This is a genomic window from Pseudomonas sp. HMSC067G02 (assembly GCF_001813485.1).
Classification (GTDB): domain Bacteria; phylum Pseudomonadota; class Gammaproteobacteria; order Pseudomonadales; family Pseudomonadaceae; genus Pseudomonas; species Pseudomonas aeruginosa.
The window spans coordinates 141,654-224,504 of the sequence record NZ_KV812632.1 but is presented as its reverse complement, the minus strand read 5'-3'; the positions used below and the strand labels follow the sequence as shown (position 1 = coordinate 224,504).

The window sequence follows — 82,851 nt, the reverse complement described above, 5'->3', positions numbered from 1 at the left end:
TCGACGGCAAGCCGGTCAGCTCGCGCAACTCGGTACGCTACGGCTGGCGTGGCGAACGCGACACCCGCGGCGACAGCAACTGGGTGCCGCCGGAGGAGGTCGAGCGCATCGAGGTCCTCCGTGGGCCCGCGGCGGCACGCTACGGTTCCGGCGCGGCGGGCGGGGTAGTCAACATCATCACCAAGCGCCCGACCGATCGTTTGCGTGGCTCCATGACGGTGTTCACCAACATTCCGGAAAGCTCCAAGGATGGCGCCACGCGCCGCGCCAACTTCAGCCTCAGCGGGCCGCTGACCGAAGCCTTGAGCTTCCGCGCGTACGGCAGCGCGAACAAGACCGATTCGGACGATACCGACATCAACCTCGGACATACCGTCAACCCGAGCCGTACCGTGGCCGGACGCGAAGGGGTACGCAATCGCGATCTCAGCGGGATGCTGTCGTGGCAGGTGACCCCCGACCAGGTCGTCGATTTCGAAGCGGGCTTCAGCCGACAGGGCAACATCTATGCCGGCGATACCCAGAACAACAACGGCACCGCCAATACCCAGGGACTCGCCGACGACGGTGCGGAGACCAACCGCATGTATCGCGAGAACTACGCCATCACCCACAACGGGACCTGGTCGTTCGGTACTTCCAGGTTCGTCGCCCAGTACGACTCCACCCGCAACAACCGTCTGGAGGAGGGGCTGGCCGGTTCCGTCGAGGGGCAGATCGGCGCCGACCGTTCGTTCAGCACCAGCAAGCTGGAGAACTATCGCCTCAGCGGCGAACTCAACCTTCCGTTGCATGCGTTGTTCGAGCAGGTGCTGACGGTGGGCGCGGAGTGGAACAAGGAAACCCTCAACGACCCGTCCTCGCTCAAGCAGGGCTTCGTGGGAAGCGATAGCTTGCCGGGGACCCCCGCGGCCGGCTCGCGAAGCCCGAAAAGCAAGGCGGAGATCCGGGCGCTGTACGTGGAGGACAATATCGAACTGCGCCCCGGCACCATGCTCACTCCCGGGCTGCGCCTGGACGATCACAGCGACTTCGGCCTGAACTGGAGCCCGAGCCTGAACGCTTCCCAGACGCTCGGCGAATACTTCACGGTCAAGGCCGGTATCGCACGGGCCTTCAAGGCGCCCAACCTGTACCAGAGCAACCCGAACTACCTGCTCTATACCCGTGGCAACGGCTGCCCGATCCAGACCAGCAGCGGCGGCTGCTACCTGGTCGGCAACGAGAACCTGGACGCCGAGACCAGCGTCAACAAGGAACTGGGCATCGAGTTCCGGCGCGATGGCTGGGTCGCCGGGCTCACCTACTTCCGCAACGACTACAAGAACAAGATCGTCGCGCCGCTGGATGTCATGGGACAGACCGGGACCGGTAACAACATCCTGCAATGGAGCAACGCGAAGAAGGCGGTGGTCGAAGGCCTGGAAGGCAACCTGCTGGTCCCCCTGCACGAGGACCTGAGCTGGAGCACCAACCTGACCTATATGCTGCAATCCAAGGACAAGGACACCGGCAACCCGCTTTCGGTGATCCCCGAGTACACCCTGAACTCGACCCTGGACTGGCAGGCCAGCGAGCGTCTTTCCACCCAACTGACCAGCACCATCTACGGCCGCCAGGAGCCGCCGAAGCATGGCACCAGCCGCAACACGCCGGTGGTCTCGCGAAAAGAGGTGGGTACCTATGGCATCTGGGGCGTCAGCGCCGGCTACACCTTCAGCGAGAACCTGAGCGTACGGGGCGGGGTAAGCAACCTCTTCGACAAGCGCCTGTACCGCCAGGGCAACTCCTTCGACGCCGGCGCGGCAACCTACAACGAGCCGGGTCGCGCCTACTACGTTTCGATGACCACCTCGTTCTGATCGCCGCGGCCAACGTGCTTTCACCGGCAGGCGCAACGCCTGTCGGACCTTTCTTTGGCGTTGGTCAGGCATCGGCTGTCCAACGCCAGGTTTTCTCTTCGGACGCCTCTGGTCATCGCATCGCATGCCGTTTCGGGCGGTCTTTCGGCTGAATCGGCATGCATGACCGGATATTGCGGTGCTAGGGTCCGGCCCCAGTTTCCCGGTATCATGCTCAGCCTTTACCGTCAGTGCCGAACGAGTGCCTCCATGACCGTGCAGTACCCGACTATCGCCGACTGCGTTGGCAATACCCCTCTGGTGCGTCTGCAGCGCCTTCCCGGGGAAACCTCCAATACCCTGCTGGTGAAGCTCGAAGGCAACAACCCCGCGGGATCGGTGAAGGACCGCCCGGCCCTGTCGATGATCAGCCGTGCCGAACTGCGCGGCGACATCCGCCCCGGCGATACGGTGATCGAGGCTACTTCCGGCAACACCGGCATCGCCCTGGCCATGGCGGCGGCGATCAAGGGTTACAAGATGATCCTGATCATGCCGGACAACTCCACGGCTGAACGCAAGGCGGCGATGACCGCCTATGGCGCCGAGCTTATTCTGGTCAGCAAGGAAGAGGGCATGGAGGGCGCGCGCGATCTGGCCGACAAGCTGCAGCGCGAAGGCCGCGGCAAGGTCCTCGACCAGTTCGCCAATGGCGACAACCCGGAAGCCCATTACCACAGCACCGGCCCGGAAATCTGGCAGCAGACCGGCGGCAGCATCACCCATTTCGTCAGCTCCATGGGCACCACCGGGACCATCATGGGCGTCTCGCGCTACCTCAAGGAGCAGAACCCGGCGGTGCAGATCGTCGGCCTGCAACCCATGGAGGGCTCGGCCATCCCGGGAATCCGACGCTGGCCGCAGGAATACCTGCCGAAGATCTATGACGCCAGTCGCGTCGACCGGGTCGTCGACATGCACCAGGACGAAGCCGAGGACATCATGCGCCGGCTGGCCCGCGAGGAAGGCATCTTCTGCGGCGTGTCCTCCGGCGGGGCGGTGGCGGCGATGCTGCGCCTGTCCCGCGAACTGGAGAATGCCGTGCTGGTGGCGATCATCTGCGACCGCGGCGACCGCTACCTGTCTTCCGGCGTCTATGACCCGCGCTGAGCATGTCCATGGCCAGAAATAAGGGCGGGCTGCGCTTCCAGCCCAGCGGTGGTGCGCGCGGTCCCGCGATACCGGTAGGCAAGAAGCAGCGCCTGACCATCGAGCGCCTGGCCCATGACGGCCGAGGTATCGCCCACGAGGCGGGGATGACCTGGTTCGTCAGCGGTGGGCTGCCTGGCGAGGAACTTGAGGCCCGGGTGCTGGGCGCGCGAAGCAAGGTGGTCGACGCGCGCAGCGAGCGCCTGTTCAGCAGTAGCGACCTGCGTCGCCGCGAGCCCTGCACTGTAGCGGGTCGCTGCGGCGGCTGCACCCTGCAGCACCTGGAACACGGCGAGCAGTTGGCCCTGAAGCAGCGTACCTTGCAGGAGCAGTTGCAGCGTTTCGCCGGGATCGAGCCGGAAGAATGGGCCGCCCCCCTGGTCGGGCCCGAATTCGGCTATCGGCGCCGCGCTCGGATCGCCGTGCGTTGGGATGCCAGGGCGCGGCGTCTGGATGTCGGCTTCCGTGCCTCGGCCAGCCAGGAGATCGTCGCCTTCGATGAGTGCCTGGTCCTGGTGCCGCCTTTGCAAACGATTGCCCGTGCCCTGCCTGCTCTTCTGCAGGACTTCCGCAAGCCGGAAAGCATCGGTCACGTGGAGCTCTTCCATGGCACGGCCAGTGCATTGCTGTTGCGGCATACGACTGCCCTGGTCGACGAGGATCGCCAGCGCCTGGCCGCTTTCTGTTCCGCACACCAGACCCAACTCTGGCTGCAAGGTGCGGAACAGCCCTTGCCGGTGGAGCCGGCTGCCGAACTGGGCTACTCCTTGGGTGACTGGCAACTGACTCTGGCGTACCGACCCGGAGACTTCGTCCAGGTCAATGCGCCGGTGAACGAGTCGATGATCCGCCAGGCCCTTGACTGGCTGGCGCCGACCGCCGACGAGCGGGTCCTCGACCTGTTCTGCGGGCTGGGCAATTTCTCCCTGCCGCTGGCGCGCCGGGTGGCGCGGGTAGTCGGGGTGGAGGGCGTGGCGGCGATGGTCGAGCGGGCAGGCGCCAACGCGCTGGCCAATGGCCTTGGCAACGCGCACTTTTTCCAGGCCGACCTGTCCAAAGCGCTTGCCGAAGCGCCCTGGGCGGAGCAAGGTTTTACCGCTGTGCTGCTCGATCCGCCGCGCGACGGCGCGTTCGAGGCGGTACGCGAAATGAGTTCTCTGGGTGCCCGGAGGGTAGTCTATGTATCCTGCAATCCGGCGACCCTGGCGCGCGATGCTGGCGAAATGGCCAGGCAGGGCTATCGTCTGAAGCGCGCCGGAATCCTCGATATGTTTCCGCAGACCGCACATGTCGAGGCCATGGCTTTGTTCGAGGCAGGCTAGGATGCCTGCGTAATCCGACCAGCCCGTTCGAAGGCTGGCGCAGTCATCGGTGGGCTACGCGCACCGTGGTAAAGGGTAGGCAAGATGGTACAGGTGAGAGCGCACCAGCCGGTCAACACCGACGGCAGTATCAACCTCGAGGCCTGGCTGGACCACGTCCAGAACCTCGTCCCCGGGCTCGATCGTCAGGGCTTGCTGGAGGCTTGCGAGTTCGCTCGCGAATCCGAGCAGCGAGCGATCGCCGCACAGAACTCCTGGGCAGAAGGCACGTCCAGCTTCCAGACCGGACTGGAAATCGCCGAGATCCTCGCGGACCTCAAGCTGGATCAGGAGTCCCTGGTCGCCGCGGTCATCTATCGAGGCGTGCGGGAAGGCAAGATCACCCTGGAAGCGGTCAACAAGCATTTCGGGCCGGTGGTGGCCAAGCTGATCGAGGGCGTGCTGCGTATGGCCGCGATCAGCGCCAGCCTCAATCCGCGCCATTCCATGGTGCTGGGTACCCAGGCGCAGGTGGAGAACCTGCGCAAGATGCTGGTGGCGATGGTCGACGACGTTCGCGTCGCCCTGATCAAGCTGGCCGAGCGCACCTGCGCCATTCGCGCGGTGAAGAACGCCGACGAGGAAAAGCGCCACCGCGTCGCCCGGGAAGTCTTCGATATCTACGCGCCGCTGGCCCACCGCCTGGGCATCGGGCATATCAAGTGGGAGCTGGAGGACCTGTCCTTCCGTTACCTCGAGCCCGACCAGTACAAGCAGATCGCCAAGCTGCTGCACGAGCGCCGGCTGGATCGCGAGCAGTACATCGCCAACGTGATGAGCCAGTTGAAGGAAGCTCTCGCGGCCACCGGCGTACAGGCCGATCTCAGCGGACGGGCGAAACACATCTATTCGATCTGGCGCAAGATGCAGCGCAAGGGCCTGGACTTCAGCCAGATCTACGACGTTCGCGCCGTGCGCGTGCTCGTTCCGGAGATGCGCGACTGCTACACCGCGCTGGGCATCGTGCATACCCTCTGGCGGCACATTCCCAAGGAATTCGACGACTACATCGCCAACCCCAAGGAAAACGGCTATCGCTCGCTGCACACCGCAGTGATCGGCCCCGAGGGGAAGGTGCTGGAAGTACAGATCCGTACCCACTCCATGCACGAAGAGGCGGAACTCGGGGTCTGCGCGCACTGGCGCTACAAGGGGACCGACGTCAAGGCCAGCTCCAACCATTACGAGGAAAAGATCTCCTGGCTGCGCCAGGTGCTCGAATGGCACGAGGAACTGGGCGACATCGGTGGCCTGGCGGAGCAACTACGGGTCGATATCGAGCCGGACAGGGTCTACGTCTTCACTCCCGACGGCCACGCCATCGACCTGCCCAAGGGCGCGACCCCGCTGGATTTCGCCTATCGGGTCCACACTGAGGTCGGGCACAACTGCCGCGGGGCGAAGATCAACGGACGCATCGTGCCGTTGAACTACAGCCTGCAGACCGGCGAGCAGGTCGAGATCATCACCGGCAAGCACAGCGGTCCGAGCCGTGACTGGCTGAACAGCAACCTGGGCTACGTCACCACCTCCCGGGCGCGGGCGAAGATCGTCCACTGGTTCAAGCTGCAGGCGCGGGACCAGAACGTCGCTGCCGGCAAGGCCCTGATCGAACGCGAACTGTCGCGCCTGGCGCTGCCGCCGGTGGATTTCGACCGGCTGGCGGAGAAGGCCAACGTGCGTACCGCCGAGGATATGTTCGCCGCTCTCGGCGCCGGCGACCTGCGCTTGGCGCACCTGGTCAACTATGCCCAGCAACTGGTCGAGCCGGACCGCGACAGCGAGCAACTCGAACTGATCCCGCGCAAGCCGAGCAAGATCGGCCACGGCAAGCGCGGCGACGTGCAGATCCAGGGCGTCGGCAACCTCCTGACGCAGATGGCCGGCTGCTGCCAGCCGCTGCCGGGAGATCCCATCGTCGGCTACATCACGCTGGGCCGTGGGGTCACCATCCACCGCCAGGATTGCGCCACCGCGCTGCAACTGGCGGGACGCGAACCGGAGCGGATGATCCAGGTCAGCTGGGGGCCGGAGCCGGTTCGCACCTATCCGGTGGATATCGCGATCCGTGCCTATGATCGTTCCGGCCTGTTGCGCGACGTGTCCCAGGTGCTGCTCAATGAGCGGATCAACGTTCTGGCGGTGAATACCCGTTCGAACAAGGAAGACAACACCGCGACCATGCAACTGACCATCGAGATTCCCGGTCTGGACGCTCTTGGACGCCTGCTGGCGCGCGTTTCGCAACTGCCCAACATCATCGAGGCGCGGCGCAACCGTACGCCTTGAGGCGAGGCGGAAACAGGCCACGGGCGCTCGCAGGCTGCCCGTGGCCTTTTCGTTTCCGGAAAGGGCAGAATGCCCGGACCGTTCACTGAAGACCCGAGATACCCATGTACCGACTCGACGACCTGCTCCACCTCATGGCGCGCCTGCGCGATCCCGAATTCGGCTGCCCCTGGGATCTCCAGCAGAGCTACGCGACCATCGTCCCGCACACCCTGGAAGAAGCCTACGAAGTAGCGGACGCCATAGAGCAGGGGGATTTCCCGCAATTGCGCGAGGAACTGGGCGACCTGCTGTTCCAGGTGGTTTATTACAGCCAGTTGGCTCGCGAAGAGGATCGCTTCGCTTTCGACGAGGTGGTGGACGGCATCACCCGCAAGCTGATCCGTCGGCATCCCCACGTATTCCTCGATGGCGATCTCTATGGCAAGCCCGATGCGGCGAAGCTCGCCGAAGCGGCGGTCAAGCAGCGCTGGGAAGAACTGAAGGCCGAGGAGCGTGCCGCCAAGGCCAAGGAGCCGCAGCAGTTGTCGCTGCTGGATGACGTTCCTGTCGCCCTGCCGGCGTTGTCACGGGCGGCGAAGCTGCAGAAGCGCGCGGCGCAGGTCGGTTTCGACTGGCCGGAAGCGCTGCCGGTGGTGGACAAGGTTCGCGAGGAGCTGGACGAAGTCCTCGAGGCGATGGCAGAGGGTGACGAGGGTGCCGTGGGCGAGGAGGTTGGCGACCTGCTGTTCGTCGTGGTCAACCTGGCCCGGCATCTCAAGGTCGATCCGGAGGCTGCTCTGCGCCAGGCCAACGGCAAGTTCGAGCGGCGCTTCCGATTCATCGAGCGGAACCTGCGCGAAGCCGGCCGGAAAGCCGAAGAATGTTCGCTGGAGGAACTGGACAGCCTCTGGGGCGAGGCCAAGAAAGCGGAGAGGAGCGCGCCTGGCTGTTGATGGGGAAAATTACCGTGGCAGCCGGGCTGCCACGGCATCTGAATCAGCCGAAGATCCAACGATAGAGGATGACCAGCAGGATCACCGCCAGCACCGGGCGGAGGATTCGGTAGGCCTTCGGGTAGGCGCGTTTGAAGCGCTTCACCTGGGCGCCGATGGCATTGCCGCCGCGAATGGCGACCGAGTAGGCCTGGTTGATGCTGCCGACGCGTTCGCCTTCGACGTTCTGCGGTGCGGTCGCACGCCCGAGAATGCCGCTGATCCAGCGATTGAGCCGGGTCAGCAGGCGGGAGCGGAGCGGCCGCTCGATATCGCAGAAGAGAATCACCCGGGTCTGCTCGGTCTCGTTCTTCACCCAGTGGACGAAGGTTTCGTCGAACATCACGTCTTCGCCATCACGCCACGCGTAGGGCTGGCCGTCGACGTAGATGCGACAGTTGTCCGAATTCGGCGTGGACAGGCCGAGGTGGTAGCGCAGCGAGCCGCCGAAGGGGTCGCGGTGCGGATTCAGGTGGCTGCCGCCGGGAAGCAGGGCGAACATCGCGCCCTTGACGTTGGGGATGCGGCTCACCAGCTCTACTGTCTTCGGGCAGAGCTGCTGGGCGGAGGGCAGCGGGCCGTCGTACCAGGTCAGGTAGAAGCGCTTCCAGCCTTTCTTGAAGAACGAGCCGAAGCCGGCTTCGTTGTTGTTCAGGGCAGCCCGGATATAACCCTCGTCGAACAGGTTGAGGGCTTCTTCGCGGATGGTTTGCCAATTGTTCTTCAGTTCGTCCAGCTCTGGAAAACGGCTGCGATCCAGATAGGGCTTCGAGGGGACGCTGGAGAACAGGTACATCAGCGAGTTGTAGGGGGCGAACCAGGCGGAGTGGTTGACCAGTTGACGCAGGAAGGGCAAGCGCGCGCGCCCACGGAAATGGACGAACAGGACGCTGGCGACGAACAGGCCCACCAGAGTGACTTTTACCAGGAGAGAAACGCTCATGCCTTGCTTTCCATGCCTTCGATATCAGGGGCCGGGAGGAGTGCCTGCGGGTGCTCGGGACGGTAGGGAGGGGTCTCCAGGGCATGCGTGGCAGTTTGCGAGCCGCCGAGACTTGCGTTGAGGCGGCTGAGGCTGGAGGATTATACCCCCTGCGAGGGCCGGCTGAACCCCAGTCGGCTGGAAGATTATGCCGCACCCCACCGGGCGTGCCACGCGAGCGAGTCGTTGACGAATGAGCATGTCATTGCGTGACCAGTTGCTGAAAGCCGGGCTGGTCAATGAGAAACAGGCCAAGCAGGCCACCAAGCAGAAACAGAAACAGCAGCGCCTGGAGCACAAGAACCAGGTCGACAAGGACGACTCCCAGCGCCAGGCGGCGGAGCAGGCCAAGGCGGAAAAGCTGGCGCGCGACCAGGAATTGAACCGCCAGCAGCAGGAAAAAGCCGAGAAGAAGGCCAAGGCCGCGCAGATCAAGCAACTTATCGAAGGGACGCGCCTGCCCAAGCTGGAAAGCGACGACTACTACAATTTCGTCGACGCCAAGAAGGTCAAGCGGATCGCGGTCAACGACCTGATCCGCGACAAGCTGAGCCGAGGCAGCCTGGCTATCGTCAGCTATGACGGACGCTACGAGATCGTGCCCCGGGATGCGGCGGTGAAGATCCAGGAGCGCGATCCGCGGCGGGTGGTGCTGCTCAACGTACAGAGCCAGGAGCCGGACGAAGACGATCCCTACAAGGACTATGTGGTGCCCGACGATCTCATGTGGTGAGGTCCGCATCCGGAGTGTCGCTTGACCGGTACGGATGCCGGTCAACTACCAATTCTGGAATGCGAAGCAGTTCTAAAATAACTACCGATGATTTCGTTTCGATAGCATAATGCTTTTCCTCAGAAATCTCCTACGGCTGCCTTTGCGTGCATCTGTGGGCTAGCCGCCTATCGAAAAGGACGTTGGTATGCCTTCCTCACAGCTTCCGGGGGCTTCGCCCTCGGAGATCGATATCGTTCAGCTGTTCCAGCAATTGTGGGCGTCGAAGTGGCTGATAGCGCTGATCGCGGCCTTGGCGACCGCCGCTGCGCTCGCCTACGCGCTGTTGGCCGTTCCGACCTACCAGGTGGATGTCCTGTTGCGGCCGATCCAGACCAAGGCCCTGGAGGCTGTCAATGTCAAGGGGCTTTATGCCCTGACTCCGCGGGAAGCGCTGGATCGCGTCGGCAATGAGCTGGCAGCCTACTCCGGCAGGCTGGAGTATTTCGAAGCCCATCCAGAGCTATTCCAGCAATTGAACGCCGAGGGTCTGTCCCCCGAGCAGGCTTTCTGGAAGTTCAACCAGGATGCCTTCAGCATGCAGCAGACGGACTTGAAGAAGGACCCCCAGGCGGCGCCTTTCTTCCGCTTGTCCATGCAGTATCCCCAGGGCATGGATGGTGCCGCCATTCTCAACGGCATGCTCGCGTCGACCATCGAGAACGAGCGCCAGCGAATCCTGGACGACCTCCAGGCACGTATCGACGGTCGCCTGCAATTCCTCGAGCAGGATATCGAAGGCAAGCGTGCCAGTTACCAGGCTAGCAAGGAAGGCAAGATCGCCCGGTTGCTGGAAGCGGACAGCATCCGGCGGGCTGGCTTGGAGGATGAGCTCAGGGCGTTGCGCGGGCGGCTGAAGATGGTGCGCGACTCGCGTATCCAGCAGCTCAACGAAGCCATCCAGATCGCCACGCGGCTGGGGATCGTCAAGCCGACGACCCCGGGCGCACTGGGAGAGGTCGGGCAGGATGGCTCGCGCAGCGTTTTCCGCACCGAGGTGAATAACCAGCAGATTCCCCTGTATTTCATGGGTGTCGATGCCTTGACCGCCGAGCGCGATACCTTGCTCAAGCGCAAGGGCGATGACTTCACCGAGCCCCGCGTGGCGAAGATCCAGCAGGAGCTGAAGCAGCTGGAGAACAACCGTGAAGTGCAATACCTGCAGGCTCGAAAGGGCGAGGAGCGTTTCTTCGAAAACATCGACAAGCTGCGTGGAGAGCAGGCGCGTCTACAGACCTTGAGGGCAAGTGACCTTAAGATCGAACTGGTACGGGTCGACCAGAAAGCTGCAACGCCTCTGAGGCCGATCAAGCCACGCAAGGCCCTGGTGGTGGCCTTGGGCCTCCTGGGTGGGCTGGCGCTCGGCGTGCTGGTGGCTCTGGTTCGGGCGATGTTGCGTGCCCCACGGCAACGGGTACAGGAAGATAGCCTGCCGCCGGGAGTCGTCAGCCTCGACCGGAGCCTTTCCGGGACCTGAGACCAAAGGTGCGCCCCCGAAGTACGCGGGGGCGCATGGTTCAGGCCGATTTACCTATCTGCCGCAGTTCTTCTTCTTTCTCCAGTTTGATCCGATAGGCGTGGGCGTCATCCTCGTTATGGAAGACGCCAACCAGCAGTCCCTGCTGATGCACGTCCCAGCAGCGGCGGCCAAGCGCACGCAGCTCGCGGGATTTGTGGTCATCGTCACGCTCGGTCACTGTCACACTCATCTTTTCTGCTCCAGGGTTGATCTGCATCAAGGCAAATCCAGCCTATTTCAATAGCAGGCTAATCAAATAGTCCTGGAATTGAGAAAAACCTTTTCAGTTTCCAAGGTGTGAAGGTGGCATGCCGGATGCTCTGGAACAGGCCTCTTCCCTCAGGCGTATGCGGCCGAACAAGGCCGCTTCCGTGAGGGCGGTAATCGCCAACAGGCGATCCAGGCGCAGCAGCAGAGTCGCTCCTTCGACGGCCACCTCAAGGTATTCCTCCTTGCCGCCGCCTGGCCGAACGGCCCGGGTATGCGTCGTGCGCGCCTCGGCTTCGAAGCGAACACCATCCTCGAGTTCGAGGAGCAACCGGTAGCGGTAGAGGCAGGCGATCTCCAGGTAGTCATGGAGATCGCAGGCGATCGGGTGGTAGCTGTCCATTGGCCTCAACAGCCTTCCAGGGGAAGGATGTAATGGCCATGGAGCCGAATGGCTTCGGCAACCTCTGCTGTCGCAATCTCGCTATGGCAGTAGCTGCAATGCCCCTGGCTGATATCGGCCTCGTCTATGCCTCTTCCGGCGAGCCAGCGTCGAGCGAACTCGCCGGCGCGAGCCCCCAGCTCCTCCGTGACCAGGACATCGAAGTGCAGGTAGCGGCCGTCGCGGGTTCGCACATGGGTGTCGAAGATCTTCACCTCCATGGCCGTTCTCCTTATTTCAGATCGCTGAGCGCCGCACCGAAGTTAAGGTGCAGTACCTGTCCGTCGACAACCAGGGCAGGAACCGACTTGACCCCGGCCTTTTCCGCCTCGGCGATGCGTGCCGATTGTTCGGCGAGATGGACCACTTCGATGTCCACCTGCTTGCGATCGAGCAATGGCAGCAAGGAACGTTCGGCTTCGACACAGATTGCGCAGCCGGCGTGGTAGTAGATGGCTTTGGTCATGCTGATTCTCCTGTAGGAATTTAGTATCGATACGATACGTTTTCAGCCTAAACAAGGGGCGACCTCTTTGTCAAACATGTTTTTAGTCGATACTATATTGGCAAGGAGGTATCCCATGTCCGCCATCGCCCTTTACGATTATCTGGAAAGGCTGACCAGCCTGATGCGTGCCTGGTCCCGCGAGCAGCCGCTGGTGGCTGAGCTGCAGCCGGTGCAGTTGAGCGCCTTGCATTACCTGGCGCGTTGTAATCGCTATTCGGATACTCCGCTGGGCGTGACCGAATACCTCGGCTTGACCAAGGGCACAGTGTCGCAATCGCTCAAGGTGCTGGAAGGGAGGGGGCTGATCAGCAAGCTGCCGGATGCGCGGGATCGGCGCAGCGTTCATCTGCGGCTGACCGATGCGGGGCGCGCGCTGATCGAGGCGGTGATTCCGCCGCAGTTCCTCGAGCAGGCCGTCACGGCACTGGGCGAGAAGGGTGAACACTTGCAAGGCTTGTTGCGTGATCTTCTGGTCGTCATCCAGCGTCAGGAGGATGTGCCTGGTTTCGGCCTTTGTCGGTCCTGCCGGTTCCATCAACGGCGTGCGGGCTCGCCCTTCTGCGGTCTAACCGGGGAGCCGTTGAGCGATGCCGATGCCGAACTGATCTGCCGCGAGCACCAGGCCTGCGGCTGATCCGCGGGCAATAAAAAACCGGGCAATGGCCCGGCTTTTCGTGGGAGGGGGGATCAGCTCTTTTCGCCAGTGACGGTCTTGCCGTCGATGGTGCCTTCCTTGAGCATGATCTGGTATTCCTTGCCGTCGGTTTCCATCTGGTACAGGCGGACCAGCAGGTAGTCCCAGTCCTTGGCGAACCAGAGGATGGTCTTGCGGTTGCTCTTGCCCGGATCACGCACGCGCTCGACCTTGATCGCGTTGATCAGGCCGGCCTGGGTGCGTACCTTTTCCTCGCCGAGAACCCGGAAGTCGTAGGTATCGACATCCTCGCCCTCGATGATCTGGTAGCTCATGCTCTTCTTGCCGTCGGCAACGTCATGCTGCAGGACCAGTTGATAGGTGGACTTGTCCAGTTGACCGCGATTCAGGGGTTGCCGCACCGCATCGCCGCGGTCGCTGCCGAGCACCTGCTTCTGCGACCAGTCGAAGTCCAGCTCGATCTGCTTGCCTTTGCCCAGACCCTGGCGGGCGAAGCGGTAGGTCTGCGGCAGGAAGGTGTCGTTCTCGACCTTGAAGGTGCTGACTTCGTTGAGACTGGCCAGCAGCATGGAGGCCTCGAAGTCCAGTTGCCAGCGGCCGTCGCCGAGAGCCTTCAGGCTGCGGGAGGCATTGCCGCTGATGGGCATCTGTTTCCAGTCGGCGGTATAGCTGGCGGTGAACGGCTTCAGCTCGAAGGCATAGGCCGGCAGGGTCAGCAGCGTCAGCAGGAACAGCATGGCTTTACGCATTGCGAATCTCCTTGGTGCGAATCTGATGGCCGGTGGCAGGCAAGGCCTGGCCATCCAGCAGGGCGCCTTGTTCGCCCAGGCGCAAGCGGCCCTCGGCGAACCAGCGCATGGCCAGCGGGTAGATCCGGTGTTCTTCCTCGTGAACCCGTCTGGCCAGGCGTTCCGGCGTATCTTGCGACTCTACCGGGATTACTGCCTGTACGACCAGTGGCCCCCCATCGAGTTCCTCCGTCACGAAGTGCACGCTGCAACCGTGCTCGCGGTCGCCGGCTTCGAGGGCGCGTTGATGGGTATGCAGCCCTTTGTGGCGCGGCAGCAACGAGGGATGGATATTCAGCAGTCGCCCCTGGTAATGGCGAACGAAATCGGCGCTGAGGATGCGCATGAACCCGGCAAGGATCACCAGGTGCGGTTCATGGGCATCGATCCGTTGTGCCAGGGCCTGGTCGAAGCTTTCGCGATCGGCATAGGCCTTGTGATCGAGCACCTCGGTCTGGATGCCGGCCTGGCGCGCGCGTTCCAGGCCATAGGCGTCCGCGCGGTTGGAGATCACCGCGCGGATCCGGGCCGGCGTGGCGCCGTCCCGGAGGCTGTCGATCAGCGCCTGCAGGTTGCTGCCGGAGCCGGAAATCAGCACCACGACATTGCAGAGTTTCGGCATCAGTGGTTTTTCAGATTGTTCAGGACCACGCGCTCGGCGTCCGCGCCGCAGGTTTCGATGCGACCGATCTGCCAGGGTTGCTCGCCGGCGGCACGCAGGACTTCCAGGGCTTTCTCGGCGTCGCTCTGGGCCACGCAGATGACCATGCCGACGCCGCAGTTGAGTACGCGATGCATCTCGGTCTCGTCGACGTTGCCCTGTTCCTGCAGCCAGTCGAATACCGCCGGACGGTTCCAGCTGGCGACATCGATCACGGCCTGGGCGTTGTCCGGCAGGACGCGCGGGATGTTGTCCAGCAGGCCGCCGCCGGTAATGTGAGCCATGGCCTTGACCGCGCCGGTCTGCTTGATCAGTTGGAGCAGCGGCTTGACGTAGATGCGGGTCGGCGCCATCAGCAGGTCGGCCAGCGGCTTGCCGTCGAGTTGGACCTGCTCGATGTCGGCGCCGGAAACCTCGATGATCTTGCGGATCAGGGAGTAGCCGTTGGAGTGCGGGCCGGAGGAGGGCAGGGCGATAAGCGCGTCGCCGGCCTGGACCCTGGAGCCGTCGATGATCTCGGCCTTTTCCACGACGCCGACGCAGAAGCCGGCCAGGTCATAGTCTTCGCCTTCGTACATGCCGGGCATTTCGGCGGTCTCGCCGCCGACCAGGGAACAGCCCGCCAGTTCGCAACCGGCACCGATGCCGGTGACTACGGTGGCGGCGACGTCGACGTTGAGCTTGCCGGTGGCGTAGTAGTCGAGAAAGAACAGCGGCTCGGCGCCGCAGACCACCAGGTCGTTGACGCACATCGCCACCAGGTCCTGGCCGATGCTGTCGTGCTTGTTCAGGTTGAGCGCCAGGCGCAGCTTGGTGCCCACCCCGTCGGTGCCGGATACCAGCACCGGCTGCTTGTAGCCGGCCGGGATTTCGCAGAGGGCGCCGAAGCCGCCGAGGCCGCCCATCACTTCCGGGCGTGCGGTGCGCTTGGCCACGCCTTTGATGCGTTCCACCAGGGCTTCGCCGGCGTCGATGTCCACACCAGCGTCCTTGTAGCTCAACGAGGGTTGCTTGCTGCTCATAAATCCAGGCCTATAGGGGTAATTCGGAGATCGGCCGGCCGCCCAGGCGTGCAACGCTGTTTGCCGGTTTTGAAGGCGCGCGATTTTATCAGGCTTGCCACGCAGCGGCCATCTCGGTTGCCGCTGGACGGACTGCTGTTTAAGGTATAGGTCCACTTGCGCGGCCTTCACAGCTCGTCGCCGCCGTTCCCATCCGTTCGTCGAGAGCCCTCCATGCGCATAGCCCGACTCTTCGTTCTCTGTTTTTCCCTGCTAGGCTTGCCCGTCTTCGCGGCAACGGTCCCCAATCTCTACCAGGTCCACGAGCCGGTTTCGTCGCAGCAGCCCGGAGAGCGCGATGCCGGACTGGTGCGAGCCCTGCAGACCCTGCTGGTGCGTCTGACCGGCAATCCGCAGGCGCCGCAGAACCCGGCATTGGCGGGGTACCTGAAGGATCCGCAGCAACTGATCAGTCAATACGCCTTCGAAAATGGTCCGCCGCTGGCGCTGGTGGTCGATTTCGATCCGACCGCCACCGGTAATGCGCTGCGGGCCGCCGGCCTGCCGAGCTGGGGCGCCAACCGGCCGGCGGTGCTGGCCTGGTGGCTGAACGAAAGCGCCGATGGCAGCTCCCTGGTCGGTGACAACCAGGCCTCGGCCGAACCGCTCAAGCGTGCGGCGCAGAACCGCGGCTTGCCGTTGCGCCTGCCTCTGGCGGATCTCGACGAACAGATCGTCGGTACCCCGGAGAACCTCACCGCCGCCCAACCCGATGCCCTGCGCGCAGCCTCCGAGCGTTATGCCGCCGATGCCTTGCTGGCAGTGGACGCCAAGGAGGCGGACGGCAAATGGCAGGCGCAATGGCGGCTGTGGATGGGCGATTCGCGGGAGCAAGGCCAGGCTGAAGGCGCTACGCCCGACGCGTTGGCAGACAGCGTGATGCTGGCCGTCGGCAACCGCCTGTCTACCCGTTTCGTTGCCACGCCGGGAGCGGCGACCGGCCTGACCCTCCAGGTCCAGGGCGCGACACTGGCACGCTATGCCGAGTTGCAACGCCTGCTCGATCCGTTCGGCGCGCGTCTGGTAGGCGTGCGGGGCGATCGCCTCGACTATTCCGTGAAGGCCAGTCCCGAGCAATTGCGTGCCCAGCTGGGCCTGGCGCAGTTGCAGGAAATCCCGGCCGACAGCGTACCGCTGGATGCCTCTGGCCAGCCCGCAGCGCCCAGCGCGGCGGTGCCGTCGTCGACCCAACTGAATTTCCGCTGGCAGTGAGTCGGCGCGCCGATCCGCTCCTATGCAACGGAGCGGGCCGGCGCGCGACCGGCCGATGCTCTGGGCAAGGAGCCTCGGCTATCGGCAAACCTTTGATTTTGCTTGCCTAGTTGCTCATTGTGCGGCCCTGCCGAGGCGTATAAACTTTGCAGCCTTTACGGTGACTCCTGCGGCGTTTTCGGATTGTCCGCCCAGCCTGGCATGAAACCTATTCAGCTTCCCCTCAGTGTGCGTCTGCGCGACGACGCCACCTTCGCCAACTACTATCCCGGTGCCAATGCCGCGGCACTGGGATATGTCGAGCGTTTGTGCGAAGCCGAGGCTGGCTGGGCGGAAAGCCTCATCTACCTCTGGGGACACGACGGCGTCGGCCGCAGCCACCTGTTGCAGGCGGCCTGCTTGCGTTTCGAGCAGTTCGAAGAGCGAACCATCTACCTGCCGATGGCCGATCTGGTGCAGTACGGCCCGGAAATCTTCGACGATCTCGAGCAGTGCGAGCTGGTCTGCATCGACGACCTGGATGTGCTGGTTGGCAAGCGAGAGTGGGAAGAGGGGCTGTTCCACCTGTTCAATCGACTGCGCGATACCGGTCGGCGCCTGCTGCTGGCGGCATCGAAGTCGCCCCGGGAGCTGCAGGTCAAGCTGCCGGACCTGAAGTCCCGCCTCACCATGGCGCTGATCTTCCAGTTGCACGGTCTTTCCGACGAGGACAAGCTTCGTGCCCTGCAACTGCGGGCATCCCGTCGTGGCTTGCATCTGACCGATGAAGTCGGTCGTTTCATCCTCAACCGCGGTTCGCGCAGCATGAACTCTCTGTTCGATCTGCTGGAGCAACTGGATCGCGCTTCGCTCCAGGCTCAGCGCAAGCTGACCATTCCTTTCCTCAAGGAAACCCTCGGCTGGTAGGCGTCGACAGTCCGTCGACGAACTCCCGCATGGCCGTGCCGCAGTCCTTGGGTTTCGCTTGCGGCAGGAAGTGACCGCCTTCTATCCGTCTCTCCATCCATGCGCCGGCAATACCGGAGCGCTGGCTGTCCGCAGGCTTACCGGCGGTCGGCACTGGAAAGCGGCGCAGGCAGGGCAGGAGGGGCTCCTGCCTTACCATCAGCGTTCCCCGGCGACCCTTCGGTCGTACTGGAATCGCCAGCGCGTATAGAGCAGCGCGGCGCAGAACAAGGTCACGCTGAATAGCACTTCGGCCCAGCCGAACAGGCGCTGCGTGGGATCGAAGGCGGCGAGTACGCCGAGGATGAAATACAGGTTGACCACGTAGCAGGCCCAGGCATGCCCGCGCGCGCTGCCCATGAGCAGTCCGGGGGCCACCACCAGCAGCGGCAGCAGCTTGAAGGCGAGGACCAGCCAGGGCACCCAGCTCGCCGCACCATGGGCGTCCGCGTAGATCAGGTCGCGAATGAGGATGAGCAGGACCAGGCCGACGAAGCTTCCCAGGCTGATGGCGCGGCTGAGCGCCAGGCGCGGCTGCAGCCACGCTACTTCGGGCAGCGGTTTGTTCTTGCGGGCCATTTCAACTCCCCAGCTTGCCGGCGGTTTCCGCCAGGCGTTTGCCCAGCGCGCGACACAGGGTCAGTTCGTGCTCATCGAGGCTGCGCTTGCCATCGGCGCCGGCGAAGTGGCTGGCGCCGTAAGGCGTGCCGCCGCCGCGGGTTTCCAGCAGGGCGGGTTCGCTGTAGGGAATGCCCAGCACCAGCATGCCGTGGTGCAGCAACGGCAACAGCATCGATAACTGAGTGGTCTCCTGGCCGCCGTGCAGGCTGGCGGTGGAGGTGAAGACCGCTGCCGGCTTGCCGACCAGGCCGCCGGTCAGCCACAGGCTACTGGTACCGTCGAGGAAGTATTTCAGCGGGGAAGCCATGTTGCCGAAACGGGTCGGGCTGCCGAGGGCCAGGCCCGCGCAGTTCTTCAGGTCCTCCAGGGTTGCGTACAGCGCCCCCTCCGCGGGGATGTCCGGGGCGACCGCTTCGCATTCGGTGGATACCGCGGGAACCGTGCGTACGCGCGCTTCGAAGCCGCCTTGTTCGACGCCACGGGCGATCTGCCGGGCCATTTCCGCGGTAGCGCCATGGCGACTGTAGTACAGCACCAGGATGTAGGGACTGCTCAAACGAGGATCTCCAGGACTCTTTCCGGAGGCCGGCCAACCACCGCCTTATCACCCGCGACCAGCACCGGACGCTCGATCAGCTTCGGATGCCTGGCCATTGCCTCGATGATGGCCTCTTCGCCAAGACTGGGCTCATCCAGGCCGAGGGCCTTGTATTCGTCCTCCCCGGTCCGCAGCAACTGGCGGGCGGGAATGCCGAGCTTGGCCAGGATCGCTTTCAGCTCGGCGGCGCTCGGCGGGGTTTCCAGATAGCGCACCACTTGCGGTTGCAGGCCGCGGGCTTCGAGCAGTTCGAGCGCTGCGCGGGATTTCGAGCAGCGCGGATTGTGCAACAGGATCAGTTCGCTCATGTCAGGGGTCGCATGGCCGGTGAAGTGACGGCTATTCTAACCGCCTCGTCGACCAGGACTGAACCCGTCGGCGCGAAGTACCGCCCCGAGAGGCGAAGAACCGGCGCGACTTCAAGGAGAGGGCATGCGCGAACATTTCAACGATGGGGTCGAGTTCGCTCGCTTCCTCGCTCATCGCTTCGTCACCGACAAGGCTCCCAACAGCGCGGCGGCGCTGACCTACACCACGTTGTTCGCGGTAGTGCCGATGATGACGGTGATGTTTTCCATGCTTTCGCTGATTCCGGCATTCCATGGCATGGGCGAGTCGATCCAGACTTTCATCTTTCGCAATTTCGTGCCTTCCGCTGGAGAAGCGGTGGAAACCTACCTGAAGAGTTTCACCACCCAGGCCCGGCACCTGACCTGGGTCGGGGTGGTCTTTCTGGCAGTCACCGCCTTCACCATGCTGGTGACCATCGAGAAAGCCTTCAACGAGATCTGGCGGGTTCGCCAGCCACGCCGGGGTGTCGGGCGGTTCCTCCTCTACTGGGCGATCCTCAGCCTGGGCCCATTGTTGCTGGGGGCCGGCTTCGCCGTGACCACCTACATCACTTCGCTGTCGCTGCTCCATGGCCCGGACGCGTTGCCGGGCGCGGAGACGCTGCTAGGGCTGATGCCGCTGGCGTTCAGCGTGGCGGCCTTCACCCTGCTCTATTCGGCGGTCCCGAACGCCCGGGTCCCGGTGCGCCATGCCCTGATGGGCGGCGTGTTCACCGCGGTACTGTTCGAAGCCGCGAAAACCCTGTTCGGGCTGTACGTAAGCCTGTTTCCCGGCTACCAACTGATCTACGGTGCCTTCGCCACCGTGCCTATCTTCCTGCTGTGGATCTATCTTTCCTGGATGATCGTTCTGTTCGGCGCGGTGCTGGTCTGCAATCTCTCTTCTTCCCGTCTCTGGCGGCGGCGCTCGCTGCCCAAGCTGATCGTTCTGCTCGGCGTGCTGAGGGTGTTCCACCAGCGCCAGCAGCTTGGACAATCGCTGCGCCTGACCCACTTGCATCGTGCGGGTTGGTTGTTGCCCGAGGATGAGTGGGAGGAACTGCTGGACTTTCTCGAGAAGGAGCAGTTCGTCTGCCGCGCCGGCGGAGGCGAGTGGGTGCTGTGCCGGGATCTTGGCGCCTACAGTCTGCATCGCTTGCTGAATCGCTGCCCCTGGCCCATGCCTAGCCGAGAGCGCATGCCTGCGAATCTGGACGAGGCGTGGTATCCGCCGTTCCAGCAGGCGATGGAACGCTTGCAGGTGGAGCAGGAGGCGCTGTTCGGAGAAAGCCTGGCCCACTGGCTGGCGGACGGAACCTCGGGAGCGAAGGTGACGTAAAGTGTCAGTTTGCGGCGAACGATGTGCATGAGGCGCTGCATTCTGCCGGAGGAATCCCAGCAAGCGCAGGGAAAGCGCTGTTGGCACGCTTCTGGCAAACCCTCGTGTGACAGTCGTTTCACTCCGTAGTTCCGCCGAGGTTCCCGTTCATGCTCCCAATGTCGAACAAGGTCGTCCATTTGCATCACAAGGATGAGCAGGCAGCGCTTGAGCGTTTGAACCGGATTACCGGGCTGCAGTTCAGCAGTTGGCCGGAGTCGCTGGTGCCGGCGCGTAGCGTCAGCGAACCGTCGCCTGAGAAAGCGCGGGACGAACCCCTGCTCGATCAGGTGCGCCAGGGCTGAGCGATCCGGCTCAAGCTTCGGACAGCTGCTGGGTCCTGTTTTCCTGCTCCACCGCTTGTACGAAGAACTCCTCCACGACCAGTCGGGAAAAGACCGTCGCCGACTTCAGGCGTACCTGCATGTTCTCCACTTTCTGCCGTACGGGTAGGCGGGCAATGCCGGAAAGCAGGATGCGTTGCTGGCGGTCGATTCGTCCGTGATCCACCGCCACTTCGCGCTGGCGCCCGCCATCCAGATAGCTGACCACCAGTGACACCAGCAGGTCGCAGGCATCCGGAAGATGTAGCCAGGCGGCAATGTTGTAGTCCGCGACCAGGCCCTCGTGGGCTGTCAGGGTCGGGCGTGCGGCATCCACCAGGTGTGCGGGGACGCTTCCGATCAGATGGTCTTTCATAAGCAGCAGTGTGTCCGTTTAAAAGGGCTTCGGACTCGTCGCTCTCGACTTCTCCCCAAGTCGATCCTGCCGATGCCTGGGCATACGGCCGGTTGAGTCGTCGCGTCGTGTGTGGCACGCGGATTATAGGGGTGGTCCTTTGCGTCAAACTGTGCGGTTCGACGGCGATCGTCGTGACTCTTCTCGCACTTTGTGCCTTGTAGGAAGTATCGGGGCTTCTTCTTCCCATATTCGTCTCCACTCGGTTTTGCAGAGGTGGATGGCTTCCAGTAAGGTCTCGCCATAGTGCCGCGCCGCGTTGCCCTGGTCCGGCCGATGTTTTCCTGACTCGAGAGGTTCCTGACATGGGGAGTTGGCTACGCCCGCTGGGCGCTGCTGCGGTGTTGTTTCTCGCGGGCTGTTCGGCGGATTACGGAGTCGACCAGGACGGGCGTCCTGTCGCTGCGGAGCAGTTGGACGGGCATTGGCTGGTGGTCAATTACTGGGCTGACTGGTGCGCGCCCTGCCGGACCGAGATTCCGGAGATGAATCGCCTTGCGCAGGTGCTGGAAGGGCAGGGCGGGCGCGTCATTGGCGTGAATTTCGATGGCTTGCGCGATGCCGAGTTGAAGAAGTCGGCCGATGGCATGGGGATTCGCTTCACCGTGCTGGCCGATGATCCGGCGCCTCGCTTCAAGCTCCCTCGCAGCGAAGCGTTGCCTGTCACCTATATCGTCGATGCTCGGGGGGAAATGCGTCAGCGTCTGCTGGGCGAGCAGACGGCCGATGGCATATTGAAACAGCTCGAGGCTTTGCGGGAGGGACGCTGATGGCGAGGATCTGCTTGCATGCCTATGTCGGCGGCCGGGTACAGGGCGTCGGTTTCCGCCAGGCGACCCGGGAAGAGGCTGATCGCCTCGAACTCGACGGTTGGGTGCGAAATCTGGATGACGGGCGTGTCGAGGTCGTCTGGGAGGGCGAGGAGGACCGGGCGAAAGCCCTGGAGCAATGGCTGGGGCGGGGCCCGCGGCACGCGGAGGTCTCTGCGGTCGAGGTCGAGCAAATGCCGCTGCAGGGGATCGCTGGCTTCGTCGTCCGTCGCTGACGAGGCGAGTTCGCCGTCAGGGCGTCTCGCCAGGGTCCGCGGCCAGGCGTCCGGCATCCCGGAGCAGGGCATGCATGAACTGCTGCTGCAGTTCGGGGTCGTTGCGCGTGAGCTCGATCAGGCTCTGTTCCAGTTCGCTGGCTTCTTCTTCCAGGCCCAGCTCCGCGAGGCGTTTCACCCGATGGACCCAGTGGTGGACGTCATCGCCTTCCAGGTCGTCATAGATCAGGGCGTGAGCTTCCAGGAGCTTGCCGCGCAGGCTGCGGCTGACGCGGAGGCTGGCATCGGCGCGGGTACCATCCTGCGGGTCGCTCACCGAAAGATGTATCTGCGAGATGCGGCTGATGTCCTGTTCGGCGAAGGGGCTGTCGAGCAGGTTGAGGCGCAGCACGCCATGACGGTCGGTAAGCAGTTCGTTGAGTTCCTTGCCGGAACTGACCATGACCGGACGCTCCGCCCAGGGCAGGCTGGAGTACTCCAGGCGCTTGTCGCGCTGTTTCTCGTCGATGCTCGCGAGATTCTGTTCGGCGCGACCGTTGGATTCCACGTTCATGAACGGATTCACCCCGGCCAGCCCATAGTTGATCCAGCCGTGGGTGATGTTGTCCGGTACGCTGCCGAAGGTCACCACGTTGACGATGTTCGCTCCGACGCCGGCCACCAGCGCCACCGCGCCCAACGGGATCTCGTAGATCTCCCGCCAGGCCTGGTACGGCGTATAGCGGTCGTAACGGCGCGTCACCTCGAACTCGGTGACCTCGAAGGACTTCTGGTCGTTGATCCGGACCCGGCGCTGCGGTAGTTCGAGCACATCGGGCTGGCCGACATCGACTTGCAGGGTATGTTCGAGCAGCTTCCGCTCGACGCGCTCCTCATGCTCGCTACGCTGCGGCAACTGGTTGGCGCAGCCGCTCAGCAGAAGGCCGCCGCACAGGGCGGCGGCGAATAGGCGCAGGGGTCTTCCGGTGGGCATCGTTACGCTCAGCGGCTGAGTTTTTCGGTGATGAACGACATCAGTTCGCCGATCGGCAGGTTCTGCGACTCGCTGTCACGGCGGCCCTTGTATTCCAGGACGCCTTCGTTGAGGCCGCGGTCGCTGATCACGATGCGGTGGGGAATGCCGATCAGCTCCATGTCGGCGAACTTCACCCCGGGGCTGGTCTTCTTGTCGCGATCATCCAGCAGCACTTCGAAACCGGCTGCGGTCAGCTCGGCATAGAGCTTGTCGGTCGCCTGCTTGACGCTCTCGGTTTCGTACTTCAGCGGTACCAGGGCGATCTGGAACGGCGCCAGTGCGCTTGGCCAGAGAATGCCACGCTCGTCATGGTTCTGTTCGATGGCGGCGGCGACCACGCGGGATACGCCGATGCCGTAGCAGCCCATGATCAGGTTGACCGGCTTGCCCTGTTCGCTCAGGACGTTCAGCTTCATCGCTTCGCTGTACTTGGTGCCAAGCTGGAAGATATGACCGACCTCGATGCCGCGCTTGATCACCAGGGTGCCCTTGCCGTCCGGGCTGGGGTCGCCTTCGACGACATTGCGCAGGTCGGCGACCTCGGGCAGCGGCAGGTCGCGCTCCCAGTTCACGCCGAAGTAGTGCTTGTCCTCGATGTTGGCGCCAGCGGCGAAATCGCTCATCAGGGCGACGGAGCGGTCGACGATGCAGGCGATCGGCAGGTTGACCGGGCCCAGCGAGCCGGGGCCGGCGCCGATGGCGGCACGGATCTCGGCCTCCGAAGCGAATACCAGCGGGCTGGCGACCAGCGGCTGGTTGGCGGCCTTGATTTCGTTGAGCTCGTGATCGCCGCGGACGATCAGGGCGACCAGCGTGCCTTCTTCGGCGCCATGCACCACCAGGGTCTTGATGGTTTTCTCGATCGGTAGCTGGAAGCCGTCCACCAGGGCCGCGATGGTCTTGATGTTGGGCGTGTCGACCAGGCGCATGTCCTCGGTGGCGCTGCCGCGGGCGCTCTCGCGCGGCACGGCTTCGGCCTTCTCGATGTTCGCGGCGTAGTCGGAGCTGTCGCTGAAGACGATATCGTCCTCGCCGGAGTTGGCCAGCACGTGGAACTCATGGGAGTCGCTGCCGCCGATGGAGCCGTTGTCGGCTTGCACGGGACGGAAATCCAGGCCGAGGCGGGAGAAGATCTTGCTGTACGCCTGGTACATCCCGTCGTAGGTCTGCTGCAGCGAGTCCTGGCTCAGGTGGAAGGAATAGGCGTCCTTCATGATGAATTCGCGTCCGCGCATCAGGCCGAAGCGCGGGCGGATCTCATCGCGGAACTTGGTCTGGATCTGATAGAAGTTGATCGGCAGTTGCTTGTAGCTGTTCAGCTCGTTGCGCGCGAGGTCGGTGATCACTTCTTCGTGGGTCGGGCCTACGCAGAATTCGCGCTCGTGGCGGTCCTTCAGGCGCAGCAGCTCAGGGCCGTATTGCTCCCAGCGCCCCGACTCCTGCCACAGCTCGGCCGGCTGCACCGCCGGCATCAGCACTTCCAGGGCGCCGGCAGCGTTCATTTCCTCGCGGACGATGGTCTCGACCTTGCGCAGTACCCGCAGGCCCATTGGCAGCCAGGTGTAGAGACCCGAGGCCAGGCGACGGATCATGCCGGCGCGAAGCAGCAGTTGATGGCTGATTACCACCGCGTCGGCGGGGGTTTCTTTGAGCGTGGAAAGCAGATACTGACTGGTACGCATCTTTGGCCGTTATGTCGGTTGTATCGGGAGGAATGGCTGGGCATTGTACGGTGCCGGTCTGGCTGCGTACAGGGCGCCGGCCATCGATGATGAGGAGTCAGCAGGCAATGAACGCGGCGCAGGTACAGGCGTTGATCCGCATGGGGCTGCCCATGGCCGAGGACATCGATTTTCGTGTCGAGCGTCTCGACGAACGACATGCGCTGGCGCGCATACCTTTTCACGGCAAGCTGGTGCGTCCCGGTGGAACGTTGTCCGGCCCGACCATCATGGCGCTGGCCGACGCGGCGATGTACGCGGTCATTCTCGGGCGTCTCGGGGCGGTCGAGATGGCCGTGACCTCGAACCTGAACATCAACTTCCTCAGCAAGCCCAGGCCCGAGGACCTGTTGGCCGAGGCGAGCATCCTCAAGCTGGGGCGGCGCCAGGTCGTCTGCGAGGTCGGAGTGTTTTCGCAGAGTAATGAGGAAGACCTGGTGGCCCATGTGACCGGTACCTACGCCCTTCCTTTATAGGCGCGTTGCCGCCGAGAAGAAAAAACCCGGCGATGCCGGGTTTTTTCGTTGCCTGTCGGTCGATTACAGGATCGACAGCGGATAGTCGACGATCAGGCGGAACTCGTTCTGGTCGCCTTCACCCTCGTCGGCATTGGCGCGGTGCCAGGCCTGGCGGATACGGAACGACAGGTCCTTGGCCGGGCCGGCCTGGACGACGTACTTGGCTTCCAGGTTGGTCTCGTGGTGCTTGCCGTCCTCGCCGTACAGGCCCGCGTAGGAGGAACTGGAGTCGACCTTGGTGCCGTCGATGTCCTTACCGTTGATGTAACGAACCATGAAGGTCAGGCCGGGAACGCCGTAGGAGGCCATGTTCAGGTCGTAGCGGGCCTGCCAGGATTTCTCGCCGGGGCCGTTGAAGTCGGAGTACTGCACGGAGTTGGCGAGGAAAATCGAGTCACCGCCGCCGCCGGAACCGTTCTCGCCGAAGCCGATGTAGTCGAACGGCTCGTCGCCATGCACCTGCTGGTAGGCCAGGGTGAAGGTGTGCGCGTCCAGGGTGTACGCGCCGGCCAGGGACCAGGCGGTGTTGCTGATGTCGCCGGCCTTGGCTTTGCCTTCATCGGTGGTGCGGTAGATGTTGAAGTCGAAGCCCAGCGACTGGTCGGATGCCAGCGGGATTGTGTAGTTGGTGTTCAGGTAATACTGGCGATAGATGTCTTTCAATTCGGCGCCATACAGGGAGGCGCTGAGATTGTCGGTGATCGCGTAGCGGCCGCCGGCGAAGTCCGCGCTCTTGGCGGTCTGGCCTGCATAGGTTGCGTAGAGTTCGCCGCGCGACTTGGTGGTGGTGCCCTGCTTGCCTTCGGTGAAGTGGCCCGCTTCGAGATCGAGCCCTTCGAATTCACTGCTCTGCAGTTGGAAGCCGGTCGCGGTCTGCGGGAACAGGCGGCTGCCGCCGGCGGCGAAGACCGGCGCGGTAGGTTGCATTTCGCCCACTTCAGCATGGTCTTGGAAATGCGCACCTTCAGGGCGCCGCCAGCGCGGCTGTAGTCGTCGCGCGGCTTGCCGTCGTTCATCACCGGCAGGTTGCCGGTGCCGGTCTTGTCCGAGGTACCGTCGAGTTTCAGGCCCAGGTAGCCGAAGGCATCGACGCCGAAGCCCACGGTGCCTTGAGTGAAGCCGGATTCGTAGGTGGTGAGGAAGCCCTGGGTCCAATCGACGCGATCGCCCCGACCTTCCTTGCCGTCACGGTTGAAATAGTAGTTGCGGAGCAGCAGGTCGAGGCTGCTGTCTTCGATGAACCCCTTCGCTTCGGCCTGATCGCTGACGAATGCGTCGGCCACGGCGAACTGAGTGCTACCTGCGGAAACCGCCAGTGCAATGGCGCTCCACTTCATCACTTTCATTGTGATTGCTCCTTTGGTTTTGAAATTATCTCTGCCATCACAGTGCCGCAGTGACGGCTAGTTCTTCTTGTCGGCGCTAACTTATAGCACGCAGTGTTTCTTGGCGATAGTTGAGGTTTCGAAGCGACGGATTCTTTACGGCGTTGTCGCAAAATTGCATGACGTATGTCGCATCTGCGTAGGTGAGCAGTTGAAAAAATGACGTATGTCGCGGGCTTGGTCACTCTTGTTGAGGTCGCTTCTCAAGTCGCTTTTCCCGATTGGCGGGGTCTTGTAATAAAAATGTCATGTTCCGTGCGGCCCCTCTTACTGTGATGAAAGAGGTATAAGCAAACTCCGTGCACAAATTGGAAAACGGCTTCGCCTATGTATTCCAGTTGGTCTCTTCGAGAGCGAAGCTATTCTGTTTGAAAGCAAACGAATCATGCCTTGAAACCTGTTTGTAATCCGTCTGCTTCAAGGGTTGGTTGCCATCGAGTTGTCTGTGGCGAATGCGTTTGTATCCACGGCATGTCTCCTGTTCGACGTCGCGCTGTATTCATTCGACCGGCATCTTATGGGGCGTTCGGCTGGAGTGGCGCGCCAAGCTGGGGCGGGCGGATGTGCGGGCTTGCTTTGGCCGGGCGGCGAAGTATCCTGCGCGGCAGTTACGGCGGGTCCCTTCTCGGAAGGAGGGGCTAAGCTGTCCATGAATGACGGTCGAACAGGAGAGGTCAGTATGTTCGCTTTGGATCCCCGGCTGGAGCAGGACACCCTGTTGCTCGGCGACTTTCCCCTCAGCCGCCTGCTGCTGATGAACGATGCCCGCTATCCGTGGTTCATCCTGGTGCCGAGGCGGGAGGATGTCACCGAGCTGTTCCAGCTCGATGTCGATGACCAGCAGGCGCTGTGGCGCGAGGCCACGCTGCTGGCAGAGGTGCTCAAGGACACCTTCCGTGCGGACAAGATGAATGTCGCTAACCTGGGCAATGTGGTCAGCCAGCTCCACATGCACGTGATCGTCCGGCGACGTGGCGACGACGCCTGGCCCGGCCCTGTCTGGGGGCGCCATCCGGCTCAGCCTTATTCTTCCGAGCAGGTCGAGGCGATCCGCGGCAAGTTGCGGATGGTGCTGACCGACGGCTTCCGTTTTGCCGGGGAGGCCTAGATGGAGCTGGACGCGCGCATGGATGACCTGGAATGCCGCCAGGCTTTCCAGGATGACACTTTGCAGGCTCTCAACGATGTGGTGGTCGAGCAGCAGCGCAGCATTGAGCGACTGCAGCTTCAGGTCGCGGCATTGATCAAGCGTCTGGAAGACGTCCAGGGGCTGGTGGGCGAGGCGGGGGAAGACGAAGCGCCTCCTCCCCATTATTGAATGCACAAAAAACCCGCCGTTCGGCGGGTTTTCTGTTTTTCGCGGCGGTCAGCGGCGGGAGGCGATTACGTCTTCCGCCTGCAGGCCCTTGTCCCGTTGTACCACCGAGAACTCCACGCGCTGGCCTTCGATGAGGATGCGGTGGCCTTCGCCGCGAATCGCTCGGAAGTGGACGAAGATGTCCTCGCCCGAATCGCGGGAAATGAAGCCGAAACCTTTTGAGGTGTTGAACCACTTCACGGTACCGGTCTCCCGGTTGCCGCTGTCCTGGCTGCCGCCGAGGGCCGTCGGGGCGCTGGCGCTGCGCGAGACCGGTTTGCCGGGCTTCAGGCTGCCCGCCAGTTGCAGGGCCGTGGCCAGCACCAGGCTTAGCAGGGGCAGGACGATCGCCGGCTGGTCGGCGATGGTCGGCAGCGGCGCCAGCAGGATCAGTGCCTGCAGGACGACGCCCAGGACCAGCAGGGCGGCTGCACCGGCCTGCAGCGGGCGGGTTGGATGTGACGATTGCAGTACGGGAGCGAAGAGCAGGTTGATCAGGCCCAGAATGGCCAGGTAGATGGCATCGGGATGTTGCAGGAAGGGTGTGGCTTCGGTTCTTAGGCTGGGAATGAAGGACAGCAATAGGGCGGCGACGCCCGTGACCAGAAGGACGATTTTCAACATGTCAATGAGTTCACCTTGATGGGGTAACGATCAAGTAGCCGGACAGCGCTTCGGTGCATGAAACGAAAGGTGCGGAAGGACGGCCGGCCTATGCGTGTGACGCACGGCGGCTATTTAACAGGAAAGCAGGAGGCTACTCAAATCAAGCGGTTGGCGCCGGAGGGGAGGGCGGGGCCCTGAGGCGGGCCCCGCTTTCTATCGAGCGATCGACGATCAGCTGGCGAGAAGGCTGCGCAACATCCAGGCGGTCTTTTCATGTACCTGCATGCGTTGGGTGAGCAGGTCGGCGGTGGGTTCGTCGCTGACCTTGTCCAGCAGCGGGAAGATGCTGCGGGCGGTGCGCACCACGGCTTCCTGGCCCTGGACCAGTTGCCGGATCATCTCCTCGGCTTCCGGCACGCCTTCCTCTTCCTTGATGGACGACAGGCGGGCGTAGGCGGCGTAGGTGCCGGGCGCCGGGAAGCCCAGGGCCCGGATGCGCTCGGCGATGTCGTCCACGGCAACGGCCAGTTCGGTGTACTGACCTTCGAACATCAGGTGCAGCGTATTGAACATCGGGCCGGTGACGTTCCAGTGGAAGTTGTGGGTTTTCAGGTAGAGGGTGTAGGTGTCGGCCAGTAGCCGCGACAGGCCCTCGGCAATGGCTGCGCGATCCTGTTCGCCGATTCCGATATTGATTTCCATGGCGTTCTCCTTTCAGTCGGCCTTGTGAATGGGGCACTCCGAAACAGTTGGAGTGAGGCTAACACAGGGTTTTTCCCAGCGCTCTTGGTCTATGTCAAAGGCGGCGATAGGGAGAATCTATTCCGACTGCCCGGTCAAGCGAATGGTTCGCAGGGTGCGGCGAAATGCTTCCGTTCAACGGCCTGGCTTCCCGCGTGACAGGCCGGCGGGGCTGGCTGCAAGCCATGGATTTTTCAGGCTATAATCCCCGCCTTCAATGCGAAGTGGGCCCGGATGCGGGTGCTTCGCCGTTGCCGTTCACCGGGCAGCGCGGGAGATGTCCTTCCGGGGGCGTACCGATGGTTCCGGTGCTCGGTCAGGGCCGGCGAGAGCCCGGCAATGGTCGCCAGGCAGCCGGCGGCTCCACAGAATCCAAGACTTACGAGAAGCGAACCACACCATGATGCGCAGCCACTATTGCGGCCAACTGAACGAGAGCCTGGACGGCCAGGAAGTCACCCTTTGCGGTTGGGTTCACCGCCGCCGCGACCATGGTGGAGTGATCTTCCTCGATGTGCGCGATCGCGAGGGGCTGGCCCAGGTGGTGTTCGATCCGGACCGTGCGGAAACCTTCGCCAAGGCCGACCGGGTGCGCAGCGAGTTCGTGGTGAAGATCACCGGCAAGGTGCGCCTGCGCCCTGAAGGCGCGCGCAACCCGAACATGGCGTCTGGCTCCATCGAGGTACTGGGCTACGAACTGGAAGTGCTGAACCAGGCCGAGACTCCGCCGTTCCCGTTGGATGAATATTCCGATGTGGGCGAGGAAACCCGCCTGCGCTACCGCTTCATCGACCTGCGTCGTCCGGAGATGGCTGCCAAGCTGAAGCTGCGCGCGCGCATCACCAGCAGCATTCGCCGCTACCTGGACGACAACGGCTTCCTCGACGTCGAGACCCCGATCCTCGGCCGGCCGACGCCGGAAGGCGCGCGCGACTACCTGGTGCCGAGCCGTACCTACCCGGGACACTTCTTCGCCCTGCCGCAGTCGCCGCAGCTGTTCAAGCAACTGCTGATGGTCGCCGGCTTCGATCGCTACTACCAGATCGCCAAGTGCTTCCGTGACGAGGACCTGCGTGCCGACCGCCAGCCGGAATTCACCCAGATCGACATCGAGACCAGCTTCCTCGACGAGAGCGACATCATCGGCATCACCGAGAAGATGGTGCGCCAGCTGTTCAAGGAAGTGCTGGACGTCGAGTTCGACGAGTTCCCGCACATGCCGTTCGAAGAGGCCATGCGCCGCTACGGTTCGGACAAGCCCGACCTGCGCATCCCGCTGGAGTTGGTGGACGTCGCCGACCAGTTGAAGGAAGTGGAGTTCAAGGTCTTCTCCGGTCCGGCCAACGATCCGAAGGGGCGTGTCGCCGCCCTGCGTGTACCGGGCGCCGCCTCCATGCCGCGCAGCCAGATCGACGACTACACCAAGTTCGTCGGCATCTATGGTGCCAAGGGCCTGGCCTACATCAAGGTCAACGAGCGCGCCAAGGGCGTGGAAGGTCTGCAGTCGCCGATCGTGAAGTTCATCCCCGAGGCCAACCTGAACGTGATCCTCGATCGCGTTGGCGCGGTCGACGGGGACATCGTGTTCTTCGGCGCCGACAAGGCCAAGATCGTTTGCGATGCCCTGGGCGCGCTGCGTATCAAGGTCGGCCATGACCTCAAGCTGCTCACCCGGGAGTGGGCGCCCATGTGGGTCGTGGACTTCCCGATGTTCGAGGAGAACGACGACGGCTCGCTGTCCGCGCTGCACCACCCGTTCACCTCGCCCAAGTGCACCCCGGCCGAGCTTGAGGCCAATCCGGGCGCGGCGCTTTCCCGCGCCTACGACATGGTGCTCAACGGCACCGAGTTGGGTGGCGGTTCCATCCGCATCCACGACAAGTCCATGCAGCAGGCGGTGTTCCGCGTGCTGGGCATCGACGAGGCGGAGCAGGAAGAGAAGTTCGGCTTCCTGCTCGACGCGCTCAAGTACGGTGCGCCGCCGCATGGCGGCCTGGCCTTCGGCCTGGATCGCCTGGTCATGCTGATGACCGGTGCATCGTCGATCCGCGAAGTGATCGCCTTCCCGAAGACCCAGAGTGCTGGCGACGTCATGACCCAGGCACCGGGTTCCGTGGACGGCAAGGCCCTGCGCGAGCTGCACATTCGCCTGCGCGAGCAGCCGAAGGCCGAGTGATTCGAATCAACCCGCGGTGGCGCCGCTTGCGGCGCCTCCTGCCGAGAGAGCAATACGGAGTGAGTTATGGCTGGTCATTCTAAATGGGCCAACATCAAGCACCGCAAAGAGCGGCAAGATGCCAAGAAAGGCAAGATATTCACCAAGCTGATCCGTGAGCTGACCGTCGCTGCAAGGCAGGGCGGCGGCGTACCGGCGGACAACCCGCGTCTGCGCCTGGCCGTGGACAAGGCGCTGACCGCCAACATGACCCGCGATACCATCGATCGTGCCATTGCACGCGGCGTCGGCTCCAACGATGCCGACAACATGGTCGAGCTTTCCTATGAAGGCTATGCGCCGAGCGGCGTAGCGATTATCGTCGAGGCGATGACCGACAACCGCAACCGTACAGCTGCGGAAGTGCGTCATGCCTTCAGCAAGTGTGGCGGCAACCTGGGCACCGATGGTTCGGTCGCCTACATGTTCGAGCGCAAGGGACAGATCAGCTTCGCTCCCGGCGTGGACGAGGAAGCGCTGATGGACGCGGCTCTGGAGGCCGGCGCCGATGACGTGGTAGTCAACGACGATGGCTCCATCGACGTGTTCACCACCTTCGCCGACTTCATTTCCGTGAACGAGGCGCTGGCCGCCGCCGGATTCAAGGGCGACGAAGCCGAAGTCACCATGATCCCTTCGACCACCGCGACCCTGGACCTGGAAACCGCGCAGAAGGTGCTCAAGCTGATCGACATGCTCGAGGACCTGGACGACGTGCAGAACGTCTATTCCAATGCCGATATCCCGGACGACGTGATGGCGCAGCTCGGCTGAGCCGATCGGAGCGATAACGCGAAGCCGGAAGTGGGGTACGCTTGATGCGTTCGAACCCCGCTTCCGGCTTTTAGTATCCAGCTTATGACTTTGATTCTAGGGATTGACCCGGGCTCGCGCATCACCGGCTTCGGCGTGGTGCGGGAAACGGCGCGCGGTTGCGAATACGTGGCGTCCGGATGCATACGGACCGGTAACGGCCCCTTGCACGAGCGTCTGCACGTGGTGTTTCGCAGCGTCCGCGAGGTGATCCGCACCCATGGCCCGACGGCCCTGAGCATCGAGCAGGTGTTCATGGCGCGCAACGCCGATTCGGCCCTGAAGCTGGGGCAGGCGCGGGGGGCGGCCATCGTCGCGGCAATGGAGGAGGGGTTGAGCGTGGCGGAGTACACCGCCTCGCAGGTCAAGCAGGCAGTCGTGGGGACCGGCGGTGCAGACAAGCAGCAGGTGCAGATGATGGTCATGCATCTGTTGAAGCTGACCCAGAAACCGCAGATCGATGCCTCCGATGCCCTGGCCATCGCCCTGTGTCATGCCCATACCCAACAGAGTCTGGTCCCCCATGGCCTGGTGGGCGCACGCCGACGTGGCGGGCGCCTGCGTCTTTGAATAAGGAAAGCTCTTCGTGATCGGACGCTTGCGTGGCACCCTGGCGGAGAAACAGCCGCCGCACCTGATCCTCGATGTGAATGGCGTCGGCTATGAAGTGGAAGTGCCGATGACGACCCTCTATCGGTTGCCTTCGGTAGGCGAGCCGGTGACCTTGCATACCCATCTGGTTGTGCGTGAGGATGCGCACTTGCTCTATGGCTTCGCCGAAAAGCGCGAGCGAGAGCTGTTCCGTGAGCTGATCCGGCTCAACGGCGTGGGTCCGAAACTGGCTCTGGCGCTGATGTCGGGCCTGGAAGTGGACGAACTGGTGCGTTGCGTCCAGGCACAGGACACCTCCACCCTGGTGAAGATCCCCGGTGTTGGCAAGAAGACCGCCGAGCGCCTGCTTGTGGAGTTGAAGGACCGCTTCAAGGCTTGGGAAAACATGCCCACGATTGCACCGTTGGTGATGGAACCCCGTGCCAGCGCTACAGTCTCAAGCGCCGAGGCCGATGCAGTCAGCGCGCTGATCGCCCTCGGCTTCAAGCCACAGGAAGCCAGTCGTGCCGTCGCAGCCGTACCGGGAGAGGATTTGTCCAGCGAAGAAATGATCCGCCAGGCCCTGAAGGGCATGGTCTAGGTGGCGCCCGATGATCGAGCCTGATCGCCTCATATCCGCCGTTTCCGGTCGCGAACGCGATGAGCAGCTGGACCGCGCCATTCGCCCGCTGAAGCTGGCCGACTACATCGGCCAGCCCAGCGTGCGCGAGCAGATGGAGCTGTTCATCCATGCCGCGCGCGGCCGCCAGGAGGCGCTCGACCATACGCTGATCTTCGGTCCGCCGGGGCTGGGCAAGACGACCCTGGCGAATATCATCGCCCAGGAAATGGGCGTTTCCATCAAGAGTACTTCCGGGCCGGTGCTCGAGCGTCCCGGCGATCTCGCCGCGTTGCTGACCAACCTGGAGGCCGGCGACGTCCTGTTCGTCGACGAGATCCACCGTCTTTCGCCCATCGTCGAAGAAGTGCTGTATCCGGCCATGGAAGATTTCCAGTTGGACATCATGATCGGCGAAGGGCCCGCGGCCCGCTCCATCAAGCTGGACCTGCCGCCGTTCACCCTGGTCGGCGCGACCACTCGTGCCGGCATGCTGACCAATCCACTGCGCGATCGCTTCGGTATCGTCCAGCGCCTGGAGTTCTACAACGTCGAGGACCTGGCGACCATCGTCAGTCGGTCGGCCGGCATTCTCGGCCTGGAGATCGAGCCGCAGGGCGCGGCGGAAATCGCCAAGCGCGCCCGCGGTACGCCGCGAATCGCCAATCGCCTGCTGCGCCGGGTACGCGACTTCGCCGAGGTCCGGGGGCAGGGCGACATTACCCGGGTGATCGCCGACAAGGCATTGAACCTGCTCGATGTCGACGAGCGTGGCTTCGACCACCTCGACCGTCGTCTGTTGCTGACCATGATCGACAAGTTCGATGGCGGGCCTGTAGGAATCGACAACTTGGCTGCGGCGTTGAGCGAGGAGCGGCACACGATCGAAGATGTACTGGAGCCCTATCTGATCCAGCAGGGCTACATCATGCGGACACCGCGGGGGCGCGTGGTAACACGCCATGCGTACCTGCACTTTGGCCTGAATATTCCGAAAAGGTTGGGGCCGGGGGTGACGACGGATCTGTTCACGTCTGAAGATGGTAATTAATTGCATTTGTGGGCGATTGCCGATTGGCAAAGCCGGGACTTGGTTCTAGAGTATGCGCGCGCAACACGGGGGAAAGCCGTTCCAGCAGCGTTTCCGGGTCTATTACGAGGACACGGATGCCGGCGGCATCGTCTATTACGTCAACTATCTCAAGTTCATGGAACGGGCGCGGACCGAGCGGCTGCGAGCTTTGGGGTTCGCCCAATCGCAACTGGTCGGCGACAATCTGCTGTTCGTCGTGCACTCCGCCGAGGCGCGTTACCACGCCCCGGCCAAGCTCGACGATGAACTGCTTGTCAGCGCCGAGGTCGAGGAGTTGAACCGGGCGAGCCTGAAGTTTCGTCAACAGGTTCGTCGAGCGTCGGACTCCGTCCTGCTCTGCGAGGGGCGGTTCCTGGTGGCGTGCGTGCGAGCGGACACCCTGAAGCCACGTGCTATCCCCGAAACGTTGCGTGCGGCTTTTGCCGGAAGCCCGGATTCTTTTTCAGCAGGAGATTAAAGTGGAACCGAACGTCGTCGACCATACCTCCATGTGGAGCCTGATCAGCAACGCCAGTATCGTGGTGCAGCTGGTCATGCTGACCCTCGTGGCCGCCTCGGTCACATCCTGGATCATGATTTTCCAGCGCGGCAACGCCATGCGCGCTGCCAAGAAGGCACTGGATGCCTTCGAAGAACGCTTCTGGTCGGGCATCGACCTGTCCAAGCTGTATCGCCAGGCCGGTAGCAATCCGGACCCGGACTCCGGCGTCGAGCAGATCTTCCGTGCCGGCTTCAAGGAGTTTTCCCGTCTGCGCCAGCAGCCCGGCGTCGATCCCGATGCGGTGATGGAGGGCGTGGCGCGCGCCATGCGTGTGGCCATCTCCCGTGAGGAGGAGAAACTCGAAGCCAGCCTGCCATTCCTGGCAACCGTCGGTTCCACCAGCCCGTACGTCGGCCTGTTCGGTACCGTCTGGGGTATCATGAACTCCTTCCGTGGCCTGGCCACCGTGCAGCAGGCAACCCTGGCCACCGTCGCCCCGGGTATCGCCGAAGCGCTGATCGCCACCGCCATCGGCCTGTTCGCCGCGATCCCGGCGGTCATCGCCTACAACCGCTTCTCCGCACGTTCTGAGATGCTGATCGGTCGTTACTACACCTTCGCCGACGAGTTCCAGGCCATCCTGCACCGCAAGGTGCACACCAGCGACGACTAAGACGACTGAGAGGTAAGCCGATATGGCAAGGGTTCGTCACAAGCGCAAGCCGGTCGCGGAAATGAACGTGGTGCCTTACATCGACGTGATGCTGGTACTGCTGGTGATTTTCATGGTGACCGCACCGATGCTCAACCAGGGGGTCAAGGTCGACCTGCCGAAGGTGTCCAGCGAGGCGTTGCCTCAGGACAACAACAAGCAGGTCCTGACCCTTTCGGTGAAAGCCGACGGTTCCTATTACTGGAACGTCGGCAGCGAAGTGGATACTGAAAAACAGACCGATAGTGCCGTGTCGTTGGAACAGATGACCGATGCAGTCACCAAGATCATGAGTGCCCGTCCGGACACCCAGGTATTCATCCGCGGCGACAAGGCGGTGAACTATGGTGCGGTGGTTGGCGCCATGGGTGCCTTGCAGCAGGCCGGTGTGCCCAACGTCGGGTTGATTACCGAGGCCCCCTGATCTTGAAGCAACAGTTCGAGCGCTCGCCTTCCGAGAGTTATTTCTGGCCCGTCGTCCTGGCGGTGGTCCTGCACGTTCTGATCTTCGCCATGCTGTTCGTCAGCTGGGCGTTTGCTCCGGAGCTTCCTCCCTCCAAGCCGATCGTGCAGGCCACGCTCTACCAGCTCAAGTCGAAGAGCCAGGCGACGACCCAGACCAACCAGAAGATCGCTGGCGAGGCGAAGAAGACCGCCTCCAAGCAATACGAAGTCGAGCAACTCGAACAGAAGAAGCTCGAGCAGCAGAAACTCGAGCAACAAAAGCTGGAACAGCAGCAGGTCGCTGCTGCGAAAGCGGCGGAACAAAAGAAGGCTGACGAGGCTCGAAAGGCCGAGGCCCAGAAAGCCGCCGAGGCGAAGAAGGCCGATGAAGCCAAGAAAGCTGCCGAGGCCAAGGCCGCCGAACAGAAGAGGCAGGCTGACATAGCCAAGAAGCGCGCCGAGGACGAGGCCAAGAAAAAGGCCGCTGACGACGCCAAGAAAAAGGCAGCCGAGGACGCGAAGAAGAAAGCGGCCGAGGAGGCCAAGAAGAAGGCTGCTGCGGAAGCGGCGAAGAAGAAAGCCGCCGTCGAGGCCGCCAAGAAAAAGGCCGCCGCCGCTGCCGCGGCAGCCCGCAAGGCTGCCGAGGACAAGAAGGCGCAGGCGTTGGCCGAGTTGCTTTCGGATACGACCGAGCGCCAGCAGGCCTTGGCCGACGAGGTGGGCAGCGAGGTCACCGGCAGTCTCGACGACCTGATCGTCAACCTGGTGAGCCAGCAGTGGCGGCGTCCTCCATCGGCGCGTAATGGAATGAGCGTAGAAGTACTGATCGAAATGCTGCCGGACGGTACCATCACCAATGCCAGCGTCAGCCGTTCGAGTGGCGACAAGCCTTTCGACAGTTCGGCGGTGGCGGCGGTGCGCAACGTCGGCCGTATTCCCGAGATGCAGCAATTGCCGCGGGCTACCTTCGACAGCCTGTATCGTCAGCGCCGCATCATCTTTAAACCGGAGGATTTGAGTCTGTGAGTACCCTGATTCGCATTGCGCTGTTCGCCCTGGCCCTGGTGGCAGGTGCTGCGCAGGCTGCCGACCCGCTGGTGATCTCCAGCGGTAACGACCGTGCCATTCCCATCGCCGTGGTGCCGTTCGGCTTCCAGGGGGGCAACGTGTTGCCGGAAGACATGTCCAATATCATCGGCAACGACCTGCGCAACTCCGGCTACTTCGAGCCGCTGCCTCGGCAGAACATGATCAGCCAGCCGGCGCAGGCCAGCGAAGTGATCTTCCGTGACTGGAAGGCAGTTGGCGTCAACTACGTGATGGTCGGCAACATCGTGCCTGCCGGCGGACGCCTGCAGGTGCAGTACGCATTGTTCGATGTCGGCACCGAGCAGCAGGTCCTGACCGGCAGCGTGACCGGCAGCACCGATCAGCTCCGCGACATGTCGCACTACATCGCCGACCAGTCGTTCGAGAAGCTCACCGGTATCAAGGGCGCGTTCTCCACCAAGATGCTCTATGTCACCGCCGAGCGTTTCTCGGTCGACAACACCCGCTACACCTTGCAGCGCTCCGACTACGACGGCGCCCGCCCGGTGACCCTGCTGCAGTCGCGCGAGCCCATCGTGTCGCCGCGCTTCTCGCCCGATGGCCGCCGTATCGCCTATGTCTCCTTCGAACAGAAGCGCCCGCGTATCTTCATCCAGTACGTCGATACTGGCCGTCGTGAGCAGATCACCAATTTCGAGGGCCTGAATGGCGCTCCGGCATTCTCCCCTGACGGCAACCGCCTGGCCTTCGTCCTGTCGCGCGACGGCAACCCGGAAATCTACGTCATGGACCTTGGCAGCCGCGCCCTGCGCCGCCTGACCAACAACCTGGCGATCGATACCGAACCCTTCTGGGGCAAGGACGGCTCTACCCTGTACTTCACCTCGGACCGTGGCGGCAAGCCGCAGATCTACAAGATGAACGTGAACAGCGGTGCCGTGGACCGGGTAACCTTCATCGGCAACTACAACGCCAACCCGAAACTCTCGGCCGACGAGAAGACCCTGGTAATGGTCCACCGCCAGCAGGGCTACACCAACTTCCAGATCGCCGCCCAGGACCTCCAGCGCGGCAATCTGCGGGTGCTGTCGAACACCACTCTGGACGATTCGCCCACTGTTGCGCCCAATGGCACCATGCTAATCTACGCCACCCGCCAGCAGGACCGGGGCGTGCTGATGCTCGTATCCATCAACGGACGCGTACGGATACCTCTCCCTACCGCTCAGGGCGATGTGCGCGAGCCTTCCTGGTCCCCTTACCTGAACTGACGGTCGCCAACGGTTACAAACTTATACACTGGGGTTCATTAGGAGTTACATGATGGAAATGCTGAAATTCGGCAAATTTGCTGCGCTGGCTCTGGCCATGGCTGTGGCTGTGGGTTGCTCCTCCAAGGGCGGCGATGCTTCCGGTGAAGGTGCCAATGGCGGCGTCGACCCGAACGCAGGCTATGGCGCCAACAGCGGTGCCGTTGACGGCAGCCTGAGCGACGAAGCCGCTCTGCGTGCGATCACCACCTTCTACTTCGAGTACGACAGCTCCGACCTGAAGCCGGAAGCCATGCGCGCTCTGGACGTACACGCGAAAGACCTGAAAGGCAGCGGTCAGCGCGTAGTGCTGGAAGGCCACACCGACGAACGTGGCACCCGCGAGTACAACATGGCTCTGGGCGAGCGTCGTGCCAAGGCCGTTCAGCGCTACCTGGTGCTGCAGGGCGTTTCGCCGGCCCAGCTGGAACTGGTTTCCTATGGTAAAGAGCGTCCGGTCGCTACCGGCCACGACGAGCAGTCCTGGGCTCAGAACCGTCGCGTCGAGCTGAAGAAGTAAGAAGTCGTTATGCCCAAGCACCTGCGTGTCCTGACGTTCCTCGCGCTCAGCCTGCCATTAGCGGCCTGGGCGGAAGTTCCTGTGTATGACGGCGTTGCCGCCAACAATGGCGGCAACGTTCCTCCTTCCGGGTATGGCACGGCAGGTGCCGGCGGCGCCTTTGCCGGAGGTGGGGTGACAACCCCCACCTCCGTGCAGGGCGAACTGTTCATGCAGCTCCAGCAGATGCAGGACGAGTTGGCTCGCCTGCGTGGCACGCTCGAGGAACAGCAGAACCAGATCCAGCAGCTCAAGCAGGAAAGCCTGGAACGCTACCAGGACCTCGACCGTCGGATTTCCGGTGGTGGCGCTCCCGCTGCACAGAATTCCGCACCTGCTGGCGCCATCAATGCCAATGGGGCGCCTGCGGCTCCCGCAGGCAACAACGCACCGGCGCCGAGTAGCGAGCCGGGCGACCCGGCGAAGGAGAAGCTCTACTACGACGCGGCCTTCGACCTGATAAAGAGCAAGGATTTCGACAAGGCGAGCCAGGCGTTCAATGCCTTCTTGCGCAAGTACCCGAACAGCCAGTACTCCGGCAACGCCCAGTACTGGCTCGGCGAGGTGAACCTGGCCAAGGGCGACCTGCAAGGTGCCGGCCAGGCTTTCGCGCGGGTCAGCCAGAGCTACCCCAGCAGCCAGAAGGTGCCCGACTCGCTGTACAAGCTGGCGGACGTCGAGCGTCGCCTGGGTAACAACGACAAGGCCAAGGGCATCCTCCAGCAGGTCATTTCCCAGTACCCGGGCACTTCGGCCGCCCAACTGGCGCAGCGCGACCTGAAGAACCTTCGCTGACCCCGTTCCCGATGAACAAACCCGCGCCTGTCGCGGGTTTTTTCGTTAGAATCGGCGCCCCCGTGAAGCTGCATGGTTTCAGCTCGGCTGATCTTCGTGCCTCTCCTCGCGAGACCTTCCGGGATTTCGAGTGCCACGACAGGATACGTTCCGTGGCGCCCCTTCATTTACCGCAACGGAGGCGGACGACCTGTTCAGTCGTCACGCCCGTGGCTGAATATGCAACAGACCCTGCGCATCACCGAGATTTTCTACTCGTTGCAGGGGGAAACACGTACCGCCGGCTTGCCGACGGTCTTCGTGCGCCTGACCGGCTGCCCCCTGCGCTGTCACTATTGCGATACCGCCTATGCCTTCAGCGGCGGCGACGTCGTTAGCCTGGACGCTATTCTCGAGCGGGTTGCCACCTACAAGCCTCGCTACATCTGCGTGACCGGCGGGGAGCCGCTGGCCCAGCCGAATTGCATTTCTCTGCTGGAGCGGCTTTGCGACGCCGGCTACGAGGTTTCCCTGGAAACCAGCGGGGCCCTCGATGTGTCACGGGTCGACCCGCGCGTAAGCAAGGTTCTCGACCTCAAGACGCCGGGATCTGGCGAGGTCGGACGCAACCGATACGAAAATATCCCGTTGCTGACCGACAACGATCAGGTGAAGTTTGTCGTCTGTTCGCGAGAGGACTACGACTGGGCGGTATCCAAGCTGATCGAGTACCGCCTCGACCAGCGTGCCGGTGAAGTCCTGTTCTCGCCGAGCCACCATCAGGTCAGCGCGCGAGAACTGGCCGATTGGATCGTGGCCGACAACCTGCCGGTCCGCCTGCAATTGCAACTGCACAAGATTCTCTGGAACGACGAACCGGGCCATTGAGACGAGGAATCCATCATGAACCAGAAGAAAGCGGTCATCCTGCTCTCCGGCGGCCTCGACTCCGCCACCGTTGTCGCCATGGCCAAGGCCGACGGCTACGCCTGCTACACCATGAGTTTCGACTACGGCCAGCGCCATCGCGCCGAGCTGCAGGCCGCCGAGCGCGTGGCCCGGCAGTTGGGCGTGATCGAGCACAAGGTGATAGGGCTCGACCTCAATGGCATGGGCGGCTCGGCATTGACCGACGAGAGCATCGCGGTGCCCGAGTCGCCTAGCGAAGGTATACCGGTGACTTACGTGCCCGCGCGCAATACGGTGTTTCTCTCGCTCGCCCTGGGCTGGGCCGAGGTCCTGGATGCCCGTGACATCTTCATCGGTGTGAATGCGGTGGATTACTCTGGTTATCCGGATTGTCGCCCTGAGTTCGTCGAGGCTTTCGAGCGCATGGCGAACCTGGCAACCAAGGCGGGCGTGGAAGGCAATGGCTTCCGCATCCAGGCGCCGCTGCAGTATCTGTCCAAGGCGCAGATCATCCAGGCGGGCGTGGCGCGTGGGGTGGATTACGGCCTGACGGTGTCCTGTTATCAAGCCGATGAGCAGGGGCGTGCGTGCGGCAAATGCGATAGCTGCCGGCTGCGTGCGGATGGCTTCGCGGCGGCTGGTATTTCCGACCCGACGCCATATTTCTGAAAAAAATTCGCGAGAGGTGTTGTTTTTACGTTAGAAATCAGTATTATACGCCTCGCGTTGGGTCGTTAGCTCAGTCGGTAGAGCAGTTGGCTTTTAACCAATTGGTCGTAGGTTCGAATCCTACACGACCCACCATTTCTCTACGGCGTGTTGCATAGATATAGAAAGGGGTGTTACGCCTTTTACTTGTCCAACAGCCGTATGGGCCAAATATGAAGCCCGTATCGATGTGATATCAATATGGAAAAGCCCACCTATCTAGGTGGGCTTTTCTGTTTCTAAGGACCTGAAACCATTCTGCAGGCGTAGCAAACGTGACCTGCTCCCCAACTTCAGTACCACGCTGAACTTAGTAGAGTCCGTTTTCCAAGCAGGAGACGGCAGTGCAGAAGCGTTCTTCTCGACTTCCTCAAGCGGGTCGAGGCCAGTGTACCGACCGAGCTGCACGCCCAACTGGTGGAACTGGCCCAGGAGCATCGACGCTGTGGCTAACGCCGCCTGCACATCCTGCTGTGGCGTGCAGGTCAACCACAAGCGGATTTACCGGCTGTACCGAGCCGCCGGCTTGATGGTGAGGCGGCGGAGGATCGCGGTGGCGCGGTTTCGCGGCTACCCGCAGGCGATCCGCACCGACCAGGGCCCCGAGTTCACCGGCAAGGCGCTTGATCAGTGGGCCTGTCAGCGTGACATCAAGTTGAAGCTGATTCAGCCTGGCCAGCCCACGCAGAGCGCCTTCATCGAGTCATTCAACGGCAAGTTCCGGGGCGAATGCCTCAATGAGCACTGCTCGCTGGTCGAAGCCAGAATCCGTATCGCGGCTTGGCGGGATTACAACGAGCACCGACCACACAGCGCCATTGGCAATCTCTCCCCGGCAGAGTTTGCTGCGAAGTGGCGAACCAACCAGCAGCAGCTGAAGCGGGAAAAGTTGATATCAACCCCATAGCCTACTAACTAGGCAGCGGTACTAAAACTGGGGGCAGGCCAGTCCGAACTGATAAAAAAACGTCCGAAACTGGCAAAACCTTATGGCCGCTTTTCCTAATATTTGCTCCGAACCCTCGGTATTTCAAGGAGCGAACATGCATATCCAATCGTTGGGGGCTACTGCCTCCTCGCTGAATCAGGAGCCTGTCGAAACCCCGTCGCAGGCAGCGCATAAGTCCGCCAGCTTGCGTCAGGAACCTTCAGGGCAAGGTCTCGGGGTTGCCCTAAAGAGCACGCCGGGAATACTTTCCGGGAAGTTGCCGGAAAGCGTTAGTGACGTGCGTTTCAGCAGTCCCCAAGGGCAAGGGGAGTCCCGTACTCTGACTGACTCGGCAGGGCCGCGGCAGATCACTCTGCGCCAGTTTGAGAACGGAGTCACCGAGCTACAGCTCAGTCGGCCACCATTGACCAGTCTGGTCCTAAGCGGCGGTGGTGCCAAAGGTGCGGCATACCCGGGAGCAATGCTGGCGCTAGAAGAGAAAGGCATGCTCGATGGCATCCGCAGCATGTCCGGTTCGTCCGCTGGCGGCATCACCGCCGCCCTTTTGGCCTCAGGTATGAGCCCGGCGGCGTTCAAGACCCTTTCCGACAAGATGGATCTTATTTCGCTGCTCGATAGCTCGAACAAGAAGCTGAAGCTGTTCCAACACATTAGCAGCGAGATCGGCGCATCGCTGAAAAAGGGCTTGGGCAACAAGATCGGCGGCTTCTCTGAGTTGCTGCTCAATGTACTCCCACGCATAGATTCGCGGGCTGAGCCCCTAGAACGCCTATTGCGCGACGAGACACGCAAGGCCGTGCTCGGACAGATCGCTACGCATCCAGAGGTTGCACGCCAGCCGACCGTTGCCGCCATCGCCAGCAGATTGCAGTCCGGCTCCGGAGTCACCTTTGGCGATCTAGATCGGTTGAGTGCTTACATTCCCCAGATTAAGACGCTGAACATCACAGGTACGGCCATGTTCGAGGGGCGTCCGCAATTAGTGGTGTTCAATGCCAGCCACACACCGGATCTGGAGGTCGCCCAGGCGGCACATATCTCCGGTTCCTTCCCAGGAGTGTTCCAGAAGGTCAGCTTGAGTGATCAGCCGTACCAGGCCGGCGTAGAGTGGACAGAATTCCAGGATGGCGGGGTGATGATTAACGTGCCGGTCCCTGAGATGATCGACAAGAATTTTGACAGCGGGCCACTGCGGCGCAACGACAACCTGATCCTTGAGTTCGAGGGCGAAGCTGGGGAGGTAGCGCCCGACCGAGGTACTAGGGGCGGCGCGCTCAAGGGCTGGGTCGTCGGGGTGCCTGCCCTGCAGGCGCGCGAAATGCTGCAGCTCGAGGGCCTGGAGGAATTGCGCGAGCAAACCGTTGTGGTGCCGTTGAAGAGCGAGCGCGGTGATTTCAGTGGCATGCTCGGTGGCACCTTGAACTTCACCATGCCGGACGAGATCAAGGCGCATCTTCAGGAGCGCCTCCAGGAGCGAGTCGGTGAACATCTGGAGAAACGTCTTCAGGCTTCAGAGCGTCATACCTTCGCTTCTCTCGACGAGGCGCTGCTGGCACTTGATGACAGTATGCTCACCAGTGTTGCTCAACAGAACCCGGAGATCACAGACGGGGCGGTGGCTTTTCGCCAGAAGGCGCGGGATGCGTTCACCGAGCTGACTGTCGCTATCGTTAGCGCCAATGGCTTGGCGGGTAGGCTCAAGTTGGACGAGGCTATGCGCTCCGCTCTTCAGCGACTCGATGCGCTGGCAGATACTCCGGAACGCCTAGCATGGTTGGCAGCTGAGTTGAACCATGCTGATAACGTTGATCATCAGCAGTTACTCGATGCCATGCGCGGGCAGACGGTGCAGTCGCCGGTGCTCGCCGCTGCGTTAGCAGAGGCGCAGCGCCGCAAAGTGGCGGTTATTGCCGAGAACATTCGTAAGGAAGTTATCTTCCCCTCTCTGTATCGCCCTGGCCAGCCGGATTCCAACGTAGCTCTGTTACGTCGGGCGGAGGAGCAGCTACGGCATGCCACCAGTCCGGCGGAAATCAATCAAGCGCTGAACGATATCGTCGACAACTACTCGGCACGAGGCTTCCTGCGTTTCGGCAAACCCTTGAGTTCGACTACCGTTGAGATGGCTAAGGCTTGGCGGAATAAGGAGTTCACATGATTGATACATGGCTGGCACAGTGGGGCTTGAGACTTCCCTCGAGCAACGATGCCACGTTGCGGCTGCAACCGGCAGAGGGACCGGAACTGGTTATGGAGCGCCTCGAGGGCGGTTGGCTTTTCGTCGTCGAGTTGGGACTTGTGCCTTCAGGGTTACCGCTGGGTGTGATCTTGCAATTGTTACAAGTGAACTCTCCATTCTCATCCTTGGCACCGGTGAAACTTGCGGCGGACGATGCCGGTAGACTTGTGCTCTGGGCTGAGGCACGTGATGGCGTTGACGATGTGGATGCACTGAACCGCTTGCACGATAGGCTGCGGGAAGGACATTCACGATTAGTGCCATTGCTAGAGCCCACGGGTGAGTTGGTTCCAGCTCAGATACAAACCAGCGCGTTAGTGTTCGTTTGAACGCAAGGGGAAGGAGCGATACTGCCAATAAAATCCGCAGTTGGTAATTTCTCTAATAGATGGGCCACCCGAAGGTGGCCTATCTGTTCATGCTGCAATGAGTTGTCGTGCCAACACCATTTCTACCGAGCCCCATCCTGGTTCAACGAGCCGAGGCCCTCGAGGTGGGCTTTTCTGTTTCTGGAGTCCGGATATCCGATCCACAGCGCGCCAGAACGAGCGGCTGGTTTCGTGCTTTCGCCAGTTATATCGGCACTGGCAACCACAGTCGTGTGCCTGCCAGTCTGCTTCCATGCAGCCTGGTGAACAGGTGCATGGCTATCCGAGGATTTGTCAGTGGGCCTGGACTTTCATAGAGTGAAGCTCCTTTCCTCGCGACTGGATTAGTGACGCGATGCCGACCCCGGTTTTCATAAAAAGAACGGTACTGTTTGGCGACTGTGATCCCGAAGGGATCGTCTATACGCCACGTTTTTCATACTTCGTGCTGGAAGCGGTGCAGGAGGCGCTCGGGGTCTGGCTGGGAGGCCCGGGGCTCAGAACCCTTCTGGGTTTCAGGATTCTTCCCCCGGCGAGAGCGTTCTCCCTGGAATTCCTGCATCCGGTCACCTGGGACGACGAACTCACGCTGCGAGTGGGTGTGTCGAACGTGGGGACGCATTCTTTCTCGTTTTCAGTCGAAGGACGTCTTTCGCCGGACGTGGTGGCGTTCACTGCGAGTCTGACGCAGGTCTGTGTCTCCCCGGATACCCGCGAAGTCATGGAAGTCCCCGCGCAGCTCCGCGCGCTCCTCGCATAGAGACACATTCTGGCTATTCGTCGCGGCGCTGGCTACGGCCGGCAGGACGCTGCGAGCGGCATGCCGCTGACCTGCTCCGTGGCGCTCCGGAGGAGGGCGGCAAGCCGCCTTCCTTCATTTCTACTCGTTGCCGAGCATCGCATCCAGATCGCGCATGGTCTGTTTCTTGGCCTGGACGCCCTGCAGTTCGACGAACATTGCCTGGACGGTCTGCACCATGCGCGCAATGGGCATCTTGCCCAGCGGCAACATCTGGTTGTTGTCGCGGATGGCCGGGGCGCAGACGAAGGCGAACGAGCGTTGCAGCCAATAATCGTATTTCTCCGGGTCGATCCAGCCGTCGACGGTTTTCACGTTGGTGATGACGTTGTCGATGCGGCGCATGGCACGCGCGTTGTCGAAGCGAACCCTGCGCTCCTTGCACTTGAACTGGACCTCGTAGGCCGTCAGCGTCGGCATCGACCGGTCTTCGAATAGCTGGATGATCTGCGCCGACTGGATACCTTTGGGTTGCTGCAAGATGCCGGTGGCGTTGGCGACGAATACCTCGTTGTTGTAGCGTTCGCCCTTGCCGTAGACGATCCAGTAGTCGCCGGTGCTTTCGGCGACCGCAGTCGTTGCCGTGCAGATGAAGGCGAGCGGCAGCAGCCAGCGCCGAGCATGAAGGAATGGTTTGCCCATGAGTTCGTCCTTGAATGTCTTGTTCCCGACCGCGGAGGGTCATCCAAGGGACGAATCATAGGTGCATCCCAAGGTGAGGGTCGACTAGCACGGATGAGCTATGGACGAAGCGGGGGAAACTCGCTCGGAGCTTGCTCTATCGGCACGTTCGGGATGGTCGGGCGGCTGACGCCTCGGGTGCGCTCCGGCACGCATTCGAGCGAGAACGACGGGCTGGCTTTACTGCTCGGAAGGCACGCTGCACCGCTGTTGGCGGCGTCAAGCTGCCGGCGATGGGGGAGGGCGGCAGGCGCTCATCGGCTGGTCGGTCGATCTGCCGGGTGCGCCTGCTGGACGCCGTTGGGGTCAGGCCGTCTGCCGCGCGATGACTCCATGAGGTCTGCAGCCTAGTCGAAAAGCGCCTCTGGCGTTCCTGCGCGGATTCGCTGCCATAACGTCTGGATCTGCGAGGCCAGTACCCGGTGCTCGGAAAGCGGCGGCAAGGCGTCCACCGGAAAGTACTCGGCCGCCGACGTTTCGTCCGTTTGTTGCTGAAGCCTGCCACCGGTGACGTGGCAGAAGAAGAAAGCTTTCAACGCATGCGGCAGTTGGGGAGGGTGGGGATGCTTGTGCTTGTCCAGCAATGCCAACAGGCGTATCGCTCGGACTTCCAGTCCGCTCTCTTCCTGGGTTTCGCGAACTACCGCATCTGCCGGCGACTCGTTTACGTCGCACCAGCCGCCCGGTAGGGTCCAGCGACCATCCGAGGCCTCGCGGACCAGCAGGACCCGCTGTTGCGAGTCGAGGATCAACGCACGGACGTCCAGTTTCGGGGTCGGGTAGTGGCTGTCCAGGGCGATCCAGTTCTCGACCCGTTCGTACGCTACCCCCTGGTCGCTGGCGATGAATTCGGCGACGGCATGCTGGAGCGCGCGAAAGCGTCCGATGTCGAAGCGGTCCTTGGAAAAGGCGAGACCGGCCTGGGCGGTGGACAGTATCAATTCCAGAAGATGGGCAAGCGCCCTGGGATCGCTGACCGATGGCACCTTTCCTTCCGTTTTTTCGGCCTTCGGGTGGTCCGCGTCGTGCGAGCCGTCCAATGGTTGTGCCATAGATAGAACCCTCGCTGCTCGATGATCTGTAGAGCTGGTTTTCAACCAGGTGTTCCCTGCGTCTTCCTCGTATGCCTGTGCACGCCAATAGTGGTTCATCAAACCCTGGTTGCGACCGTCGCTTTCCAACACATGCGCGTAACCCAGGTTCGCGTGTCGCAGCGATGGCTCCACTGCCAGGTTCGCTTCGAACCTTCAGGCGGTCGCAACTGATGACGCCTCTTCGCACAGACTTACCGTAGGAGTTTCCCTCCCCGAAACGAGCGGTCGGGCCGGCTGCGGTCGGCTGGCAAAGGTAGACTCCGTGCCGGCCATGAGCGTTTCCAGGGCCGTTTGGGGCCGTTCGATGAGGCGCAACAAGCGATGCTCCCCTGTTTGGACGGCAGAGGCGGAGGCAATTCCCTTATGCTGCTTGCGGATAACTGGCCCGGACGGCATATACGGCCTTGTCGTTCTACGGATGCCTGGAGTCCCGCAGGCGGGACAGCGCAATGCGCAGTGACCTTCCTTTAAGCATATCGATGGAGTCTGTATGAAAGCGCTTGGTTCGGAATCGCCGATGGAAAGTCTTTTCGACATTCGTTCGCTGGAGGCCATTACCGGCGGCGAGCCGGCTGCATTGCGGCGGTTGCTGGAAACTTTATTGGCCAGCAGTCGGGATGATCGTACTCGGTTGGCGGAATTGCTTGAACTCGCAGACCTGCAAGGAGTGGCCGAACTTGCGCACAGGATAAAAGGGGCTGCGAGGGTGGTGGGCAGCAGCCTATTGGTCGAGTCTTGTTCCTGCCTTGAAAAGGCTTGCCAGAACCCATCGGAGACTTCCGAGCGGATAGCCAATCTGGCCTCTTCATTGGAAGGCAAACTAAGTGCGTTCGAAATCAGTATCTCAACCGAATTGGCAAGGCTCTAGAGATCGGGCCGGATAGAACTTTCAGAAGCTGTTCAGGTTTCTCCATAACCTGAATCGCCTCTATTCTCCAGCATGGATTTCTCGAACCCATAAGCTCCGCGTTTGCTGCTGGGGCAATGGGGTAATTGGGTACTTGCTGGGTTTGCTTTGATTTGTCTTGGTTTTTCATTCTTCCATATAAGAGGCGCTATCGAAGCTGATGGCGCTTCTTTCGGATCGTTCATTGTCTTTGGCTGTTGGTGGCAGCGAGCTTGTGGTGTCGGAGGGTTTTTAACTACGAGGTTTTTGGCGCTTGTAGGAAACTTCATACAAGCACTGGGGAAGTTTCACACGATTGCCTGGGAAGTGCTTCGTTGTCGTTCTATTCGGCTTTTCGGAGAATGTTGCTGGCTCTTATAGAGTTCAAAAATCGCAACACTTTCACTGTCAAAAGGAAGCTCAATCGTGTCCATTTCCATGAAAAGCATTCTGGCTGCCGCAGTAGCCAGCCTGGTCGTCGGCAATGCCATGGCGGCAGACGGCACCATCAATTTCAAAGGTGAAATCACCGCGGCTGCTTGCAGCATCACTGGAGGTGCTGGCACCACCGTTGGCGGTGCAGCGGGCAACCAGACCATCGACGTAAACCTCGGCAAGATCAGCATCGACTCGCTGAGCGGCACCGCGGGCGGCAGCATCGCTGGTGGTACCAGCCTGAATCTGAACCTGGACTGTGGCAAGACCGGTACCGGTCTGACCACCGTGAAGCTGAAGTTCGACCCGATGTCCGGTACCGGCATCGATTCGCACAACGAAAGCCTGCTGAAGCTTGGTAAAGACTCCACTGCCACTGGCGTCGGTATTGGCATCTATGGTTCCGATGGCAAGCTGCTGAACCTGTCGGCGAACGAGACCATTGATGCACCCTTGAATTCCAGGGTTGAAAAAGATGGCGAAGGCCAAGACATCACCCTTTACAGCGCCAATCTGAATCTGCGGGCTGCTTACGTAAAGTCTGGCGCTGCGGCCGCTACGGCAGGTGTTGCCAACGGCTCCCTGCCCTTCACCCTGGAATACAACTAAGTTCTGCTACATGGGCGGGGTATGTATATACCCCGCTCCATGAGGTGTGAGTTCGTCATGAAATATCCATTTTCTTCCAGAGTTATCTGGGGCGGCATCCTTTTGCTTTTTTCCACCCTTGCCAATGCGGGAATCACACTGGGAGGAACCCGGGTCGTTCTGCAGGCGCCTGCCAAGGAGGCTGCAATCCTGGTCAGGAACCAGGCTTCCAAGGACGTGATGATTCAATCCTGGGTAGAGGCTGATAATGGGGCAGATAATCGCGAGGTCCCGTTTGCCATCACGCCTGCCCTAAGTCGTTTGGGAGGCAACAAGCAGCAAACCCTGCGTATCCTGTTTCAAGGGGAAGGCTTGCCGAGCGACAGGGAATCCGTATTCCGCCTGAACGTCCAGGAAATTCCGCAAAAATCTGCGTCGGCTAATACGTTGCAGATAGCTTTGCGCCAGCGTATCAAGGTCTTCTACCGCCCCGATAACTTGTCGGGAACTTCCGCCGAAGCGCCTGGAAAGTTGATCTGGCGTCTTGTTCGGCAGGGAGGTAAGTCGGTTGTCGAAGTTTCCAACGATACTGCGTTTCATGTCTCTTTCGCCAACGTGAAATTAAAAGCTGGCAATGCCTCCTATGTCGTTGATGCCGACATGGTCGCGCCGAAGTCGAGTCGCCGATTCGAAATCAAGGGAACTCCCCCCGGCGTTTCTGGAAATATCGAGTTCCAGAGCGTAAATGACTATGGCGGCCTCGATAAACATTCCAGCTCCTTATCCGACTGAAGCTCAGAAGAGCAGAAGGGCAGAAGAGCTGCTCTTAACTTCCCCTATGGATGGGTTTTTCCGGTTTGTCGGAAATTAGTCCAAGGAATATTCGCGTGGCCATATTTAGGAAAAGGTTCGACCTCAAGGTGTCCGTCTATTCCAGGTCTTCCTGTCTCGTGGCCTTGGGATTGGCTTTGCCTGCCGTAACTTCCGCGGTGGAATTCAACGCCGAGTTCCTGAACAACGAGGGCGGGGCGCCCGTTGAACTGAAGTATTTCGAGAACGGCAACTCGGTGTCGCCCGGCACTTACAGCGTCGACATTCATTTGAACCAGATCATGATCCGGCGCGAAGATGTCGTGTTCAGTGCCGATCCCGACACCGGAAGCGTTCGCCCGATCATTCGGATGGGCCTGCTCAAGGAGATTGGGGTCGATATCGCCCGGCTGACTCGGGACAAGCTCATTCCGGCCAACCTGGAAAACAATACGCCCCTGAATGTCGCCGAACTCATCCCCGGTGCATCCGTAGAGTTCGACGTCAACAGCCTTTCCCTGCTGGTCAGCATTCCACAGCTGTATGTACAGCGGCACTCGCGTGGCTATGTGGATCCCTCTCTTTGGGATGACGGCGTCACCGCGTTGTTTTCCAACTACCAGGCCAACTTCACGCGCAACACCAATTTTGGCCAGAACAGCGATTACCGCTACCTGGGTCTGCGCAACGGCTTCAACCTGTTTGGCTGGCGCCTGCGCAACGACTCTTCCCTGAGCGGAGGTACCGGCATGCGCAACAAGTTCAGTAGCAACCGTACCTATGTGGAACGTGACATTCGTGCCCTGAAGGGGACCTTGTCCCTCGGTGAGTTGTATACCTCCGCTCAGGGGGATGCTTTCGAGAGCGTGCGTATGCGCGGCGTGCAACTGCAATCCGATATCGGCATGCTGCCCGACAACGAGATCAGCTATACCCCGGTGGTGCGCGGTATCGCTGAAACCAATGCGACGGTCGAGGTGAGTCAGAATGGCTTCGTGATCTATTCCACCAACGTACCGCCCGGTGCGTTCGAGATCACCGACATCTATCCCAGCGGCTCCAATGGCGACCTGGAGGTCAAGATCATCGAGGCGGACGGACGCCAGCGGTCCTTCAAGCAGTCCTATTCCTACCTGCCGGTCATGACCCGCAAGGGGAACCTGCGCTATGGCCTGGCCGCCGGTGAATACCATAATGACGGCCAGCCGTCGGTCAACCTGCTCCAGGGATCGGCTGTGTATGGCTTGTCCGACAGGGTTACCGGCTTTGGCGGCCTGCTGGCTGCGGAGAAGTACAATGCCACCAACCTGGGCCTCGGCTTCAACACGCCCCTGGGCGGTCTTTCTGCGGACGTGACCCATAGCCAGTCCCGCACGCGACGGGGTGGGCGCAACCAGGGGCAGAGTCTGCGGCTTCTCTATTCCAAGACCATCAACGCCACCGAAACCAGCTTTACCGTGGTGGGCTATCGCTATTCCACGGAAGGCTACCGTACTCTCAGCCAACATATCGACGACATGTCCGACGAGAGCTACCTCTATGGCTCAAGTTCCAGTCGGCAGAAGAGCCGCATAGACCTGACGGTGAACCAGACGCTGTTCCGACGCAGTTCGCTCTATCTCACGGCGGGCGAAACCACATATTGGAATCGCCCCGGCAGCAGCCGTCGCGTGCAGTTCGGCTTCAGCAGCGGCATCAAGCGCGCGAGCTACAGCCTGGCGGTTTCCCGTACCCAGGAGACGGGGTCGTTCGGGCGCTCCGATACCCAGTTCACGGCCTCCGTCAGCATCCCCTTGGGCGGTAGCGCACGCTCCAGTCAGGTATATGCCAATGCCGTGAGTTCACAGCATGGTGATTCGAGTCTGAACACCGGTATCTCCGGATACCTGGATGAAGCCAATGCGTTCAACTACAGCGCACAGGCCAACTACAGCAAGGACGGCGGCAACTCCGGCAGCGTCGGCCTGGGTTGGGACACGTCCAAGGCCAAGTTGTCCGCCAATTACAGCCAGGGGCGTGACAACAAGCAGATCAACCTGGGAGCAAGCGGTTCGGTAGTGGTGCATCCGGGGGGAGTGACCTTCGGCCAGCCGGTGGGGGAAACGTTCGGCCTGGTGGAGGTTCCGGAGGTTGGCGGCGTCGGCCTCGACGGCTACTCTTCGGTTCGCACCGACGGCCGTGGCTATGCCGTGCTCCCCTACATGCAACCCTATCGTTACAACTGGGTGAACCTGGATACCAATACCCTTGGAAGCGATACCGAGATCAGCGACAGCACGCAAATGGCCGTGCCGACCCGGGGCGCCGTGGTTGCCAAGCGTTTCTCCGCGGAGTCCGGTCGGCGGGTGCAGTTCGTCCTGAGCATGGAGTCTGAAGGAAAGATTCCCTTCGGTGCACAGGCATACGACAAGGAAGAGCGGGTCGTGGGAATGGTCGACAACCTGTCCCGTTTGCTGGTGTTTGGTATCGAGGACCAGGGGCGCCTGTCCATTCGCTGGAGCGATGGCTCCTGTTCCGTCGACTATCAGTTGCCGCCCAGGAACAAGGATCTGACTTACGAACGAGTTGCGCTCAGTTGCCGTCGGTCCTCGATCTGAAATGCCCCTGCTGCAGTCGGGTCAAGGCAAAAGGCGAGGACTTTCCCGCTGAACACCGGGCGCGAGGGCAAGCGGCAGCTCACTCGTCCTCGATCATGCTCAACAGATCCGGTGTCCTGCCTCGGGTTTCCAAGCGCAGCAACCACTGCTTGGCGGCCAACCCACCGGCGAAACCGGTGAGGCCGCCAGAGGCTCCGATCACCCTATGGCAAGGTGCAACAATGGACAGTGGGTTCCGTCCGTTGGCGGCTCCAACCGCCCGTACTGCGTTGGGGCTGCCGATCTGCACGGCTATTTCCGTATAGCTGCGGGTCTCGCCGAATGGAATGGTGAGCAGGGCGGACCAGACCTTTTTCTGAAATTCGGTACCTTGGAAGTCGAGCGGGAGTTCGAACCGGGAACGTTTGCCGGAAAAATATTCCCGCAACTGGCGTTCGGTTTCCGCCAGGAGGGAGCTGTCCTCGGAGAGGCGCATCTCGTCCAGCGGTACTCGGTTGGGACGCTCATGCTGCCAAAGAATCGCGACCAGAAAGGCATCGTCCCTGGCTACCAGGGTCAGTGTCCCGACCGGCGATTCCATTTTCCTGTAGCTATGGGGCATGTAGGTGTCCTCTTCGGCAGGATCGCCCAGTGTACTACGCAATGGGATTTCAACAGGGAGGCCTGCAAATGGCAGGCGAGACGGGGTGGAGCGCTATCGGCCCGATGGATGGCCGCTCGCTTCCAGGCATGCCGTCGCCCCCGTGGAGCCCAGGCCGAGCGCCTCGAACTGTGAGATCTGGGAGGCGATTTGCCGAGCAAAGTGGGTTGTCATTGGTTTGCCATCTCATGGGTTCGGACGAGGCCTCGAGCAAGGGTTGTAACGGTTTTTGTCTGGCCGATGGGGCTCTTGCGTAAAAAGGCTGCCGCCCTTCTTGCTTGGTTGCCGTTCTCGGATCCCGCGCAGCCCGGTGGGTGTGCCAAATTTCTCGCGGTTTGGATCGCGCCGATTGCCGCGGCCTACGAAGCCCGTGGTTCTTCTCCCCGAAACTTTTTCGTTCGGACTCCGAATATCGCGCTTCGCCCAGCGCCGCTAGTTTCCCGTTCCTGACAAAGCAAGCGCTCTGGCTCAGGTATCTCCTGATCCGGATGCATATCGCTGAAGAGGGAACGTTCTGTCATGTCCACATTGGCCAACCTGACCGAGGTTCTGTTCCGCCTCGATTTCGATCCCGATACCGCCGTTTATCACTATCGGGGCCAGACTCTCAGCCGGCTGCAATGCCGGACCTACATTCTCTCCCAGGCCAGCCAACTGGCCCGCCTGCTCAAGCCCGGCGATCGCGTGGTGCTGGCGTTGAACGACTCGCCTTCGCTGGCCTGCCTGTTCCTGGCCTGCATCGCGGTCGGCGCCATTCCCGCCGTGATCAATCCCAAGTCCCGCGAGCAGGCCCTGGCCGATATCGCTGCCGACTGCCAGGCCAGCCTGGTGGTGCGTGAAGCCGATGCACCGTCGCTGAGCGGTCCTTTGGCGCCGTTGACCCTGCGTGCGGCCGCCGGTCGCCCTTTGCTCGACGATTTCTCGCTGGACGCGCTGGTCGGTCCTGCGGACCTCGATTGGAGTGCCTTCCATCGCCAGGACCCGGCGGCAGCCTGTTTCCTGCAATACACCTCGGGTTCCACCGGGGCGCCCAAGGGGGTGATGCACAGCCTGCGCAACACGCTCGGTTTCTGCCGGGCGTTCGCTACGGAGTTGCTGGCATTGCAGGCGGGAGACCGGCTGTATTCGATTCCCAAGATGTTCTTCGGCTATGGCATGGGCAACAGCCTGTTCTTTCCCTGGTTCAGCGGAGCCTCGGCGCTGCTCGACGATACCTGGCCGAGCCCGGAGCGGGTTCTGGAGAACCTGGTCGCCTTCCGCCCCCGGGTCCTGTTTGGGGTGCCGGCCATCTATGCCTCGCTGCGTCCGCAGGCCAGGGAGCTGTTGAGCAGCGTGCGCCTGGCGTTTTCCGCCGGCTCGCCGCTGCCGCGCGGCGAGTTCGAATTCTGGGCCGCGCACGGGCTGGAGATCTGCGACGGCATCGGGGCTACCGAGGTCGGCCATGTGTTCCTCGCCAACCGCCCGGGCCAGGCGCGTGCCGACAGCACCGGGCTGCCGTTGCCTGGCTATGAGTGCCGGCTGGTGGACCGCGAAGGACACACTATCGAGGAAGCGGGCCGGCAAGGCGTGCTGTTGGTGCGTGGCCCAGGGCTGAGTCCGGGTTACTGGCGGGCCAGCGAAGAGCAGCAGGCGCGCTTCGCAGGTGGCTGGTACCGCACCGGCGACCTGTTCGAGCGCGACGAGTCGGGTGCCTACCGTCACTGTGGGCGGGAAGACGATCTGTTCAAGGTGAATGGCCGCTGGGTGGTGCCGACCCAGGTCGAGCAGGCGATCTGCCGTCATCTGCCGGAAGTGAGCGAGGCGGTTCTGGTTCCTACCTGCCGGCTGCACGACGGCTTGCGTCCGACCCTGTTCGTCACCCTGGCCACTCCGCTGGACGACAACCAGATCCTGCTGGCGCAGCGTATCGACCAGCATCTCGCCGAACAGATTCCCTCGCACATGCTGCCTAGCCAATTGCATGTGCTGCCGGCCTTGCCGCGCAACGACAACGGCAAGTTGGCGCGCGCCGAGCTGCGCCACCTGGCCGACACCCTTTATCACGACAACCTTCCGGAGGAACGGGCATGTTGATTCAGGCTGTGGGGGTGAACCTGCCCCCATCCTATGTGTGTCTGGAGGGGCCGCTGGGAGGCGAACGCCCTCGCGCCCAGGGCGACGAGATGCTGATGCAGCGCTTGCTGCCGGCGGTTCGCGAAGCCCTGGACGAGGCGGCGGTCAAGCCCGAGGAGATCGACCTGATCGTCGGCCTCGCCCTGTCTCCCGACCATCTGATCGAGAACCGCGACATCATGGCGCCGAAGATCGGCCATCCGTTGCAGAAGATCCTCGGCGCGAATCGCGCGCATGTCTTCGACCTCACCGACTCGAGCCTGGCTCGCGCCCTCTACGTGGTCGATACCCTCGCCAGCGACCAGGGCTATCGCAACGTCCTGGTCGTGCGCGGCGAATCCAGCCAGGGATTGGAAGTGGACAGCGAGTCTGGCTTCGCCCTTGCCGACGGCGCCCTAGCGCTGCTCTGCCGGCCGACCGGCAAGGCCGCGTTCCGTCGCGGTGCGCTGGGCGGTGATCCGGCGCAGGAATGGCTGCCGCTGAGCATTCCGCTGAATACCGATATTCGCCAGGTAGGCGACGTCAAGGGGCACCTCAACCTGCCGGCCCAACCTGGATTGCCCGAAGCGGTACGCGCCGGATTCACCCGTCTGGCCGGGGACTTCCCGCAACTGAACTGGGTGCGCGAGGAATGGTTCGGCCAGGGACGGCCCGATGGTCGTTGCCTGGGGCCGTTCGAGCTGGCGTCGCAACTGCGCGCGGCGCAGCGCGACCGTCTGGATGAACTGCTGCTCATCAGCTTCGATCCGTTCGGCATGGTGGTGGAGGGCGTGACCCTGGAACTGGCGGGAGAAGCTCATGCATAAGGTCAAACTGGCAGCGATCACCTGTGAACTTCCGGCTCGCAGCTACGAAAACGACGATCCGGTGTTCGCTGCGGTACCGGACCTCAGCGAGTCCTGGTGGCAATTCTGGGGCGTCAATCGGCGGGGCTATTTCGACCCGCGGAACGGTGAGAACGAGTTCAGCCTGGTGGTCCGGGCCGCCGAGCGCCTGCTGCGCAGCAGCGATACCGCGCCGGATAGCGTGGACATGCTGATCTGTTCGGCTTCCTCGCCGATCATGACCGACGCCGGCGATGTCCTGCCGGACCTGCGCGGGCGTCTCTATCCGCGCATGGCCAACGTGCTGTCCAAGCAGCTCGGCCTGAGCCGGGCGCTGCCATTGGATTCGCAGATGGAGTGCGCCAGCTTCCTGCTCAACCTGCGCCTGGCAGCGAGCATGATCCGCCAGGGCAAGGCCGAGAAAGTGCTGGTGGTGTGCAGCGAGTACATCTCCAACCTGCTCGACTTCACCTCGCGTACCTCGACCCTGTTCGCCGATGGCTGCGCGGTGGCCCTGCTGACCCGCGGCGACGACGACAGCTGCGATCTGCTGGCTTCGGCCGAACACAGCGACGCCACGTTCTATGAAGTGGCCACCGGTCGCTGGCGCCTGCCGGAAAACCCGACCGGCGAGGCCAAGCCGCGGCTGTATTTCTCGTTGTTCAGCGACGGCCAGAACAAGATGGCCAGCTTCGTCCCGACCAACGTGCCGATCGCGATGCGCCGGGCGTTGGAAAAGGCCGGCCTGGGCAGCGATGACATCGATTATTTCGTCTTCCACCAGCCAGCGCCGTTCCTGGTCAAAGCCTGGGCCGAGGGCATCGGTGCCCGTCCGGAGCAGTACCAGCTGACGATGGGCGATACCGGCGTGATGATCTCCGTTTCCATCCCGTACACCCTGATGACCGGCCTGCGCGAGGGCAAGATCCGCCCCGGCGATCGTATCGTCATGGCCGGCGCAGCCACCGGCTGGGGTTTCGCCGCCCAGGTCTGGCAATTGGGCGAGGTGCTGGTGTGCTGAGGCATCGCCATGTTGAACCACGGTGTCCGAGGAGGGCTGCACATGGGTAATCCGATCCTGGCCGGGCTGGGTTTCAGCCTGCCGAAACGCCAGGTCAGCAATCATGACCTGGTAGGGCGCATCAACACGTCGGATGAGTTCATCGTTGAACGCACCGGCGTACGCACCCGCTATCACGTCGAGCCGGAACAGGCGGTCAGCGCGCTGATGGTGCCGGCGGCGCGCCAGGCCATCGAGGCTGCCGGGCTGCTGCCGGAGGACATCGACCTGTTGCTGGTGAACACCCTGTCGCCGGACCACCACGACCCGTCCCAGGCCTGCCTGATCCAGCCGCTGCTGGGCCTGCGGCACATCCCGGTGCTGGATATCCGGGCACAGTGCAGCGGGTTGCTGTACGGCTTGCAGATGGCTCGCGGGCAGATCCTCGCCGGGCTGGCACGGCATGTCCTGGTGGTCTGCGGCGAGGTGCTGTCCAAGCGCATGGACTGTTCGGACCGCGGCCGCAACCTGTCGATCCTGCTCGGCGACGGTGCCGGCGCGGTGGTGGTCAGCGCCGGCGAGAGTCTCGAAGACGGACTGCTGGACCTGCGCCTGGGCGCCGACGGCAACTACTTCGACCTGCTGATGACCGCGGCGCCGGGTAGTGCCTCGCCGACCTTCCTCGATGAGAACGTCCTGCGCGAGGGCGGGGGCGAGTTCCTCATGCGCGGCCGGCCGATGTTCGAGCATGCCAGCCAGACCCTGGTACGGATCGCCGGCGAAATGCTCGTGGCCCATGAGCTGACCTTGGACGACATCGACCATGTGATCTGCCATCAACCGAACCTGCGCATCCTCGATGCGGTGCAGGAGCAACTGGGCATTCCCCAGCACAAGTTCGCGGTGACCGTGGATCGTCTGGGCAACATGGCTTCGGCCTCGACCCCGGTCACGCTGGCGATGTTCTGGCCGGACATCCAGCCCGGACAGCGGGTGCTGGTCCTGACCTACGGTTCCGGCGCGACCTGGGGCGCGGCGCTGTACCGTAAACCTGAGGAGGTGAACCGGCCATGTTGAGGCTTTCGGCTCCCGGTCAACTGGATGATGACCTGTGCCTGTTGGGGGACGTCCAGGTGCCGGTGTTTCTGCTGCGTCTCGGTGAGGCGAGCTGGGCGCTGGTTGAAGGAGGGATCAGCCGGGATGCCGAATTGGTTTGGGCGGACCTGTGCCGCTGGGTCGCCGACCCGTCCCAGGTGCACTACTGGCTGATCACCCACAAGCACTATGACCACTGCGGCCTGCTGCCCTACCTGTGTCCGCGGCTGCCGAACGTACAGGTCCTGGCGTCCGAGCGGACCTGCCAGGCCTGGAAGTCGGAAAGCGCGGTGCGGGTGGTCGAGCGCTTGAACCGGCAACTGTTGCGTGCGGAGCAGCGGTTGCCCGAGGCCTGTGCCTGGGACGCTCTGCCGGTTCGCGCGGTGGCCGACGGCGAGTGGCTGGAGCTGGGACCGCGGCATCGCCTGCAGGTCATAGAGGCTCACGGCCACAGCGACGATCACGTGGTTTTCTACGACGTGCGACGCCGACGCCTGTTCTGCGGCGATGCCCTGGGCGAGTTCGACGAGGCAGAGGGGGTGTGGCGGCCGCTGGTGTTCGACGACATGGAGGCTTACCTGGAGTCCCTGGAACGTCTGCAGCGTCTGCCGACCCTTCTGCAACTGATCCCGGGACACGGCGGCCTGCTGCGGGGGCGGCTGGCCGCGGATGGGGCCGAGTCGGCCTATACCGAGTGTCTGCGCCTGTGCCGGCGGTTGCTCTGGCGCCAGTCCATGGGCGAGTCCCTCGACGAACTGAGCGAGGAGCTGCACCGCGCCTGGGGTGGGCAGAGCGTCGACTTCCTGCCCGGCGAACTGCACCTGGGGAGCATGCGCCGGATGCTGGAGATTCTCTCCCGCCAGGCGCTGCCTCTGGACTGAGACGGGACATCCATTGCGGCGATCGCCGCCGACGGCAGCGGTCGCAATTGGGGGAAAAGGGGGGTTATCGATGATGAACATGCCGTTGCGCGCTAGCGTCGTGCAGGCCAGTCGCCCATGGGCGCGAGGAGGTGGCTCGTGAGCGGGGTTGGCTATCGACTGGAAGAAAGTCTGGAGTACCGCACGCTGGTGCCGGAGGCGCTGTCGATCTGGCGCATGGCCGGCGCCAACCGGATGCTGTTCGACTGCTTCGACGTGGACAGCAAGGCTGCGCGGCGTAGCGTGGCGATCCTTTCCAGCTGCCTGCGCATCGAGTGCTGGGGGCGCGATGTAGTGCTGCGGGCGTTGAACGCCAACGGACGCGCCTTGCTGGCACCGTTGAGCGAGGCCTGTCCGGCCCAGGTCACCTGCTTGCGTGACGGCGACACCCTGCACTGGCGCTTCCCCCAGGAAGAGCCGCATGCGGACGAGTGGCGACGCCTGCATGGCCTGTCCAGCCTGGAGGCGCTGCGCCGCGTGCTCGGAACGCTGGGCGACGCGGAGGAGCCTGCGCTGCTGGGCGGCCTGTTCAGTTTCGACCTGGCCGAGCAGTTCGAACCCTTGCCGGCGCCGGCCGAACCTGCGCGGCATTGCCCGGACTACCTGTTCCTGGTGCCGGAGTTGCTGCTGGATATCGATCACCTGGCGCGCCGGACTTCGCTGCAGGCGTTCGTCCACGATCCGGCCGGGCACGACAGGTTGGCCGCCAGCCTGCGCCAGTGTGCCGACGAATTCCATGGCGCCGTGGAGGAGGCTTCCGAGTCGCCGGTGGCAGGCGTACGGGCCGGCAACTACCAGGTCGACCTGGACGATGCGAGCTTTGCTCGCCAGGTGGAGCGCCTGCAGGCCCACGTGAGGGCCGGCGACGTGTTCCAGATCGTACCGTCGCGCAGCTTCAGCATGCCGTGCGCGGACCCCTGGCGGGCCTATCGCCAGTTGTGCCTGCGCAACCCCAGCCCGTACCGCTTCTTCCTCGATGCGGGGGACTTCTGCCTGTTCGGCGCTTCGCCGGAGTCGGCATTGAAGTACGACGCGGAGAGTCGCGAGGTGGAACTCTACCCCATCGCCGGCACTCGCCCGCGCGGACGCGATGCCCGGGGCGCCATCGATGCGGAACTGGACAATCGCCTGGAAGCGGAGTTGCGCCTGGACGCCAAGGAGATCGCCGAGCACATGATGCTGGTCGACCTGGCGCGCAACGATCTGGCGCGGGTCTGCCGCAGCGGTACGCGGCAGGTGCGCGACATGCTCAAGGTCGATCGCTACAGCCACGTGATGCACCTGGTCTCGCGCGTGGCTGGCGAACTGCATGGCGAACTGGATGCGCTGCATGCCTACCGTGCCTGCCTGAACATGGGCACCCTGGTCGGTGCGCCGAAGGTCCGTGCCATGCAGTTGCTGCGGCAGTACGAGGATGGCTATCGCGGCAGCTACGGTGGCGCGATCGGCATTCTCGACAGCGCCGGCAACCTCGATACCAGCATCGTCATCCGCTCCGCCGAGGTCCGCGAAGGTATCGCGCGGGTCCGGGCAGGCGCCGGCGTGGTGCTGGATTCGGATCCACGGCTGGAGGCCGAGGAAACCCGCAACAAGGCGCTGGCGGTGCTGACCGCCGTGGCCGCTGCCGAACGCGAAAGGGGAGAGCGCGATGCGCATCACGCTGTTGGATAACTTCGATTCCTTCACCTACAACCTGGTTGAGCAGTTCTGCCTGCTCGGCGCGGAGGTCCGGGTGATGCGCAACGATACGCCGTTGCCGACGATCCAGGCGGCATTGCTGGCCGACGGTTGCGAACTGCTGGTGCTGTCGCCGGGGCCCGGTCGGCCGGAAGACGCCGGCTGCATGCTGGAATTGCTCGCCTGGGCCCGCGGGCGCTTGCCGGTGCTCGGCGTCTGCCTCGGCCACCAGGCGCAGGCGCTGGCCGCCGGTGGCGCGGTGGGCGAGGCGAGGAAACCGCTGCATGGCAAGAGCACGTCCCTGCGTTTCGATCAGCATCACCCGCTGTTCGACGGCATCGCTGACCTGCGCGTCGCGCGCTACCACTCGCTGGTGGTCAGTCGCCTGCCGGAAGGTTTCGACTGCCTGGCCGATGCCGATGGTGAGATCATGGCGATGGCCGATCCGCGCAATCGACAGCTGGGCTTGCAGTTCCATCCCGAGTCGATTCTCACCACCCACGGCCAGCGTCTGCTGGAGAACGCTCTACTCTGGTGCGGCGCGCTGGCGGTACGCGAGCGCCTTCGGGCCTGAGCGGCGCTGCACCGTTTCGACGATGCTCGGTTGCCAGGCCGGCGCATCGTCGAAACGCTGGCGGCCCAGTTCGCGCAGGCGCTGGCGGGCGCTTTCGAGAAAGCGCAGGAAGCTGCGCTCGGATTCCAGCGCGGTGTTGTAGTAGCAATACACCTTGGTGTCGATGCCGCCCGGTTCGTAGAGTTCGCTGAGGACTGCCAGGGTACCGTTGCGCAGGCGTTCCTCGACGAAATAATGCGGCGCGATGCCCCATCCGACGCCGGCTTCCACCAGACGCAGCATGTCGTCGAAGTTTTCCACGAAGAGCACCTTGTCGCTGACCGGCCGCAGCAGGTTCGAATGCTGCCCGGAGCGGCTGCCGAGGCTGATCTGCCGGTAATTGGCCAGGCTCGCGATGCTGTGCAGGGAGGCATTGCACAACGGGTGCTGCGGATGGGCGACGACGAACGCCTTGGTGTAGCCGAGCACGCACTGGTTGAAGCGGGAGATCTTCAGTTCCTCGTCGATGGTGATGGCGATATCGATTTCCGCGTTGTCCTGCTTGATCGTCGCCAGGCTATCGGCGGGCGAGGTGCGTATCAGGCTGACCATGTTGAAATCGTCGAGCAGTACGCTGCTCACCGTATCGCAGAACGACGGCGGGATGGCGGTGTCCAGCAGCACCCGGAGATTGCGCGGACCCTTGTTGAGATTGAAGGCGATGTCGCCGATCAGCTGCTGGTAGTTCAGCAGGCTGCGCATGTAAGGGATCAGGCGAAGCGCCTGCTCGGTGGGTTCGACCTTGTAGCCGTCCCGACGGACCAGCTCCACGCACAGGTCGATTTCCAGGTTGCTGACCGCCGAGCTGACCGCGGTGTGCGACTTGCGCAGGATCCGCGCAGCGGAGGAAATCGAACCGGAGGCGATGACCTGGAGGAACATGTTCACGTGATTCAGGTTATGAATAGGCATCCCTTATTCCTTTTATTGGGTGGCGCGTGCCGCTTCCCTTGTTCGGGTCAGGTTGCCGCTACTGTGGAAGAAGCGTCGAGGACTCGATAGATAGCGCCCGAGTGTTTCAACTTGTCTTCTGGATGACGTTTTCATCGGGGAAACCTCCCGTCGGTCAGTGAAGCGCAAGGGCTGGCGTGCGAGGGTGGAATCGGCCGCCGGCTCGCTTTCTGCGCGGCGGGCGCACGGCACGGGGAGTCGTCGTTTTGGAGGTGAGGGATGACGGCTCTGTTTCAGGATATTTTTATAATTATGTGAAAGAAGAGCTTATTTCAACGAAATATGTTTCATATTGCTCGTAAATTCGACGAAAAGAAAATCCGGATATTTACCGGTTATTTAACGCTAATACCAAGGGCCTAATACCAAAGTATTAACGCTGGCATGCCGGCATGTCGTGTTCGGTCGTGGAGCGAGCCGAGCTAGGGACGGTTCTAAGAAACGAAAAAATTATGTCGCGTAGGTCTAACGACCGAAACCTATGTCTTTTGTTAGCGTAGCCACCGGCCAGGCCGGTACGGACGCCGGGATGGCCCTGGCGCGACCTATGCGGTTAGAATCCGCGGCCTTGCAGGCGGATACCCCGAGCTTCGCTCGAGGGTGTCGCGGGTGCCGTGCCCGAAACCTGCAATCGTCAGCTCCCGGCGGTCCAGCCTGCCGCCGGGTATAAAATCGAGAGACGCGCTGTTGCGCCTTCAGGTGTAGCGACTATGACGCACATTTCCGAACGACTCCTGGTCCAGGCCCACCTGGCCGCCAAGCAACCCCGCGTGTTGAGCGAGCAGGAGAGCGCCGAGCATCGCGCGGCGATCGCGGCCGAACTGAAGGCGCAGAACGCGGTACTGGTGGCGCATTACTACTGCGATCCGGTGATCCAGGCGTTGGCCGAGGAGACCGGCGGTTGCGTATCCGATTCGCTGGAGATGGCCCGTTTCGGCAACCAGCATCCGGCGCAGACGGTGGTCGTGGCTGGGGTGCGCTTCATGGGCGAGACGGCGAAGATCCTCAACCCTGAGAAGCGCGTGCTGATGCCGACCCTCGAAGCGACCTGCTCGCTCGACCTGGGCTGCCCGGTGGATGAATTCTCGGCATTCTGCGACCAGCACCCGGAACGGACCGTGGTGGTCTATGCGAACACCTCCGCGGCGGTGAAGGCACGCGCCGACTGGGTCGTGACCTCCAGTTGCGCGGTGGAGATCGTCGAACACCTGATGGACAACGGCGAGCCTATCCTCTGGGCACCGGACCAGCACCTGGGACGCTACATCCAGCGCGAGACGGGGGCCGACATGCTGCTCTGGGACGGCGCCTGCATCGTCCACGAGGAGTTCAAGGCCAAGCAGCTGGAAGACATGAAGGCGCTCTACCCGGACGCCGCCATCCTGGTCCACCCCGAATCGCCGGAAAGCGTGGTCGCGCTGGCCGATGCCGTGGGCTCGACCAGCCAGTTGATCAAGGCCGCGCAGACCCTGCCGAACAAGACCTTCATCGTCGCCACCGATCGCGGCATCTTCTACAAGATGCAGCAGCTGTGCCCGGAAAAGGATTTCATCGAGGCCCCCACCGCCGGCAACGGCGCCGCCTGCCGCAGTTGCGCGCACTGCCCGTGGATGGCGATGAACACGCTCGAGCGGACCCTGGCCTGCCTGCGCGAGGGCAGCGGGGAAATCTTCGTCGACCCGGCGTTGATCCCGCGGGCGGTCCGTCCGCTCAAGCGCATGCTCGACTTCACCCAGGCCGCGCGCCTGCGCCAGGCCGGGAACGCCTGAACCTGGCGAGGGCATCCCGCTGCGTAGGGCGAGTAAGCGCGGTGCGGTTGTTCGCCCAACCCCCTGTTTCGACGAGCATCGCCGGGCGTTTTTCCTCGGATACGCCGTTCAGCGGAACATTTCCTTGACCATCTTTTCCTGCTGGCGAATTTCCTGCTGGCGGGCGTCGAGTCGCGCAGCCAGTTGGAAGTTGCCGCCAGCGCGGCGCTTGGCGAAATCGAGCTGCTCGATGGCGGCCTGGTAGTCGCCGGTCAGAGACAGGTACTCGGCCCGGGCCTGGTGCACGCCGATGGCGTTGTTGGTCAGGCTGCGCACCTCGGCCAGGCGGTTCCAGACATCCGGGTCCAGCGGCCGCGCCTTGCTCAGGTCGTCGAGGATCTTCTCCGATTCCTGCGGCTTGCTCATCTTCAGCATCAGGTCGGCGCGCACCTGTTTCAGCGGGTAGCTACTGGGGAACTGGGCGAGCATCTTCTTCAACCGCTGGTCGGCATCCGGCAGGCGGTTGGCGGTGATGTCCAGCTCGACCTGGGCCAGGTTGTAGGCCACGTCGTTGGGTGCCTTCGCCAGCAATTGCCTGAGGTTGTCACGGGCATCGTTGAGCTGGCCGATGCGCGTCTGCGAGATGGCCAGTCCGTAGCGCGCGGCATCCAGCTTGGGATTGTCGTTGAGCATGGCGCGGAAGCGCTTGCCGGCCATCCCCGGGGTTTCCTCGAAGAGCAACTGGGTGCGCGCGCGCATCTGCTGGTAGCGCAGGCTGTCTTCCTTGCCGCCCTGGGGATACTGTTCGGCGCGGTTGCGGGTGTCGGCGATACGCGATTCGGTGACCGGGTGGGTGAGGAGGAACTCCGGCGGCTTGCCGTCGTAGCGATACTGCCGCGCCAGGCGCTCGAACATGTTCGGCATCGAGCGCGGATCGTAACCGGCGCGAACCATGTTGGTGACGCCGACGCGGTCGGCTTCCTGCTCGTTCTGCCGGGAAAAGCGCAACTGGTTCTGGATCGCCGCCGCCTGGGTCCCGGCGATCGCCGCGATACCCGCATCCCCTGCGCCGGCGGCCGCGGCGACGATGCCGGCGAGCATCGCCGCCATCACCGGCAGTTGCATGCGCTGCTGTGCCTCGATGCCGCGGGCGAAGTGGCGCTGGATCAGGTGGCCGAGTTCGTGGGCCAGCACCGCGGCATACTCGCCTTCGGTCTGGGCGTTGAGCAGTAGCCCGCCGTTGACCCCGATCACGCCGCCGGGCGCGGCGAAGGCGTTGATCTGTGCGTCGCGGATGAGGATGAAGGCCAGCCGGTGGTCCTGCAGGTCGCTGGTTTCGGCCAGCCGGTAGACGCTGCTTTCGACGAAGTCCTTGAGTTGCGGGTCGGAGATCGCATCGACCTGGTTGCGCAGCATGCTCAGCCAGGCGCGGCCCAGCTGGAACTCCTGCTCCGGCGAAACGATCGAGGAAGATGCGTCGCCCAGGGAGGGCAGATCGTCCGACATGACCGGCGAAGCGAGCATGCAGGCGAGCGTCAACAGGGCAGGGCGCAGTACATTCATGCAGGAGGCTCAGGTTGGCAAAGGCCTTACTTTAGCCGTTGGTTATCGGCACTGCCTAGGTATCTGCCCGAGACCCGAAGCTGTTGGACTTCGAGCGCCGTTTCAACTGGCCAGCGGCGGATAGGCTTGGGTATGCTTGTCGGCCCTTCGGGAGAGGCTGTCATGACGGATAACGATTCATCCCCCCTGGTATGTGACGCGGAGCTGGATGCCAGTGGTCTCAATTGTCCGCTGCCCCTGCTAAAGGCCAAGCTGGAGCTGAACCGCCTGCCCAGCGGCGGGGTGCTCAAGGTGATCGCCACCGATGCCGGGTCGCAGCGAGACTTCCGGGCCTTCGCCCAGCTCGCCGGCCATGAACTGCTGCGCGAAGAGGCCGCCGAAGGCGTCTATCGATACTGGCTGCGCAAGCGTTAGCGGAGCCTTCGCCGTTCCGATTCAGGATTTCCGATGATCAAGGTGTTACGCGACTGGATGCAGCGCTACTTCTCCGACGAGGAGGCAGTGGTGCTGGCGATCATGCTGGTGCTCGGCTTCAGCGTCATCCTCGCCTTCGGCGGGATGCTCGCGCCGGTACTGGCGGCGATGGTGATCGCCTTCCTGATCCAGGGCGTGGTCGGCATGCTGGAACGCTTCCGGGTGCCGCACCTGTTCGCCGTGTGGCTGGTCTACAGCCTGTTCCTCGGCTTGCTGGCGCTGTTCCTGGTGGTCCTGCTGCCGCTGCTCTGGCAGCAATTGTTCACCCTGTTCAACGAACTGCCGCGGATGCTCGGCGAATGGCAGAGCGTGCTGCTAATGCTGCCCGAGCGCTATCCCAGCCTGATCAGCGAAGAGCAGGTGCTCAAGGCCATCGAGACCGCGCGCGGCGAATTCGGCCAGATCGGCCAGTGGGCGCTGACCTCGTCGCTGGCCAGCCTGCCGGTGGTGGTGAACGTCATGATCTACCTGGTGCTGGTGCCGATCCTGGTGTTCTTCTTCCTCAAGGACAAGAAGCGCTTCCATACCTGGTTCCACCGCTACCTGCCGCGCGAGCGCGGGCTGATGAAACAGGTCTGGGCCGAGATGAACCAGCAGATCGCCAATTACATTCGCGGCAAGGTCATCGAGATCGTCATTACCGGCGCGGTGACCTACATCGCTTTCGCCAACCTGGGGCTCAACTACGCAGCGCTGCTGGCCCTGCTGGTCGGCCTGTCGGTGGTGGTGCCGTACATCGGCGCGGTGGTGGTGAGCGTACCGGTGGCGATGATCGCCTTCTTCCAGTGGGGCTGGAGCGACCAGTTCATCTACCTGATGGCGGCCCACGCGATCATCCAGGCGCTGGATGGCAACGTGCTGGTGCCGCTGCTGTTCTCCGAGGCGGTGAACCTGCACCCGGTGGCGATCATCTGCGCGGTGTTGCTGTTCGGCGGGCTCTGGGGCTTCTGGGGCGTGTTCTTCGCGATCCCCCTGGCGACCCTGGTGAAAGCGGTGCTGGATGCCTGGCCCAAGGACCTTCCCGAGACTCTGGCAGCCACGCGATAGCATCGGCCGCATGAAAAATGAAAAAGGCCGCGGATGCGGCCTTTTTTTTCGGGGCGGGGCTCAGGCGCCGTTGAGCGCCTGGGCGGCGGCGAGAACCGCGTCGACATGCCCGGGCACCTTCACGCCGCGCCACTCCTGGCGCAGTACGCCGTCCCTGTCGATCAGGAAGGTGCTGCGGTCGACGCCCATGTATTCCTTGCCGTAGAGCTTCTTCAGCTTGATCACGTCGAACAGCTGGCAGACCGCTTCATCCTTGTCGCTGATCAGCTCGAAGGGGAATTCCTGTTTGCACTTGAAGTTCTCGTGGGACTTCAGGCCGTCGCGGGAGATGCCGAAGACCTCGGTATTGGCCTTCTGGAACGCCGCGTACTGGTCGCGGAAGCCCTGGCCCTCGGTGGTGCAACCGGGAGTGCTGTCCTTCGGGTAGAAGTACAGGACGACCTGCTTCCCCTTCAGCGCGGACAGGGTCACCTCCTTGCCGCTGGTTGCGGGGGCGGTGAAGTCGGGTACGGGTTTGTCGATTGCGACCGGCATGGCTCGGCTCCTCAGGGGTGTTGGGGGCGCCAGGGTTCGATCAGGGCATCCAGGTTCAGGGCGTCGGCGAAGTCCAGGAACTGGTCGCGCAGCCAACTGATCTGGGTGCCGGCGGGCAGCGTCACGGTAATCGTGGCGTTGAGCATGGTGGTGTTGGTGTGCGGCGCCTGGTAGGTGTCGCAGGTCAGGTTCTCCAGCTCGATGTTGTGGTCGATGAAGAACTGGCAGAGTTCGTTGAGGATGTCCGGGCGATACACCGCGCTGACATAGGCCACGTAAGGCAACGCCTGGGCGCGGGTCACGTGGGCGTTGCTGCGGGTCATGCTGAGGGTGATGTCGCCGCGCTTGGTGAGGGCCGGCAGGCTGCCCTCGAGGCGGGCGAGGGCATCCCAGCTTCCGGAAATCTGCAGCACCAGGGCGCTGAACTCTCCGTGGCGGGTCAGGCGGCTGCTGACCACGGCGCAGCGGCTCTCGACGCAGGCGCGGCAGAGCAGGGTGGTCAGCTCCATCGGATTGGGGCCGAGGGCGCTGATCAGAAGGAATTGTTCGCGGGGTTGGCTGGTGGACATTCAACTTTCCTGGAATACGCTGGCGGCACGGGCCGTACCTAAAGCGGGAAGGGTAGCGAAAAGCGCCGCCGAGGGAAACGTCTGCCGCCTGTCAGCGGCTTCCGACGAGGTGGCGCTCGTCTTGTGCAAGGCCTGCCGCCGACAGTACCATTACCGCTTTAATTTCGCGGCAGGAGCGGTTGCATGATTGCGGGCAGTATGGTGGCACTGGTCACCCCCTTCGATGCTCAGGGTCGACTGGACTGGGACAGCCTCGCCAAGCTGGTGGACTTCCACCTGCAGGAAGGCACCAACGCCATCGTCGCCGTCGGCACCACCGGTGAATCGGCCACGCTGGACGTGGAAGAGCACATCCAGGTGATCCGTCGCGTGGTCGACCAGGTCAAGGGCCGCATCCCGGTGATCGCCGGCACCGGCGCCAACTCCACCCGCGAGGCGGTGGCGCTGACCGAGGCCGCGAAAAGCGGCGGCGCCGACGCCTGCCTGCTGGTGACGCCGTACTACAACAAGCCGACCCAGGAAGGCATGTACCAGCACTTCCGCCATATCGCCGAAGCCGTTGCGATCCCGCAGATCCTCTACAACGTGCCTGGGCGTACTTCCTGCGACATGCTTCCGGAGACCGTCGAGCGCCTGTCCAAGGTGCCGAACATCATCGGCATCAAGGAGGCCACCGGCGACCTGCAACGCGCCAAGGAAGTCATCGAGCGCGTCGGCAAGGACTTCCTCGTCTATTCCGGCGACGACGCCACTGCCGTCGAGCTGATGCTGCTGGGTGGCAAGGGCAACATCTCGGTGACCGCCAACGTCGCGCCGCGCGCCATGAGCGACCTGTGCGCCGCCGCCATGCGCGGCGACGCCGCTGCCGCGCGCGCCATCAACGACCGCCTGATGCCGCTGCACAAGGCGTTGTTCATCGAATCCAACCCCATTCCGGTGAAGTGGGCCCTGCATGAGATGGGTCTGATCCCCGAGGGCATCCGCCTGCCCCTGACCTGGCTCAGCCCGCGTTGCCACGAGCCGCTGCGTCAGGCCATGCGCCAGACCGGCGTATTGGCTTGATCAAGGAGCTCCACGCAATGAAGCGACTGGCTGGACTGACCGCCCTCGCCCTGGTTATCGGCAACACTTCCGGCTGCGGCTGGCTGTGGGGGCCGGAGGGCTATTTCCGCGACCGCGGTGACGACTACCTCGGCGCCCGCGAAACGCCTCCCATGCAATTGCCCGAAGGGGTGCACAGCAAGCCGCTCGATCCGCTGCTGCCGATTCCGCTGAACGTCGCCACCACCCACGAAAAAGAGGGTGAGTACGAGGTTCCGCGTCCGCAGCCGCTGGCCAACGCCGGCGACATCAGCGACTACAGCCTGCAGCGCAGCGGTGATAGCCGCTGGGTCGTGGCCCAGCGTCCGCCGGCGGAAGTCTGGCCGGTGGCCCGGCAGTTCTTCGAGGAGAACGGTTTCCGCATCGCCGACGAGCGCCCGCAGACCGGCGAGTTCAGTTCCGACTGGCAATCGCTGTCGCAGCTTTCCGCGCCGCTGGCACGCCGCCTTAGCAGCCGCGTGAGCGGTGTCGAGCCGGACGGCCAGGCACGGGTTCGGGTGCGTATCGAGCCCGGCGTGCAAAGCAATACCAGCGAGGTCTACGTGCTCAGCCAGACCCGCGCCGCCGGTGACACCAGCAGCCCGAGCTGGCCGAGCAAGTCGGTGGCGCCGAGCCTCGACGCGGCGCTGCTCGACGAGATGGTCGCGAGCATGGCGCGCAGCGCCGAGCAGGGCGGCTCGGTCTCCCTGCTGGCAGCCAACTCGATCTACGACACGCCCGGCACCTTCGAGTTGAGCAAGGACGGCAGCGGCAACCCGGTGCTGACCTTGCAATCCGACTTCGACCGCTCCTGGGTCAGCGTCGGGCGTGCCCTGGATAACGCCGATATCCGCGTCGACGACCTCAACCGCAGCCTTGGCGTGTACTACGTGAACATCGCCGAAGGGGCGAAGAAGCCCGACGAAGACAAGCCCGGGTTCTTCAGTCGCCTGTTCGGCGGCGGCGAGAAGACCAAGGAAGAGGAAGACGCCAAGGCGCAGCGCTACCAGGTCCGCCTGACCACCGTCAGCGACGCCGTGCAGGTCACCGTCGACAAGGACATCAACACCTCTGCGCCGGCCGATGTCGCGCAAAACGTACTGGAAAAACTCCAGGAGAGCATGCGCAATGCGGTTCGCGGTTCTGGGCAGCGGAAGCCGGGGCAATTCGGCCTTGGTGAGCAGTTCTGACACCCGGATACTGATCGATTGCGGCTTCCCGCTGCGTGAAATCATCAAGCGTCTGGCGCGCCTGGGGTTGAGCCCCGCGCAGCTGGACGCGATCCTGGTCACGCACGAACACGCCGATCACATCCATGGCGTCGAACTGCTGGCGCGGCATTACCAAATCCCGGTCTATCTCAGTGCGGGTACCCTGAGCGGCATGCGCCGCCCGGTGCACCCCGCCGAGCTGTTGAGGGCCGGCCAGCGCCTGGCGATCCGCGGGCTGGAAGTGCAGGTGGTTGGCGTCTCGCACGACGCCCGCGAGCCTACCCAGTTCGTGCTGTCCGACGGACAGCGGCGCTTCGGCATGCTCACCGATCTGGGAGTGGCCACGGCCGAGGTGCTGGAGTGCTATCGTGCGGTGGATGCTCTGGTGGTCGAGGCCAACCACGACAGCACGATGCTTGCCGGTGGCCCGTATCCCTATTTTCTCAAGGCCCGCGTAGGCGGTTCGCGAGGGCACTTGAACAACCATCAGTCCGCAGAACTGGTGAAGCAGCTGGATTGGGGTCGCATGCAGCACCTGGTGCTGGCCCATCTCAGCGAAAAGAACAACTCGCCGCAGCTGGCCCGGCAAACCTTCGTCGACACCCTCGGGTGCGATCCGGGCTGGCTGCAGGTGGCCGATCAGCATTCAGGCCTGGATTGGCGCGAGATCGCCTAGGCCCTATTACCCGTAAGCGGAGCCCATCATGGAAAAACGCGAAGAACTCTACCGCGGCAAAGCCAAGTCGGTTTACCAGACCGACGATGCCGATCGTCTCATCCTGCTGTTCCGCAACGACACCTCCGCCTTCGACGGCAAGCGCATCGAACAGCTCGATCGCAAGGGCGCGGTGAACAACAAGTTCAACGCCTTCATCATGCAGAAGCTGGAAGCTGCCGGCATTCCGACCCAGTTCGACAAGCTGCTGTCGGATACCGAGTGCCTGGTGAAGAAGCTCGACATGATCCCGGTCGAGTGCGTGGTGCGCAATTTCGCCGCCGGTAGCCTGGTGCGTCGTCTCGGCGTGGAAGAGGGCATCGCCCTGACTCCTCCCACCTTCGAGTTGTTCCTGAAGAACGACGCCCTGGGCGATCCGTTCATCAACGAATCCCACGTCCAGGCCTTCGGCTGGGCCACTCCCGAGCAACTGGCGCAGATGAAGACCTATTCCTTCAAGGTCAATGAAGTGCTGAACAAGCTGTTCGACGACGCCGGTCTGCTGCTGGTGGACTTCAAGCTGGAGTTCGGCCTGTTCCATGGCCAGATCGTCCTCGGCGATGAGTTTAGCCCGGACGGCTGCCGTCTGTGGGACAAGGAAACCCGCAAGAAGATGGACAAGGACCGCTTCCGCCAGGGCCTCGGCGATGTGATCGAAGCCTACGAAGAGGTAGCCAAGCGCCTGGGCGTGCCGCTTTAACCTCCTAACGCGCGCAACCATCTGAAAGAACGCGAAAAAATCTTCAAGAAAGCTTCGCGTTCTTCGTACAAGCTGGTATCATGCGCGCCGCACGGAGAGATGCCGGAGTGGTCGAACGGGACGGATTCGAAATCCGTTGAGTCAGCAATGGCTCCTAGGGTTCAAATCCCTATCTCTCCGCCATTACATATGAGCAAAGCCCCTGGAATGCCTGGCGTTCCGGGGGCTTTGTCTTTTCTGGCGAGCGTTCGGGCATCCCCTCTGCCGGGCGGGCGAAAAAGCCGTGCCATGGTTTCGGGTGCCGGCCAGGTCGTGCAGCTTTCCTAGGAATGCTGCGGGCCCTTCCTTGGTTCTGCCCTTCCTTCTCCTCTGGGTGGTCGTCCCGCTCTGCCTGGGTTTCGTGGGTGCGCTGAGCGCGCATTTCTCCACCGCTTCCGATTTTCTGTCCTTCGGGCGCCGGGTCGGGCGACCTGCCGGTTTCGATGGTCGGTGCGGTTCTTCTTAGTATCCCGGCGCTTGAAGGCGCCGCGGATGTGTGGCCGAGCTGCATGGCACGGTTTCCCTCCGGCGGACAGCCAGGATATCGGTTTGCGCCGAGTCCCGGAGACGGGGCTGGGGAGGAAGAAATGCGTCCGCTCGTTTCCGTCGTTTGCGCCTGTTTCAATATCTCGAAGTATCTGCACGAGGCGATCGCCAGCATCTACGCGCAGGGCTATCCCAATCTCGAGTTGATCGTGGTGGATGACGGATCCACGGACGACACCTATGAGCGTCTCGCCATGCTCCGCGAGCGTCACGGTTTCCAGCTCTACCGCCAGGCTAACCGAGGGGTGAGCGACGCGCTCAATCACGGTTTGCGTCATGCGCGGGGCGAGTTCGTGATGACTCCCGACCTGGACGACATTCTCCTGCCTGGAGCGCTCGACACGCGCGTCGACTACTTGCTTGCGCACCCCGAGGTCGGGTGCGTGGGCGGTTTCAATATCTGTATCGACAGTGCTGGTAACGAAGTGGCGCGAGACGGTTTCAGCGAGGGGTGTGTGGAGCGTTGGGGGTTCGATGCAGCATTGGCCGAGACCCTGGTGGTCATGCCGCTGACGGCGCTCTACCGCATGGAAGCGATGAAGCGGGCGGATTTCTTCGACCCGTCGATTCGCGTGCAGGATTTCCAGATCACCCTAAGGATCGCGGCGCAGGGCTATGAAATTCATCGACTGCCGGCCTACATGGGGCGTTATCGCCGGCATGGAAGCGGTCTGTCCGGCAGGTACAAGCTCAATTACGAGGCGGATATGCAAGCCATCGAGCCTTATCGGGCTCACCCGAATTATCGCCGGGCCCGGCAACTGATCCTGAACAAGGCGCTGAAGAAGGCTGTTGTCCAGGATGGGCGATATGCCTGGCAGTTGTTCCGCTCGGTGCCGCTGCGGGCGTGGGACCGGGTGACGCTGAAGCGATTCTGGCGCTTTCTCCGTTATCTGCCGGTCCTCGGGTTGAAAGGTGGTACCGGCGTCGAGGGTCGATGACGGCTGGCCGGCTAATCTTTCAGTGGGTTGAATATCATTTCAGGATTTCTCCTTCAGTGCCTCGCCCTGGGGAAATAGCGCGCGGCTCACGAAGCGCGCGGTATCCCGCAGGCTGGTGCCGATCCGTTCCAGGTCGTCGGGCTGGTGCTGGGCGCTGATGCCGATCGCGGAGATGGCGAAGCGCGGTTGTCCGTCGCGGTCGGTGATGGCGCTGGCAACCATGCTCACGCCGCGGTAGAGGTGTTCCTGGTCGATAGCCCAGCCGCGCTCGACGGCCTCGGACGCTTCGGCCTGGTAGCGCTCGAAGCTCGGCGGATTTTCCCAGCGCACGCGGGTCAGTCGGCGGCGCAGTTCGTCCTCCGGCAGTTCGCGCAGGCCGGCAATGCAACGCCCGGCGGCGCCGACCAGTTCCGGCAGGCGCGTGCCGACGGCGACGTTGACGTGGGCGACGGGCGGTGCGGCAAGGGCGATGACGCGGATGTGCGCATCGTCGGTGACTTGCCACAGGGCGATGAGGATGTGGTGGGCAAGGCTCAGTCGCTCCAGCTCTGGCTGGATCAGGTCGGCATAGCTGCGTCCGACGAATCCTACGGCCAGTTCCGACAGGCCAAGGCCCAGTTGGTAGGTCTTGCCCGCATCGTCGAAGGAGGTCAGCCGTTCGTTGCTCAGGGTGCGCAGGATATTGAAGGCGCTGCTCGGGCTGATGCCGGTGGCGCGAGCGATGGCAGCCACGCCTTGCGGTCCGTCGGCGTGGGCCAGGTGGCGAAGTATCTGAATGGCGTTCACTACCGCGCCGACATCTTTGCTGCTGGTGCCTTTGGTTGTGGCGTCCTTGGTCATTTTTCCTCTTTTCATTCAGTATTGTGATTGACATTCACGATAGTGAATATATTCTGGGCTTCCGGAACGTACAACCGGGGACGGAAGCAGTATCCGGTTCGGCGTCCAGCGCGATGCACTTTGCAGCAAAGGTCGACAAGAACAAAGGAGAAACCTCGTGGCAGATCTTCCCGATGGCAGTACTCCGGGACCTGAGGCGCAGTACCTTGCGTTTCTCGCCCAGGGCCGTTTCATGTTGCAGCGCAGCCGTTCCAGCGGTCGCCATGTGTTCTACCCGCGCCAGTTGGTGCCGGGTAGCGGCGAGACTGATCTCGAGTGGGTTCCCGCCAGCGGCCTGGGTACGCTCTACGCGATCACTGTCAATCGCTCCCGCGGCGGCAATCACAATGTCGCGCTGGTCGACCTGGACGAGGGCGTGCGCATGATGTCGCGGATCGACGGGCACGAGAGCCTGCCGATCGGCACCCGTGTGCAGGCGCGCATCGTCGAGCAGGACGGTGCCAATGTCGTGGTGTTCGTTCCCCACCAGGAGGGACGACCATGAGCGCGGCCATCCGAGGCAAGACCGCCATCGTCGGCATCGGTAGCGCCGGCGTCGGCGAGGCGCCGGGCTACAGCGCCATCGAACTGCTCGGCCAGGCGTCGCTCAAGGCCATTGCCGATGCCGGCCTGAAGCTTTCCGACATCGACGCGATCTTCGCCGCCACCAGCTCCCATGCCTTTCCCACCTTGTCGGTCGCCGAATACCTCGGCATCCGCCCGAAGTTCGTGGATGGCACCAATATCGGCGGCTCCAGTTTCGAGCTGCACCTGCTGCAGGCCACTTTGGCACTGGAGGCCGGTCTCTGCGACGCTGCGCTGATCTGCTACGGCTCCAACCAGCGAACCGCCGGCGGCCGCCTGGTATCGATGAGCGAGCCACAATGGCACGAGACGCCCTACAAGCCGCGCCACCCGATCACCGCCTATGCCCTGGCGGCCAGCCGGCACATGCACCAGTACGGCACCACACGCGAGCAGCTCGCCGAGGTGGCGGTCTCTGCCCGGCAATGGGCCAACCTGAATCCTGAGGCGTTCGCCCGCGGGCCGTTGAGCGTCGATGACGTCCTTGCCGCGCGGATGGTCAGCGACCCGCTGAGTGCCGCCGACTGCTGCCTGGTCACCGACGGCGGTGGCGCCTGCGTGGTAGTGCGCGCCGAGCGCGCCCGCGACTTGCCCAATGCGCCGGTGTACTTCCTTGGCGCGGCCGGAGCGCAGTGGCATCGCTCGATCGTGTCGATGCCCGACCTCACCGTGACGGCGGCCTCGGAAAGCGGTCCGCGAGCCATGCAGATGGCCGGTGTGCGGCACGCCGACATCGACCTGGTGATGCTCTACGACGCCTTTACCATCAACACCCTGCTGTTCCTCGAGGACCTGGGTTTCTGCGCCAAGGGCGAGGGCGGCCCATTCGTCCAGGGTGGACGCATCGCGCCCGGCGGCGAGCTGGCGGTGAACACCAACGGTGGCGGGCTGTCCTGCGTGCATCCGGGGATGTACGGGATGTTCCTGATCATCGAGGCGGTGACCCAGCTCCGCCGCCAGGCCGGCGAGCGGCAGTTGGCCAAGGCCGACGTGGCGTTGCTGCACGGCAACGGCGGCACGCTGTCCAGCCAGGTAACCGCGTTGCTCGGCACCGGCGACACGCTCTAGACCCCTGGCCGACAGGCCTTCCGGGCGCTGCCGTGGCGGCGTCCCGCGGGCGCGCTCGCCCGCGAGAAGGTTGTCGTGCCGGCCACAGACAAACGGATCAGGTGAACCCATGTCAGCGAACCACTCGCAACAGCTCATCGACGCTCCCCGTTTCGCCAGTCTTACTCCATTGATCGAACCACGCTCGGTCGCAGTGATCGGCGCCTCCAGCGACCCGACCCGCATCGGTGGCCGTCCCATCGCCTACATGCTGCGCCATGGCTATGCCGGGCAAATCCTCCCGGTCAATCCGAATCGTGCTGAAATCCAGGGGCTGCCGGCCTTCGCCAGCGTTGCGGAGCTGCCGCAGGCACCGGACGTGGCCATTGTCGCGGTGCCTGCGCCTCAGGTGCTGGAGACCGTCCGGGCGCTGGGCCGCCAGGGGGCGCGCAGTGCCATCGTGTTCTCTTCCGGATTCAGCGAGGTCGGCGAGGCCGGCGCGGCGATGCAGGATGCGGTGGTAGCCGCTGCCCGCGAGCACGGTATGCGCCTGCTCGGTCCGAATGCGCTGGGCGCGTTCAACAGTAACCTGGGTTATTACGCGTTCTTCTCCACCAGCCTGGAACGTGGCGTACCGCTGCCCGGCCGGGTAGGCATCGCCACCCAGTCCGGTGCCTACGGCGCGCACCTGCTCGGCATGGCGCGCCAGCGGCGCCTGGGAACCCCTATCTGCGTGGCCACCGGTAACGAGGCCGACGTCACCCTGGGCGACAGCATCGGTTGGCTGGTGGAGTCGCCGGAGATCGACGTGGTGATGGCCTACGCCGAATCCATCCGCAACGTCGACAGCTTCCTCGCCGCCCTGGAGGCAGCGCATCGCGCCGGCAAGCCGGTGATCCTGCACAAGGTCGGGCGCAGCGCCCTGGGTAGCCGCGCGGCGCTGTCCCACACCGCTTCGCTGGCCGGCGACGACAAGGTGCTGGACGCCGTGCTGGGCGACTATGCGGTGATCCGCGCCAGGACCACCGAGGAACTGATGGACATCGCCTACCTCGCCACCCGGCGTATCTATCCGGTGGGCAACAGCCTCGGCATGATCACCGTCAGCGGCGGCGCCGGGATCATCGTCAGCGATGTCGCCGAGGAAGTCGGCCTGCCGATGCCGCCGATGCCGGACATGGCCCAGGAGCGGCTGAAGGCACGGCTGTCCTTCGCTTCGCCGATCAACCCGGTGGACTGCACCGCGCAGGCCCTGAACGACCTGACGCTGGTGCGCGACTTTACCGAGTCGATGGTGGTCGACGGTGGCTACCGTTCGCTGCTCGCCTTCTTCACCCAGGCCGGCACCGCCGCCTCCATCGGCGCGCGTCTGGCCGAGCAGTTCCGGCGGATCAAGGAGGCTTATCCCGAGCGTCTGTTCGTGGTCTCGGTGATGGGCGAGGGGGAGGAGCTGGCACCCTACGAGGAGGCCGGCTTCGCACTGTTCGAAGACCCCACCCGGGCGGTAGTGGCGATCCAGGCCATGGGGCGGCTCGGCGAAGCCTTCGCCCGGCCGTTGCGCCTGCGCCGGCCTGCCGGCGGGCTACAGTTGCCCGCCTCCACGCCCGGCGAAGCCGAGGCCAAGCGCCTGCTGGCGCGCGCCGGTATCGAGTCCGCCGCCGAGGCGGTGCTGGGCAGTGCCGAAGAGGCGGTTGCCTTCGCCGAGGGCATCGGATACCCGGTGGTGCTGAAGCTCGCCTCGGCGGACATCCAGCACAAGTCGGAAATCGGCGGCGTGCTGCTTGGCGTAAGCGATGCGGACGCGGTACGCGCCGGTTTCCAACTGCTCCTGCGCCGGGCCGCCGAGAAGGCGCCGCAGGCGCGTCTCGATGGCGTCCTGGTGGCGCGTCAGCTGCAGGGTGGGGTGGAGTGCTTCATGGGGATCCAGCGCGATCCGCTGTTCGGCCCGGTGGCGCTGTTCGGCCTGGGCGGGATCTTCGTCGAGGTGCTGCAGGACGTGGTGTTCCGCCGCTGCCCGTTCGAGGTCGACGAAGCCGAGGCGATGATCCGTAGCATCAGAGGCGCGCCGCTCCTGCTCGGCGCGCGTGGCCGGCCGCGGGCCGACGTCGCGGCGCTGGCACGGCTGCTGTCGAATCTCTCGCGGTTCGCCTGGGAGGCGGGAGAGCGCTTGCGCTCGGTGGACCTCAACCCGGTCATCGCCTTGCCGGAGGGCCAGGGCGCCTGGGCGGTGGATGCGGTGCTGGAAGTCGAGGAGGTGGCCGATGGCGCTCGATCCTGAGGTGCTCCTGAACTACCCGATCCCCGAAGTACGCCAGCGCTACAGCCGGCGCGACAGCGCCTTCTATGCATTGACCCTCGGTCTGGGCGGCGACCCGCTGGACGAGCGCCAACTGGCCTACGTCGATCCGTGCCGCGATCTCCAGGCATTGCCGTGCATGGCCCTGGTGCTCGGTCATCCGGGCTTCTGGCTGGGCAATCCGGCGACTGGCGTGGACGCGCTGCGCCTGGTTCACGGCGAGCAGCGCCTGGAGTGGCGTCGGCCGTTGCCGGCGGAAGGCGAGGTGATCGGCCGGACCCGGGTCACCGGTCTGGTAGACAAGGGCGCCAACAAGGGCGCGCTGCTCTACAGCGAGAAGGTGCTCAGCGACGCGCTCAGCGGCGAGGTGCTGGCTGTCGCCCGCAGCACCACCTTCCTTCGCGGCGACGGCGGCTTCGGTGGTTCCCGGCAGGTGCCGGAAACGCCGCATCGCTTGCCTGAACGGACACCCGACCTGCGACTCGACCTGCCGACCCGTCCGGAGCAGGCCCTGTACTACCGCCTCAACGGCGATGACAACCCGCTCCACGCGGAGCCCGCGGCAGCGCTGCGGGCCGGCTTCCCGCGGCCGATCCTGCATGGCCTGTGCACCCTCGGCGTGGCATTCCACGCGGTGTTGCGCGGGCTCGCCGACTACCGCGCGGAGCAACTGGGACATCTGCAGGTGCGTTTCTCGGCTCCGGTGTTTCCCGGCGAGACCTTGCGTACCGAGATGTGGAGCGACGGCTCGTTCCGCACTCGCGTCGTCGAGCGCGATGTGGTGGTGCTGGACAACGGCCGGGTAGGTCCGCCGCCAGAGCGGCCGGACTGAAGCGAAGGGCGGCGGCGCGAGGGAACGACCGTCGGGCTGCCGTGAAGATCAACCGAAATCCTGCTTGCGAGAACAAGAATAATGAATGCAACCGCGCTTTCCCCGAACCCGGCGCCGGCCATCTCCCGGCGCACCATGCTGATCGCCTTCGTCTTCTGCTTCCTCGGCCTGCTCGCCGACGGCGTCGACCTGATGTTCCTGGCCTACAGCCTCAACAGCCTGAAGGCCGAATTCGGCCTGAGCAACTTCGAAGCCGGCTCCCTCGGCAGCCTGACTCTCGCCGGCATGGCCGTCGGCGGTATCTATGGCGGCTGGTGCTGCGACCGCTTCGGCCGGGTGCGAGTGGTGACCTGGACCATCGTGCTGTTCTCCATCGGTACCGCGTTGCTGGGGCTGACCCAGAACTACTGGCAGTTCGCGCTGATCCGCTTCGTCGCCTCGCTCGGCCTCGGCTCGCTGTTCGTCGCCTGCAACATCCTGATGTCCGAGTGCGTCGGAACCAAGTACCGCACCACCATCCTCGCCGCCATGCAGGCCGGCTGGACCGTGGGCTACCTGGTGGCGACCCTGCTGGCGGGGCAGATCATCCCCGAGTTCGGCTGGCGCACCTTGTTCTTCACCGCCGTGGCGCCGGCGCTGGTCTGCCTGGCCCTGCGGCCTTGGGTGCCGGAGTCGCCGTCCTGGCTCGCGGCCCAGGCCGGGCGCCAGCGTCCCGGCGCGGCTCCGCAGAGCTACGCCGAGGCTGGCGGTGCCGGCCCGCTGGGACGGATGTTGGGCGATCCGGAAACGCGCGGCATGTTCCTGCTCTGGAGCCTCACCTCCTGCTTCCTGCTGTTCGGCTACTACGGCACCAACAACTGGATGCCGTCCTACCTGGAGAGCGAGTTGGGGATGAACTTCAAGTCGATGACCGGCTACATGGTCGGCACCTACAGTGCGATGATCCTCGGCAAGGTCGCCGCCGGTGTCTGCGCCGATCTCTTCGGTCGGCGCCTGACCTTCGCCGCCGGGGCCATCGGCAGCGCCGCCTTCATGCCGTTGATCGTGTTCTACCACTCGCCCTCCAACATCCTCTGGATCCTCATCACCTTCGGCTTCATCTACGGCGTTCCGGTCGGGGTGCTGGCCACCTACATGACCGAGAGCTTCTCCACCCGCGTCCGCGGCTCGGCGGTGGGCACCGCCTACAACCTGGGGCGTATCGGCGCGGCGGTGGCGCCCGCCGGCATCGGCCTGCTGGCCACCCACGTGTCGATCGGCGCGGGTTTCCTGGTGATGGGCATCACCTACGTGCTCACCGGGCTGATCCCGGCGCTGTTCATTGCGGACCGGCTCTACGACCCGAACCGCGAGTCCCGCGATGCCGAGAGCGCTTCCCGACGGCAAGCGCCGGGCAGTGCCGTGGATACCGCCGAGCGGCGCGCGGCCAAGGCCTGATCCTGCGGAAGGAGTGCACATCCATGAGTTCTTTTCCACGACAGCCAGCGGCGGAGCAGCGGCCCGCCAGCTTCCAGGAGTTCATCGGCCTCGAGCGCTGGACCGATGCCGACGGGATGGCGCGGGTGCGCTTGGGGCATCGCCCGGAACTGATGAACTACCTGCAACAGTTCCACGGCGGGGTGTTGATGTCGGTGCTGGACGCCGCCATGGCCCAGGCGATCCGTGCCTGCCTGCCGGACTGCTCGATGGTGACCATCGACATGGCTACCCACTTCATGGGGAGCGCCCGCGGCGAGCTTCGTGCGGTTGGCAGGGTGGTGCGACGGACCCGCACGATCTGCTTCTGCACGGCGGAAATCTGCAACGAGGACGGCGAGGTCATCGCCATGGCCTCGGGCAGCTTCAGGTACCGCGCGGCTAAGCCGTAGCGGAGTTCCGGCGGCACGGCAGCGGAGCCATCCGTCGCGCGTCCGGACCACGGCCTGCGCGGTCGCTCCGCGCGGACAAGCCGGCGCCGCCCGTGCAGATGACGGACGGGCGGACGGCGTATCGACAGGAGGGCGAACAGATGAGTGAGCAAGACGAGTGGGCCGGCGAGCGCGAGCAGCGTCTGCGGATGATCCGCGACAGCGCGGCTTCGCTGGTGCCGCGCGACGGCGACCTGACCCGCGTGCGCCGCGGTCGTTTCACCGGTAGCGGGGTGGACCGCCAGGCCTGGCGCGAGGTCTGCGCCATGGGCTGGCCGGCGCTGCGCCTGGATGAAGCGTTGGGCGGCAGCGGCCTGGGCATGAGCGAATACGCGGCGTTGCTGGAGGCGCTGGGGCGCGGCCTGCTGCCCGAGCCGCTGATCGAGGCCGGGCTGGTGGCGCCGCTGCTGCCGGAAGACGAGCGCGTTGCGTTGCTGGCCGCTGAGCGGCTGGTCCTGCCGGTGGGCATCGCCTACCGCGATGGGCGGCGACGCCCTCGTATGCAGGAAGGGCGGTTGCACGGCGAAGTCGCTCACGTACATCTGGCTGGTGCCGCCGATGCCTGGCTGGTGGCCTGCGAGCAGGGCCTGGCGCTGGTCGAGCGCGATGCCGATGGCGTGGAACTGCTCTGTGAGGCGACCCAGGATGGCGCTCACCTGGCGCGCCTGCGTTTCCGCGATGCGCCGGCACGGTGGTTGTCCGGCGAGGTAACGGAACAGGTTCTGGACGAGGCAGGGCTGGCCTGCGCGGCCTATCTGGTCGGACTGATGGATGGCGCCTTCGAGCGAACCCTGGAGTACCTCAAGGTACGTCGCCAGTTCGGCCGCGAGATCGGCAGTTTCCAGGCGCTGCAGCACCGCATGGTCGACCTGAGGATCCAGATCGAACTGTCGCGCGCCATGGTCGAGCAGGCCGCCGCCGCGATCGATGCCGGGGCGTCGGAAAGCGAGCGCCAGCGGCAGGTCTCCAGCGCACGGGTACGGGCCTCGGAAGCGGCTCTGCTGGTGACCCGTCAGGCCATCCAGTTGCACGGCGGCATCGGCTACACCGACGAGGCGGACATCGGCCTGTTCCTGCGCCGCGCCATGGTACTGCTCAATGCCC

Annotated in this window: 84 protein-coding genes, 2 tRNA genes and 2 pseudogenes (1 of these 88 cut by a window edge); 63 read left to right on the top strand and 25 right to left on the bottom strand. The window is 63.3% G+C overall.

The window, feature by feature from the left end:
• The 5 genes from pirA to mazG all read left to right on the top strand — a co-directional run.
• Window positions 1–1,862: TonB-dependent siderophore receptor PirA (pirA, locus tag HMPREF2914_RS05030; protein WP_070702804.1), on the top strand; the 1,862-nt coding region annotated here is incomplete at its 5' end.
• A 249-nt stretch (window positions 1,863–2,111) separates the two neighbouring features.
• A complete protein-coding gene (gene cysM / locus HMPREF2914_RS05025) occupies window positions 2,112–3,011 on the top strand; it encodes a cysteine synthase B (RefSeq protein WP_023092147.1) in 900 nt (299 codons plus the stop codon).
• 8 nt (window positions 3,012–3,019) lie between these two features.
• Window positions 3,020–4,372 carry a 23S rRNA (uracil(1939)-C(5))-methyltransferase RlmD gene (gene rlmD, locus HMPREF2914_RS05020; protein WP_023092146.1) on the top strand — a complete coding sequence of 451 codons (1,353 nt, stop codon included), beginning with the start codon at window positions 3,020–3,022 and terminating at the stop codon, window positions 4,370–4,372.
• Between the two features lie 84 nt (window positions 4,373–4,456).
• Window positions 4,457–6,700 (top strand): GTP diphosphokinase, encoded by a 2,244-nt coding sequence (gene relA / locus HMPREF2914_RS05015; protein WP_003086042.1) that lies wholly within the window; start codon window positions 4,457–4,459, stop codon window positions 6,698–6,700.
• A 104-nt stretch (window positions 6,701–6,804) separates the two neighbouring features.
• Entirely contained in the window at window positions 6,805–7,635 is an 831-nt protein-coding gene (gene mazG, locus HMPREF2914_RS05010; protein ID WP_003086045.1) for a nucleoside triphosphate pyrophosphohydrolase, read from the top strand.
• Window positions 7,636–7,678: 43 nt separating this feature from the next.
• Here the strand turns inward: mazG and lpxO2 are convergent, their stop codons facing one another.
• Window positions 7,679–8,617: a lipid A hydroxylase LpxO2 gene (gene lpxO2, locus HMPREF2914_RS05005; protein ID WP_023092145.1), complete on the bottom strand. Its 939-nt coding sequence runs from the start codon at window positions 8,615–8,617 to the stop codon at window positions 7,679–7,681.
• 232 nt (window positions 8,618–8,849) lie between these two features.
• On the opposite strand from lpxO2, the gene HMPREF2914_RS05000 reads away from it, so the two are divergent.
• The gene (locus HMPREF2914_RS05000) at window positions 8,850–9,389 is read left to right on the top strand and encodes a DUF2058 domain-containing protein (RefSeq protein ID WP_003086049.1); all 540 of its coding nucleotides are present in this window, start codon (window positions 8,850–8,852) and stop codon (window positions 9,387–9,389) included.
• Between the two features lie 187 nt (window positions 9,390–9,576).
• Window positions 9,577–10,905, top strand: coding sequence for a Wzz/FepE/Etk N-terminal domain-containing protein (locus HMPREF2914_RS04995; protein ID WP_009315337.1), 1,329 nt, complete (start codon window positions 9,577–9,579; stop codon window positions 10,903–10,905).
• A gap of 40 nt (window positions 10,906–10,945) precedes the next feature.
• On the opposite strand, the gene HMPREF2914_RS04990 is transcribed toward HMPREF2914_RS04995, so the two are convergent.
• The 4 genes from HMPREF2914_RS04990 to HMPREF2914_RS04975 all read right to left on the bottom strand — a co-directional run bounded on the left by HMPREF2914_RS04990 (window position 10,946) and on the right by HMPREF2914_RS04975 (window position 12,062).
• A complete protein-coding gene (locus HMPREF2914_RS04990) occupies window positions 10,946–11,137 on the bottom strand; it encodes a hypothetical protein (protein ID WP_003454532.1) in 192 nt (63 codons plus the stop codon).
• A gap of 93 nt (window positions 11,138–11,230) precedes the next feature.
• Window positions 11,231–11,557: a Rho-binding antiterminator gene (locus HMPREF2914_RS04985; RefSeq protein ID WP_003086055.1), complete on the bottom strand. Its 327-nt coding sequence runs from the start codon at window positions 11,555–11,557 to the stop codon at window positions 11,231–11,233.
• 5 nt (window positions 11,558–11,562) lie between these two features.
• Complete coding sequence (locus tag HMPREF2914_RS04980) at window positions 11,563–11,817, bottom strand: DUF2024 family protein (protein ID WP_003086057.1); 255 nt, start codon at window positions 11,815–11,817, stop codon at window positions 11,563–11,565.
• Window positions 11,818–11,828: 11 nt separating this feature from the next.
• Window positions 11,829–12,062 (bottom strand): glutaredoxin family protein, encoded by a 234-nt coding sequence (locus HMPREF2914_RS04975; RefSeq protein WP_003086058.1) that lies wholly within the window; start codon window positions 12,060–12,062, stop codon window positions 11,829–11,831.
• 115 nt (window positions 12,063–12,177) lie between these two features.
• Between HMPREF2914_RS04975 and HMPREF2914_RS04970 the strand changes: the two genes are divergently transcribed.
• The gene (locus HMPREF2914_RS04970) at window positions 12,178–12,738 is read left to right on the top strand and encodes a MarR family winged helix-turn-helix transcriptional regulator (protein ID WP_003112585.1); all 561 of its coding nucleotides are present in this window, start codon (window positions 12,178–12,180) and stop codon (window positions 12,736–12,738) included.
• Between the two features lie 53 nt (window positions 12,739–12,791).
• Here the strand turns inward: HMPREF2914_RS04970 and HMPREF2914_RS04965 are convergent, their stop codons facing one another.
• From HMPREF2914_RS04965 to purM, 3 genes are read right to left on the bottom strand one after another with little or no spacing between them, the layout of a single operon-like run.
• On the bottom strand, window positions 12,792–13,508 hold the full coding sequence (locus tag HMPREF2914_RS04965; protein WP_003086061.1) for a DUF3108 domain-containing protein: 717 nt from the start codon (window positions 13,506–13,508) through the stop codon (window positions 12,792–12,794).
• The gene (gene purN, locus HMPREF2914_RS04960) at window positions 13,501–14,169 is read right to left on the bottom strand and encodes a phosphoribosylglycinamide formyltransferase (protein WP_003102402.1); all 669 of its coding nucleotides are present in this window, start codon (window positions 14,167–14,169) and stop codon (window positions 13,501–13,503) included. The genes HMPREF2914_RS04965 and purN overlap by 8 nt, the downstream gene beginning before the upstream one ends.
• Window positions 14,169–15,230 (bottom strand): phosphoribosylformylglycinamidine cyclo-ligase, encoded by a 1,062-nt coding sequence (gene purM / locus HMPREF2914_RS04955; RefSeq protein WP_003109942.1) that lies wholly within the window; start codon window positions 15,228–15,230, stop codon window positions 14,169–14,171. The genes purN and purM overlap by 1 nt, the downstream gene beginning before the upstream one ends.
• A gap of 213 nt (window positions 15,231–15,443) precedes the next feature.
• Here purM and HMPREF2914_RS04950 point away from each other — a divergent pair, with 213 nt between their 5' ends.
• Together HMPREF2914_RS04950 and hda are read left to right on the top strand one after the other, a co-directional pair.
• Window positions 15,444–16,481: a DUF2066 domain-containing protein gene (locus HMPREF2914_RS04950; protein ID WP_003102400.1), complete on the top strand. Its 1,038-nt coding sequence runs from the start codon at window positions 15,444–15,446 to the stop codon at window positions 16,479–16,481.
• Window positions 16,482–16,682: 201 nt separating this feature from the next.
• The gene (hda, locus tag HMPREF2914_RS04945) at window positions 16,683–17,387 is read left to right on the top strand and encodes a DnaA regulatory inactivator Hda (RefSeq protein ID WP_003102398.1); all 705 of its coding nucleotides are present in this window, start codon (window positions 16,683–16,685) and stop codon (window positions 17,385–17,387) included.
• Between the two features lie 198 nt (window positions 17,388–17,585).
• Here the strand turns inward: hda and HMPREF2914_RS04940 are convergent, their stop codons facing one another.
• Genes HMPREF2914_RS04940 through arsC form a run of 3 tightly spaced genes read right to left on the bottom strand, consistent with a single transcriptional unit; the run spans window position 17,586 to window position 18,953 of the window.
• Window positions 17,586–18,005 carry a DUF2069 domain-containing protein gene (locus tag HMPREF2914_RS04940; RefSeq protein WP_023092144.1) on the bottom strand — a complete coding sequence of 140 codons (420 nt, stop codon included), beginning with the start codon at window positions 18,003–18,005 and terminating at the stop codon, window positions 17,586–17,588.
• Window position 18,006: 1 nt separating this feature from the next.
• Window positions 18,007–18,603, bottom strand: coding sequence for an NAD(P)H:quinone oxidoreductase (wrbA, locus tag HMPREF2914_RS04935; protein ID WP_003102394.1), 597 nt, complete (start codon window positions 18,601–18,603; stop codon window positions 18,007–18,009).
• Window positions 18,600–18,953: an arsenate reductase (glutaredoxin) gene (gene arsC / locus HMPREF2914_RS04930; RefSeq protein WP_003140785.1), complete on the bottom strand. Its 354-nt coding sequence runs from the start codon at window positions 18,951–18,953 to the stop codon at window positions 18,600–18,602. The genes wrbA and arsC overlap by 4 nt, the downstream gene beginning before the upstream one ends.
• 124 nt (window positions 18,954–19,077) lie before the next feature.
• On the opposite strand from arsC, the gene HMPREF2914_RS04925 reads away from it, so the two are divergent.
• Both HMPREF2914_RS04925 and HMPREF2914_RS04920 read left to right on the top strand, forming a co-directional pair.
• A complete protein-coding gene (locus HMPREF2914_RS04925) occupies window positions 19,078–20,313 on the top strand; it encodes a YihY family inner membrane protein (protein ID WP_003117099.1) in 1,236 nt (411 codons plus the stop codon).
• A 158-nt stretch (window positions 20,314–20,471) separates the two neighbouring features.
• Window positions 20,472–20,657 carry a hypothetical protein gene (locus tag HMPREF2914_RS04920; RefSeq protein ID WP_003112577.1) on the top strand — a complete coding sequence of 62 codons (186 nt, stop codon included), beginning with the start codon at window positions 20,472–20,474 and terminating at the stop codon, window positions 20,655–20,657.
• A gap of 10 nt (window positions 20,658–20,667) precedes the next feature.
• On the opposite strand, the gene HMPREF2914_RS04915 is transcribed toward HMPREF2914_RS04920, so the two are convergent.
• Window positions 20,668–21,051, bottom strand: coding sequence for a hypothetical protein (locus tag HMPREF2914_RS04915; RefSeq protein WP_023092143.1), 384 nt, complete (start codon window positions 21,049–21,051; stop codon window positions 20,668–20,670).
• 344 nt (window positions 21,052–21,395) lie between these two features.
• On the opposite strand from HMPREF2914_RS04915, the gene HMPREF2914_RS04910 reads away from it, so the two are divergent.
• On the top strand, window positions 21,396–21,860 hold the full coding sequence (locus tag HMPREF2914_RS04910) for a TlpA disulfide reductase family protein (RefSeq protein ID WP_003102387.1): 465 nt from the start codon (window positions 21,396–21,398) through the stop codon (window positions 21,858–21,860).
• Window positions 21,860–22,135: an acylphosphatase gene (locus HMPREF2914_RS04905; RefSeq protein WP_023092142.1), complete on the top strand. Its 276-nt coding sequence runs from the start codon at window positions 21,860–21,862 to the stop codon at window positions 22,133–22,135. Before HMPREF2914_RS04910 ends, HMPREF2914_RS04905 begins: the two co-directional genes overlap by 1 nt.
• A 16-nt stretch (window positions 22,136–22,151) precedes the next feature.
• Here HMPREF2914_RS04905 and HMPREF2914_RS04900 read toward each other — a convergent pair whose 3' ends face one another.
• Together HMPREF2914_RS04900 and HMPREF2914_RS04895 are read right to left on the bottom strand one after the other, a co-directional pair.
• Window positions 22,152–23,108 carry a hypothetical protein gene (locus tag HMPREF2914_RS04900; protein WP_003086088.1) on the bottom strand — a complete coding sequence of 319 codons (957 nt, stop codon included), beginning with the start codon at window positions 23,106–23,108 and terminating at the stop codon, window positions 22,152–22,154.
• A gap of 8 nt (window positions 23,109–23,116) precedes the next feature.
• On the bottom strand, window positions 23,117–24,832 hold the full coding sequence (locus HMPREF2914_RS04895) for a proline--tRNA ligase (RefSeq protein ID WP_003134223.1): 1,716 nt from the start codon (window positions 24,830–24,832) through the stop codon (window positions 23,117–23,119).
• Window positions 24,833–24,939: 107 nt separating this feature from the next.
• On the opposite strand from HMPREF2914_RS04895, the gene HMPREF2914_RS04890 reads away from it, so the two are divergent.
• Window positions 24,940–25,347 (top strand): PaaI family thioesterase, encoded by a 408-nt coding sequence (locus HMPREF2914_RS04890; protein WP_003086091.1) that lies wholly within the window; start codon window positions 24,940–24,942, stop codon window positions 25,345–25,347.
• 63 nt (window positions 25,348–25,410) lie between these two features.
• Here HMPREF2914_RS04890 and HMPREF2914_RS04885 read toward each other — a convergent pair.
• Window positions 25,411–26,735, bottom strand: a pseudogene (locus HMPREF2914_RS04885) (OprD family porin).
• A 718-nt stretch (window positions 26,736–27,453) separates the two neighbouring features.
• Between HMPREF2914_RS04885 and HMPREF2914_RS04880 the strand changes: the two are divergent.
• Entirely contained in the window at window positions 27,454–27,882 is a 429-nt protein-coding gene (locus HMPREF2914_RS04880) for an HIT family protein (RefSeq protein WP_003086095.1), read from the top strand.
• Window positions 27,883–28,092 carry a SlyX family protein gene (locus tag HMPREF2914_RS04875; RefSeq protein ID WP_003086099.1) on the top strand — a complete coding sequence of 70 codons (210 nt, stop codon included), beginning with the start codon at window positions 27,883–27,885 and terminating at the stop codon, window positions 28,090–28,092.
• A 48-nt stretch (window positions 28,093–28,140) separates the two neighbouring features.
• Here HMPREF2914_RS04875 and HMPREF2914_RS33070 read toward each other — a convergent pair whose 3' ends face one another.
• Together HMPREF2914_RS33070 and HMPREF2914_RS04865 are read right to left on the bottom strand one after the other, a co-directional pair.
• Window positions 28,141–28,755 carry a cold-shock protein gene (locus tag HMPREF2914_RS33070; protein WP_003086101.1) on the bottom strand — a complete coding sequence of 205 codons (615 nt, stop codon included), beginning with the start codon at window positions 28,753–28,755 and terminating at the stop codon, window positions 28,141–28,143.
• Between the two features lie 213 nt (window positions 28,756–28,968).
• Complete coding sequence (locus HMPREF2914_RS04865) at window positions 28,969–29,439, bottom strand: Dps family protein (RefSeq protein WP_003086103.1); 471 nt, start codon at window positions 29,437–29,439, stop codon at window positions 28,969–28,971.
• A 439-nt stretch (window positions 29,440–29,878) separates the two neighbouring features.
• Here HMPREF2914_RS04865 and aspS point away from each other — a divergent pair, with 439 nt between their 5' ends.
• The 19 genes and pseudogenes from aspS (at window position 29,879) to HMPREF2914_RS04765 (ending at window position 46,072) form a co-directional block, all read left to right on the top strand.
• Window positions 29,879–31,654, top strand: coding sequence for an aspartate--tRNA ligase (gene aspS / locus HMPREF2914_RS04860; protein WP_003123218.1), 1,776 nt, complete (start codon window positions 29,879–29,881; stop codon window positions 31,652–31,654).
• A 66-nt stretch (window positions 31,655–31,720) separates the two neighbouring features.
• A complete protein-coding gene (locus HMPREF2914_RS04855; RefSeq protein WP_003086107.1) occupies window positions 31,721–32,467 on the top strand; it encodes a YebC/PmpR family DNA-binding transcriptional regulator in 747 nt (248 codons plus the stop codon).
• An 84-nt stretch (window positions 32,468–32,551) separates the two neighbouring features.
• Window positions 32,552–33,076, top strand: a complete 525-nt coding sequence (ruvC, locus tag HMPREF2914_RS04850) for a crossover junction endodeoxyribonuclease RuvC (RefSeq protein ID WP_003112575.1) — start codon at window positions 32,552–32,554, stop codon at window positions 33,074–33,076.
• 16 nt (window positions 33,077–33,092) lie between these two features.
• A complete protein-coding gene (gene ruvA / locus HMPREF2914_RS04845) occupies window positions 33,093–33,698 on the top strand; it encodes a Holliday junction branch migration protein RuvA (protein WP_003086122.1) in 606 nt (201 codons plus the stop codon).
• A 10-nt stretch (window positions 33,699–33,708) separates the two neighbouring features.
• Window positions 33,709–34,767, top strand: a complete 1,059-nt coding sequence (gene ruvB / locus HMPREF2914_RS04840) for a Holliday junction branch migration DNA helicase RuvB (RefSeq protein ID WP_003086123.1) — start codon at window positions 33,709–33,711, stop codon at window positions 34,765–34,767.
• Window positions 34,768–34,819: 52 nt separating this feature from the next.
• On the top strand, window positions 34,820–35,266 hold the full coding sequence (gene ybgC, locus HMPREF2914_RS04835) for a tol-pal system-associated acyl-CoA thioesterase (RefSeq protein ID WP_003086124.1): 447 nt from the start codon (window positions 34,820–34,822) through the stop codon (window positions 35,264–35,266).
• Window position 35,267: 1 nt separating this feature from the next.
• The gene (tolQ, locus tag HMPREF2914_RS04830) at window positions 35,268–35,963 is read left to right on the top strand and encodes a protein TolQ (protein WP_003086125.1); all 696 of its coding nucleotides are present in this window, start codon (window positions 35,268–35,270) and stop codon (window positions 35,961–35,963) included.
• A gap of 22 nt (window positions 35,964–35,985) precedes the next feature.
• Entirely contained in the window at window positions 35,986–36,426 is a 441-nt protein-coding gene (tolR, locus tag HMPREF2914_RS04825) for a protein TolR (protein WP_003086126.1), read from the top strand.
• 2 nt (window positions 36,427–36,428) lie between these two features.
• A complete protein-coding gene (gene tolA / locus HMPREF2914_RS04820) occupies window positions 36,429–37,472 on the top strand; it encodes a cell envelope integrity protein TolA (protein ID WP_003134218.1) in 1,044 nt (347 codons plus the stop codon).
• Window positions 37,469–38,767 (top strand): Tol-Pal system beta propeller repeat protein TolB, encoded by a 1,299-nt coding sequence (gene tolB, locus HMPREF2914_RS04815; RefSeq protein WP_003086128.1) that lies wholly within the window; start codon window positions 37,469–37,471, stop codon window positions 38,765–38,767. The genes tolA and tolB overlap by 4 nt, the downstream gene beginning before the upstream one ends.
• A 52-nt stretch (window positions 38,768–38,819) precedes the next feature.
• A complete protein-coding gene (gene pal / locus HMPREF2914_RS04810) occupies window positions 38,820–39,326 on the top strand; it encodes a peptidoglycan-associated lipoprotein Pal (RefSeq protein ID WP_003111417.1) in 507 nt (168 codons plus the stop codon).
• 9 nt (window positions 39,327–39,335) lie between these two features.
• Complete coding sequence (gene ybgF, locus HMPREF2914_RS04805) at window positions 39,336–40,160, top strand: tol-pal system protein YbgF (protein ID WP_003120698.1); 825 nt, start codon at window positions 39,336–39,338, stop codon at window positions 40,158–40,160.
• A gap of 219 nt (window positions 40,161–40,379) precedes the next feature.
• Window positions 40,380–41,027, top strand: a complete 648-nt coding sequence (gene queE, locus HMPREF2914_RS04800) for a 7-carboxy-7-deazaguanine synthase QueE (protein WP_003111416.1) — start codon at window positions 40,380–40,382, stop codon at window positions 41,025–41,027.
• 15 nt (window positions 41,028–41,042) lie between these two features.
• Window positions 41,043–41,717: a 7-cyano-7-deazaguanine synthase QueC gene (queC, locus tag HMPREF2914_RS04795; protein WP_003111415.1), complete on the top strand. Its 675-nt coding sequence runs from the start codon at window positions 41,043–41,045 to the stop codon at window positions 41,715–41,717.
• Window positions 41,718–41,776: 59 nt separating this feature from the next.
• Window positions 41,777–41,852, top strand: a tRNA-Lys gene (locus HMPREF2914_RS04790).
• Between the two features lie 234 nt (window positions 41,853–42,086).
• Window positions 42,087–42,663: pseudogene (locus tag HMPREF2914_RS04780) on the top strand (integrase core domain-containing protein); the annotation flags it as partial.
• A gap of 136 nt (window positions 42,664–42,799) precedes the next feature.
• Complete coding sequence (exoU, locus tag HMPREF2914_RS04775) at window positions 42,800–44,863, top strand: type III secretion system effector cytotoxin ExoU (RefSeq protein ID WP_003134060.1); 2,064 nt, start codon at window positions 42,800–42,802, stop codon at window positions 44,861–44,863.
• Window positions 44,860–45,273 carry a CesT family type III secretion system chaperone SpcU gene (gene spcU / locus HMPREF2914_RS04770; protein ID WP_003134054.1) on the top strand — a complete coding sequence of 138 codons (414 nt, stop codon included), beginning with the start codon at window positions 44,860–44,862 and terminating at the stop codon, window positions 45,271–45,273. The genes exoU and spcU overlap by 4 nt, the downstream gene beginning before the upstream one ends.
• A gap of 394 nt (window positions 45,274–45,667) precedes the next feature.
• Window positions 45,668–46,072: an acyl-CoA thioesterase gene (locus HMPREF2914_RS04765; protein ID WP_003108604.1), complete on the top strand. Its 405-nt coding sequence runs from the start codon at window positions 45,668–45,670 to the stop codon at window positions 46,070–46,072.
• Window positions 46,073–46,192: 120 nt separating this feature from the next.
• Here HMPREF2914_RS04765 and HMPREF2914_RS04760 read toward each other — a convergent pair whose 3' ends face one another.
• Together HMPREF2914_RS04760 and HMPREF2914_RS04755 are read right to left on the bottom strand one after the other, a co-directional pair.
• Window positions 46,193–46,753: a hypothetical protein gene (locus HMPREF2914_RS04760; RefSeq protein WP_003108605.1), complete on the bottom strand. Its 561-nt coding sequence runs from the start codon at window positions 46,751–46,753 to the stop codon at window positions 46,193–46,195.
• Window positions 46,754–47,139: 386 nt separating this feature from the next.
• Window positions 47,140–47,778, bottom strand: a complete 639-nt coding sequence (locus HMPREF2914_RS04755; RefSeq protein WP_003086228.1) for an NUDIX hydrolase — start codon at window positions 47,776–47,778, stop codon at window positions 47,140–47,142.
• A gap of 598 nt (window positions 47,779–48,376) precedes the next feature.
• On the opposite strand from HMPREF2914_RS04755, the gene HMPREF2914_RS04750 reads away from it, so the two are divergent.
• The 4 genes from HMPREF2914_RS04750 to HMPREF2914_RS04735 all read left to right on the top strand — a co-directional run bounded on the left by HMPREF2914_RS04750 (window position 48,377) and on the right by HMPREF2914_RS04735 (window position 53,202).
• On the top strand, window positions 48,377–48,754 hold the full coding sequence (locus HMPREF2914_RS04750) for an Hpt domain-containing protein (RefSeq protein ID WP_023980761.1): 378 nt from the start codon (window positions 48,377–48,379) through the stop codon (window positions 48,752–48,754).
• Between the two features lie 444 nt (window positions 48,755–49,198).
• Window positions 49,199–49,816, top strand: a complete 618-nt coding sequence (locus HMPREF2914_RS04745) for a fimbrial protein (protein WP_003086231.1) — start codon at window positions 49,199–49,201, stop codon at window positions 49,814–49,816.
• Window positions 49,817–49,873: 57 nt separating this feature from the next.
• Entirely contained in the window at window positions 49,874–50,587 is a 714-nt protein-coding gene (locus HMPREF2914_RS04740; RefSeq protein ID WP_003134048.1) for a fimbrial biogenesis chaperone, read from the top strand.
• Between the two features lie 95 nt (window positions 50,588–50,682).
• Window positions 50,683–53,202, top strand: a complete 2,520-nt coding sequence (locus HMPREF2914_RS04735) for a fimbria/pilus outer membrane usher protein (RefSeq protein WP_023092140.1) — start codon at window positions 50,683–50,685, stop codon at window positions 53,200–53,202.
• Window positions 53,203–53,281: 79 nt separating this feature from the next.
• On the opposite strand, the gene HMPREF2914_RS04730 is transcribed toward HMPREF2914_RS04735, so the two are convergent.
• Window positions 53,282–53,803 carry a methylated-DNA--[protein]-cysteine S-methyltransferase gene (locus HMPREF2914_RS04730; RefSeq protein ID WP_003086236.1) on the bottom strand — a complete coding sequence of 174 codons (522 nt, stop codon included), beginning with the start codon at window positions 53,801–53,803 and terminating at the stop codon, window positions 53,282–53,284.
• Window positions 53,804–54,361: 558 nt separating this feature from the next.
• Here HMPREF2914_RS04730 and pqsA point away from each other — a divergent pair.
• From pqsA to phnB, 7 genes are all read left to right on the top strand, one after another.
• A complete protein-coding gene (gene pqsA, locus HMPREF2914_RS04725; protein ID WP_003112552.1) occupies window positions 54,362–55,915 on the top strand; it encodes an anthranilate--CoA ligase in 1,554 nt (517 codons plus the stop codon).
• Window positions 55,909–56,760, top strand: coding sequence for a 2-heptyl-4(1H)-quinolone synthase subunit PqsB (gene pqsB / locus HMPREF2914_RS04720; protein ID WP_003140753.1), 852 nt, complete (start codon window positions 55,909–55,911; stop codon window positions 56,758–56,760). The genes pqsA and pqsB overlap by 7 nt, the downstream gene beginning before the upstream one ends.
• Window positions 56,753–57,799, top strand: a complete 1,047-nt coding sequence (gene pqsC, locus HMPREF2914_RS04715) for a 2-heptyl-4(1H)-quinolone synthase subunit PqsC (RefSeq protein WP_003108612.1) — start codon at window positions 56,753–56,755, stop codon at window positions 57,797–57,799. The genes pqsB and pqsC overlap by 8 nt, the downstream gene beginning before the upstream one ends.
• A gap of 42 nt (window positions 57,800–57,841) precedes the next feature.
• The gene (pqsD, locus tag HMPREF2914_RS04710) at window positions 57,842–58,855 is read left to right on the top strand and encodes an anthraniloyl-CoA anthraniloyltransferase (RefSeq protein ID WP_003086245.1); all 1,014 of its coding nucleotides are present in this window, start codon (window positions 57,842–57,844) and stop codon (window positions 58,853–58,855) included.
• The gene (gene pqsE, locus HMPREF2914_RS04705) at window positions 58,849–59,754 is read left to right on the top strand and encodes a 2-aminobenzoylacetyl-CoA thioesterase PqsE (protein WP_003086247.1); all 906 of its coding nucleotides are present in this window, start codon (window positions 58,849–58,851) and stop codon (window positions 59,752–59,754) included. The genes pqsD and pqsE overlap by 7 nt, the downstream gene beginning before the upstream one ends.
• Window positions 59,755–59,871: 117 nt before the next feature.
• Window positions 59,872–61,464, top strand: coding sequence for an anthranilate synthase component 1 (locus tag HMPREF2914_RS04700; protein ID WP_023980762.1), 1,593 nt, complete (start codon window positions 59,872–59,874; stop codon window positions 61,462–61,464).
• Entirely contained in the window at window positions 61,442–62,044 is a 603-nt protein-coding gene (gene phnB, locus HMPREF2914_RS04695) for an anthranilate synthase component II (RefSeq protein WP_023092138.1), read from the top strand. Before HMPREF2914_RS04700 ends, phnB begins: the two co-directional genes overlap by 23 nt.
• On the opposite strand, the gene mvfR is transcribed toward phnB, so the two are convergent.
• On the bottom strand, window positions 61,997–62,995 hold the full coding sequence (gene mvfR / locus HMPREF2914_RS04690; protein WP_003086252.1) for a multiple virulence factor transcriptional regulator MvfR: 999 nt from the start codon (window positions 62,993–62,995) through the stop codon (window positions 61,997–61,999). The two genes, phnB and mvfR, sit on opposite strands and share 48 nt — an antisense overlap.
• A gap of 749 nt (window positions 62,996–63,744) precedes the next feature.
• Between mvfR and nadA the strand changes: the two genes are divergently transcribed.
• The gene (gene nadA / locus HMPREF2914_RS04685) at window positions 63,745–64,803 is read left to right on the top strand and encodes a quinolinate synthase NadA (protein WP_003086254.1); all 1,059 of its coding nucleotides are present in this window, start codon (window positions 63,745–63,747) and stop codon (window positions 64,801–64,803) included.
• 108 nt (window positions 64,804–64,911) lie between these two features.
• Here the strand turns inward: nadA and HMPREF2914_RS04680 are convergent, their stop codons facing one another.
• Window positions 64,912–66,345, bottom strand: a complete 1,434-nt coding sequence (locus tag HMPREF2914_RS04680) for a tetratricopeptide repeat protein (RefSeq protein WP_003086256.1) — start codon at window positions 66,343–66,345, stop codon at window positions 64,912–64,914.
• Between the two features lie 162 nt (window positions 66,346–66,507).
• Here HMPREF2914_RS04680 and HMPREF2914_RS04675 point away from each other — a divergent pair, with 162 nt between their 5' ends.
• Both HMPREF2914_RS04675 and HMPREF2914_RS04670 read left to right on the top strand, forming a co-directional pair.
• On the top strand, window positions 66,508–66,759 hold the full coding sequence (locus HMPREF2914_RS04675; protein WP_003086258.1) for a sulfurtransferase TusA family protein: 252 nt from the start codon (window positions 66,508–66,510) through the stop codon (window positions 66,757–66,759).
• A gap of 33 nt (window positions 66,760–66,792) precedes the next feature.
• Window positions 66,793–67,866 carry an AI-2E family transporter gene (locus HMPREF2914_RS04670; RefSeq protein WP_070702803.1) on the top strand — a complete coding sequence of 358 codons (1,074 nt, stop codon included), beginning with the start codon at window positions 66,793–66,795 and terminating at the stop codon, window positions 67,864–67,866.
• Between the two features lie 60 nt (window positions 67,867–67,926).
• On the opposite strand, the gene HMPREF2914_RS04665 is transcribed toward HMPREF2914_RS04670, so the two are convergent.
• Entirely contained in the window at window positions 67,927–68,400 is a 474-nt protein-coding gene (locus HMPREF2914_RS04665) for a peroxiredoxin (RefSeq protein ID WP_003086262.1), read from the bottom strand.
• Window positions 68,401–68,411: 11 nt separating this feature from the next.
• On the bottom strand, window positions 68,412–68,969 hold the full coding sequence (locus tag HMPREF2914_RS04660; protein WP_003086267.1) for a glycine cleavage system transcriptional repressor: 558 nt from the start codon (window positions 68,967–68,969) through the stop codon (window positions 68,412–68,414).
• Between the two features lie 183 nt (window positions 68,970–69,152).
• Here HMPREF2914_RS04660 and dapA point away from each other — a divergent pair, with 183 nt between their 5' ends.
• From dapA to wapB, 6 genes are all read left to right on the top strand, one after another.
• Window positions 69,153–70,031 (top strand): 4-hydroxy-tetrahydrodipicolinate synthase, encoded by an 879-nt coding sequence (dapA, locus tag HMPREF2914_RS04655; RefSeq protein WP_003086270.1) that lies wholly within the window; start codon window positions 69,153–69,155, stop codon window positions 70,029–70,031.
• 17 nt (window positions 70,032–70,048) lie between these two features.
• Complete coding sequence (gene bamC, locus HMPREF2914_RS04650; protein WP_003086271.1) at window positions 70,049–71,239, top strand: outer membrane protein assembly factor BamC; 1,191 nt, start codon at window positions 70,049–70,051, stop codon at window positions 71,237–71,239.
• Entirely contained in the window at window positions 71,178–71,936 is a 759-nt protein-coding gene (locus tag HMPREF2914_RS04645) for an MBL fold metallo-hydrolase (RefSeq protein ID WP_003086273.1), read from the top strand. The genes bamC and HMPREF2914_RS04645 overlap by 62 nt, the downstream gene beginning before the upstream one ends.
• 28 nt (window positions 71,937–71,964) lie before the next feature.
• Window positions 71,965–72,675 (top strand): phosphoribosylaminoimidazolesuccinocarboxamide synthase, encoded by a 711-nt coding sequence (gene purC / locus HMPREF2914_RS04640; RefSeq protein ID WP_003108622.1) that lies wholly within the window; start codon window positions 71,965–71,967, stop codon window positions 72,673–72,675.
• Between the two features lie 93 nt (window positions 72,676–72,768).
• Window positions 72,769–72,858 (top strand) — tRNA-Ser (locus HMPREF2914_RS04635).
• A gap of 350 nt (window positions 72,859–73,208) precedes the next feature.
• Complete coding sequence (gene wapB, locus HMPREF2914_RS04630) at window positions 73,209–74,201, top strand: 1,2-glucosyltransferase WapB (RefSeq protein WP_073668229.1); 993 nt, start codon at window positions 73,209–73,211, stop codon at window positions 74,199–74,201.
• 39 nt (window positions 74,202–74,240) lie between these two features.
• On the opposite strand, the gene HMPREF2914_RS04625 is transcribed toward wapB, so the two are convergent.
• Window positions 74,241–75,041, bottom strand: coding sequence for an IclR family transcriptional regulator (locus HMPREF2914_RS04625; protein WP_003108626.1), 801 nt, complete (start codon window positions 75,039–75,041; stop codon window positions 74,241–74,243).
• A 157-nt stretch (window positions 75,042–75,198) separates the two neighbouring features.
• Here HMPREF2914_RS04625 and HMPREF2914_RS04620 point away from each other — a divergent pair, with 157 nt between their 5' ends.
• The 7 genes from HMPREF2914_RS04620 to HMPREF2914_RS04590 all read left to right on the top strand — a co-directional run.
• Window positions 75,199–75,585 (top strand): Zn-ribbon domain-containing OB-fold protein, encoded by a 387-nt coding sequence (locus HMPREF2914_RS04620; RefSeq protein ID WP_011666727.1) that lies wholly within the window; start codon window positions 75,199–75,201, stop codon window positions 75,583–75,585.
• On the top strand, window positions 75,582–76,733 hold the full coding sequence (locus HMPREF2914_RS04615) for a thiolase (protein ID WP_003086283.1): 1,152 nt from the start codon (window positions 75,582–75,584) through the stop codon (window positions 76,731–76,733). The genes HMPREF2914_RS04620 and HMPREF2914_RS04615 overlap by 4 nt, the downstream gene beginning before the upstream one ends.
• 109 nt (window positions 76,734–76,842) lie before the next feature.
• Window positions 76,843–78,990 (top strand): acetate--CoA ligase family protein, encoded by a 2,148-nt coding sequence (locus HMPREF2914_RS04610; RefSeq protein WP_003140644.1) that lies wholly within the window; start codon window positions 76,843–76,845, stop codon window positions 78,988–78,990.
• Window positions 78,974–79,840 carry a MaoC/PaaZ C-terminal domain-containing protein gene (locus tag HMPREF2914_RS04605; protein WP_023092136.1) on the top strand — a complete coding sequence of 289 codons (867 nt, stop codon included), beginning with the start codon at window positions 78,974–78,976 and terminating at the stop codon, window positions 79,838–79,840. Before HMPREF2914_RS04610 ends, HMPREF2914_RS04605 begins: the two co-directional genes overlap by 17 nt.
• 81 nt (window positions 79,841–79,921) lie before the next feature.
• Window positions 79,922–81,277: an MFS transporter gene (locus HMPREF2914_RS04600; protein WP_023092135.1), complete on the top strand. Its 1,356-nt coding sequence runs from the start codon at window positions 79,922–79,924 to the stop codon at window positions 81,275–81,277.
• Window positions 81,278–81,300: 23 nt separating this feature from the next.
• On the top strand, window positions 81,301–81,708 hold the full coding sequence (locus tag HMPREF2914_RS04595; RefSeq protein WP_003108633.1) for a PaaI family thioesterase: 408 nt from the start codon (window positions 81,301–81,303) through the stop codon (window positions 81,706–81,708).
• 140 nt (window positions 81,709–81,848) lie between these two features.
• A protein-coding gene (locus HMPREF2914_RS04590) for an acyl-CoA dehydrogenase family protein (RefSeq protein ID WP_015503366.1) crosses the window boundary here: on the top strand, window positions 81,849–82,851 show its 5' portion. Its footprint extends 62 nt past the window's final position; 1,003 of the gene's 1,065 nt are visible here — the first part of the coding sequence; its start codon is at window positions 81,849–81,851; the stop codon falls past the right edge of the window.

Bases quoted from the DNA above. Each gene is read 5' to 3' on its own strand.
- HMPREF2914_RS04595 (WP_003108633.1), top strand. From the start codon at position 81,301: ATGAGTTCTTTTCCACGACAGCCAGCGGCGGAGCAGCGGCCCGCCAGC.
- HMPREF2914_RS04985 (WP_003086055.1), bottom strand. From the start codon at position 11,557: ATGGACAGCTACCACCCGATCGCCTGCGATCTCCATGACTACCTGGAG.
- lpxO2 (WP_023092145.1), bottom strand. From the start codon at position 8,617: ATGAGCGTTTCTCTCCTGGTAAAAGTCACTCTGGTGGGCCTGTTCGTC.
- HMPREF2914_RS04750 (WP_023980761.1), top strand. From the start codon at position 48,377: ATGAAAGCGCTTGGTTCGGAATCGCCGATGGAAAGTCTTTTCGACATT.
- exoU (WP_003134060.1), top strand. From the start codon at position 42,800: ATGCATATCCAATCGTTGGGGGCTACTGCCTCCTCGCTGAATCAGGAG.
- ybgC (WP_003086124.1), top strand. From the start codon at position 34,820: ATGCGCGCGCAACACGGGGGAAAGCCGTTCCAGCAGCGTTTCCGGGTC.
- spcU (WP_003134054.1), top strand. From the start codon at position 44,860: ATGATTGATACATGGCTGGCACAGTGGGGCTTGAGACTTCCCTCGAGC.
- ruvB (WP_003086123.1), top strand. From the start codon at position 33,709: ATGATCGAGCCTGATCGCCTCATATCCGCCGTTTCCGGTCGCGAACGC.
- queC (WP_003111415.1), top strand. From the start codon at position 41,043: ATGAACCAGAAGAAAGCGGTCATCCTGCTCTCCGGCGGCCTCGACTCC.
- HMPREF2914_RS04865 (WP_003086103.1), bottom strand. From the start codon at position 29,439: ATGGAAATCAATATCGGAATCGGCGAACAGGATCGCGCAGCCATTGCC.
- HMPREF2914_RS04665 (WP_003086262.1), bottom strand. From the start codon at position 68,400: ATGCCGGTCGCAATCGACAAACCCGTACCCGACTTCACCGCCCCCGCA.
- phnB (WP_023092138.1), top strand. From the start codon at position 61,442: ATGCGCATCACGCTGTTGGATAACTTCGATTCCTTCACCTACAACCTG.
- queE (WP_003111416.1), top strand. From the start codon at position 40,380: ATGCAACAGACCCTGCGCATCACCGAGATTTTCTACTCGTTGCAGGGG.
- pal (WP_003111417.1), top strand. From the start codon at position 38,820: ATGGAAATGCTGAAATTCGGCAAATTTGCTGCGCTGGCTCTGGCCATG.
- HMPREF2914_RS04975 (WP_003086058.1), bottom strand. From the start codon at position 12,062: ATGACCAAAGCCATCTACTACCACGCCGGCTGCGCAATCTGTGTCGAA.
- HMPREF2914_RS04895 (WP_003134223.1), bottom strand. From the start codon at position 24,832: ATGCGTACCAGTCAGTATCTGCTTTCCACGCTCAAAGAAACCCCCGCC.
- HMPREF2914_RS04965 (WP_003086061.1), bottom strand. From the start codon at position 13,508: ATGCGTAAAGCCATGCTGTTCCTGCTGACGCTGCTGACCCTGCCGGCC.
- HMPREF2914_RS04890 (WP_003086091.1), top strand. From the start codon at position 24,940: ATGAACGCGGCGCAGGTACAGGCGTTGATCCGCATGGGGCTGCCCATG.
- arsC (WP_003140785.1), bottom strand. From the start codon at position 18,953: ATGAGCGAACTGATCCTGTTGCACAATCCGCGCTGCTCGAAATCCCGC.
- HMPREF2914_RS04980 (WP_003086057.1), bottom strand. From the start codon at position 11,817: ATGGAGGTGAAGATCTTCGACACCCATGTGCGAACCCGCGACGGCCGC.
- HMPREF2914_RS04905 (WP_023092142.1), top strand. From the start codon at position 21,860: ATGGCGAGGATCTGCTTGCATGCCTATGTCGGCGGCCGGGTACAGGGC.
- HMPREF2914_RS04940 (WP_023092144.1), bottom strand. From the start codon at position 18,005: ATGGCCCGCAAGAACAAACCGCTGCCCGAAGTAGCGTGGCTGCAGCCG.
- mazG (WP_003086045.1), top strand. From the start codon at position 6,805: ATGTACCGACTCGACGACCTGCTCCACCTCATGGCGCGCCTGCGCGAT.
- ybgF (WP_003120698.1), top strand. From the start codon at position 39,336: ATGCCCAAGCACCTGCGTGTCCTGACGTTCCTCGCGCTCAGCCTGCCA.
- ruvC (WP_003112575.1), top strand. From the start codon at position 32,552: ATGACTTTGATTCTAGGGATTGACCCGGGCTCGCGCATCACCGGCTTC.
- HMPREF2914_RS04675 (WP_003086258.1), top strand. From the start codon at position 66,508: ATGACGGATAACGATTCATCCCCCCTGGTATGTGACGCGGAGCTGGAT.
- pqsA (WP_003112552.1), top strand. From the start codon at position 54,362: ATGTCCACATTGGCCAACCTGACCGAGGTTCTGTTCCGCCTCGATTTC.
- HMPREF2914_RS04990 (WP_003454532.1), bottom strand. From the start codon at position 11,137: ATGAGTGTGACAGTGACCGAGCGTGACGATGACCACAAATCCCGCGAG.
- tolR (WP_003086126.1), top strand. From the start codon at position 35,986: ATGGCAAGGGTTCGTCACAAGCGCAAGCCGGTCGCGGAAATGAACGTG.
- purN (WP_003102402.1), bottom strand. From the start codon at position 14,169: ATGCCGAAACTCTGCAATGTCGTGGTGCTGATTTCCGGCTCCGGCAGC.
- HMPREF2914_RS04740 (WP_003134048.1), top strand. From the start codon at position 49,874: ATGAAATATCCATTTTCTTCCAGAGTTATCTGGGGCGGCATCCTTTTG.
- HMPREF2914_RS04625 (WP_003108626.1), bottom strand. From the start codon at position 75,041: ATGACCAAGGACGCCACAACCAAAGGCACCAGCAGCAAAGATGTCGGC.
- pqsE (WP_003086247.1), top strand. From the start codon at position 58,849: ATGTTGAGGCTTTCGGCTCCCGGTCAACTGGATGATGACCTGTGCCTG.
- HMPREF2914_RS04855 (WP_003086107.1), top strand. From the start codon at position 31,721: ATGGCTGGTCATTCTAAATGGGCCAACATCAAGCACCGCAAAGAGCGG.
- aspS (WP_003123218.1), top strand. From the start codon at position 29,879: ATGATGCGCAGCCACTATTGCGGCCAACTGAACGAGAGCCTGGACGGC.
- HMPREF2914_RS04915 (WP_023092143.1), bottom strand. From the start codon at position 21,051: ATGAAAGACCATCTGATCGGAAGCGTCCCCGCACACCTGGTGGATGCC.
- dapA (WP_003086270.1), top strand. From the start codon at position 69,153: ATGATTGCGGGCAGTATGGTGGCACTGGTCACCCCCTTCGATGCTCAG.
- HMPREF2914_RS04765 (WP_003108604.1), top strand. From the start codon at position 45,668: ATGCCGACCCCGGTTTTCATAAAAAGAACGGTACTGTTTGGCGACTGT.
- cysM (WP_023092147.1), top strand. From the start codon at position 2,112: ATGACCGTGCAGTACCCGACTATCGCCGACTGCGTTGGCAATACCCCT.
- HMPREF2914_RS04970 (WP_003112585.1), top strand. From the start codon at position 12,178: ATGTCCGCCATCGCCCTTTACGATTATCTGGAAAGGCTGACCAGCCTG.
- pqsB (WP_003140753.1), top strand. From the start codon at position 55,909: ATGTTGATTCAGGCTGTGGGGGTGAACCTGCCCCCATCCTATGTGTGT.
- nadA (WP_003086254.1), top strand. From the start codon at position 63,745: ATGACGCACATTTCCGAACGACTCCTGGTCCAGGCCCACCTGGCCGCC.
- HMPREF2914_RS05000 (WP_003086049.1), top strand. From the start codon at position 8,850: ATGAGCATGTCATTGCGTGACCAGTTGCTGAAAGCCGGGCTGGTCAAT.
- HMPREF2914_RS04910 (WP_003102387.1), top strand. From the start codon at position 21,396: ATGGGGAGTTGGCTACGCCCGCTGGGCGCTGCTGCGGTGTTGTTTCTC.
- HMPREF2914_RS04610 (WP_003140644.1), top strand. From the start codon at position 76,843: ATGTCAGCGAACCACTCGCAACAGCTCATCGACGCTCCCCGTTTCGCC.
- HMPREF2914_RS04925 (WP_003117099.1), top strand. From the start codon at position 19,078: ATGCGCGAACATTTCAACGATGGGGTCGAGTTCGCTCGCTTCCTCGCT.
- rlmD (WP_023092146.1), top strand. From the start codon at position 3,020: ATGGCCAGAAATAAGGGCGGGCTGCGCTTCCAGCCCAGCGGTGGTGCG.
- HMPREF2914_RS04920 (WP_003112577.1), top strand. From the start codon at position 20,472: ATGTCGAACAAGGTCGTCCATTTGCATCACAAGGATGAGCAGGCAGCG.
- HMPREF2914_RS33070 (WP_003086101.1), bottom strand. From the start codon at position 28,755: ATGTTGAAAATCGTCCTTCTGGTCACGGGCGTCGCCGCCCTATTGCTG.
- HMPREF2914_RS04880 (WP_003086095.1), top strand. From the start codon at position 27,454: ATGTTCGCTTTGGATCCCCGGCTGGAGCAGGACACCCTGTTGCTCGGC.
- HMPREF2914_RS04660 (WP_003086267.1), bottom strand. From the start codon at position 68,969: ATGTCCACCAGCCAACCCCGCGAACAATTCCTTCTGATCAGCGCCCTC.
- hda (WP_003102398.1), top strand. From the start codon at position 16,683: ATGAAACCTATTCAGCTTCCCCTCAGTGTGCGTCTGCGCGACGACGCC.
- purM (WP_003109942.1), bottom strand. From the start codon at position 15,230: ATGAGCAGCAAGCAACCCTCGTTGAGCTACAAGGACGCTGGTGTGGAC.
- HMPREF2914_RS04680 (WP_003086256.1), bottom strand. From the start codon at position 66,345: ATGAATGTACTGCGCCCTGCCCTGTTGACGCTCGCCTGCATGCTCGCT.
- relA (WP_003086042.1), top strand. From the start codon at position 4,457: ATGGTACAGGTGAGAGCGCACCAGCCGGTCAACACCGACGGCAGTATC.
- HMPREF2914_RS04730 (WP_003086236.1), bottom strand. From the start codon at position 53,803: ATGCCCCATAGCTACAGGAAAATGGAATCGCCGGTCGGGACACTGACC.
- HMPREF2914_RS04645 (WP_003086273.1), top strand. From the start codon at position 71,178: ATGCGGTTCGCGGTTCTGGGCAGCGGAAGCCGGGGCAATTCGGCCTTG.
- HMPREF2914_RS04600 (WP_023092135.1), top strand. From the start codon at position 79,922: ATGAATGCAACCGCGCTTTCCCCGAACCCGGCGCCGGCCATCTCCCGG.
- HMPREF2914_RS04995 (WP_009315337.1), top strand. From the start codon at position 9,577: ATGCCTTCCTCACAGCTTCCGGGGGCTTCGCCCTCGGAGATCGATATC.
- HMPREF2914_RS04605 (WP_023092136.1), top strand. From the start codon at position 78,974: ATGGCGCTCGATCCTGAGGTGCTCCTGAACTACCCGATCCCCGAAGTA.
- pqsD (WP_003086245.1), top strand. From the start codon at position 57,842: ATGGGTAATCCGATCCTGGCCGGGCTGGGTTTCAGCCTGCCGAAACGC.
- pqsC (WP_003108612.1), top strand. From the start codon at position 56,753: ATGCATAAGGTCAAACTGGCAGCGATCACCTGTGAACTTCCGGCTCGC.
- HMPREF2914_RS04670 (WP_070702803.1), top strand. From the start codon at position 66,793: ATGATCAAGGTGTTACGCGACTGGATGCAGCGCTACTTCTCCGACGAG.
- HMPREF2914_RS04875 (WP_003086099.1), top strand. From the start codon at position 27,883: ATGGAGCTGGACGCGCGCATGGATGACCTGGAATGCCGCCAGGCTTTC.
- bamC (WP_003086271.1), top strand. From the start codon at position 70,049: ATGAAGCGACTGGCTGGACTGACCGCCCTCGCCCTGGTTATCGGCAAC.
- HMPREF2914_RS04950 (WP_003102400.1), top strand. From the start codon at position 15,444: ATGCGCATAGCCCGACTCTTCGTTCTCTGTTTTTCCCTGCTAGGCTTG.
- HMPREF2914_RS04615 (WP_003086283.1), top strand. From the start codon at position 75,582: ATGAGCGCGGCCATCCGAGGCAAGACCGCCATCGTCGGCATCGGTAGC.
- purC (WP_003108622.1), top strand. From the start codon at position 71,965: ATGGAAAAACGCGAAGAACTCTACCGCGGCAAAGCCAAGTCGGTTTAC.
- mvfR (WP_003086252.1), bottom strand. From the start codon at position 62,995: ATGCCTATTCATAACCTGAATCACGTGAACATGTTCCTCCAGGTCATC.
- HMPREF2914_RS04900 (WP_003086088.1), bottom strand. From the start codon at position 23,108: ATGCCCACCGGAAGACCCCTGCGCCTATTCGCCGCCGCCCTGTGCGGC.
- HMPREF2914_RS04760 (WP_003108605.1), bottom strand. From the start codon at position 46,753: ATGGGCAAACCATTCCTTCATGCTCGGCGCTGGCTGCTGCCGCTCGCC.
- HMPREF2914_RS04700 (WP_023980762.1), top strand. From the start codon at position 59,872: ATGGGCGCGAGGAGGTGGCTCGTGAGCGGGGTTGGCTATCGACTGGAA.